Below are 112787 nucleotides of genomic sequence, written 5' to 3'. Positions count from 1 at the left end.
CAGTCTTGCCGACAAGGACTGACACGACGAATGGGGGCTGGCAATCTCGCTTGAAATGACGGGTGTGGCCAGGGCAGTAACCGGAACTTGAGAACTTTCGGAAGGCGGGGTTCGGCAACGGACCCGCCTTTCGTTCTCTGTTGGAAAAGCGACCGGAAGTGTTGCCACCAAGACCCGGCAGATCGCCGATCGGTCTCTCGGAAAGCGCGTGACACAGCTATCAAACGACGGCAGGCGCCTCTTGGCGCCTCCCGTTGGCATCACTTGCCGTGTCGCGTCGCACCGACGACGACATTCGCGAGGTCAGAAATCGGTCGTCATCGAGACCTTCACGGTCAGCGGCGCACCCTGTGAAATCGTACCGAAGCTCGCGACGCCGGACCAATAATCGAGGTCGAAGACGTTCTCGACCTCGGCTCGGAAGGTGACCGGCGTTTCGTTGATCTTCGTCAGATACCTGGCGCCGAGATCAAGCCTGGTCCAGGAGGGGATTTGCTGAGTGTTGGCCACATTCACAAACTGCTCGTCCGTATGGATGACGTTGCCGGTCAGCGTCAGGCCCTCCATGAACGGTGTATCCCATTCCGCACCCACGTTGACCTGCACGGCCGGAACGCCGATCGGTGTGTTGCCGCGGGTTGCGGCACTGTTGGTTTTCGTTAGTTCGCCCTGAATGAAGGTCACGCCGCCGAGCAGGCGCAGTTCGGATGTCAGTTCGCCGAAGACGTTGATTTCCAGGCCGCGGTTGCGCTGCTGGCCGCCCTCGACGAAGACGAGGCCGCTGCCATGTGCTTCGAGTTGGCCGAAAGGCCTTTCGATCTGGAAGGCACTGACGGTTACCGCCATCTGGCCAAGATCGACCTTCGTGCCGATCTCGTATTGCCTGGATCGGTAGGGGGCAAGCGTTTCGCCGGCATTGATCGCCGTCGTCGGAGCGCTATCGCCAACGCTCAGGCCCTCGACATAATTGGCGTAGAGCGCGACGTTATCCCACGGCTTGACGACGACGCCGACGAGCGGGGTCACTGCCGCCTCATCCGATGAGGTGGTGACGTTACCCGTGACCGGGCTGTAATTTTCGGTATCGATGTGCTGCCAGCGGCCGCCCAGCGTCAGTTGTACCCGCTCGTCCAGCATCGACATCGTGTCGGAAAGGGCAAAGCCGTAGAATTCGTTCTCCGAGACCCTTGGCACGTGGCTCGGGCGCGGCACATTTTGCTCGGGGCGATCGCGCGGATCAAAGAGGTTCGTCAACTGCGCGGTTCCCGAGTTCGACCCGCGGGCCAGGCGCTGCTGAAGGCCACTGACCTGGAACGTGACCGTGTGATCCACCTCACCGGTATCGAAGTTCGCGCGCAGGCCAGTCTCGGTCGTCAGTCGGTCGACATCGAAGATGAAATTCTGCGGCGTGATGCTGACATCACCAGCCGAACTGAGAATGGTCGGCGTGCCGAAAAGCCGCTCGATGCGCGAATTGCCGCCACCGATTGCACCAAACACCGTCACGCTGTCGGTCAGGTCATATTCGACACGTCCGAGCCACGACAGATCCTCGCCGGTCGACCATTCCCAGGGTGCTTGGACGTTGGACCGCCCGTCCGGCGCATCTGGAATTTCTATGCCGGCAACCGGAAAGAATGGCCGCTGAGGCGCGTCGAGATGTTCCCGTTGACCGATGACATCGAGCGTGGCCCGGAGCCCCTCGCCTTCATAGTCGAGTGCGAGCGCACCGACGGCCACTTCGCGTGATTGGTTGTCGATCGCCGTGTCGCCGCCATGGAAGCTACCGTTGAAGCGAGCGCCGAATTGACGCTCTTCTCCGAACCGACGGCTGAAGTCCACATGGCCTCCACCGTAGAGATCAGAAACATAGTCCGTCGTGACCCGCGTCAGGTCGACGTCTCCTGCACGCTTGGGCACGATGTTGATGGTGCCGCCGACGCTGCTGTTCGGCGAGATACCGTAGAGCAGTGCGGTGGGACCTTTCAGAACCTCGACCCGTTCGGCATAATCAGTAAAAACGCGGTAGGTCGGCGCCACACCAAAGACGCCGTCGAAGGCGATTTCGCCGAAGTTTCCCTCATTGAGAGGGAAGCCTCTGACGTAAAAGGAATCCAGCATCCCGCCGGAGGCATGGGTGCTACGAACCGACGGATCGGCCGCCAACACGTCGGCCAATGTCTGCGCTTCCTGGTTTTCGATCGTCTCCGCGGTGTAGCTCGTGATGTTGAACGGCGTATCCATGAAGTCGCTGTTGCCGAGCAAGCCGACGCGCCCGCCACGCGCCACCTGTCCGCCGGCATAGATCTCCGGCTCATTACCGATCGTCCCATTTGACGAGCCGGTCTTCACCTCGATCCGCTCCAGCACGGTCGCCTCCTGCGCCAGTGCAATACGGCTCACCGTCGCCAGCAAAACCGCCAGCAGTCCAACACGCAATTTCATAAATAGCCCCCTATAACACCTTGACCAAAAACACTTTGGTTGGCCCAGCAGGGCGCTGAATGTCATTGGCCTCGAAGGGTGCTAAATAACATGACTATCATTGTCAAGATATTCAAAGACGGCGATGCGGAAGTGTCCTTACGTCGCTGCTCTCGACGCCGCGAAACGTCCGGGTTTCGAGGGCGCCGGCGTGGCGCGGCAATCCACAATCCCGGTAGTTGCGGCCTCAGCGCCCATTCCAGTCGGTACATGGCCAACCGGCTTGCTGATGCTCGGTGCGCAGGCGACGCGCTTCCACCGCGCCGCCAAACGCAAGGACTGCACATGGCGGAAAGCACATCATACCGCTGCAGGGGATAAGATGATGATGTCAGGAAAATCCCAGACTGATGATGGCAAGCAGGACCTGGGGCTACTTTCATCCGACATCGAACGGGTTCGACCCACGCATCAATCCCTGACCCTGACGCATTGATGCCAACGAGAACAATATCTGCGACTCGATCCTGTCATCTCACAAGCTGCCTGAGAAGAACTGACGCGCGGCAACCTGCACTTCGACCACGCCCTGAAGGCGGGCATCGCCGTCATCGATGCGTGGGCACCGACGCGATCCGCTCCGCGTTGGTAACGGTCTATCCGGTTGACCAGTCCGACGACTTCGTATGCTTCGTGTGCACTGAAGTCGCGTAACAGGGTGGCAAGTCACAACGAATTCGTCCAAACCGGTATCGGCAAAGATCGCTAGGTTCGTCCATCATGCACGGTAGAATGGGTATCGTTGTTGAGAGAACGAGCGACCGTGCCAGGTTCAAGGCAGGATGCGACGAGGCGCTCTCTCTAAGCGGCGTCATAGCGACGTCGCCCATCGCTACCCACAAGCCTCACCCGCAGCTTTTGATCAGCTTTTTCCATGATTTGGAGTCCACCGATTTTGGTGGACACCTTGTGCCTCAGAACATTCAGCCGCTCAACGAGCGCTCATCATGTCCTCTGAAAATGCCATCATCAAAGGCCCTACGCCCTTCACGTCATCGACGACGACCGGCTCGCTAAGATAGTAGCTCGGGGTACCATCACGGTAGCGTCCTTCAAAGCCGCCGAGACCTGCAACCTCTACGATTGCTGTCAGATATGCACTTCCCTCGCCATCGTCTACGACGCGTTCCGAAAGTAGTGCGCCAAGGGCACGACGGCCGGCAGCGGCGATATCTTGCGGTCGGTCAGCCTCGATCAGTCCGAGGCGTGCGGACCGCAACAGCGCATAGGCAAACATCGCCGAGGCCGAGCTTTCTTCGTAGTTGTTTTCGAGGTTGGGCCAGTCGAGCACCTGCATCCAGAGGCCAGTCGGTGTTTGAACCGCTACCAGTTTTTCGAGCAGACGGCTCGTCCTCAAACGCAACGAAGCGGTCGCCTCGTCTTTGGGCAGGATGACTAGCGAATCGACGAGGGCCATGGCCAACCAACCGACAGCGCGGGCCCACACGGCGGGAGACTTACCCGTAGACGGATCGGCCCAACGCTGCCGGCGGCTGTCGTCATAGCCGTGCGCATAAAGACCGTCCCCGGTGCCAGTGAGCGCCAGCGCTGTCGAAAACTGCTGAAGCGCGTCGGCGATCAGCGCTGGCTTTCCCCGCATCAGGGCGTATTCGATCTGAAATGGCAGCCCCATATAGAGCCCGTCGAGCCAGACTTGATGCGGATAACGCTTCTTGTGCCAGTAGTTGCCCGCCGGGATGCGGGGATGGCTTTCAAGTTGGCCGGCAAGGTGTTCTACCGCCGCGAGATAGCGGTTGTCACTCGTATTCTTCGCCAAGGCAAAGAGCGATCGCCCCGCCAGAATGTGGTCAATATTGTATTCTGCGGGATCGTAGCCGAGGAGCGTGCCGTCCGCCGCGACCTGTCGATCAGTGAGCCGGTGCAGATGGTCGTTCCAACGGTTTTCGCCCGTCGCCTCGAACAGCAACTGCAGGCCTCGGTAGAGACAGCCATCCTCGTAGCACCAGTTTCCGCCCTTGTAGGGCCTGTAGCGATGCGCGAACTGGTCGAAATAGTCGGTCGGGTTCATGTAGGTCTCACTCGAAGGAAGTTGATACCGTGGCCGTGCTCAGGAGCGCCGGATCGTCGCAATCGACTTCCGCCCGTTCCGAGACGATCGTTTCGTGCCACATGGGGCGGATCTCGTCGGCCATGATGGGAGGGGCAGCCGCTGCTTTCCGTTTGAAGGAGACGATCTTGAGCCGGCGAATTTTGATGTTGCGGATCGGCGCCTCAGGCAGGCCGAGGAACACACCGGCCGCATGGACAAGTTCCCGGATTTCGAGGTCCTCGATCGTGACGCCATCGATAACAGGCGTGCCCGCATCAACCGGAGCCGGCCGACGGGATTGCACCCAGCTGTCGTGGCCGTCCGCATCGCAATGGTAGTGGGTGTTGGCAGAGAGTGCAGTCTCGACGCCATCCATGAGAACGCGGCGCATGGCGATACCGGTGATCGCGCCGCCGCGCCCGCGTCGCGTCTTGAGGCGCAAGCCGCGATCCGTGCCGACCATGGCGCAATTCTCGATCGAAACGTCGTGCACGCCGCCTGACATTTCCGAGCCAATGACGAGACCGCCGTGGCCGCGCTCCATCAGGCAGTGGCTTACGCGCACGCCACGGGTTTCGCTCAGGTGGTCGTCCTCGCCGTTCGGACCGCGTTTGCCGGCCTTGACGGCGATGCAATCGTCCCCGACGGAGAACCGCACGCCGGTGATCGTGACGTCGCGGCAGCTTTCGGGATTGAAGCCATCGGTGTTGGGGCTGTCGGGCGGCGCAGAGATGAACAGCCCTGCCGCCGTCAGCCGCCTGCAGCCCTGCGGGTGGATCGTCCAGGACGGCGCGTTACGGATAGTAAAACCAAGAAGCGTCACATCAGAACAGGAAACGAGATGCAGGCCGCGCGGCCGGCGCGCGCCGTCACGCGTTTCTTTCGGCCAGGTCCACCAATCCCCCCTCTCGCCGGAGCCGTCGAGCGTGCCTTTCCCTTCGATGACCAGTTCTTTCACGCCAACGGCATGGACAGGGGCTGCAAAACAGGCGTGCGGAAGGCCTTCCCAGCTTCCCAACATCCTGCCGGATGCATCACGGGCGGGCAGGATCGGCCATCCGAGCCGAACCGACGGCGCCCGTAGTATCGCCCCTTCGGAAAGGTGGAAGGTCATCTGGCTCTTGAGCGCGACGGGAAATGCCGTCCAAACCCCGGCTGGCAACCTGAGCGTCCCACCAACAGGAACCGCGGCAACCGCCTCTGCCAGGGCGGCCGCATTGCGGCGCGCACCATCGAGATCCTCATGCAGGACATCCCGAACAAGACCAAATTCGGTTGCGTCGACAAGCCCCGCGCAGGATGCGGTCTCAAACTCGATCGCTTCGAACCCCTCCACTTCGAAGCGATAGCGTCTGCCAGGTTGCAGACCGTGCAAGAGGGGCACCGCAACGCAGGTCTCGCCCTGCCGCATGTGATCATCCCCGTCGAGCGACGAAAGACGCCAGCTTGCCTTCGTCGGCAGGTGATAGAGCGCTCCGCCTGCCGGCAGGCAAAGCGCGGCCGTTCGCGCCGACAGCGCGATGATGGACGGTCGGATCATGGTCTCTTTCTCTTGGCTATTGATCCACGAGGGGACCCCGCCGCGAAAACCGCGGCGGGAAGTCTAAGGATCAATCGAACTCGGCGAGCACGTCGTTCACCGTATCGATGATCTGTGCGGCCGCCTCATCCGCCGTCAGCTGGCCGTAGGAGTATTCCTCGAGCGTATCGATGAAGGCTGCGCGCACTTCCGGATGCTCGTTGAACGGCGAGACGGCCGGGCCGCTCGCGGCAACAACGATCGCGTTTGCCGCCCGCACTTCAGGCTCGCCCTTGCCACCCAGGCGGGCAGCGGCTGCCTTCGACGCCGGCAGGCCGCGCGATGTGCCGAGTGCATCGATGCCCTCCGGCTCGTTCAGCAGGCAATTGACGATCTGAGCTGCCGCCTCCGGATCCTTGGAATTCTTGGAGATGGAGAAGACCATCGAGGGCTTGCGATAGACGCCTTCCGTCACGGCGTCCGGAAGCTTCAGCATAGCCACGGGCTTCAGAACCTGACCGTCCTTCAACGGGTCTGCATATTTCGAATAGGTCGAATCCCATTCGTAGGAGCCGGCAACCTTGCCGTCGGCCCAGGCCGGCTTTTCAAACAGATTGACATTGCCATCCGCCGCCTCCTCTTTCTGCGATCGGATTGCGCCGGTCTCGACCAGCTTGCCCAGGAACGATATGCCTTCGGACAGCTCCTCCGGCGTCCAGGCAACGCGATTGGTCGCGGGATCGACGAGATCCTTGCCAGTCTTCTGAACGACAGCGAGGGTCGTCAAAAGCTGCGCCGTCTCCTTGACGGCATTGAAGGTATAGTAGTCCTTGCCGAGCTTTTCCTTGATGGTTGCCGTGGCCGCAAAGAACTCATCCCAGCTCTTTGGAATGGCGACGCCCGCCTTTTCGAACGTCGTCGCGTTGAAGAAGAAGACACGGCCCGTCGTCGAAACGGAAAGTCCCTGCAGCACCCCGTTCATCGAGCCAGCCGACAGGTCCGTCTCGCTCCAGTTGGAAAGATCGATCGCCTTGAGCTTGCGCAGATCGGCGAAACCATCGCCATTCTTCGAGAACAACGGCAGCCAGGGCCAGTTCACCTGGATGATGTCGGCTTCGGTCTTGCCGGCCATCTGGGTCGTCAGTTTTTCAAGGTAGCCGTCAAAGCCGGTGAACTCGCCTTTGACCGAATGGCCGTATTTTTCGCCACAGACGGCGATCGCCTTCTGGGTGGCAACGTGGCGACTCTCGCCGCCCCACCAGGCCATTCGCAGTTCGGCGGCATGCGCCGTCGTACCAAGGGCCAGAGCGCCATAGGCGACAGTGGCCAGTGCGGCGATCATTCTTTTCGTTTTCATCGAACTTCTCCTCCTTGGAATGGGGCCGAACGCTGCCTCCTCACAGCGAGACGTTGCGGCCGTCGGTCTTGTCGAAAACATGCAGGTGGTCAGGATCCGGGCGCAGGCGGATCACATCCGATTGGCCAAGTGCCTCGAATTCGGCGGCGCCCACGACGCTCACAAGCTTGCGGCCTTCGAGGTTGGCATGCAGGTAGACTTCGTGCCCCATGAACTCCGCGTTGGTGAGCCTTGCGGAAAGGCCCGGCCCATCGGCGACGAGCGAAAGATGCTGCGGTCGCATACCGAGCACGGTCTCTTCGGGTCTCGCCGAAAGCCTGCTCTCGAGATGGGCGCCAAGCGCCAGCCGCTGGCTGCCGATCTGGAGTTCGCTACCCTGAAGCGTCGCGTCGACGAGGTTCATCTCGGGGCTCCCGATGAAGCCGGCGACGAACAGGTTCGCCGGTCGATTGTAGAGCTCCCTGGGTGTTGCCACCTGCATGATGCGGCCGGCCTGCATGACGCAGATCCGGTCCCCCATGGTCATGGCTTCGGTCTGGTCGTGCGTCACGTAGATGACCGTCGAAGACAGGCCCTCGGCCTTCAACTGGCGGTGCAGGTCGGTGATGCGTACCCGCATCGAGGCGCGCAGCTTGGCGTCGAGATTGGATAGGGGCTCATCGAAGAGGAAGACGCCCGGCTTCTTGATGAGGGCGCGCCCGAGCGCCACACGCTGAGCCTGCCCACCGGAGAGCTGTTTCGGCAACCGATCGAGCAGCGGCTCGATCTCGAGGATCCTGGCCACATGATTGATGGCTGCTTCGATCTCTGCCTTCGGCTTGCCGGCGATCTTCAGTCCAAAGGCGAGGTTACCGCGCACCTTCATGTGCGGATAGAGCGCATAATTCTGGAATACCATGGCGATCGAGCGCTTGCCGGGCGGCAGATCGTTGACGCGCTGGTCGCCGATCACAATCTCGCCGCCCGAGATCTCCTCGAGCCCCGCAACCATGCGCAGCGTCGTGGACTTGGCGCAGCCCGAAGGGCCGACGAAGACCATGAACTCGCCATCCTCGATGTCGAGGTTGATGCCGTGGACTGCCTTGAATGCGCCGCCATAGACCTTTTCGAGGTCTTTCAGTTGAACCTTTGCCATGGTCAGCCTTTGACTCCCCCGGAGGAGATCCCTTCAATGAAATACCGTTGTGCAGCGAAGAACACGACCAGAACCGGTGTGATGGTCAGCACCGACATTGCGAGAATGCGGTTCCATTCGAAGGCTTCTGTCGTGTCGATGGAAAGTTTGAGCGCGAGGCTCACGGGATACTTGTCGACCGATGACAGGTAGATCAGCGGCCCGAGAAAATCGTTCATCGTCCACATGAACTGGAACAGGCAGACGGAGATCAGCGCCGGTGCCAGCATCGGGACGACGATGTAGACGAGCGTCTGCAGACTATTGGCGCCATCGACGCGCGCCGCCTCTTCCATGTCTGCCGGCAAAGAGCGCAGGAACTGCACAAGCATGAAGACAAAGAAGGCATCGCCGGCAAAGGCCGAGGGCACCCAGAGAGGCAGGAAACTATCGAGCCAGCCGAGATCGCGGAACAGGATATATTGCGGAATCCGCGTAACCACGTTCGGCAAGAGCAGGATCGCGATCACCGAAGCGAAGAGGATCTTCTTGAACAGGAAATCGAACCGCGCGAAGGCGTAGGCCGCCATGGTGCAGGAAATCGCCGTCCCGATCACCTTCGGCAGAATGATCAGGAACGAATTCCAGAAAAACCGGCCGAACGTATAGGGCGTCGATGTCTGCCAGCCCTTGATATAGCCGTCGGCGGTCGGATTGTCCGGCAGGAAGCCGGCTCCGGCGAAGATCTCCGAGTTGGTCTTGAAACTCGCGCCGACCAGCCAGATCAGCGGATAGAGCATGACGAAACCGACTGAAAACAAGAGCACGTAGCGAACTGTTGTCGACAGCAGACGGAGCCTTGCCCTGCGTGCGGCCTGCCGGTCGTTGAAAGTCTGGAGATCGACCATCGCTCAGTTCCTCTTGTCGCCAGCGTAATAGACCCACTTCTTCGAGGACCAGAAGGCCACGAGGGTCAGCACGGTGATGATGATGAAGAGCACCCAGGCAATCGACGAGGCATAGCCCATGTTGAACTTCTTGAAGGCCTCGTCATAGATGTAGAGCGGCAGCAGGTAGGTTGCCTTCAGCGGACCGCCCTGGGTGATGATGTAGGGGCCGTTGAACTCCTGGAACGCCTGAACCATCTGCATAATAAGGTTGAAGAAGATGACCGGGGTTAGCAGCGGCAGCGTGATCCAGAAGAAGGTCCGCACCTTGCCCGCACCGTCGATGGCTGCCGCCTCATAGAGCGACTTGTCGATCGATTGCAGCGCCGCCAGAAAGATCACCATGGCCGAACCGAACTGCCAGCAGCGCAGAAGCGTGATGGTGAAGAGCGCGTTGGTCGGATCGCCGAACCAGTCGACCGGGGCGAGCCCCAGCGTGGCAAGCGCCATGTTCACCAGCCCCTCCGAGGCAAAGACATAGCGCCACAAAACGGCGATCGCGATCGAGCCACCGAGGATCGACGGCACATAGAAGGCGGTGCGGAACAGGCCGATGAACTTCAACCGGTAATTCAGGATCGCGGCGATGAAAAGTGCAAAGGAGAGCTTCAGCGGCACGGTCAGAAACACGTAGAGCAGCGTTACGTTCAACGACTTGATGAACGTGCGATCACGGGTAAACAGCCGCTCATAGTTGGCGAACCCCGTCCAGCGGGGCTCGCTCATCAGGTCATAGCTGGTGAAGCTCAGGTAGAACGAGCCGATGAACGGAATGGCCGTGAAAATCAGAAGGCCGATGATGTAGGGGGCGAGATAGCCAAGCCCGAGAAGACGCTGACCTTTCATGCCCATCCTCCCGGATGGCGCCGAAATGCTTCTTTTATAGATACAGTTTCGTACAAATTACGCTCCCGGATCGGCACGGACGAAAGCGGGATTTTCCCTTTTTCGCCACGAACCGATCCCTCCTCCCAGATGATGCGGTGCGCATAAGCGGTTTATGCGGTGACAATCGCCGATCTCTCCCGCAGAATGAATTCACAAAGGCGAGGAAAAAGATGGACGAAATTGAAGGTGGCATTCTCTCTGCGATTCCGCCGACGGCGCTGACCCTTAATCTGACGCGGGCGGCGATCCGCATGGAACACTCGCACACCTGGCGGATCGACAAGTCCAACGAGGTCGATGACCTGGTGATCTGTCTCGAAGGGCGCGGCCACTACCTGATCGACGGCGATCCGGTGATCATGGAGCCGGGCGATGCGATGCTGATTTTGCGCGGGCAACGTTTCGTCGGATGGAATGAGGGGCGGGAGACCTATCTCGGTGTCGCGCAGCACTTCACGCTCGATATCTATGGGCGCCATAACCTTATTGCGCAGATGGATCTGCAATCGAAATTGCGCCTCACGCGTTGGCCGCTTCTCGAACCGCTGGTCCGTCACTATCGCCAGAGTGCTCCCCCCTCCTCCGTTACCCTCGGCCAGCATCATCTCTTCATGGTGCTGCTCATTGCCTTTGTCGAGGATGCATTCATCGGCTGGCGCGACCACGCCACCTATCAACCCGAGGGCGCCGATGCGATCGACCTTGCTGTCATGAAAGCTGCCACAATGATTTCCGCCAATCCGCTCGATCCCGAAATTGCGTCGCGGGCGGTCGACGCGTCGCCTTACAATCGTGACTACTTCCTGCGAGAATTTCAAAAGCGTGTGACCCGCACGCCGCGAAAGTACCAGGAACTGAAGCGCATGGAGCGCGCCATGCATTTCCTGGAGGCTGGTCTTTCCGTGGCGGCTGCCGCCATGGAAGTCGGCTATTCCGACCCCTACTACTTCTCCCGCATGTTCAAGCGAACTCTGGGTCTCAGCCCGCGCGATCATTTGAACAAAGTTCGCCAGAGCCGGGACGGTGGCTTGATGCAACTCGATGAACCCGAACAGGCACGAGCGCTGTCCGCACAAATCGGCATCCAGAAGCCTCCATCCACCGATGCTTTTCAGACTGGCGACCGTCCAGGTACTCGCTGACATTGGCGGACCCGACCTCTAAGGCGCCGTCACATGACGAACGACGCCTCCTCCCATCAAGCCGTCACGCTTTGCGCTTGTGGCTGCCGATGAGCGCGTCGAGCATCTCGACTTCGGCGCCCGTCAGGTCCTTGAGCGGGCTGCGCACGGGACCGGCAGTGAAGCCCTGCAAACGCACCCCCGCCTTGATCGCCGAAACCGCATAGCCCTTGGCCCGGTTGCGGATCGCCATGAACGGATAGAAGAAGTCGTTCAGGATGCGCTCGCAGGTGGCGCGGTCGCCGCCGCGAAGGGCTGCATAAAACTCGTTGGCAAGGCCCGGTACGAAATTGAACACGGCCGAGGAATAGGTGGTGAACCCGGCGCCGAGATAGGCCTCGGCAAAAAGCTCCGCCGTCGGCATGCCGCCGAGATACATGAGCCTGTCGCCCATCTTGGCGGTAACCTGGCGCACGAGACCGATGTCGCCGGTGCCATCCTTGAAACCGATCAGGTTCGGGCACTCGTCGCAAAGCCGGGCGAGTGTGTCGGGCTGCAGCATCGAATTGTCGCGGTTATAAACCATGACGCCGATGCCGACCGACTGGCAGACCTTCTTCACATGGGCGTAAAGCCCTTCCTGCGGCGCGTCGATCAGGTAGTGCGGCAGAAGCAGGATGCCATCGGCGCCCACCTTCTCGACCGACCGGGCGATATCGATGGCGATCTCGGTACCGTAGCCACAGCCCGATACGATTGCCGTTTCGCCGGACACTTCCTTGGCGGCCGCGACGATGCCGGGAATTTCATCGGGCTTCAGCGAGAAGAATTCGCCGGTGCCACCGGCGGCAAACAGCACCGGCGCCTTGTAACCTGCCAGCCATTCGACATGGGCCTTGTAGCTCTCCGGCGCGAAACGGCCCTCGGCATCAAAATGCGTCACCGGAAAGGAAAGCAGGCCCGATCCTAGCGCGGCCTTGATCTGTTCTGGGGTCATTTCTCTTGGTCCTCTACGTGCTTTCAGAATAAAAATGGCGGGGTACGGCCCGGTTCTGCATCAACTCATCATATGGCTAGTATGATGAGTTAGCGGTCGGCGACGGCTTCATCGAGCCAGCCAGCCACCGTCAACATTGAGTATTGCGCCGTGAACGTAGTCGGCCACAGCCGACGACAGGAACACGGCGGCGCCGGCGATGTCCTTGGGCTTTCCCCAGCGGTTGGCGGGGATACGGTCGAGGATGGCTTTATTGCGATCAGGGTCGTCGCGCAGGGCCTCGGTGTTGTTGGTCTCGATGTAACCGGGTGCGATCGCGTTTACATTGATGCCCTTGGACGCCCACTCGTTGGCAAGCAGCTTGGTCAGACCCGAAACGCCATGCTTAGATGCCGTGTAGGAAGGCACACGGATGCCGCCCTGGAAGGAAAGCAACGATGCGACGTTGACGATTTTTCCGGGTCGGCCCTTTGCCAGCAATTCCTTGGCGAAGGCCTGGCAAGTGAAGAAGAGCGCTTTAAGGTTGACGTCCATGACGTCGTCCCAGTCGGCCTCGGAAAACTCGACCGCATCGGCGCGGCGAATGATGCCGGCATTGTTGACAAGAATGTCGTAGCCCTTTCCGGCAAAGACGTCGCGCGCAGCCATCGGATCGGCAAAGTCCAAGGCAAGCGGTGCGGCGATCCCGCCCGCGTTTGCGATGATTTCAAGTGTTTCCTCGGGCGCGCGTCGCGCCGCGCAAGTTACCTCGGCGCCAGCCGCAGCAAGGCCAACGGCAATCGCCTGCCCAAGCCCGGTGTTTGCGCCGGTGACGAGCGCCTTATGTCCCTGAAGGGAAAAGGGATTTGTCACTTCAGATCCCCCGGTTGGACGAACTCCATGTCGGTATAGTCAACATTGTCGCCGGCCATTGCCCATATGAACGTGTAGGATCCGATGCCTGCGCCCGAGTGAATGGACCAGGGGGGAGAAATCGCGCCTTCCTCGTTGGAAATGAAGAGATGGCGCGTTTCCTGCGGTTCACCCATCAGGTGCAGCACGCGGGATTTTTCGTCCATGCCGAAATAGAGATAGGCCTCCATACGGCGATCATGGACGTGCGCAGGCATGGTGTTCCACACCGAGCCATCTTCAAGCGTGGTGTAGCCGAGGACGAGCTGGCAGCTCTCCATGACCAGCGGGTGGATGAACTGGTTGATCGTGCGCTTGTTGGAGGTTTCGGTCGTGCCGAGTTTGACTTCCTTGCTGTCGGCAATGGTGACAAGCCGGGCGGGCAGGCTGCGGTGGGCCGGGCAGGAAGTTATGTAAAAGCGCCCCTCCCCGGAGAAGGTTACGGCCCCCGTACCCATTCCGAGATAGAGAACGTCGCCGCGCTTGAGCGTGTAGCTTTCCTTCTCGGTGGTGACGATGCCTGTTTCGCCGACATTGACGATACCCATCTCGCGCCGGTCAAGGAACGACGGCGTCTTGGTTTCTTTCACCTTGTCGAGCGTCAGTGGCTTGCCCGCGGGAACGGCGCCGCCCATCACGAAGCGATCGTAGTGGGTATAGATCAACCGGATCTCACCCGTCCGGAACATGTCCTGAGCCAGGAAATGCCTGCGGAGACCCGCCGTATCCAGTGTCTTTGCATAGTCCGGATTGACGGCTTGCCGCGTTTCAACGGTCAGCATGAAACTCCTCCTTCGGTGATTGCGACCAACATATAATATGTGTTATGCGTATTTGTATGATATGTCTGACAAGGTCAATAGGCAAGCGCCAACCTTGTCTCTGTTTGCGGTGTCTGAAGGGGGCTTGGAATGGAACGTCTGCTCATTACCGGCGCGGCGGGTCAGCTTGGGCGCGTGATGCGCACAAAGCTCGCCGGGCTTGCTGACACGGTCCGGCTTGCAGATCGTGCAGGTCTAGGCACCCCGGCTGACCATGAGGAGCTCGTCCAATGCGATCTTGCCGACGCTCAAGCGGTGAACGCCATGGTCGCCGGCTGCGACGGTATCGTCCATCTTGGCGGGGCGTCGACCGAAGGGCCGTTTGAGGGGATCGTGCGCGGAAACATCTCCGGTCTTTACAATCTCTTCGAGGCCGCCCGTGCGAATGGCCGCCCGCGCATCGTCTTTGCCAGTTCCAACCATACGATCGACTGTTATCCGCAAGCCGAACGGCTCGGCCCGGATGTTCCGTTCCGCCCGGATGGACTCTATGCGGTCTCAAAATGCTTCGGCGAGGCGCTTGCCCGCATGTATTTCGAGAAGTTCGGGCAGGAAACGGCGCTTGTTCGCATCGGCTCCTGTACGCCAGAGCCAACGAACCACCGGATGTTATCGACCTGGCTTTCTCATGAAGACTTCGCGTCGCTTATCGAGGCGGTCTTCCGCGTACCGGTTTTGGGCTGCCCCGTCATCTGGGGCGCATCGGCGAATGATGCCGGGTGGTGGGACAACACCCATCTTGGCTGGCTCGGCTGGAAACCCAGGGATAATGCCGAACATTTCCGGGCGGGCGTCGCGGAGGCCGTGCCGCAGCCTGGCTCCGACAAATCCATTGCCCGCTTTCAGGGCGGTGCCTATGTCGACAATCCGATCTTTAAGGAGTGATGAATGGCTTTCGAACCGCATGGCAAACATCTGGTCGCAGGCGAATGGATCGCAACTGCGCAGAAATTTACGAGCGAACCGACAAGTGGCCCTGCCTTTGAATTCTCCGTCGGAACGATGGAACTGGTTGATCAGGCGGCAAAAGCCGCAGAGGACGCCTTCTGGACCTATGGCCACTCCACTCGGGAGGAGCGCGCAGCCTTCCTCGAAACCGTCGCCGACGAGATAGAGGCGCGCGGGGCGGCGATCACCGAGATCGGGAGTTCGGAAACCGGGCTGCCAGCCGCCCGGCTCGAGGGCGAGCGTGCCCGAACCACCAGCCAACTTCGGCTGTTTGCCGCCCACATTTGCAAGGGCGAGTACCTCGACAGGCGACGCGACGAGGCCTTGCCGGACCGCAACCCCCTGCCCCGCCCCGACATTCGCCTGATCCAGCGCCCGATCGGTCCTGTTGCCGTCTTCGGCGCCTCCAACTTTCCGTTGGCGTTTTCGACTATGGGCGGTGATACCGCCTCGGCTCTTGCCGCAGGCTGCCCCGTCATCGTCAAGGGCCACTCGGCACATCCGGGGACCGGCGAGATCGTCGCTGAGGCAGCTCTGGCCGCGGTCATGGCGCACGGATTGCACCCGGGCGTCTTTTCGTTGATCCAGGGCGGGCGCCGCGATGTTGGAACCGGGCTCGTAACGCATCCGTTGATCAAGGCGGTCGGCTTCACCGGCTCTCTGGCAGGTGGACGGGCACTGTTTGATCTGTGCGCAGGACGACCGGAACCCATCCCCTTCTTCGGCGAACTCGGCTCGGTGAACCCGATGTTCCTCCTGCCCGACGCGATCACGGCGCGCGGCGAGGAGATCGCCAAGGGGTGGGCAGGTTCGCTTACCATGGGCGCCGGGCAGTTTTGCACCAATCCGGGCATCGCGGTGATCCTTGCCGAGCAGGCTCCCGCCTTCGCGCAAGCCGCTCGCGCCGCGCTTTTAGACGTTGCACCGCAGGTGATGCTCACCGACGGCATTGCCAGAGCCTACCGCGACGGGCGTGACCGCATCACGGCGGGAGTTGGCGTCCGCCATATCCTCGGCTCAGATTGCGAGAACCGCGATGCAACGCCCAATCTCTTTCTCGTTGCGGCTCGGGATTGGCTCGGCAATCACGCCCTTTCAGAGGAGGTTTTCGGGCCACTTGGCCTGATCGTCACGGTCGAGAATCCCGAAGAGATGATTGAGGTCGCGAATTGCTTCGCAGGACAGTTGACAGCAACCCTCCATCTTGACGCGGGCGACACCGATCTCGCTCGCAAGCTCATGGTGATCCTTGAACGCAAGGCGGGCCGCATCCTGGTCAACGGCTATCCGACAGGCGTCGAGGTCTGCGATGCGATGGTTCACGGTGGCCCGTACCCGGCCTCGACCAACTTCGGCGCAAGCTCGGTCGGAACCATGGCCATTCGCCGGTTTCTAAGACCCGTTTCCTATCAGAACATTCCTGAACGGCTGATGCCTTGGGATCTGAGGTCGGCATAGCGGCGGATTGCGCCATCACCCCTTGATGGCGTATCCACAAACGGACCGACAGTGATCTTGGAAACGGCCTATTGCATGATGACAGCGACGACTTCCGATCCCTCCGCCTCCCAGGGCAAGACGCTCGTGGCGCAGGTTACGGATGCTCTTCGTTCCCAGATATCCAAGGGGCGTTACAATCCTGGAGACCGCCTGCCGTCTGAATCAAAGCTCACCCAGGAATTCGGCGTGAGCCGCACAGTGGTGCGCGAGGCGATTGCGGCCCTGCGCTCCGACGGCCTGGTTGAGCCCCGGCAAGGAGCGGGCGTTTTCCTTTTGGAGCAGGCTGCGTCCGTGCGGCGGCCGTTTCAACAGGTCGACCTCACGCGGGTATCGTCGCTGATCGAGATGCTGGAGCTTAGAACCGCAGTCGAGGGCGACGCGGCGGCACTTGCGGCCCTTCGCCGCTCGCCCGGTCAGGAAGGCAAGCTCATCGAGGCCTTTGACGCCTTCAGGGCCTGCGCGGCTGCAGGGAAACCGACCGCGGAGGCCGATTTCGCCTTCCACATCGCGATCGCCGAGGCAACCAACAATCCGCGCTTTGGCGAGTTCCTTAGGGCGCTTGGACCGGCTCTCATCCCCCGTCGCGCCATCGTGGATAACGGCGAGGAGGCTGTTCTTGCCTCCGACGAACTCAGCCGTCTCGTAGACGAACACGAGGCAATTCTCCTGGCCATACAGAACGGCGACGAGGATGCAGCACGCGCGGCCATGCGCAACCACCTCAAGAATAGCCAGATACGCTATCGCGCCATGTTGCGCACTACGCGCTAAGGACGCGAACCCGCGGCCGCCCTTGCAATCGAACAGATAACGGCTAACATACCAGACAGGTTCGAAACAGGCGGAGTGGAAATGGAAGCCGAAAACAATCACGTTCGCGGCACGTCGCTGGCGGCAAAGATCAGCACTGCACTGCGCCGCGAACTGATGGAGGGCGTCTTCCGCCCAGGCGACAGACTCCCGAGCGAAAGCGCCCTGACCAAGGAGTATTCGGTCAGCCGAACCGTCGTACGTGAGGCCATTGCAATCCTACGGGCAGACGGTCTGGTCGAGGCACGCAAGGGCGCTGGCATCTTTGCGCTGGAGACCCAGCAGGACAAGAACCAGCCCTTCAAGGACCTGACGACCCAACGGATCTCCTCCGTGATCGAACTCCTTGAACTCAGGACAGTTTTCGAGGTGGAATCAGCAGGGCTTGCGGCATCTCGTCGTTCGGCGGCACAGATCGAAGCGATCCTCGAGGCCCATCATCACGTGGGTGAATGCCTGGCCACCGGGGCCCCCACGCGAGACGCAGATTTCGAGCTTCACCTTGCGATCGCGGAGGCCACGCAGAACAGGCGCTTCCCGGAGTTTCTCCAGCTGATCCGCTCAGGCATCATTCCCCGCGGCGAACTGCAAGGCTCGGCACCGGGCTCGCGCCCAAAGGACTATAACCTTCACCTCCAGGAGGAACACGGCCAGATCGTCGATGCCATCATCGAAGGAAATGCGGATGCCGCACGCGAACGGATGCGCGCCCACCTTCGTGGGAGCCTGGAGCGCTACAAGGTGCTTTTGCGTTCGCGCACCATGGCAACCGAAGAAAGTTGATCTGAGGGCAACATCGTAGTTGTCATACAAGTATAAGAACATGTATGGTGATGGTGTTATACAACATCGCCGAGGTTTACATGACTCTCCCCACCTTTCCCGCAGTATCGCCTGACGCTGGCGTCACCCGCCAGGTCCTTTCCGAATCCCCCGAACTCATGGTCGTGTCTTTTCGCTTCGAAACCGGCGCCAAAGGCAAGTTGCACCACCATCCGCATGTGCAATCCACCTACGTGGCGCGCGGCCGTTTCCGCTTCTTTCGCAATGGCGAAGCTTATGATTTGCAGGCTGGTGACAGTCTCGTCATCCCCGGAGATACCGAGCACGGGTGCCAGTGCCTTGAGGCGGGCGAGCTCATTGACTGCTTTTCGCCCCGTCGCGACGATTTCCTGTGATCGGTTCGGCTTGACAGCATGACAAGCCTGTGACAGGTTTGCCAAAGTTGTCATACAGGATTGGGGCCTGTGTCGCCTTACTCTCAGGCGAATGACACATGGAGGAACCAAGAGAACCATGTCACCACGCCGCATCCGCTTCTATGGCGCGGCCGGACAGATCGGGACCATTGCGGTCACGCTGCTCGGGCTGCTTCTCCTGACCTTCTTCATCGGCCGGCTGATGCCCGCCGATCCCGTCCGCGCCATTGTCGGAGAAGATGCGACCCGGGAGACCTATGAGCAGGTTTATCGCTCGCTGGGTCTCGACCGGCCGCTCTGGGAACAGTTCTTCTACTATCTGGGCGACGTCTTCACCGGCAATTTCGGCACCTCTATCCGCACCGGCCAGCCGGTGATCCAGGATATCCTGCATGTGATGCCGGCGACGATCGAGCTTGCCACTTTCGCGATCCTTATCGGCGCCGGTCTTGGCATCCCGCTCGGCGTCCTTGCCGCCGTCAACAAGGATCGCTGGCCGGATCATGTCGTGCGCGTCTTCAGCCTTTTTGGCCATTCCATGCCGATCTTCTGGACGGGCATGATTGCACTCATTGTGTTTTACGCCCATCTCGGACTCGTCGGTGGCAGCGGGCGAATGGATCAGTTCTATATCGGCCTCGTCGAGGAACGCACCGGCTTCCTCTTGATCGACAGCCTCATGGCGGGCGAGATGGATGTCTTCTGGTCGGCGGTCAACCACATCATCCTGCCCGCCGCCCTTCTCGGCTATTCCTCATCTGCCTATATCACGCGCATGACGCGCAGCTTCATGCTCGACCAGCTCGGCCAGGAATATGTGACGACGGCACGCGTGAAGGGTCTTTCGCGCAGCCAGACGATCTGGCAGCACGCTTTCATCAACATCCGTGTCCAGCTGGTCACCATCATCGCCCTTGCCTATGGCTCCCTGCTCGAGGGGGCAGTGCTGATCGAGACAGTTTTTGCCTGGCCGGGATTTGGCCAATACCTCACCAGCAATCTCATCACCGGCGACATGAACGCCGTCATGACCTGCGTTCTGATCGTCGGCATCATCTTCATCGGACTGAACCTCTTGTCCGACGTTCTCTACCGCATCTTCGACCCGAGGACACGCTGATGGACGCACGCGTTCAACCCACCTTCCGCCTGCCGGCACCGCTGCAGTCCCTGAAGAACATCGTGCTTTTCCTTTTGAAGAGCCCAACGTCGACCTTCGGTCTCGCGGTTCTGGCCTTGCTGATCCTGATCGCCGCGTTCGCGCCGCTGATTGCGACCCACGACCCTTACGCGCAGGATCTCGCCAACACCTTGCAGGCGCCAGGTAACGGACATCTGTTCGGAACCGACGAGCTCGGCCGCGACATCTTCAGCCGGCTCGTCTTCGGCGCGCGCATCACGCTCACGATCATCTTCCTCGTCTCGATCGTCGTCGGCCCGATCGGCCTCGTCATCGGCACGACCGCCGGCTACCTCGGCGGCAAGGTCGACACGGTGATGATGCGGATTACCGACATTTTCCTCTCCTTCCCGAGCCTCATTCTCTCGCTGGCCTTCGTCGCAGCGCTCGGCCCCAGCCTCAACAACGCGATCATCGCGATCGCGCTCACCTCCTGGCCGCCGATCGCGCGGCTGGCACGCGCCGAGGCGATGACCTTCCGCAAGGCGGATTACATCTCGGCTGCGCGGCTGCAGGGCGCGTCGGCGACACGCATCATCGTCAAGTCGATCATGCCGATGTGCCTGCCTTCGGTCCTCATCCGGCTGACGTTGAACATGGCGACCGTGATCCTGACCGCCGCCGGCCTCGGCTTCCTCGGGCTCGGCGCGCAACCTCCGCTTCCGGAATGGGGCGCGATGATCGCGACCGGCCGCAACTACATGCTGGACAGTTGGTGGCTCGTCACCTTCCCCGGCATCTCCATCCTCTCCGTCAGCCTCGCATTCAATCTGCTCGGAGACGGCCTGCGCGACGCGCTCGATCCGAAGCAGATGAACCGGAGATAGTCCCATGGAAAAGACCATTCTCGACGTCGAGAACCTGCGCATCCGCTACGGCGGTTCTGCGACGGACGCTGTGCGCGGCGTCTCCTTTACCCTTGGACGCGAGCGCCTCGGTATCGTCGGTGAGAGCGGTTCCGGCAAATCGACGGTCGGACGCGCGCTTCTGCGCCTGCTGCCCGGTGCCACCATCACCGCCGGCCGGCTTCGCTTTGCCGAGCTCGAACTGCTCTCGCTTTCCGAAAGGGAGATGCTAAAGGTCCGCGGTCGGCGGATGTCGATGATCCTCCAGGACCCGAAGTTTTCGCTGAACCCAATTCGTCGCGTTGGCGATCAGGTCGCAGAAACCTATCTGCGCCACTTCAAGTGCTCGAAGGCTGACGCTGGCGACAAGGCCATTGCCATGCTTGAAGCGGTAAAGATCCGCGACCCGAAACGCGTCTACGATCTATATCCGCACGAGATTTCCGGCGGCATGGGCCAGCGTGTCATGATCGCCATGATGCTGCTCGCCGACCCGGATCTCGTCATCGCCGACGAGCCGACCTCGGCGCTCGATGTCACCGTACGCCTGCAGGTGCTGAACATTCTCGATAGTCTGGTCCGGGATCGCGGCATCGGCCTCATCATGATCAGCCATGACTTGAATCTCGTGCGCAATTTCTGCGATCGCGTCCTGATCATGTATGCCGGTCGCATCGTCGAAACCTTGGCGGCTGCAGACCTCGACAATGCGCAGCATCCCTATACACGCGGCTTGCTCGCGGCGCAGCCGCGGATCGGCGGCGGGCGTGCCCCGCTTGCCGTGCTTGATCGCCGTCCTGAATGGCTGGAGGAAATTGCCTGATGTCCGTTTCAGTCGAATGCCGCGATCTCGCAATCACCTTCGGCGCCGGCCCGACGGCGGCCAAGGTCCTTCCCGGCGTCACCTTCTCGGTCAAGCCCGGCGAATGTTTTGGTCTCGTTGGCGAAAGCGGTTCGGGCAAATCCACGGTCCTGCGCTGCATCTCGATGCTGACCGACATCTGGACCGGCGACATCCTTATGGACGGAAAGCCGGTGCGCGACATTCCGCTCATCGAGCGTTGTCGCACGCTGCAGATGGTGTTTCAGGACCCCTACGGCTCCCTGCATCCGCGCCAGTCGGTGCGAACCGTCCTCAACGAGCCGCTTGTCATTCACAAGCTTGGTGACCGTGAAGAACGCATGCGCAGGGCGATCACCGATGTCGGCCTGCCGGTCTCGTTCCTCGACCGGTTCCCCCACCAGCTCTCCGGCGGTCAAAGGCAGCGCGTGGCAATCGCGCGCGCCCTGATCCTCGAACCATCGCTGGTGCTGCTCGACGAGCCGACGTCGGCGCTCGATGTTTCGGTGCAGGCGGAGATCCTCAACCTGCTTCAGCGCCTGCGCGAAGAACGTGGCTTCACCTACATCATGGTGACGCACGACCTCGCAGTCGTCGACCATATGTGCGACCGCTTTGCCGTCATGCTCCATGGCGAAATCACCGAAATCCTGCCGCGCGAAGCGATCCCCGGAAACCGCGCGACCCACCCCTATGCCCGCGAGTTGATTGGCGCCTCGCTGGAATACGAGGGCGCGCACTGATGCTCCCGAAGCCAACTCCATTGCAAGGCACACCTTCTCGGCCTTGCGATGCGTGAACAAAATTCTCCCCCGACTTGCCCGGCCCAGTGCCGGGCTTTTCTTTACCTGGACCTTTCTTGCAGCTAGGAACGGGGACTGGAGTTCACCGCCAGAACCTCGATACCCAGCGTCGGCAACCTCGCTCCAAAGGGAGATACGGCAGCGCCGAGCCCAGGAACCCCTGCGCCCTCGTGCAGTGTCGCGAGCGCAGTGTGCTCGATCGCGGAAATGGCGCAGCGGGCTTTAGCTCCGACAGCACCGCATTGATCGGGATGGGAAAGCAGGTGAGGAGCATGTCCGACCTCGCGCCGGTCGCCGCTTCAAACCGTGGCCGGACTTGACGGCAGACGATCATGCCGTTGCCGCCGGCGCCATCCGCTATCATCTCAAGAGGTAGCGGCTGCTTTCCTTCGACCGACAGGCAGTTTCATTTGCGCCCGTGCAAACGTAAAAAGGCGCGTCTTGCGACGCGCCTTTTTACTCTCGATACAGACGAAGGCCCGGGATTACCGTTCCTTCTTCACGCCTTCGAAGCGCGAGAGCCAGGGACTGACGATCATGCCCTTCACGTCGCTTCGGAAGGCCGCAGTGTCAATGACCTCCGAGAACGGCTGGATCGACATGACGAGCTCGTCCATGTAGGTCTGCACGCCTTCATAGAGTTTGATCTGCTTGGCGGTGTCGCGTTCGACCAGCGCCTCTTCGATCATCTTGTTCAGCTTCTCGTCGAAGAAGCTGGTGCGCCAGCTCTGGTAGTTGGTGAGCTTCGCGTCATCGGAATTGTTCGGGTTATAGGCGACAGAGCGCAGGTTGTTGTCCGGGTGCGGCTGCTGGCCGCCGCCGCCACGGCCGAGCAGCAGTTCGAACTTCCGCTCGCGCATCGCGCCGTAGATCTGGTCGCCCGAACCGCTGATGAGTTCGGCCTGAATACCGGCCTGGCCAAGCGTGTTCTGGATGGCGGTTGCCGCCTTCATGAAGGGGTCTTCGGAAAGCACGCGCAAGGTTGTCTTGAAACCATCAGGATAACCCGCTTCTGCAAGCAGAGCCTTGGCCTTCGCGACGTCCAGCTTGTAGCCTTCGTCCGGCAAGGCGCCCAAGACACCCGTCGACAGCGGACGCTGATGCAGCTTGCCGTAATAGGGCATCACCGCCTTGTCGAGACCTTCGTAGTCGATCAGGTAGCGCAGCGCCTCGCGCACCTTCTTGTTGGCGAATTTTTCGTCCTTCATCGAGACGCTGAGGTAGTAGAAGCCCGAGCCCGGGGTTGATTCGATCGTGATCGCCTTGTCGGCTTCCAGCGATTTGAGATCCGGCGCTTGAAGAGAGTAGGCAACGTCGATGTCGCCTTTTTCCAGAAGCAGGCGCTGCGATTGCGATTCCGGTAGGTGGCGCAGAAGCACGCGCTTCATGCCAGGCGCCTCACCCCAGTACTCGCCGTTGCGGGTAAGGATGATGAATTCGTTCGACTTCCACTGCGTCAGCGTGAACGGACCGGAGCCAGCCGAATTCAAGGTCAGCCATGCCGCACCGAGGTCGCCGTCCTTTTCGTTTTCGAGCGCCGCCTTGCTGTCGATGATCGAGCCTGGCCCGTTTTGCGCGAGGATCATCAGGATCAGGTTCGGATCGTCGGCCTTTGGCAGATGCAGCACGAAGGTGCGCTCGTCTTCGACGACGAACAGCTTGTCGGCTGCTTCGAGTGTGAACCCGCGGGTTTTAAGGAAGGACGATTGCGCCAGATTGCGTGCGAGCAGCCGCTTCAGGCTCCAGGCGATGTCTTCGGCCGTAACCGGATTACCGGAGGCAAACCTGGCGTCGCTGCGCAGATGGAAGCGGATCGACATACGGTCGTCGGCCACTTCCCAGCGTTCCGCCAGTCGCGGCTGAACGCTGCGGTCCTTAGGCGAGAGCACGACCAGCGTGTCATAGATGTTGTTCAGCACCTGGACCGTCTCGCGGCCGGTGATGGCGGCTGGGTCGAGCGTCAGGATGTTGCTCATGGTCGTTGCGACCACGAGTTGATCCTCCGGCGTTTCGGCCAGAACAAGGTTTGGCATTGTCGTGGCAAGAAGCGCACCGAATGCGACCGTTGCTAGAAAATGTTTCATGCTTCCTCCTTTGCGGCCGTCCACTCGGGAACCGACCTTCCTATTACAAGATCCGTCTGCCTGTTCCTCCACAGGCAAGGCCGGATCAGCCAAGAATTTCGCCGACGGGCACGGCGAGCGCCCGTCCGATTGCCGCCGTGTCTGCGGCTTCGAGATGCACACCATCGATTTCTGATGCCCGGGTGACCGACCCGGCATCAAAGAACGGATGCCCGAGTTCGTCCGCGAGATTGCGGTAGAGGGGAGATAGCCTCTCTGATTCCGCTACGCTGCGACCCGCCGCCGGATGTCCACCTGGACCGGCTGAACAGGGCGGCGGCGCGACGATTAGAAGCTTCGGCTTCGCCGCCTTTGGTTTGTATGGAAAAGTTTCGACGATCTGCGCCAGCCGGCGCATGCCCGAAACCGCCCCTTCTGCGCGCCCGCCATGTACGGGCTTGATGTCGTTGGTGCCGAGCATGACGATGACGAGGTCGAGCGGCATGTGGCTGGCAAGCGCCACTTCCAGCGCCTTGGCGCCATTGCGGCATGCGGGCCCCGCGTGGTCGTCGTAGCAGGTGGTGCGTCCGCCGAGACCTTCGGGAATGATCTTTGCCCGGCCGCCAAGCGCTTCACCGAGAACTTCAGGCCAACGCCCCTCCAGCGGATGGCGCAGGCCCGTCGCCGGGTCGGCGCCCCAGGTCAGGCTATCTCCGAAGGCAAGAACGGTCTTCATCACCAGTTCCCCGCCCGTTACCGCACGCGATTGTTTTCGATGAAATTGAAGTCGATATCCTCGCCGAGACCGGCTCGGTCCGGCACGTGTACATAACCCTCGTGATCCATGGGGTCGGACAGCGACTTCAGGTAGTCGTGCCCATCGTCATATTCGAGGAACGGGTGCAGCAGGCCACGCTCGTACCAGCGGCAGTTCTTGGTGGCGGCCACGACATGCAGGTTCATGGCGGTGTTGCCGTGCACTTCGCACTCCATGCCGAAAGCCTCGGCAAGGTGCATCGTCTTCAGCGCCGGCGTGATGCCCCCGACGTCGTTAACGCCTGTGCGCAGGATGTCGCAGGCGCCGGCCTTGATCCACTCGGCGCGATGCCAATGCTTGCCGGCTGCACTTTCCGGGCCGACGACGGGAATGTCGAGATTATCTGCGAGCCATTTGTAGGACGAAAGCGACTGCTCATCCATCGGTTCTTCGATCCAGCCGAAGCCAAGCTTTTCGAGCCCGCGCCCAAGTTCAAGCGCGTCTGTTCTGGAGTACCAATGGAAGGCGTCGATCATCAGGTCGATATCCGGCCCTACAGCTTCGCGCACAGCAGCACAGGCCTTGAGGTCCATCTTGACGTCCGGTGCCCAGCTCACCGGTGGCATCCAGGTGTGTAGCTTGATGCCCTTGTAGCCGCGCTTGACCAGCGTTTCGGCGAAACGCGCATAGTCCTCGGGTGTGGCAAGACCACCCTCAAGTTCGTCCCCGCACATGATCGAGCCGTAGGCGAGCACCTTGTCGCGGTATCCTCCGATCAACTTGTATACAGGTTGTTTCAGGGTTCGCCCTGCAAGGTCCCACAGCGCGCAATCGACCACGGCAAGTGTGCGATCGGTCAGCTGCGCTGCTGAGCCGCGTTGCCAGTGCGCGAGGTCCTGCCAAAGCCGTTCGCGATCGCGATGGTCCTCTCCGATCAGGACCTTTTTCACAAATTTGTCGATGACATGCGGGCGGACGATCTCCGGCGCCGTGAAGGAATGCCCCTCGTGACCGTCCTCGGTGCGGATAGTTAGCATAGCCTGCTCCACTTGATGCGGCGGGCCGGGATGCGCGTGACCAGCACTGTCCGAGTGGCGGCGTGTGGTCGTGCGGAAGACCCGCACGTCGACGTCGGTGATGATCATTGTTCCTCCGGTATGCGAATAGGCGATTTGGTTACGCCAACTTGTCTAATGTGAACTTACACAGATATCAGCCAACTTGTCAAACATGTATGACATGTCATGAAAAATGCCTGATAGGGATTGGAGCGGTGGCCCCGCGCGTCGCCGCCATGTCCAGTGCATGGCGCGCATGAAGCGCCAATCGAAGTGGACAGCGCCTCGTCGGACGCGGCCCTCGTGCGACGTCTCCCGCGCGCAGCTGCTACGGACGAGCATGCCCGATTTTACGAAGCTGCCATCGCCACCCAGCGTCCGTCGGAGGACGACGACCTGATGCAGGCGTCGATGAACTCGAGGCCCTGGACACCGTCCTCGATCCCCGGAACGGAAGATGCACCAGGACTGCGGGCGTCGCCCCTAATGGCCGCCGCAGCGTTCCTATATTCGACGCCATTCTCCATCGCCGTAGTGGATGCTCAGATCGCAGCGACCGGTCATTGCCGGAACGTCGCTGACGATCTGCGAGACGGTAATGGCGGGATGGATTTTCCAGAAGGCCGAAATCTTCGGCGTGAGCCACAGTGCACTGATCGCCGTGGTCGTCCGGATCGTCACGTCAACCGTTTCCTGGCGATCACGGATCTGCGTGACGGCCTCCGAGATCGTCTCGAAGCCACGCCGGCTCGCAAGAAACAAAAAAGCGCCTTTTTCCGTGAGCTCAACCCCGCGACTGCGGCGCAGAACAGGTTACATCCAAGATCGGTCTCGAGCGCTTTGATCTGGTGGCTCACGGCCGCAGGCGTCACGTTCATTTCCTGAGCGGCCTTCTTGAAACTAGCATTGCGGGCGGCCGCCTCAAAGCAAATGAGGGTGGTCAAGGAATGGCTCTACGCGATCCTGGCCTGCCAGCTTGCCAAGACGGGCAGCTACGTCACGATGCGCGTCGGCGAGCAGTACTTCAATTAATCGAACCCGTTTATGCGATAGAGAAGCCAGGCCGCGGCCAGATACACCCGCAGACCTTCCTCGGCGATTACCGCGGCATCGTGATGAGTGATGGGCTATTCCGCCTGGCGCACCCTGGAACGGGCAACCCTATTGGATGCATGGGCCACTCCAGACGGCGCTTTGTCGATGCCGCCAAGGTGAGAAAGAAAGGCGGCGGTCCGCCGGAGCAGGCGCTCCGGTTCTTCGAATAACTATGCCGGGTTGAAAAACAGGCGCGGGACAGAAAGCCCGAGGATGGTGAAACGCGAGATCACTGCATTCGCCGCTTTCGCCAGCAACACAGTGTCCCCATCCTCAATGCTTTCAAGGCATGACTCGACGATATCGCCCCGAAGGTGTTCCGTGTCCTACCCCCCTGAACCAATGGGAATATCTGACTCGCTACACCGAGGACGGCAGGATCCTGATCGACAACAATCTTCTGGAGCGCGATATCAGGATTTTCGCCACCAGAAAGAATTGGCTTCAGCGATACCGTCTACTTAGCCAGGACCAGCGCCGTCATCTACAGCCTGATGCTGACTTGCCGCGCCTGTGGCGTCGAGCCGTTGGCCACTGAACTGTCTCTGCGCGATGTTGACACCGATATCGAAGCAGCCAGTGATCATCCGACTTCTGCTTCCAGGTATTTGATTTCGCGTTTGGCCTGACGCACCGGCACAGGTCGACGCACCTGGGTATCTCTTTACAAGCGCAGAACCGCACAACCATAAGGCCCGAGAGCAAGTCCGCCGTCCACCTGATAGCCCGAAAGGAGGTCCGTTCCAGCGGGGACAGAGCTCAACTCTACCGGCTCCGCATCGCAGTTCAGCAGGAAAAGCAACTTTCTGTCTTCCGCCTCCCTCAGGACGACCTCCACGGCAGGCGGCAAGTCCGGGACCAGAGGCTGGACATCCGCGCCGAGGACATGATCCACCAATCCTTCGACAAGGGACTCGGCCAGATATGTCCCGACATAGCAGGCCCGGCCTTTGCCGACCTTCCGGCTCGTCACCGCTGCCCTGCCGCTCGCGAAGCGGTTCGACCAGTGCCCCAGAACCTCGACGTCGTCGTCGAGCGCGAGAAGCTCGTAAAGGTGCGCGGCCTCGTACTCCCGGTTGCCCAAGATGAAACGGTGGCGCCGCGACGCCGAACTGGCCGGTGGGCGCTTCGCCGGGTTGTGAAAGCCGAACTCAGTTCCATGGAGCCCGAACAAGCCCTCGGCCCCCGGTTCGGCCACCCGACCGAACTCCTCGACGCGCACGCCGCAGAGCTTCGAAAGCCCCGGGCCAGGCGCGAGGTCCGTCGGTATGTGGTTGTTTTCATCGCGGGTGCCGGTCATGGCGCCGACGATCAGGGTTCCGCCATTGCGGACGAAGGTCTCGACGTTCTCGTTCCACTCCGGCTTCCACATCACCCAATGCGGTACATAGAGGACCTTGATCCGCGAAAGGTCGTCCTCGGGATGGATGAAGCCGCAGGCGATCCCTTTCGAATAGCAGTAGCGATGGAGCAGCATACCGTCTTCGAGCGGGCTCGGCATGCCCATCGGATAGGTCCTGTAGGCCTCCTGATTGTCGAAGTCGGCTCCCGCGATCGCGACGTCCATGCGCACGGTGGTGCCGAGGAGGTCCTTCTTGATCCTGCCGATGTCCTCGGCGAACTGCTTTGCCTCCTGATAGCGGCGGCGAGGCACATCGTCGTGGTCGATGATACCCATCCAGTAGATCTCCGCGCCGAAGTGCGCCGGTCGCCAGCGGAAGAACAGGAGGCCGTCGGCGCCACGCGCGACGGAGCTCAGCGCCATCCGGCGCATCTCGCCCGGTTCCGGCGTCATGGTCGAGAAACCCGGCTGACTGCCGAACCCGGACGCCTGCTCCGGCACGATGAAGTTGCCGGAATAGGCGCGGCAGACGTCGAGATGCAGCGCCTGAGTGGCGGGATGGCCGCCCGCCCGGCGCATCTCGTCGTAGAGCATGGGGTAGATGTCGAAGCCGAGGAAGTCGAGATTCTCACCGAACTGGCCGCGGAGGTCGATGTCTTCGAGCTGTCCGAGATTATGGAAGATAAACCATTCCGAATTGGCTCTGCGCAGGATTTCAACCTGGTCATGCTGGAAGGCGGCCGTCGCATGGGCGAGGAAGCGATGGTAGTCCTGCATGTGCCCGGGCGCGACAAATCCCGGATTGTCCTTTCTCGGGATGGCGATCTGGTCGAAACTGTCATAGGCGAGCGCCCAGAAGTTTCCGCCCCAGGCAGAGTTCAGCTTGTCGATCGTCTCATACCGATCGTGGAGATAACGGCGGAATTCGCGCTCGCTCGCTTCGGAATAGGAGGTCGAAGCGGTCGTGTTCAACTCGTTGTCTGTCTGCCAGCCGATGACATTTGGATTGCCCGCATAGTGGCGCGCCAGGGCCTCGGTGATGCGCCGGCTATGCATGCGGTAGACGGGGCTGTTGGTGTCCGCATGCTGGCGGGAACCGTGCGTGGCAGTTCGGCCGCGTTCGTCGACGCGCAGCACTTCCGGATAGGTCGCGGTCAGCCAGCGCGGCGGCGTCGCGGTCGGCGTACAGAAGATGGTCTTCACGCCTTCCGCGGCAAGCACGGCGATGGCCCGATCGAACAGCGAAAAGTCGAACACCCCTTCCCTCGGCTCCATCAGATGCCAGGCGAATTCGCCGAGGCGGACCACGTTGAACCCGGCGGCCGCAATGCGCTCTGCATCCCGCAGCCAGTAGCTCTCGTCGACATGCTCCGGATAATGCGGCACGCCGAGCAGGAAATCGTCGAAGTTCAGGGTGCGCCAGACCGAGAGCGGCGCGGGAGGGGTACGCTTCATGATTTTGTCCTTGCTTAGATTTTCGCCACGGCCTTGGGAGGCGTGATGGTGCTGCCGTCAGCGGCGAAGAGGTAGGCGTCGGTGGGATCGAAGCCGAGCGACACCGCGCTGCCGTTGTGGAAGGGCTTGACGTCGGCGATCTGCACGGTGAAGACGTTGGTGCCGCTGTCAGATCCGGTGGTGACCAATGGCCCCGCATCGACATAGACGATCGTCTCGCGGCCAAGATATTCCGTCAGCCTGACGCTTCCCGCGAAGCGGATCTGCGCTGCCGCATCATCGAGCCGCAGCCTCTCCGGCCGGATGCCCAGGGTCACGGCGTCGCCGACGCTCACCTTTCCGGCGAGAGCCTCAAACCCCACATCGAGCCCGCCGGCGCAGACGACCCTCGCAGAGGATCCGCTGGCTTCGGTCACCCGGCCAGCGACGAAGTTCATGCGGGGGGCGCCGAGAAAGCCGGCGACGAACACGTTGTCCGGATTGTTATAGAGCTCGAGCGGCGCCCCGACCTGTTCGATCCTGCCGCGATTGAGGACGACGATCCGGCTCGCCATGGTCATCGCCTCGACCTGATCGTGCGTGACGTAGATCATGGTCGATCCGAGCTCAGCATGAAGCGTGGACAGCTCGACTCGCATCTGCGTTCGCAGTGCCGCGTCCAGGTTGGACAGCGGTTCATCGAAGAGGAAGACGTCGGGCGACCGGGTGATCGCCCGCCCGATGGCGACGCGCTGACGCTGGCCGCCCGAGAGCTGCTTCGGCTTCTTTTCGAGCTGCTCCTCGAGCCTGAGAATTCTCGCGGCCCTCGCGACAGCCGCGTCGATCTCCGCCTTTGGCCGCTTCGCCATCCTGAGGCCGAACCCCATGTTTTCGGCGACCGTCATGTGCGGATAGAGCGCATAGGACTGGAACACCATCGCGATGCCGCGGTCGCCGGGCTCGAGCCTGGTGACGTCCCGTCCGCTGATGCGGAGCGTTCCAGCGCTCGTGGTCTCAAGGCCGGCGATCGTCTTCAAGAGGGTCGACTTTCCACAGCCGGAGGGGCCGACCATGACCACGAACTCGCCCTCTTCGATCGTCAGGTTGACGTCCTTCAGGGCATGGAAGCCGCCATAGTGTTTCTCGATGTTGATCAGTTCAACGCTCGTCATGTGAAGGATTCCTTGAATTCTGCTCAGCCTTTGACCGCACCGACCGTCAGGCCGGCGATGAAGTGGCGCTGCATGAGAAAGAACATCACCACCGGCGGGATCGCGACCAGGATCGTTGCCGCGGCCACCAGGTTCCATGCGGACACCCATTCGCCGCGAAGGTTGTTCAGCCCCGCGGTCACCGGTTTGACCGCGTCGCTCTGGGTCAGCACGATCGCCCAGAAATAATCGTTCCAGACGAAGGTGAAGGTGAGAATCGCGAGCGCCGCAAGCGCCGGCCGGACCAACGGAAGCACCACATGCCAGAGCGTCTGCCACGGCGAGGCGCCTTCCGCCCGGGCCGCCTGGAACAGTTCGTCCGGCAATGCCGATATGAAGTTGCGCATGAAAAGCGTCGCGAAGCCCGTCTGAAAGGCCACGTGGAAGACGATCAGTGCGTAGTAGGTGTCGTAGAGCCCGATCGAGACCATGAGGTCGCGGACCGGGATCATCATGATCTGGGCCGGAAGGAAGTTGCCGCCGACGAACAGCGCGAATATCAGGTTCGCCCCGCGGAACCGATACCGCGACAGGACGTAGCCGGTGAGCGTCGACAGAACGAGCACGCCGACGACCGATGGCAGCGTCACGATCAGGCTATTGAGGAAGTATTGCGCCATGGCGGTCTGCGTGAACACCGCCGTGTAGTTTTCGATGAAGTTGAAACTCTTCGGCCAACCCCAATAATTGCCCGCCATCACCTCCTCGAACGACCTGAGCGACGTCGCCATGACCGCCATTAGCGGCACGAGCCAAAGGGCAAGGATCAGCACCACCATCAACGCATATGCAAACCGCCGGATCGGCGCGTCTTCGGCAAGCGGTCTCGGATACATCAGACGCCCTCCCGTTCGGGCTTGAGAAGGGTGCGCAGGTACCAGGCGATGAAGGCTGCCATGATCACGAAGAGCACGGTGGCGATCGCGGCTCCGTAACCGAAGCGGTAGGAGAAGATCGATTGCTCGTACATCTGGTAGGCGAGTACCGTCGAGGAGCCGAAGGGGCCACCGGAGGTCATCACCGCCACCATGTCGAAGGACCGCAATGCGCCAATGACCGTTACCGCGAGCGCAATGAAGCTGACCTCGCGCAGTTGCGGCAGGATCACATGGATGAGCATCGGCCATCCGCGCGCGCCATCGACCCGTCCCGCTCCAATGAGATCATCGCTCAGATTGTTGAGGCCCGCCAGGAAGAGCACGAGGCAGAAGGCGACCTGCGGCCAGAGCGCCGCCACGACGACCGCGAAAGTGACGAGATGCTCGTCCGAAAGCAGCGCCGGGGCTGTCGCTCCGAAGGAGCTGAAGATGAGCGACAGCAGACCGAACGTGGGATCATAGACCCAGGTGAAGACGACGCCGACGGTGACGGACGCCAGCACCAGGGGCACGAAGAAGAGCGACTTCATGACCCGCATGCCGCGGATGGGTTGATTGAGCAGCAGCGCCAGCGCCAGGCCCAGCGGCGGCGCAAGCATGAACATGGCGAGCCAGATCAGGTTGTTCTTGAGCGATACATAGAACTGCGGGTCGTCCAGCAGCCGCGCGTAGTTCGCGAGCCCCACCCATTGCTTTGCCCCGACACCATCCCAGTCGAAGAAGGAAACCCAGATGGTCTGCGCGGACGCCAGGATGATCACCACCCCGAACAGCAAGGCTCCGGGCATGATGAACAGGGCCGGCGCTATCCAATGCCGATGATTTCGCCAGAAGGTAGACATTCAGGATCACTCACGAAGGCTTTGAAACGTGGCCGCACTCGCCGGAAGCAGGCAGGGCCACAGGTGTGCGCCGCGGCCCTACCCTGTTGCGGCCGCCCTTGGGAGTGGAGAGCGGCCGCGCGAGGCTCAGGCTTTGAAGATGCGCTTGCGCGTCGCTTCGAGCCGTTCGAGGATCTGGTCGCGCCGCTCTGGCTTGGCCATGAACTCCTGGAAGCCCTTCAGGCCCTCTTGCGCCATGTCGGGGTCGGTGTCGCGGTCGTAATATTGCGCCGAGCCTTCGACGGTCTTGAGCGACTCGACGGCGGCGTTGACGAGCGGGTCCTTGCTCGGCGGGCAGTCATTGCGCGGCGGAACCGCACTTTCGGTCTCGAGGAAGGCCGACAGGTTGTCCGGCTTGTATAAGAAGGCCAGGAAGTCGCGCGCGTTTTCCTTGTTCTTGGCATTCTTCGGCACATGAATCGAGTTCAGCGCGAAATCCTCGTACCGCGCCATGCCCTGGACGATCTCAGGGAACGGGGTGAATGCGATCTGGTCCTGCTGGTCTTCCGGGAAGCCGTATTTGATGAAGCCCGCGAGATCCATCATCGCGGCCTTCTTCTGGGCAAGCGCGGCGGCCGCCTGTTCCCAGCCGAAGGACGTTCCGTTCGGGCTGAACAGCCCGGCATTGATCAGGTCCGCCCACTTGTCGAAGACCGGCAGCATTGCGGGGTCGGTGTAGGACATCTGACCGTCCATCAGCGCCATATGCTTGTCGAGGCCATTGATGCGCAGGTTCATGTGGTCGAACCAGCCGGCCGCGGGCCACATTTCCTTGGTGCCCATGCTCACGGGGATCATGCCCGCGGATTTGGCCTTTTCACCGAGCGAAAGCAGCTCTTCCATGGTCTTGGGCGGCGTCCAGCCTTTCTGCTCGAAGACGTCCTTCCGGTAGAAGAGCCCCCAGAGCAGGCCGCCGAGCGGCAAACCGTATTGTTTCCCGTCGACCGTGACGGCGCCCGCGGCCGGGCCAAGCACGCTTTTGTAGTTCTCGCGCTCGAACAGGTCGGAGATGTCGTCGAAAAGCTCGCGCTTGACGAAAGCCTTCATGCGGTTGCCCGAGAACCAGAAGCAGATGTCCGGCGCTCCGACGACGAGGTAGCTGCGGATCGCGGTCTTGTGCGCCTCGTGGTCCATGTTGTTGATGGCAACCTTGACGCCGCTTTCCTGCTCGTAGGCGCTGGCGATCCGCTGCAGCACCTCGCGCTGCGCGGCGTTGCCGATGTTGGAGATGATCGTCAGTTCCTTGCTCTGCGCGATGGCCGGAGCGCCGAGCGTCATTCCCGCAAGCGCCGTGCCCGCACCGATCAGGAACTGCCGGCGTGACGCCGGGCGCGTGACGCGCTTGATGATATCGTTGGATGCCATTCCATATCCTCCCCAGGACAAAGCCCCGCCGCGCCTGGGCGGGCAGCGCCCCGGCCTGTTGGAACAGAATTTTTTGCGGTGATGCGGAGTTCTGAAAAGTTGGCGCTCCGCACACTCCTCCTCATTGCCAATGGGGGAAAGCTAGCCTAAGTTTGGAATGGACACAAGAGTTAATTTACGAAATAAACTAACTAGGAGACGCGGCGTTGAAGGGGAATGCGAGCACCTCGCGGGCGCTGAACAGGCGGCTGATCTTGAATCTGCTGCGCAACCGCGGCTCCCTGCCGAGAGCGGAACTCGCCTCGATCACGGGTCTCAGCCCTGCAGCCGTCACGTTCGTCGTTACGGAACTGATGGACGAAGCGTTGGTGGTGGAACGCGAGGCGGTCGCGAGCTCAAACGGTCGCAGACCCATCCCGGTGGATATCAACTACGAGGCCCATCTGGCGTTGGGCTTCAAGCTCAACCGCAACAGCATCGACTGCGTGCTCACCGACCTCGCCACCTCTCCGCTTGCCACCTTGCAGGCAACCGTCACTGACACCAGTCCTGAAGGCATGATCGAGGCGATTCGCGACACCATCCCGCGCCTCCTGGCGCAGGCCATGCGTGACGAGAAGGACATCATGGGGATCGGCGTATCGATCCCTGGCGAGGTGGACCCGAGGAACGGCGTCTGCCTCCAGAGCCCGCGCTTCGGCTGGCGCGATCTTCCCTTCGCGGAAATGTTGGCGGAGCGAGTGCACGCCCCCGTCTGGATAGACGACGACGTCAACGCCTTCGCGATCGCGCAGAAGCTGTTCGGGGCCGGCCGCAACCACCGTAATTTCGCTGCCCTTGCCATTGGTGCGGGGATCGGCTGCTCTCTGGTTCTGAATGGCGATATCTACCACGGAAGCAACAGCGCGGCAGGCAAGCTCGGGCACATCACCTCCGTGCCCGGCGGGGAACTCTGTGAGTGCGGCCGGCGCGGATGTCTCATGGCGCATGCCGCCGAGCCATACATGATTGCCGAATGGGGACGCGGGAGAGGTGTCGAACCAACAAGAGACGACTTCGTCGCCTCCGCCGCCGCCGGCGACGAAGACGCCTTGGACATCCTGGAGAACGCGGGATCACGCATCGGCAGACACCTGGCGGATCTGGTTAACCTGTTCGATCCCGAGGTGATCGTCGTCGGAGGCGAAGCCGTCCAGTTCGGCGACGCTCTCCTCGACCCGCTCAAGCGATCAATGGACCAGTTCCTGTTCTTCTCCAAACCCGAGATACAGACGGACTGGGTGCCCAGTTCTTGGGCGAGAGGCGCCGCAGCCTTGGCGACGCAAGGCATATTCGACTTCGAGCGCCTGCCCAGCGGGTGAGTTCTCTCCCGTCTAACGGCCACTGCCCCACGGGCCGTGGTGGCTGTCGGCGCCGTCGATGCGGTCGAAGCCGTGGGCGCCGAAGAAGTCGCGCTGCGCCTGGATGACGTTGGCCGTGCCACGGCCGCGGCGGTAGCTGTCGAAATAGCCAAGCGCCGAGGCGAGCGCCGGCACCGGCAGACCGCCGAGCACCGCCGCCGAGACGACGCGCCGCAGCGCTGCGTCAGTCTCCTTGACCATGGCGGCAAAGGCCGGGGTGACGATCAGGTTGGCGGCATCGGGCGCCTTGGTGAAGGCGGTGGTGATCTCGTCGAGGAACTGCGAGCGGATGATGCAGCCGGCGCGCCAGATCCTGGCGATCGTCGGCATCGGCAGGTTCCAGTCGAACTCCTTCGACGCCGCCGACATCACCGCAAACCCTTGCGCATAGGCGCCGATCTTGGCGGCGAGCAGCGCGCTTTCGAGATCCTTGATGAAGGCCGCCCTGTCGTTGACCTGGAAGTCACCTACCTGAGGCAGACCGAGGATCTTCTCGGCCGCTTCGCGCTCGTCCTTCATCGAGGAGATGCTGCGCGCGGCAACCGCCGCCTCGATGCCGGTCGCCGGCACGCCCATGTTCTGCGCCTCGATCACCGACCACTTGCCGGTGCCCTTCTGGCCGGCCTTGTCGAGGATCATGTCGACGATCGGATTGCCGGTCAGCGGGTCGGCCGCCTTCAGCACCTTCTCGGTGATCTCGATCAGGTAGGAGTTGAGGCGGCCCCTGTTCCAGGCGCCGAAGACCTCACCGATCTCGGTCGCCGACATCTTCAGGCCGTCGCGCAGGATGCCGTAGATTTCGGCGATCATCTGCATGTCGGCATATTCGATGCCGTTGTGGATCGTCTTGACGAAGTGGCCGGCGCCGTTTTCACCGAGCCAGGCGACGCAGGGGACGTTGTCGTACTTGGCGGCGATCGACGTCAGCACGCTTTCGACCCGCTTCCAGGACTCTTCCGTGCCGCCGACCATGATCGACGGGCCGTGGCGCGCGCCCTCTTCACCGCCGGAGACGCCCATGCCGATGAAGGTGAGCCCCGAACCCTCCAGCGCCTCGAAGCGTCGCATCGTGTCGCGGAAATTGGCGTTGCCGGCATCGATCATGATGTCGCCCTTGGCGAGATACGGCTTGAGGATCTCCATCTGCTGGTCGACCGGCTCGCCGGCCTTGATCATGATGATGATCGGACGCGGCGGGCGGATGGCGGCGACAAACTCCTCAATGGTGTCGCAGGGCACGATCTGGCCCTGGAGTTCGCCGGCTTCCGCGTAGAATTTGTGCGTCGCCTCGACGGTGCGGTTGAACACCGCGATCTTGTTGCCCTTTTCAGCGATGTTGAGCGCCAGGTTCGAGCCCATGACGCCGAGACCGATTAGGCCGATTTCCGCCTGTGACATTGCTGCTCTCCAAACTGTTTTGGCAATTCAAAAGCTCAACTGCACCTTCATCGAACGATTGCGGTCGCCAGCCGTCTCGAAGGCCGTCACAGCCTCGTTCAGCGGGAAGACGCCGGTGAGAAGCGGCTTGAGGTCAATACGTCGCGCATTGATGAGATCAACGGCCAGCCCGAACTCCTCGTGGAAGCGGAACGTGCCGCGCATCTCGATCTCCTTGGCCACCACCAGGTTCTGCGGGATGGCAACATCGCCGCCAAGCCCGAGCTGGACGAGCACCGATCGGGGTTTCAAGACCTCAAGGCCGGAACGCACCGCCTGCGCATTGCCCGAAGCCTCGAACTGCACGTCGAACGTCCCTTTGTTGGCCGCATAGGCTGCGAGATGATCGGGAGCGTTGGCAACATTGATCACCCGGTCGGCGCCGATCGTGAGCGCCTTGTCGAGCACGCCGTCCATGACGTCGGTCGCCACGATCTCGCGCGCGCCGTGAACACGCGCGGCGATGATTGCCAGCGCCCCGATCGGCCCGCAGCCGGTGACGAGCACCCGCTTGCCGGTGAGCGAACCGGCGCGCGCCACGGCGTGAAGCGTCACGGCAAAGGGTTCGGCCATCGCCGCTTCGTTGATCGAGACGCCATCAGCGACCTTGTGGCACTGCCACGCCTCGGCGACCAGGCGCTGTCGGAACGCCCCCTGGATATGCGGCGTCGGCATGGCGCTGCCGTAGAAGCGCATGTTCAGGCAATGGTTCTGCTGGCCGCGCTGGCAATAGTCGCAGGACCCGCAGGGGCGGCTCGGCGACACCGCCACCCGGTCGCCGACGGAGAGACCGGAGACACCATCGCCGAGCGCCTTGATCGTGCCCGCGACCTCGTGGCCGAGGATCATCGGCTCGCGCAGCCGCACCGTGCCGAAGCCGCCATGGTTATAGTAGTGAAGATCCGATCCGCAGATGCCGCCGGCTTCGATCTCAATCTCGACCTGGCCCTTTCCCGGCGCCTCCGGTTCCCGATCCTCGATCCGCAAATCCTTGGCGGCATGAATGACAACGGCTTTCATCTTATCGCCTCAGATGACGGGGGTAATGAGCGCTTCGCCGGCAAAATGCGCAGCGAGGTTGTCCCGCACCAGCTTGCCCATCGCCTTGCGGGTTTCGATCGTGCCTGAAGCGTGATGCGGCTGTAGCAGGACATTGTCGAGCTTCAGGAAGCGCGGATTGAGCTTCGGCTCGCCCTCGAAGACATCGAGCGCCGCCGAACCTAGCGCACCGCTTTCGAGCGCATCGAGCAACGCGTCCTCATCGATGTTGGAGGCGCGCGAGATGTTGATCAGCATGCCCTCGGGACCGAGCGCTTCGATCACCGCTTTCGAGACAATGTGGCGGGTCTCGACGGAAGCCGCGAGCGTGACGAACAGCACATCCGAGCGTTCTGCCAGGGCGACGGGATCGGCGATGAAGGTCAAACCGTCGGCATAGGTTTTTTCCGAGACGTCGCTATAGGCGATGTCCATGTCGAAGCCCTTGAGGCGCTTGGCGACCTCGAAGCCGATGCGGCCGAGACCGAGCACGCCGGCCTTCTGCCCCCAGACCCGCCGCTTCAGTGGATAGAGGCCCTTGGCTGCCCAGCTGCCGTCCTTGACCCAGCGCTCGGCGCCGATCATGCCGCGCGACTGGCAGAGCATCATAGCGACGCCGAGATCGGCGACGTCGTTGGTCAAGACATCGGGGGTGTTGGTGACGCGAATGCCGCGCTCGCGGCAGGCGGCGAGATCGACGGCGTCATAACCGACACCATAGACGGAGACGATCTTGACCTGCGGCAGCCTGCCGATCAGATCCGCCGATGCGCCAAGTTCGCCTCGGGTGGCGATCGCTCGGATTTTCGGGCCGTGTGCTCTCAGGAAAGCGTCACGATCCTCGGCCTCGTAGATCTTGTGGACGGCGTAACCCTCCTCGAGCTCCGCCAGGTCCCACTCCGGATAGGGCCCCATCAGCAGGATGTCCGGTTTCGTCATCAGTTTCCTCCCGTGGTTTGTTCGCTGGCCGCGCGATCGGCGCGGATCGCCAGCGTGTTCATCGCCAGCGCAACGATGCGCTCCAGCGACTGGTCGATTTCGATGGTAACGACGTCCGCCTCCCCCGAAGGCAGTTCGAGGGTGGCAAGTTGGCTGTCGAGCAGCGACAGCGGCATGTAATGGCCCTTGCGCTCTCCCAGCCGCGCCGCCAGCAGCGCCCGCGTTCCCTGCAGGAAGACGAAGGTGATCGGCTGCCAGGCAACGTCCCTCAAGCGCTCGCGATAGGCGCGCTTCAAGGCCGAGCACGACACGACGGTGGCAATCGGGCTCGCCAGCCGGCTACCGATCTCGTCCAGCCAGGGCCAGCGGTCCGCATCGGTAAGCGGGATGCCGCTGCGCATCTTCTCGACATTGGCGGCCGAATGCAGGCTGTCGCCCTCGATGAAACGCGCACCGAGATAGCTGGCGAGCCGTTCGCCAACCGCCGACTTGCCGCAGCCGGATACGCCCATGACGACGACCGGGCCGAAGCCGCGGCAGACTTCAGAGGCTGGTGGTGATGCCGCCATCGACATAGAGCGTGTGTCCGTTGACAAAGGAGGAGGCCTTGCTTGCCAGGAAGACCGCGGCACCCACCAGCTCTTCGACCTCGCCCCAGCGGGCCGCCGGCGTACGCTTTTCCAGCCAGGAGGAGAACTCCGCGCTGTCGACCAGCGCCTGGTTCAGCGGTGTCTTGAAGTAACCGGGGGCGATCGCATTCACCTGTAAGCCATACTTTGCCCAGTCGGTGCACATGCCGCGCGTCAGGTTCTTCACCGCACCCTTGGTCGCCGTGTAAGGCGCGATCGACGGGCGCGCGAGTTCGCTCTGCACCGAGGCGATGTTGATGATCTTGCCGGCGCCGCGGCCGATCATGTGGCGCGCCACCGCCTGGCCGACATAAAAGACACTGGAGACATTGGTCTTCAGCAGCTGCTCCCAGCGTTCGGCTGGAAAATCCTCAAGCGGCGCGCGAAACTGCATGCCGGCATTGTTGACGAGGATGTCGATGGCGCCGACATCCCGTTCGATCTGATCGACGCCGCCCTTGACCGCTTCTGCGTCCGTGACGTCGAAATCCGCGACATCGACCAGGTGGCCGGCATCCCGCAAGGCGGCAGCCGCCGCCTCCAGCTTCGAACGGTCGCGGCCGTTCAAGACAAGTGCAGCACCATGCTCGGCCAGACCACGCGCCAGCGCGAAACCGATGCCCTGCGATGAGCCCGTCACCAGGGCCCGACGGCCCTTCAGGTCGAAAAGTGGGAATGACAAACCTGTTCTCCTTAACCGCCGGACGCCTCGCGCGAGATGCGCCCGGACCTTGCTCAGCCTTCGACTACGAGCCCTTTTGCCTTCAGCACCGGCTCGAGCTTGCTGACTTCGATGACCGATTTTCCTGCCTTGTATGCGGCAATGTACTCGGCTTCGGCATCTTCGCGCGCCTGCGACAGCCTCGCGACCTCGAAAGCCTCCTCCCGCCTCACCACGACCAGGCCATCAGCGTCGCCGACAATGATGTCGCCGGGATGGACAAGCTCTCCGCCGATGATGATCGGGTCGTTGGTGGCGGTCAGGGTTTCCTTGACCGTGCCCTTGATGCAGACGCTGAGCGAGAACACCGGAAATCCGAGCTCGCGCAATTGCAGCGTGTCGCGCACGCCGCTGTCCGTCACGAGGCCGCCAATGCCCTTCGCAAGGCAGGCATTGGCAAGTACGTCGCCGAACGATCCAGCCTCTTCGTATTCACCGGCCGAAACGACGATGATGTCGCCCGGCTGAGCGTAGTTTATTGCAAGCTGCAGCATGATGTTGTCGCGTGGCGCGCAACGGACCGTGAAGGCCGGCCCGCAAAGCTTCATGCGGTAGTCGACAGGTTTGATGCGGGAGGACAATGCCCCCCGGCGTCCCTGCGCCTCATGGATCGTTGCCGGCGAAAACTTGGCGACCGCTTCCACTTCGGCGGCACTCGGACGAATGGGCATTTTCTTGATATGCGTCATGATTTTTCCCACGGGTGGTCGCGGCGGGCGCGACGCCCGCCGTTTGCGTTGTTCAAAACATTCGGAAAACGAGGGTCGCTTACGCGAGACCCGGCCCCATCAGGGGATCGGGTCGAATTTCAGTTCGGACAGCGGTGCAACCTTGTCGGTGCGCGCCATCTTGTATTCGGTGTTCGGGCCAAGCCATTTGTCCCAGATCTGGTTGATCTCGCCGCTATCATCGAGCTTGTGCAGCACTTCGTTGATCTTGGCTGTCAATGCCGGCTGATCCTTTGCCATGCCGACGCCGATAGGCTGGAACAGCATGGGCTCAGCGATCATGCGCATTTCCTTGCCGCGGGTCTTCGATTCGTTGACCAGCTTCGTGGTCGTCATCGTGTTGGCGACCATGCCGCGCGCCTTGCCCTGCTGCACGGCGAGGTAGGCTGATGCGGTGTCCTGGAAGGTGAGCGGCTCGGACTTGTTGAGCTTGATCGACATTTCCGAGGTCGAGCCCTTGGTGGAGGCCAGTCGCTGGCCAACATAGTCGGCCTTTGCCTTGCCAGCATCATCCGCCGGCACGATCAACATTTCCTTGGCCAGATAATAGGGGTCGCTGAACTGGATCTGTTCGGCACGGCTCTGGGTGTAAGCGAGGTTGGCGACGGTGATGTCAACGCGCCCAAGCTTCACCTCCGGCACGCGGGCTTCGACCGAAACCGGCTTGATCTCGGCTTTCACGCCGAGTTCGCGGGCAATCGCGCCGCAAAGATCGACGTCGAACCCGACCATTTCGCGCGTCTTGGCGTCCGGAGCAGCGAAGGGCGGCACGTCTGCGAAGGTCGCGCACCGCAGCGTCTTGTTCGCGATGATGTCTTCGAGCTGGTCGGCCTTGGCCGGACCTGCGAGCGCCGCTGCCGCAACGGTCATTCCGAGGATAAGATGGCTGCACTTCATTGCTGTTCTCCTTCGTTTGTTGGTTCTGCTGTTCTAGTGGCGCAGGTCAGCGAGAAACCGCTGCGCACGCGGGTGCCTGGGGTTCTTGAAGAACTCCTCAGGTGTTGCGGTCTCGATGATCTGGCCCGCATCGATGAACCAGATGCGGTCAGCGACATCACGGGCGAAGCCCATTTCGTGCGTGACGCACATCATGGTCATGCCTTCGGCGGCCAGGGATTTCATGACGTTCAACACTTCACCGACCATTTCCGGGTCGAGCGCGCTGGTCGGTTCATCGAACAACATGACGGGCGGCTCCATGGCGAGCGCACGGGCAATTGCTACCCGCTGCTGCTGCCCGCCGGACAATTGTACCGGATAGGAATTTGCCTTTTCGCGAAGACCGACGCGGTCGAGGAGCTTCAGCGCTTTCTCGTGCGCTTCGGCCGGCGCCACGCCCTTCACGCGAATGGGAGACATTGCGACATTGTCCACTGCGGAGAGATGGGGGAAGAGGTTGAAGCTCTGGAAGACGAAGCCGATGCGGCTGCGCAGGCGGTTGAGTTCACGGCCGCTCATCTGTGCGTGAATGTCCTGCCCTTCGAAAAAGATCGAGCCGCTGTTGATCTCCTCCAGCCGGTTCACCGTGCGGATCAAGGTCGACTTTCCCGAACCTGACGGGCCGCAGATGACCACTACTTCGCCGCGCGCCACCGTCGCGTCGATGCCTTTCAAGACGTCATAATCGCCATAGCTCTTGCGGACATCGGCGAGCCGGATCGTCTGATCCTTCGTGAAGGTGGATGTTGAAGCGGTCATGGCTGCTCCGTGGCGTTCGGCGTCAGGGAAATCGGCAACTGCCCGCGGCGTTTTGAGGCAATAAGGCCAGCGCGCCGGCGTGTAATGCGCCGCTCGACGACATTGGTGAGCCAGGTGAGCGACCAGCAGATCACGTAGTAGGTCAGCGCCAGGATGAGGAAGACCTGGAAAGGTTGCGTGAGGAGCTGGTTGTTGACTTGGCTGGCGGCGAACGTGAGGTCCGGCACATTGATGACGTAGCCGAGGGTCGTGTCCTTGATGGTCGCCACGAAGGTCGACAGCATGCTCGGGATCATGTTGTAGAGCGCCTGCGGCAGGATCACGTAGCGCATCGCGCCGAAATAGCCGTGGCCGAGCGCGCGGGCTGCGTCCATCTGCCCCTGCCCCAGCGCGAGGATGCCGGCGCGGATGATCTCGCTCAGGAACGCTCCCTGATAGACGACCAGGGTCGTCAGCATGGTGAGGAAGCTCGGCACATCGGCGCCGGTCATGAGCGGCACAAGGAAGTAGCTCCACAACACCAGCATCAAGAGCGGTACGCCGCGGGTCACATAGACGAGCACGGTCACCGGCAAGCGCAGGACCCGGTATTTGGAAAGCCGCGCGAAGGCGAGAAGGATCGCGAACGGGAAGGCGATCGCGATGCTGAGCGCCGAAAGGATCAGCGTATTGGCAAGGCCACCGAGCGGGCCGTTCGGATACTGTCCGATCAGCAGCAGCAGCCAGTATTCGTCGATGATGGCGATCAGGTCGTGGATCATCATCTGGCTCCATTCGCTGGATCAGCACGCCAAGTGAGGTAGGCGCCCGCCGCCATGATCATCAACGAAAAGACGAGATAGAGGACCGTGCCGACCAGATAGATTTCGAAGGTTCTGAAGCTTAGATTCTCGATCTCCTTGACGGCGTGGCTGAGCTCCGGAGCGCCGATCACGATGGCAAGACTGCTGTTCTTGAAGAGCGAGACGCTGTGATTGACGAGGGCCGGCAACGCGTTGCGCACGCCCTGCGGGATCAGCACGAAGCGCATGGCGGAGAGATAGCCATGCCCCAAGGCACGAGCCGCCTCCATCTGGCCAGGATTGACCGAGCGCAGGCCGGAGCGCAGATCCTCGCTGAAATAGGCCGCTTGGCAAAGGCCGAGCCCGACGATCGCGAAGATCATTTCCGCCGAATGCGCCGAAAGCCAGTCAGCCAGCCCGGAGGGCAGGATCGTGTAGATGCCGAAATACCAGAGCATGAGCTGCACGAGCGTCGGTACATTCCGGTGATAGGAAACGTAAGCTGCGACCGCCGCATTGCCGATGCGGCCGGGAGAAAACCGGATCGCGAGCAGGATGATCGCAAGCGTCATCGCCATGGTCCACGAGCACACGGCGATGATGAAGGTCATCTCGATGCCATGCAGCAGCATGGCCACGTATTCCGGGTTCCCGAGGATCGCGGCGAGTTCAAAGCCCTTCACGACCGTGGTTCCTTCGTCTGTGGCTTGGCCGTTTGCAGACCGCCCATGACCTGAAGCGTCGGCGTGATTTCCATGTGCCCGATGTTGACCGCAACGGGTGCGGCGATCGCAAAGGCAATCGCATCGGCGATGTCGCTCGCCTGCGGCAGTTCAAAACCGTCGATGAAGCGCTCACGGATGGAAGGATCGTTGCCGTGAACATGATTGAAGATGTCGGTCGCAACCCGGCCCGGGCAGATCTCGGTTACGCGCACGCGTTTGCCGAAGGTATCGATGCGCAGCTGGTTGGAGAGCATGCTGACGCCGGCTTTGGTCGCGTGATAGGTCGAGTTACCACCGAAATTGTAGTTGCCGGCAATCGAGGAGATGTTGATGACATGGCCGCGGTCGCGCGCCGCCATGCCAGGCACGATCAGCCGGCAGAGATGGAGGACGGCGCGCAGGTTGACGTCGACGAGAAGATCGATGTCGCCATCCTCCGCCTCGAGAAATTTCTTGGGCCGGTCGACACCGGCATTGTTCACCAGAATGTCGAATTCGACTTCGCCGGCAAGCTTTGCCAGAGCGGCGCGGTCCGTTACGTCAATCGCGTGGGAAATGCAGCCCGTGCGCTCGGCAAGTGCCTTCAACGCATCGGCGCTACGGGCAACCGCATGCACTTCGAGGCCCTCGCGGCGCAGCCGCTCGACGACCGCAGCACCGATCCCGGAGGATGCACCGGTCACGAGTGCGGTTCTGTAATCGGAAAAGGACATTTTGGTTCCCCTGTTGTTGAAAGAGAGAGTAGCGAAGGTTTTCAGGTCTGAATAAGACCGTTTGAATCTGGATGGATAACGAAGGCTTATGACTTGCGGCGAACCCACCGGCCTGTAACATTTGCGCCGAACAGGCAGGCAGGGCATATGGATACCAGGCGTCTTAAATCCTTCATCGTCATCGTCGACACCGGGAGCATCACACGTGCGGCCGACGTTCTTCACATCGCGCAGCCGGCCCTCAGTCAGCAACTTGCCGCGCTGGAGGACCATTTCGGCCAGAAGCTTCTGATCCGCAGCCAGCAGGGGGTCTCGATGACGGAGGCCGGCAAGGCTGTCTATCGTCACGCCCAGATCGTCCTGCGGCAAATGGACCAGGCACAGGCAGACGTGAAGGCAGCCGGCGCCACCCTAGTCGGGCGCGTCTCGGTCGGCCTCGTACCATTTTCGAGTGCTGCTACGCTCTCCGTCGACCTGTTGACGGAGACGCGCAAGCGGCACCCAGGCATCCTGCTGCATCTGACCGAAAGCGTCGGCCAGACCTACAGCCAGATGATCATGAACGGCCGGCTGGAAATGGCGCTGATCCATGGTACCGGACCAATCAAGGGCGTCCGCTTCGAACCGGTCTTCGTCGAAGAGTTTCACCTCGTGGCACATCGCGATTTCGGCATCGAACCGGGTGACGCGCCGCTACCGTTGAGTGCGCTCAACGATGTTCCGCTGCTCCTCCCGCCACCATACAATTTCGTGCGCCGGGCGATCGACCTTGCTTTCACGCGCGCCCGCCTGTCGCTCAATGTCGTGGCCGAGGTCGAAATCGTTCGCACACTCGGGCGCGCCGTCTCAAGTGGCGTCGGCGCGACCATCATGCCACGCGCGATCGCGGAACGAATCGTTGCAGAATCCTCCGAACCTCTGGTTTCACGCATGGTGGCGCCGAAGATTGAGGAGACCCTATCGCTCTGCGTTTCCGATCAGAGCGAACTATCAGAGCCAGCACTGGCGGTGAGGTCGATCCTCATGGAACTCACCGCCCGTCTCAAAGACTGAGTACTCACCGAAGACCGGCGCAGAATTCGGCGATGCGACCGCAGGCCTCGTCGAGTTGCTCCATGCTGGTCGCGTAGGAAATGCGGAAGAACGGGCTCATGCCGTAGGCCGCGCCCTGCACGGTCGTCACGTGATGTTCGTCGAGCAGCGCCAACACGAAATCCGTATCGTTCTCGATCCTGCGGCCCTTCTTGCTGGTCCGGCCGATGAGTTCAGCAATATTCGGGAAAACGTAGAATGCGCCTTCCGGCTTATGGCAGCGGATGCCTTCGATTGCACTGAGCCGCTCAACCACGAAGTCGCGCCGCTTCCTGTAGATCGCCGCCCGTTCCTTGAGGATGTCCTGCGGCCCGTCCAGCACGGCGGCAACAGCGGCTTGGGTGATCGTCGACGTGCCGCCGCTGTTCTGGCCGTTGACGTTGCTGATCGCCTTGATCAGGCCCTCCGGGCCACCGCAGAAACCAAGACGCCAACCAGTCATCGCATAGGCCTTCGATGCGCCGTTGACCGTCAGCACGCGATCCTTAAGACGTGGTTCGACTTCGGCAATCGTGCAGAATTCGAAGTCGTCGTAGATCAGGTGCTCGTACATGTCGTCGGTCATGATCCAGACATTGGGGTGCCTGAGCATCACATCGGCAATCGCTTTCATCTCGGCCCGCGAGCAGGCAGCACCCGTCGGGTTGTTTGGGAAATTCAGAAACAGCCACTTGGTGCGCGGCGTGATCGCGGCTTCGAGGTCTTCGGCCCTGAGTTTGAATCCGTTCTGTTGCGGGCAATTGACGGGAACCGGTACCGCGCCGGCGAATTTGACGATATCCGCATAGCTGATCCACGAGGGCGAAGGGATGACAACCTCGTCACCGGGATTGCAGGTGGCAAGGACAGCGTTGAAGATGATCTGCTTCCCGCCGCCGGCCACGACGATCTCGGAGGGATCGTAGTCGAGGTTATTGTCCCGTTTGAACTTCCGGGCAACGGCCTGCCTGAGTGCCAGTGTTCCATCGAGCGGCGGGTACTTCGTGTCGCCGGCAAGCGCCGCGGCATGGGCCGCCTCGACGGCGTTGACGGGCGTCGGAAAATCCGGCTCGCCAGAGGAGAGGCTGATAACCTTGACGCCGTTTGCCGCAAGGTCGCGGGCACGCTGGGTCATTGTGGCGGAAGCGGAAACGGAAACATTCTTCAGGCGGTCGGCAATAGCGGGCATAATCGTTGCTTTCGATAGGGGCGGAGAAGGCTTTGCGGTGTGCGGGGGTCAAGTGAGGAGCTTGGAGACGGGCGTCACCTCGCCGCCAGCTGTCTCGATTTCGCTGCGGACGACACGGGCAAGCTCGAGCGAGCCCGGCGTATCGCTATGCACGAGGATGGAACGAGCCCGCATGGGGATCACGGTCCCGTCGATGGCGGTTACGGTCCCATCTATCAGAAACTGCCGCACCCTTGAGCGGACCAAGGCCTCGTCCTTGACGAGGGCACCAGGGTTTCCACGCGGCACGAGCTTGCCTTCGGCATCATAGGCGCGGTCCGCAAGGAAGAGGGTCAGCGTCTTCAGCCCAGCGTCGAGCGCCGCGCGTTCAATGATGCTGCCGGACGTACCGAAGACGATCAGTTCGGGATCGATGACACGGATCGCCGCCATCATCGCAGCCGCCAGGTCGGGATCACGATTGACCATGTTGCCCATTGCCGCGTGAAAACTGACATGGGAGACCCGCACATCTTCCACGCGGGCGATCGCAATCAGCGCGCCCAGTTGATAGAGCATCTGCTGGCGCAGTTCATCAGGGCCGAAGGGCAGTTCGCGGCGGCCAAAACCCTGACGGTCAGGCAAGCCCGGATGCGCACCGACGTCAACTCCCCTTGCCCGTGCGAGTCGCACCATCCGGGCCATCGTCTCTGGGTCGCCGGCATGAAAGCCGCAGGCGACGTTGGCGGAAGTCACGACATCCATCATCGCTTCGTCATCGCAGAGCGAATAGGGTCCGAAGCCCTCGCCCATGTCGGAATTGAGATCCACCTTCATCAATGTCCTCCTAAGCCATGGCGGCGAGCGCCTTGCTGACGAGGCGCGCGGTGTTTCTGATGTCTTCGACATAGGCGGCGAGCGCCTTCTCGATGGCCCGAGCCTCGGCGTGCGTCGCCGGCAAGAAACGCAGCGTCGAACCAATGCGAGCCTGTCCCATCCGCCAGAGATCCGCCTCGATGACGCCGGCGATCTTCGGATAACCTCCGGCCGTGTTGGCATCGCTCATCTGGACGATCGGTTCGCCTGCAGGTGGCACCTGGATGACACCGGGCACGACGCCATGCGAACGCATCTCCACCACTTCCACCGGATGGATCGGATCTCCGCTGAGGCGGTACCCCGTGCGGTCGCTGCGCGCCGAGATCTTCCACGGTTGGCGCCAGAACCGATCCGCGTCGGACCCGAAGAGATCATGTTCGCCGGCCGGCAGTGCGCGAATGAGAAGCGCCCCATCTTCGTCGACAGGAAACACATCCTTCAAAGCAACCGTTGGCGGGACAACGCCGAAGCCGCCCTTCGGCAGGACTGCAGGTTCGCCTGGACCGGTCGCGATGTCGTCGCCGACGGCAAGGGTTCGGCCGGAAAGCCCACCGAAGTTTCCGCGCAACGACGTGCTGCGCGATCCCATCACCTGAGCCACATCGACCCCGCCAGTCAGGCTCACATAGGCCCGTGCATCGCGAAGCGGCGGGAAGAGCTCCAGCACCTGACCGGCCTCAGCTTGCACAGCCCACCAGGGTGGCAGGGCGACGCCATCGAGCTTCGCCCCGCAATCAGCACCCGTGACAGCGAATGCGCCGCCTTTCACAAAACGTAGCCGGAAAGGGAAAGTCTGTACCTCGATGACGGCGGCACCCTGCGGATTGCCGAGGAGAATGTTGCCGACCTCCATAGCCAGGGAGTCCATCGCTCCTGAGGCCGTGACTCCGATGTTGCGATAACCCGGCCGCCCCAAATCCTGGACGGTGTTCAGCGGACCTGTTTCGACGATCTCGATCACAGCTCGATCCTTTCGGGGCGGAAGCGCACGATATCGCCGGGCGCCATCAGAGCGGGTGTTGCGGCCAAGGGATCGAACATCTGAAGTTCGGCAAAGCCGATCGAATTCCATCCATTCGGGCCGGTCAGCACAGCCACACCGGTCTGCATGCCGCCGATCGTTACGCAGCCCCGCGCCATCTTGAGCGAGGGCACGGTCTTTCGCGGCATGTGAATGCGTGGATCAAGCCCGTGCAGGTACCCGAAGCCCGGCGCACTGCCGAGGGCGAAGACGCGATAGATGCCTTCGTGGTGAATGCGCACGACTTCCCGATCGCTCAGGCCGCTGAGGTCACAAAGCGCCGGAAGATCGGTGGCATGTTCGCCGCCATAGATGACGGAGACATCAATTTGCCGACCGGCAAGATCGATGCCCTGCGCGCGCTGCCATTCGTCCTGCAGTTGTTGGACGACCACTTCCGGATCGTCTGGGGTCTCCTTCAAGATCATCAGCAGGTTCGTCATACCCGGAACGATCTCGGCGACGTCTTCGTGCGCCTCGAGCGCGCGGGAGAGCGCCCAGATACGCCTCTGGTTTGGCAGGTCGAAGGCGCCGGGTGCCTCGAGCAGAAAGGCACGCGCACCGATGAAGGAAATCTTCGCCAACCCCTCGGTATTCGGGACGATTGAAGTCGGCGTCGGAAATGGCGTCTGTTGCAGGACACTCATTGGGCGTGTTCCATCGTCAAAACGGGATCGCCGTAGCCAATCAGCTCTCCGGCACGGGCATGAACTCCTGCCACGAGAGCGGTTGCCGGCGCGATTACCGGGATGAGGATCGGCCCGACCTCTACAAAACCGGCGATATCGCCCGCCTCAAGCGTACGGTCCTCGCCGGCAAGCGGTCCAGGTCCGAAGCCGCCGGGATGCCGGTCGCGAAACACTCCGGCAAGCGGCGCCTTGACGGCCCGACCTTCAGGGGCCGACGAGGCGGCGTCCTGAGCCTCGTCACGATGCCTCACCGGGCTTGCGTCGGGGGCCATCACAATCTTCAAGGCGTGCCCGTCCTTTGTGCTGATCTCCAACTCGCTCGCGCCGGAAGCGCCAAGCCAGGTGGTGAGAGTGGAGATTAGCGCCGGATCGGAGAAGTCACCGATCCCGGATCTGCCTGACGATCGGTCACGCCTTGACACAGGCTTCCTCCCTCAAACGTTTTTCAAGATGATGAATATCGACACAGCCCTGCATGAAATCCGGATCGGCGAAGATCCTTTCGTGCAGCGGAAGGTTGGTGGCGATGCCCTCGATCCTGGTTTCCGCAAGGGCGACCTGCATGCGCCGGATCGCCTCGTCGCGGGTCGGCGCATGGACGATCAGCTTGGCGATCAGAGAATCATAGTATGGGGAAACCCGGAATCCGGCCGAGACATGGGTATCGACGCGAATGCCCGGTCCGCTCGGAAAACGAACCGCTGAAATGCGGCCCGGGGCAGCCATGAAAGTCGTCGGGTCCTCCGCGTTGATGCGGCATTCGAAGGCGTGTCCTCTCGCCTCGCCGCGAAAGCGGCCCGTGTCGAGCACGTCGCCCTGGGCGGCACGCAACTGTTCATGGACCAGGTCGACGCCGGCTGTCGCCTCCGTCACGGGATGTTCGACCTGCAGCCGGGTGTTCATTTCGATGAAGTAGAACTCCCCGTGCTCGTACAGGAACTCGAAGGTACCAACGCCGCGGTAGCCGATCTGCCGGCAGGCCTCGGCGCAGCGCGCGCCGATCCTCTCCGCGAGCTCCGGCGCGATACCGGGTGCCGGCGCCTCCTCGACGACTTTCTGGTGCCGTCGCTGAACGGAGCAATCGCGATGACCGACCCAGACCGCATTGCCGTGATTGTCGCAAAGTACCTGGAACTCGACATGGCGGGGGTGCTCCAGAAACTTTTCCATGTAGAGTTCAGGTTTGCCGAAGGCCCGGCGCGCCTCCTCACGCGTAATCGCGACCGCATCGGCTATGTCGGCGCCATCGCGCACGACGCGCATGCCCCGCCCCCCGCCACCACCGGCCGCTTTGACGATGACCGGGTAGCCAATGGCCTCGGCAAGAACGCGCACGGCCTCGACATTATCAGGGAGAGGTTCGCCCGGTCCCGGCACACACGGGACGCCGGCAGCGATCATTGCGCGCTTCGCCGCGATCTTGTCGCCCATGGTGCGGATCGCCGAGGCCGAGGGGCCGACGAAAACCAGCCCGGCCTTTTCGACGGCTTCGGCGAAATCAGCATTCTCCGAGAGAAAACCGTAACCCGGATGGATCGCCTCCGCGCCAGTCACACGCGCGGCAAGCAGGATCGCCGCCTGGTTGAGGTAGCTCCTGGCCGGTGATGGCGGCCCGATCGAGAGTGGACCACCTTCGCCCGGTGCTGACACTCCGACCCTGTCCGCCTCGGATGCAACAAGGATCGCGCGAAGGCCGAGTTCCTTGCAGGCCCGTTCGATCCGGACAGCGATTTCTCCGCGATTGGCGATGAGGACGGACTGGAATGAGTGGCCGATTTCCCGGCCGGCCTGGAAAGACGCGTCCATCAGCCGATCTCCACGAGCGGGTCACCGAAGGCGACCTCCTGGCCGTCCTCAAAGAAGATGCGCGTGACGATACCGCCGAACGGAGCCGAGATGGTCGTGAAGACCTTCATCGCCTCCACGATGCAGAGAGCCTGCCCGACTTCTACCGCATCGCCTTCGGCGACGATTGGAGCGGATCCAGGGCTGCTTGACCGATGGACGATGCCTGACGTCGAAGCGCGAACAAGCTGTGTTTGTGGCCGGTTTTCCGACCTAGCCGGCTCGTCCGTCGATAGTGCCTGTATTGCGGTCGCAATTTCCTGGTTGGCTGCAGCGTCACGAACCGGCTTGCGGATGACGACGGTCGTGTCCGCATCGCTGACCACCAACTCAGAGACGCGCGAACGCCCGACAAAATCGAGAAGCGTCTTGATCTTCTGCAGATCCATTGTTTTCCCCATGGAACAAAGATCACCGGGGTGCGGCCCTTAGAGCCGCGATCCGTCCGGTGCATTCGGGGGAATCTTACACAGCATCCCGATTGATGGGGGCAGACAAACTTTGAATAGAGACACCACGGCCAGGTCTAAAAACTGCGGCGATGAACGAATGGAGCGTCCCAGGCAGCGGCCGCGACATCCTACCCGAGCCCTTCGCACCAGGCTTGACCGATTAAAGAGGTGCCGCGCGGGCCTGATGCGACGGGTCCGTCATTCGACTGAGTAAATTGTCCCAGCATTCCAGTCGATACATTATGCGATCTTCGTGGCCCAAAGGGTGAACATCACAGCAACAAGGCTTGCAGGGCTCATGGAAGCACAGTTCTGTCCGACCTGTAAGGCGCGTCCACGCTTAGGACTGCAAACGACAGCATTGCGCCCCCATTGCGGCCATCGCGTAGTTCGAACTCTGATCCGAGAAGCGGCCGCTCTGCAGAGCCGGCAACATCAGCCTTGAAGTCAAGCCGTTGCGAAGGCAGCGAACGGTGAGGCAACTTTCTCCTCGTGGTCGCGCGGCCGTTCCAAATTCTCCGTCCGCGACGTATCATTCGGACGCGCACTGGGCGCGATGCTTAGAATCGCAACCGCCCAAGCGACGACACAGGGGTCGGCTGATGACGAGCACACGAATTTCGCATGGTGCCTGACATGGGCACGACTTCTCGCCCCAGAACCATCGGTGTGCGGCAATTCCTTGATCTTGAGCAGCAGCGCGATTGGATAGCGGGCAAGATCGACTTGCCGGACGCGGGCGACCGCTCAGAGTCCCTGGAACAGCGCTTCAAATATGTCGCTCGATTTGAGAAGCTACTTCGTCGACCGCAAGCGGGGGAAGTGCTGGAGATTCTCGGGCTATACGGTCCAAACTGCATTCCCCTGCTGCGCAAGACCGAGCGTTACTACTGGTCGGTTTCCTGTCTGCCGTCGACCTCGGACAAGCCGCTCGTACGCGTCAATGCGAGCTGGATGGAGCTTTTCACGCTCTATGCTCAAGGCGACGATATCCGCGCCAGATTCATCGTGCATCTTTCGGATTTCACTACAGATCGTTCAGCAACGCCGAGCCGGGTGGACGAACCCTTTCTCGAGCAAAGCGTCGCGATGCCAGAGGACGTCAGTTATTTCTTTCCGCGTGGTGCGGACATTTTCGGCATCAATGTGCGCGGCTCTGTCTCGATCCGCAAACTCCTCGGGAGCCGCCGCGTGGTGCGCGCCATTCGCACGTTCAACCTGACGCACATGAACCGCGGGCGGAACGCCTATCAGGCGAGCCATTGCTACAGCGTGGCGGATTACATGCAGGCAGATTGAGGGGTTCTTTAACGCACGTCATCCTGGTGAACTCACCGTAGCCGGCGCCGGCCGCATCTCGCGAGGTCGAAAAGACAACTGAGGCACACTCGCGCTTGACCAACTCGGCCGAACGCGAGCACTGACCTCGGCCGGTGTGCGCCCTTATTTCGGCGTTCACGTGCCCGCGAGTTTTTCCCAAAGCAGCCGCGCGGCTTACTTCGCTGAATGTCAGCTCAGTGGGAAGCGGGCTAGCAAGTTCCGGGGAGTTACGCCGGGAAGCTGCCCTTCACCTCGTCAATGAGCTCCGACTGCAACGCGCCGCCATCCCGGTCTTTCCAGCGCCTCGTGCTCCTGTCCAAAATCTACCACCTCGGCGTACCTATACCTGCCGGTCCGAAGGACGGGGCTTGGGGCCTTCCCGCCATTCCCGATGACGGCGGCATGCCCGGAGGGGATCTCCAGGCCGGTCGTAGCTAAGCGGTGACTGAGTTGCAACTCTGTTCAGGGGCATTTTGCTGTGCTAGGCTAAACCCTTCAATTAATTCACAATCGCATGGACAATGAATGGATAACATAAAAAATCCGATCTTGTACTCAGCCATGACTCAAGTCGCTTACAGTATAAACGTAAAGTACTATGGCGGCCTTCATTACATGTGGTGCACCCCTTATTTTGGGGCGGATTATAAGTCTCCACACTTTACCGTACCGCCCAGTTCTTCTCCGCTAGAAATATACAGCACGCTTGAAAATGAGGTTATTGGAGGCGATCTTCACGGCGACAAGATAAATCTCAACCGAATGGGGATTCGAAAGGGTGCTGACCATATGCTCGCCGAAAGGCGGATAACAGCAGAAGAGCATTCTGACATCCACGCTATCAGTAAGCTTTCACCACTGTCGGCATTTCGTCCACTTCTCTGCGTCATACCTCGTGTCGAAGCGGTCAAGTACTATAGAAAGGTTCCCGTGGCTGACATGGCGAACCCTCTATCCTACGAATACATAGTCGCCGACCTTCCCCAGTCAGCATTCGATCTGATAAGGATTTCTCGATGACATCACTAACTGACGTGCTCGCCGGAGTAACCGACGCCAACGCGCGAGCTGCGCTTTACTATGTTGGACGATATGTCAAACAGGCGCGAAACTTCCGCACTCGTAACAAGGACGTTTTTGATGACGAGCGCCGCAGCGCTCCAAGCACCGTCGTGAAGTCCTTGGCCCAAGGTTTAATCGCTGCGATTGAGGAACGCGAAGGTGTTCGTGCAGAGGAGTTCGCGCTCGACCGCATGCTGACAATACTTCGCGAAATTGCCGCCCTTGAAAGAGAATTGGGCCCCGATGTCTCTAATGAGGAGGCAAAGCGCGCAGCACGGTTCTTCATAGAATTCGATTTGCCATCACCGAAAACCTGACGGCCAGCGGATTGGGCGTAAAGGTCAATGTCTACGGCCTGCTTCGACCTTCGCTTCTCAAATAGGGGCTTCAAACTTTAATGAAAGAGATTCGGCGTGTTTTGGTCTGAGCGCTCGACGGGAAACGCGCGACAAGTTTCGTGAGTAGTTTCATACGGGTCTACAGCCGCCGGAATAGCTGACCACCTGCACCGAGGATTAAAATTGACGGGTGAACGGCGGTTTTCCCAGTTGGGCGCCTTTAACCGGACAAGCAGGAAACGGCCCCAATTGAGACGCTAGGATTCATACCGACCAAGAATCCGTTCTTCCCGCTTCCCGGGCGTTCAGATCAAAGGCAGCAACGCGAACTCTCCATCCGCCTGAGACGACTGGAAGCCGACAACATGCCGCTCAGTCCGGATGTCTCCGATCCTTCGCCATGAAGGGATATGAACCAACCACCCCGCCCCAATAGAGGTGTCTCGCCCTCAAATTTATCAGTCTTCTCAACCGCTTGACACCCTAGCTGAGTCCGTGGTCTACGGATTTTCAAAGTTCGCGACATTATCAAAAAACGCTTCAACTTTCGCCTTGTTAAAAGGCTTTCCTTCAAACCAGTGGTGCTTGAAGCTTTTCATCAGTTGCTTACACCCGATCTTGTCGTACTGCTTGATCCCACGTGGAAACTCCATATTGAGGGTGGATCGACGCACTTCGGTGCTTGAACCATGATGCGGCCCTTGGTCTGATTCAATCAGGTCGAAACGCGCATATTTGCCACCGTGGGATAGTGTTGGACGCAATGCGTGCCCGCCAACGCTGACGGTAATTTTATAGACCTTGCTCGACGCGCCAGCTTCCCTGCCTGTGTCGCAAGCGCCCCTTTAAATGCACCTTCGTCTAGTGCCCAAAAGAACCAGTCGGGATCCGCGACCAAAACCTGCGGAAGCGTTTTGCCTTTGTCTCTCCACTTACCAAAGTTGACCTCCCCCCACATTTTCAAACTCCTCCCCGCCAGAAACATAATCTCGTTCAGGACATATGTCGCGGAGGCTATCGATAGCCAAGATTGCGAGAATCTGTCCTCCTCCTGAAATGCCCATCCCAAACTGCGACTTCACGTTGCATCGCCATATTGTCAGATTTTCTTTCAGATATGTTGACTTTGTCAGATTTCGGGATGATGTTGTGAACATTGGAGGCGACGATGACTGATGGCCCTTTCCGAAATTCAGCACTGAGCACTAGATGGAAGCACTACGGGCAGGACCTCGTCAGCGATGCTGTCTCCGAGGACGAACGCGTCAAGCAGGCCTGCCACAGCGTTCTTGGCGACATTAAGCTATTCGATCGGCTTTACGGTGAGCTCGACGCTCGCGCCTCGCGTGAGCAAATGGATCTCGATTGCGTCGCCGCTACAGAAGCGATCTTTGACAACAATGAAAGATCGACGCTTGGCGACGCGTTGGAGCGGAACCTTCTCTGCAATCTGAGGGAAGGGATGCCTGAGCGGAAGTCACTCGATTTGGCTCTCGAGCAAGCTGTCGGTGACATCCTCGCGAATGCCAAGAACCGCATAGACGAAGAATGTATTCGAGCGCGCGATGTCGGCGATATGAGCCGTTCGGACTTTTCAAAAGGCTTACAGCGAAACCGAGAAACCTTCGCTGCCATAGATGTCGGTAGCGTTTGTGCGGCGCTCGAGAACGGCGACAAAAACGCTTTCCGCCGAACCGCGCGCAAGGATGTGAATGATGGACCAGATGACTGAAACGGGCTCGGACTTCTATGAGGAAAAGCACCTAATCACCATTGAGAAAGGTCAGCGGGCCGTGGATACCACGTCGCACAATCTGGTGTCTGCCGAGATTGGAAAACATATCAGGTTCGTCCCTGATATTCTCGACACGTTCGATGTGAAGGGCTTTGCCGCAAAGCACTACGACTTGATGGTGGTGCAGGCCGCCATCGAATTTGCCGATCGTCGTTGGAAGCGGCCAACGTCGTGGTTGCGTAAACTGCACATTACTGTCCCTGTCATCGACTACGATTCCTGGTCCAGGTCCGAAGTTCAAACGACGCTCCGCAGCGCAATGAACTTTCTTACCGGCGACAGTTGGAGATTCACCTTTGTGAAAGCCACCGATCGCTCGCCGATCGGATCGCGGCAGCTACCGCTCGTCTTTGATCAAACCAAGACCTTTGCAATCGCCTACAGCAACGGATTGGATTCACGTGCAGTCTCGGCGCTCAGCGGCGCCCCTGCGGAAGCGTTGTGTATTCGCGTTGCCGGGACCAAACAGCGCAGGATGGATGGTGACAGCTACTTCACGCAAATCCCCTTCAGGGTTAGGGGCTTTAAGGGCAAGGAGAGCAGCTTCCGATCACGCGGATTTCGGTTTGCGGCTATCGCGACGATCGCCTCGCACCTGTCGAACATCACCAGGATTGTCGTTCCCGAGAGTGGCCAAGGCGCGCTCGGACCGGTGCTCGTGCCGCTTTACAATATCTATACCGACTACCGAAATTTCCCGACGTTCTTCAGAAAGATGGAGCGATTCACGCGCGCCCTTCTGGGGACCAATATCAGGTTCGAGCAACCACGGCTTTGGTCCACGAAAGGAGAGACCATGACGGCGTTCCTCGGCTTGCCCGGAAAAAAGAAAGAGTACCTCGTCCAAACTCGCTCCTGCTGGCAAACGCGCAGAATCGTTAATGCTGAGCGCCGCCGGCAATGCGGGCTCTGCGCGGCCTGCCTTCTGCGCCGGATGAGCCTTTACGCAGCGGAAGTCGTTGAGCCCAATGATACCTATGTCATCGCGGATCTCGCCGCCGTAGAGATTGACGCAGCCCTCTCGAAAATCGCCGCAGATGCCGATCGCGATATCATGATCGAGTACGGGAGTGTTGGGGCGCGCCATCTTCAACATCTTGCTGAGATGGGTGAGCTGCCCGACACAGCATTGCGCCCTTTTGCCTCTCAGATTGCGGCGGCGACTGGAGAGGCTTATGAGCAGACCCTTCGAAACTTGAGATTGATGTTAATGACGCATGCCAAAGAATGGCGGGCATTTTTGTCCGCGCAAGGTGACGGAAGCTTCCTGAGAAGTTGGCTGGACGGAGGTCGCCATGACCGCTTTAAATGAGCTAAGTGCGCAGGAAATCGGCCGACGGCTCCGGATCGCTCGCGAGAATGCCGACGTTCGCCAAGACGACGCCGCACAATTCATTGGCGTCTCCCGTCCGACTCTCGTTTCGATCGAGAAGGGTGCTCGACGCGTACGGATCCAGGAGATCCAAACTCTGGCCCGCCACTATGGCGTATCGGTCAACGCGCTACTGCGTCGCGAAGCTGTTCATACGGATTTGGTGCCACGGTTTCGAAAGCTAAGGGAGACGGAAGACGAACATACGATCGAGGCCGTCCGGCTCCTCAATGACCTGATCAAGGCCGATGTCGAACTGGAGAATATTCTCGGGATCCAACGCCGGTTTAACTATCCGCCTGAGCGAGGGCTTAACGAGGGCGACGCAGCAATGCTGGGCGAAGCTCATGCAAAGGAGCTTCGAGAGTGGCTAGGGCTAGGGTCGGGTCCTATCACCGATATTTTCTCCGTCATTGAGCACGGATTAGGAATTCGCCTCTACCAGCGGCGGCTGTCCTCGCGTTCACGGGTCGCAGGTCTCTTCACCTATGACGATAACGTCGGGGCGTGCATTCTACTTAACGCTAACCATCCGCTCGCTCGACGAGTTCAGACCGCCGCGCACGAAACCGGCCACTTCTACGGGACGCGACGCATGCCGGAGGTCCTGGAGGAAGACGAGAAGTTTCTCTCGCGAGACGAGCGTTATGCAAATTCTTTCGGCCGCGCCTTCGTGGCGCCGGCAGATAGTTTTGGCGAACGCTTCCGCCAGCTCAAGGAGATCACTGGCAAAACCACGCGTAGACTCGTCATCCTGCTCGCCGACCAGTACGGCATCTCCCGCCAGGCCTGCGTTCTTCGCTTGGAAGAGCTGGGGCTTGTGAAAAAGGGAACTTGGTCGTGGTTCGAAAACAACGGCGGCATCACGGACGACCACGCACGAGAAGTGCTTGGCAGCGCAGCCGATCGGCGCGATGCCGGCAAGGCGGATGCAGATCGGCTGATCTCACACCGGATGAGCCTGATGGCCCACGCGGCATGGAAGCGCGAGCTGATGTCAGAGGGCCAGCTTTCGGAACTGCTGAAGATCAGCAGGCTTCAGCTGCGAGAGATCGTCGATCAGATTGAGCTTGAGGAAAAAGAGACGGATGACCTACTCAAGCATTCTAAGTGAGACGACCGCCGCATTGACCCTCGATACAAGCGTGTTGATCAATCTGCACGCATGCCGGCGTGGCGTCGAGATTCTCGCTGCGATACCCAATCGAATTTTCGTCTCGCACATCGTCGCCCGAGAACTCAATCACGAGACAAGCCGCCGAAACGGCGAGGAGGCATTTCTGCAAGCACTGGCGGCGGCTGGAAACATCACCGTAGTCGATCTTTCGGAGGAGGAGTTCGAAATGTTCTTTGAGCTCACTTCCGCGGCGTCCTCTCTTGATGACGGTGAAGCCGCGACGATCGCTATTTCCAAGGGGCGAGGCCTTATCCCGGTAATCGACGAGCGGCGAGGCCGCAGGCGAGCTAAGGAAATTATCGGGATCGAACCAGCATGGTCGCTCGACTTGCTGTCTCACCCGAATACGACGGCCAGCTTGGGGGCTGACTTTTCCGTGGAGGCCCTCTTTTTGGCGTTGCGTGACGGGCGTATGCGTATTCCCCCAGAGAGCGCGTCGGAAGTCGTCGGTGTAATTGGCGATGATCGTGCCAGACATTGCACTTGTCTACCGGGATACCGGCATCTATTCGGCGAAAAAAGCGAGCAGCACCGGGAAAGATTGGATCCGATGCTTTTCTAAGTCGCACGACAAACAGACAGCCCCATAGAACTAACAACCTACTGGTCACGGAGCTGCTGCGGCAGAAGTCTGGTCTTAAACGCGAGCCATTTCCGTTTCGACTGCCTCGCGAATAAACCTCTTCAAATCATCTGCATTGCGGACTTTCCGATCGTCATAATAGATCCGATGGATGTTGAAGGACGCGGCGCTTGCCACAACGGGAGAAATGGACGCGATGTCCAAGATCTGTCCGCCAACACTGACATTTATCTGCTGAGGATCGCCACCTACGACACCCATCGGCTTGTAAATAGGGCGATTGTAGGTGTCATAGTAGCAGCCGTCGCTCCAAATTGACGTTTCCTTCTGGAGTCGTGCCGCAACAGCCTTGCATATCGCCTCGATCCGCTCGACGCGACCTTTCGCGGTGAGCTCGACGTTGCCCGGCCTCAAGGCGAGGACTTCATCGGCGACCTTCCAGATATCGATCATCGGAAGGATTCGGCGATCAGAAAGTCGCGTCGCGATATCGCTGATTGAAGCGTCACTTGCCTCTCGAAATTGGTGGAGCGATCCCCAAAACAGTGTGTCGTCCAGCAGACGCGCTTGGTCGAGATTGCTTGGGTCGCGGAAAAATCGAACGAATGGGTGAGTCTCCGAAAGGCCGGTAGCAGGCACATTCCCTGCCGCAATCAGCTCAAAAACCCTGCTTAGAAGCAGGGCGAACATGAATTCGAGCCCCCGGGTCTTCTTGTGCAAGTATATGGTGGGATAGAGCTGGAAGAGCGTCACTGTGAACTGTTCAAGTGAGATGTACGCCTTGCTGTCGACATAAAGGAAACGCGCATCGGCGTTTTCACCCACCTTCAGATTTCGCAGCAGCCAATCCAGGTCGATGCCGCCGGACGACACGCCAGCGAAGTAGGCGTCGCGCTTGGCATAGTCGAGCCTGTCTGCATCCAGCTGACTGGAAACGACAGATGTGTAGATGCAGCTTTTGTCCGCTTTTTTGATGATGTCGCGGACCATGGCGGGAAATTCCGTGCCACCAAAATTGATCAGTGCCTTGGCGATCGTAGAGTCGACAATAATTTTCTGGGTGACCTTTTCGTGGTCTACGGCGTCTTCGAGGCTTTCTCGTTTCGCCTCATCGAGCTTATTGCGTGCAAGGAAGAACTCCATTGCTTTCTCGAAGGCGTGGCTGAACATCCCATGGCCCACGTCATGGAGCAGCGCAGCGGCGAGGCATGCTTCGGCTTTTGGCGACCAATGCCCTCTTGATCCTTCGGGCTCGACGATCGTCAGCATTCGCTTGGCGATCTTGTATACGCCGAGAGAATGGGCGAAGCGGGAATGGGCGGCGGAAGGGAAGACGTAGTCGGAAAAACCGAGTTGCTTCACGCGGCGCAGGCGCTGAAAAAATGGATCGGAAAGCAGTTTCTTGAGGTCGTTCTCACGCGGCCCGTTGAATTCAATGAATCCGTGAATCGGATCCTTGATGACCTTATTCAAAAGCTCCTGCATTTTCCCCACCAATGTGCTTCAAAAAATTTGTAGGTCGCGTGAGCGCGCTTCCCCGTCTAGTTCGCCAAATGCCTCCGGACACTCGTCAAGATCTGTTTCAACACCTCATCACCGTTGGTAGATGTAAGGATTACAGGTTGCAGAGCAGCTTCTTCGGCGATTACGCGGATCTTGTCGCCGGCTGCAACCCGAAACTCATAGTTCTTGTCGCGCCCTTCCCCAAGACTGATTGCCGGATCAAGCTTCGTCATGACAAGCACATCGTAATCTCCGGCGTGGGCGACCGCGATCGAGCGAAGTTCGTCGAGCTGCCGGACCGGCAACGATCGCCCTGAAATCTCGAGAGCCGCATACAAATAGCCCAGCGCGTCGAAAACCGGCCGGTCAACCAGAATGGCTTCATTAGAAAGGGCGGCTTCAGCCTCCTGTCTCATGCCTTCCGCCATTATCCAAGCCGTGCTTTCAAAATTATGCTCTGTCAGTATCGGAAAGCCGCGGTCCCGAGCAGCTTTGGCAAGATCGGCCACCCGACCAATCGCGACTCCTTCCGCGGAGAGGACAGAGTCTAATTGCTTGAGGAAGGTCGATTTCCCGGTTGAGTGCGTGCCGGCAATCCCAACTTTAACTTTCCTCATGCTCATAGAAAGCTCTCCTGCGCCTTGAAAAGAATATCTGCCTCGCGCGAGCGGAAATCGCGCCCTTCTCGATCCAGCGGAGCAAGCAGAGTCGTAAACAGAAGGGCGGTCAGTGCGACATCGAACTGCGCCGAGTGCTGCTTCAGCCCTGTTTGGCGCTCCGCCTCGGCAGTCAGGCCGAGAGTGGCACCGAGATTCTCCAAACTGTAGGAATCGAGACCGGGGCGCAGCGCTCGAGCGAGTTTGAGCGTATCGATCGCTGCTGACGGTTTCCATTCTGGAATTGGTCTGCCAATGGCGTCGAGTTCGACGCGCACGTTGTGCCCGATGATTACCCTTCCATCGGTCCACCTCACGATGTCCTCGGCGATATCGTCGATGCTGGGGGCATCATCGACATCATCGTCTGTGATGCCGTGTATCCGTGTTACTGCCGCGCTGATCGGTCGCTCAGGCTTGACGAGCCAATGGAACGCGCGGCCGCTCGGTTGCAAATTAACAAGCTCCATTAAAGCGATCTCGACAATTTCAGGAGGTGTCGCGCCGTTGCCTTCTACATCGACCACCCAAGCCTTTTCCCACATCATTCCCATCCGATCTCCGCTCGCCCGTGCCGATGCTTTCGATGAGGCTGTGCCCGATCATGGACTTGGAAGTTCAACGCGTGCTGCATGAAATAGCGCTGTGCCTCGGTGCTGCCATTGACTTCCACCCGGCGATCAGAAACCTCAATGCCATCTAGGTCTACCAAGGACACGACACGGGCGAGGCTCCGAACAGCTTCCAAATCAGGTTTACGGTGGTGCTTTTCGCAGATCTCACGCTGGGTCTTAGGACAGATGTCGCAGATTTCGTTTATCCCGAAATGGCCGTTGAAATCTGCGATGCTGTGCGCGAAGGCGACCCCGCACGACGTCTTGCGGAAAATCGGCCTCCCCTCGAAACACGCTAAAATCCGACCTTCGGCCTCACGGGGCAGAATCTTCCGTCGCGCTATGTCCGCATAAAGGTCCGGCACCCCGGCTTCTCGAAAATATGACCGAATCTCCTCTCGATAGAAAAGTCCGGTGAAGACCGTGGCGTCAGCGAATTCCGCAAGACGGCGCGCCGCCGCGAAGTGTTCGGTCGTGTCATTCAGGTCCGAGATGATTGGGCGCCAGTAGAGGATCTTCTTCACGCGCGAAGCCGAACTGGCCAGCACCTCCAAGCTCCTTGCGGCGATCCCAGACGAAACCGGCTCAATCCGCTCATCGTCAATTCCCGACCATGTCACCAAGATCGTCAACTTCAGGTTCGTGAGCGCCTCAAGTCGTTCGACGTCTGCCGGCTCAATTTTCCATCGGGTGATCACTAAGACGGGATTCCTGAAGCCGCGACTATCAAGAGCCTCGAGGGTTCTAAATAGATGCTTCTTCACGCCGGGAAGGAATGGGTCAGTCGCCCGGTTGAAGATCTGTATCGGGGTGGTGTGCGCGCGAAATGCCCAATGGCTTATCAGTTCACCTACCGCAACCTCGTCGTCGACAATGAGATGAGGTCGTTTCATCGCGAAATTATCGAACAGGTGACGTACGCAATAGCCACAATCAAGCGGACATCCGACGATGTGGTTTAGACTCAGGCCAGATTTTCGATAATCGATGTAATTCCGCAGGCTTGAGGGTAGATTGTCCGGCGCACGGCGCACGGGCTTTGCATCCAAGATTTCAATTTTAACCATTCATGCTTCCCCGGCACACAACCTGACACTGAACGACTGCTGTGGAAAGTTCAAGAGTGCTGTTTGGGATTTGCCAGTAGTGTACTTAAGTCCGCGTCAAGCTTCTCTTGCCCCACCTTTTTATTGGGGATCACGGATCTGACACCCTCCGCAGGTTGCGATTCTTGGTGATAGTGTCGAGAGATGCAACCGATTCATCTTTTTTACTCTTGGCAAAGCGACCGCGGCAGCAAGGTGTGTCGGAATTTCATTCGCCACGCGCTTGAGGCAGCCATCGCGAACCTGAAAGGTGCCCACGGTATCGAGATTTATCTCGACTCGGATACGTCCGGTGTGCCGGGTACTCCCCATGTCAGTGACACGATCCTGCGCAAAATTCGGGAATGCGATATCTTCCTCGGGGACGTCACATTCGTCGGTTCCACGTCGAACGGCAAGAAAATGCCGAATCCGAATGTAATGATCGAGTTCGGCTACGCCCGGGGCGTCCTCACAGACAGGCAAATTCTGCTCTTGATGAACGCAGCCTTCGGCCCAGCCCAGGAACTTCCCTTCGACCTGGCGCATTTGCGCCATCCGACGCAGTATTCTGTTCAAGAGGATGCAAGTGATGGCGTCCGTCGCGGACAGCGCACCAAGCTCGCGGAGATACTAACCCACCACCTCAAGGCAATCGTGGACGATGTCCTGGCAACAAGGGCGTCCCGCAAGCCGAGCGCAGATACTATTGCTCCCGCCCATGCCGTCGTCACCAACCTTATCCAGATGATTAACCGTGGAGAGACACCGGCCATCGTCCCAGGCCCACGCCTGGTCGTGAAACTCGTGACAGCGGAAGCCGCGACTACGGGCTCGGTTACTCCCGGATCGATAAGTTCAATACGACCGAAATTCATTCCCGCTCGTTACAGCGAGAGCACGGCTGAAACCAATTCGAGGGAGTGGTCTGAATTCGATCCGCCTCGCTTTGTTCAAGGGAAGCCAAATCCGGAATCGCGATGGTACCTTCGCGTTCTACGCTCGGGAGCAATAGACGCGGCAATCACGGTTGGGGAGCGGATCGATGATGACAAGGACATCTTGGTCGACATCGAGCCGCTGGAGGCCCGAGTTGTGGAGATGGCCAAACGGATGGGAGAGATAGCCTCTGCAGTCGGCGACGGCGGGCCCTTGGTTATCCACGCGGCTCTAGAAGGATTGGAGGATGTTCGGTTGGGTGCCCAGCACAAATCTAGCAAGCGGCTGGGCACTCCTTTCGTCCATCTCGGAACCGTCGATATGCCGTCAACATCTTCAATATCTATCGAAAATTTGCGACAGATGCTTGATGCCATATGGCTGGCGGCCGGTTTCCCTGATGGGTCACCGCTCTACGGTGATGGCATTACTGACGATCTGCGAGAAAAAATGCTTGTTGCACCAGAAGTCATTTCCGGACGAGCTTGACGTTAAGGCCGCTTGATCAGTTCACGTCAATATCGTCACGCAACCATTTCAACAATGCGGCGGTCCGCTCCCAATGCGAACGCCTGGGGGAATAAAAGGATGACGACGTGCTGACCACTGAGCGAACCTATAGACTGGAAGGCGGACCCAAAGCTCTGACTTGGGACCGCTATAGCGAGCTGGTGCAGCGCGATTGGCGTGAGCTGCTCGACGCGGCGGATGATCACGACGAGGCAGTTTTTCAGAAGTTTCTTGAAACCCATCCTTGCATGGTTCCCGGTGGCCAAAGTATGTCAGGGCCATCAGGCCACAGCGCGTTTCCCGCGGCACTGATCACGCAACCATCCCTGCCGGGCTTTAACGAGCACATCCCAGACTTTCTATGGATCGCCACCGACAGTCTGCACATCTATGCGGTTCTGATTGAAATCGAGGCCCCGAAGAAGAGGATGTTTACCAAAGGCGGCCAGCCTACCGCGCAGTTCACGCAAGCACAGACTCAAATCGCCCGCTGGAAAAGCTGGTTCGGCGAACCTGCAAACCAGACATTGTTCTGCAACCACTATCTGATGGATGCGTTGCCGCGCTGGCGTACATTCATCCCGCAATATGTCCTCATCTACGGTCGCCGGTCTGAAATCGAAGGAAACGCTCAACTTAATCGGCTTCGAGCGAGGCTCAGCCGGGATGGCGAGCACTACATGACGTTCGATCGGCTGCACCCGATAAAGGACCATGATCAATACATGACCGCGAAGTTTCGGTCCGGCCGCTACGAAGCCGTGGCCATGCCCGCAACACTGGAGATGGGGCCGCTCTGGGCGCCAAATCGGTCGAAGATTGAAGGCAAAGATCTCGTCGTGGATCGGACACCCTATATGGCGGATGACCGGAAGGAATTCGTCAAAGCGCGTTTGGGCTACTGGGACAAATGGGCGGCCGACGGTCGAACCGGGTTGATGGGTATCGGCGACGCTGAGTAACGTGAGTTCGCGAAAATAGGGCCGCTACGGAGAGCGGCCCCATCTTCATTTCGACGGAAGTTAAAATCTATCGGATTCCCGATGTCATGCATCGTGACCGGCCGCACCCGAAGCCATATCCCCCTCTGGCTTTCCGAAGGCTGTCGCCAGGCTCCGCCTTTGGCGCGACGGCGTTCAGAACGGGCAAGATGATAACGCTGCTACACAACCATCCTCAGGCGTTCAGCGTCCAACCCAACTCCAGGAGCGACAAAATTCACCCGAGCTACAGCTGCAAGATCGTTGCAATCAGCGCAGGCGCCTTGCTTGCGTTGATGCGGCCGCTTCCGACGCTATTGCGACGCATGCGCCAACCAAGACATCGAGTACCTTCTCCAGTTTCATGAAGTCGTAAGCGCCGCGTCGATCTTCTTTACCTCGGTACCCGAGGAAGTCGTTCATGAACTGTGTCTTCCCTTTTAGACTTCCCTGGTATGACCCGACTATGTCGTTAAAGCCGCCCCATTGGACAACCACGTCTGGAAGTCCGCGCCGGGACAGATCCAAGTAGCATTCGAGTGACGCTGCTCGTCGATTAATATCGCCCATCGCTGGACCGGTCGGCCCCGTGGTCGGAAATCTTGAGAATTCATCGAGATTGGGTAGGATGCAGACGCGATAGCTTGTGAGCAGCTTGAGCTCATTTGTTTTGCCGTAAGCTGCAAAACCTTCTGCATCATTATCGTAGATGGCCACCACATTTAACGGCACCCTCATGGCCGCTAAACCCTGCATGAACTTATGAAGCTGGCCTGTGCCGGAAAACGGATAGCCTTCTTCCATGTCTATGTAGCGGAAAAAGTCAGCAATCTGCGGACGAAGCAGGCTGATTGCATGCCGAAGCATCGCCGCATCAGACCCGCCTTCAGTCACAATCAAGAAGCAATCCTGATCGCGGCGCGAGCAGGTGAACTCCTCCTCACTTGCGTAACCGTTGGACACAAGGGGGCCATAGTCCCAAGTCACGAGAGCGTTCAGGTTTCGTGGATTTTCAGCGAGCAAGCGCATCACACTGTAGGGGTGGAATCCGCCTAGAACATACTCTGCACTGGTGCTCTGCGAAAAAACGGTATCCGGCTCATATGACCGGCCGGCATAGTCCCAGGCATCGTGCCAGGGCAGGCGCTCCATAAGTTCCTGGGCCAGTATCCTGATTGGCCGTTCGTCGTCCTCGTCTATCGCGGTCGACAAGGCGCTCGGGTCGAGTTCAGCCGCTATCTCGAGTATCTCATCGAAGGAGAAGAAGCTGAAGCTCGGCTCCGGCTCGTCGGCATCTTTGGCATATTCGACCCTGCGCCGCATGTTGATATCGACAGCACTCTCGTACTCTTGTCGAGCCACGCTCAGCGTATGGCCGAGCATCTCAAGCCGAGGCAATACCTCCGATAGCGTTGTTTGAAAGCCATTCGGGCATTCGTACGCATAATCCTGGTCACGTTGGATCACCTTTCGATCCTTTTCGTGAAACAGGCGACCGTGATCGATCCCAGGATCGTTCTTCGAACCAATCAGCTCCATTTTGCCGATATCGAGAGTGATGTAAGTTCCCATTGAAGATTACCCCTCGCCGCCCCGGCTCCGCTGCGATCATCAGTGAGATCGAAGTCAGAATTCGGCCATCTTGAACAGCCGGCCAGCTTGTCCGCTATCGTCCAGTCGGAGGATTATCTCGTCATCTGCGAAGGCAACGAGCTTACCCTTGGAATCGCGCGGTAGATCAGACGCGATGACTGTCATGATATACTGAAGCTTTCGGTGGCTGACCTGCTCGCGGACAAGCTCGAGGAAGGCCAGCTTCTTTCGATCGTCGAGAGCTTCAAACATTCCGTCGTGATACACGAAATGAAAGAACGGAATGTCCTCGTACACGCGCAGCAGCGCCAGGTCGAACAAGGCGCAGATCAGCTTCTTGTAGCTGGTGCCCTCGCCTTGGCTAGAGGCAACGCCCTTTTGCCCGGCAAGACCCAGGCTGATCTTATAATCAAGATTGTTGTTAGAGTTAATGTGAAAGAAGAAAATACCTTCGTGACTGAGCACCTTTTGACAGTATTCGTTAAAAATCCTAGCGAATCGTTCATAGATCACCGTCGGCTTTTCAAGCATAGCCTTGATCTCGTCTACTACCCGGCCACGATCACGCTCAGCCTCGCGGACCTGCCTTGCAGTTTCCGCCACAGCCTCAAGCTTTTTGCGTTGCTCGCCAAGATATACAAGCTGCGCCTTCTGTTGCGTGACGTCCTTCTGCAAAGCCTTGAATTTGTCGAAGGTGTCCGTCGAGCGAAGAACCTTAAGACGCTCAACTCGCCGAGCATCAAGCAACGTCTTTTGACCTTCGGCAGCCAATAGCGCGACCTCGAGCTCCTTGCGGCGCTTACGCAAGGCGGCATTTCGCTCTTGGGTGACCTTCTTCTTAAATTCCACGAGCTCGCCATACTGCTTTTTGAGCTGCGTCGGAAAATGAAGCTTTGCTTCATCAAAGATCGATTGAACTTCGCCTAGATCGAACTTGTCCTTATGGCTGAGAGAGGTGTCGATCTGGCCAATATCGTATCGTGAATCGTAGATCTGCTGATTGAGCGAGGCGATCTCGTCCTCAATGGTGTCGACGAGCTCGCGCATGATCCGACGTTCTTCATCGTCGAAGCGGAAGGCGTCGAGCTGCCCCTCCAAATCCTCGACATGCTGATGGAGGACCCCGAGTTCCGCCGTCAGTTTGGGAAGGTCCTCTTCTTTGAACTGGACCTCAGACTGCTGTTCAGACTGCTTTTCCTGAAGTTTCGCAATGCGTTCGTCCAGCTCGTATTTTCGGGTGATCGGGTTCTGATTGAAGCCAAAAAGATGAGCGACAAACGGTTTCCAATGAAGATCACGCCCAGCCTGGAACTTCTGCAGCTGCAGTTCATCACTCCAGTCGCCCTGAGAGCGCAGGAAGTAGGTGATTGCCTTTCTGTAGTCGTAAGGTTGAAGCGCGCGCAGATCGAGCCATGCGTCGAGAAGCTTGATCGCTTCATCGATCGGCAAATCTGGATGATCCCAGACGTCGTCGGCAGCACCGTCAAAATTTTGATCGGGATCTTTATGACGGGAAAGGGCGACGCGCGTGGGTGCAGCAACACTACGCCTAATCGTGGCATACCCACCACCGTTCAAGGCGATCTCGAGATAAAAGACAAAATCGGCGAAACGATCCCGATGTTTGTAGAGAAAGCTGTCCTGCGACCATCCCTTCAACATCAGGAAATCGATCAGCTGCAAGAGCGTGGTCTTGCCGAGATTATGCGAATCTTTCTTTCGATCCTTAGGATGCTTGACCTCGCCGAGCACGATGTTGAGCCGACCGGCATTGGCTTCATGATTGAACCCGATCGGTGAAAGAATGTCAGGCAGGTTTGAGTAAAGGCGACTGATTTGCATTGTCAGTCAGCCTTGTATTCGAGAGTGTCGTTCTTGATGTGGTACTCTGCCTTGCCCAGCAAAAACAGCAGGTCGAGAGCGGGGAGGAAGGAAAGTTCCCCGTCCGGGCCAACTCGCCGGATGACAACGCCGCGCAGCTTCTCAAACTCGCAAACGCCGCGCTTTTGCAGCTCCTTTAGGACAAGCGAGAACACGCGCAGCAGCGAAGTATCGAGGTTCAGGTGCTTCTTAGGCGTCAGCATGGACGACATCTTCGTTTTCCTCCAGCTGTTTGATCCCGATATCGCAATTGAAATACATGTAGTGCAGCAGGATCGAAATCAGGCGTCGCTTGCCCTTCAAAACGTCGCGCTTCTGCTGAATTTGCTCATACATGAATAGGAAGATGTCATCGAACGCTCCGAACTGGGCGCGCTTTGCGATTATCTTCTGCTTCAGCTCGTCGGCGGCGTCGTGATACAGCGCTGCGAAATCGTCATTCCTCGGATTTTGGAGGAATTGCGCCACTCGGTCGAAATGCGGCATGGATTGCGCGACGATGACTTGGTATAATACTCGTCCGAAACCCCGTTGAGCTTGTTTTTCAACGGCATTTTCAACTTCTCAAAGTCGAATGCACTCTCAAAGGCGCTTTGCCCGTCATCCTTGGTGTAGGAATGGAGCGCGCCGATTACCTCAGCCAGATCGTCTGGATTGAAGCGAAAGGGCGAAGGATCGAGCAGATTCGGCAGTGTTTCGCGGATATCAGGATAATCGTCGAGTGCTAGATGAAGACGCTCGACACCAACGATGTGGGCGGATGTCACACCGAGCGCCTTGAGATCCTTCATATATTTCTCATCCGCACCGCCGGTATATTTTCGGTTGGCGAAAACGAGGTAGTGATCGCAGATGCCCTCACCATTAAGGCGCTTGATCTTCTCATGTTCCTTCGCAAGCAGCCCTGCGAAATCGGGATCAGAGCATGATTTGTTTGGCGCAGCGATATGCTTGGCCTGCAAGACGAAATGCCCAGACAGCGGTGAAGCCGTGCTTGGAAAGCTGTTGGCGGTCCCGTGGAACTTTCCGTCACGGCCGCCGTCCCGTCCCCGGGCAAAGGGCGTTACACCCTCGCCGAGCCAACGCACGCAAATGCGTACGACGAGTCTTTCGAACTCGTCCTCATTTAGCTCGTGGAGTCTGTAATCGCGAGGCAGCATAGGACCAGATTTGCAAACAAAAGTTGAATATAACTCTAACGTTTTTGGACTATCCGAGCGCAATTGCGTTTGCAACGCCCACGGTTACCCGTTTAATGGAATCCTGACATATCAAGAGGGCTGGGCCACTAGATCACTCCCCATGCCCGAAACCTCCCCCTGCCCGTCATCTCGCGAAGCCCCAGCTCCAAAACGGTCCGCCGCGCCGCCTGCGGCGTCATGTCCAGCGTCTTGGCCACCATCCCGGCCGACACCAGCGGTTTTGCCATCACCAGCTCGACCAGCTCCGGTAATTTTGACGACGTCCGGCGCCCTTCCAGTTTTCGCTCCATCATAGTGCGCGCCAACACCAGCCGGTCGTGCTCCTTCATGCCGATCTCGGCAGCTGCCAAAAACCCCTGGGCGATGGCAAGCAGCCGGGTTTCGCGATCGCGATGCCGGCGCCGATCAACCGCAATGGCTTTCAGGCCGAAACTGATGGCGGCGAGGTGAGCGCCTGACGTGATCCCGGCCTGGCGCAGGATCGAAGCACAAAACAGCCGGCCGAGCCAAGGCGCGTGTTGCAGCACCGCGAGTTGGTTCCAAGAGTCGAGGGCGACAATCGCCTGCAGCACTGGCGGCAGATCACCGCTCATCGCCAGCACGCCGCGCCATTCCTCAAGACGCTTGTCCTCGTCCCAGTCGAGATCGTAAACCAGCGGATCCTTTTCGGCCCGAGCGCTTTTGCCGGGGCCGGTTCGCCTTGCCTCTTCAATGACGGCGTCCGATCGGGCGAGCACCGCGTCGATCTCGGCCAACTCGGCGTCGAACGGACTGGAATTTTGCTCGGATGCGTCCTCCCCCTCCCCTGCTTCCACGGAAGCAGGATCCGCCGTTGCCACGACACTTCCAACAGGGCTCTCGGCGCGAAGGGATGCTGGCGATGCCTGCCGGAGCGTGCGGAGACCGTCGGGGCTCAGCGCCCAGCTAGGCGGCTGCGCCGCGATGCGCCGGCGGCTGCGGAGCACGTCGCGGGCAATGGTGAGTTCGTGCGTCGGGGTGCGAATGTCGTGGCCGGCCTCGTGCAGCACCAGGTCCTCGAGATGGACAAGTTCGCCGTCGATCCACAGCGAGGCACAGGCATCGGCGAAATGGGAGCGTTCGATCCACCCTTCCCCAACCGGCGAACGGGCGATGCGCTCGTCGAGACGGGCGAGCGCGACGCCGGCGTCGGAGATTGGCCGCAGCAGGCTCTGGATCGGCAATTTGGCGAGATCATAAGGCATTGAAATCATGGTAAATGATTTCTTACACGAACTCTATCTGAAAGTTAGAGTTCTACACTTGGTATGGCTGCTGGGAGCTGTGTCACTATCGATAGTTTTCAGGTATCGATAGTGATGGATCTGGGTCGCAAATCGCCTATGTCGATCGTCCTGGATGAGCGGAAACGCCTCGTTTTCCGGGCTTTTCGGCCGATTTCGGCCATGTTGACCGGACTGCCCGCAGCGTGGATCCAAGCGTCGCCAGCCGCGCGACCTCCATCATCTCCTTACCGAAACGTCCCCCGAGCCGCTGTCGCGAGCTTTTCGCTCTTCGGCACTCTCGAGAAGCCTTGGTTTTCCGGCATTTCCGCCACAGAGGGCCGCTGGTGCGCATTTGCCTGTACTCCCGCTCCGTTGCTCATCCGACGCAGCGTTTCGAATCTGGCGGCCCGCTATTCAGCGTCTAAAACACGCTTGCAACTGAACAATTTCTCGCGCACTCCTTATCTGTACAAAGCACTCAAAACGAGGCCGTAAAAAAAGCGCGATGGCGAAGCGACCAACAGTTAACGTCCAACAGCCTCAGAAGCGGCTGATCGGCTACGCCCGCGTCTCGACGGACGAGCAGATCCATGACGCCCAGCTCGACGAGTTGCGGGCCGCCGGCTGCGATCGGATCTATCAGGAGCACGGCTCCGGGGCATCGCGCGCTCGCCCAGTCTTGACCAAAGTGCTCGGCCAGCTCACCGCGGGCGACGTCCTCATCGTAGTTCGCCTCGATCGGTTGGCCCGATCGGTGAGCCATCTGCTGCAGCTGATCGAGGATCTTGAGCAACGCGGCGTGCATTTTCGATCGATCCGGGATCCGATCGACACCTCGACCCCACAGGGCATGTTTTCCCTTCAGGTTCTCGGCGCGGTGGCGCAGCTCGAAAGAGCGCTGATTGCGGAGCGCACCAAAGCCGGCATCAACGCGGCGAAGGCGCGCGGCAAGCTTCCTGGAAACCCCGGCCTGCGAGAACGACGACCGGAGGCGATCAAGGCAGTCTCCAAGGCACGCGAGAAGCTGTATCTCGATGAGCTCATTGCCTCCGCGCAGACATGGCTGCCGATGGTGCGGCAACTCCGGCCTCAGCACAGTTGGGACAATGTCGTGCGCGTGCTCAATCGCCGCGGTCACGACTGGACCGTCGAGCGCCTTCGTCGCGCCGTTCATCGCCTGGTCCGCGAAAAGCTCGCGGAAAAGGAACTCCTGGTGCGATCCCCTCGCCGCGCCTCCGAGGACCATCTGATGAAGCTGGTGGCGGCGATCACCATCGCCGATCCCGACCTATCGCTTCGCGACATTGCCGCGCAACTGGACCAGATGGGAGAACGGCCTGTGCGCGGCGGCAAGAAATGGCAGCCCTCCTCCGTCCGGGACCTGCTGGACGAAGCCCACCGATTTGGCCTCATCCGCCGCTGAAGGGCATGGTTCATAAGGCGACCGATGGCACAGTGCCTTTTCTTACCGCTGTCCGATGGCATAGGCAGGATCTGCTGCGCCAGGCGACGGTAGTCGCTCGGCCCGCAGCTTCAGCTCAGTGCCGTCAGCCTGGAACGCGGCGGCGGGTTCTTCCGGTCCCTGCTCGCTCTCCCCTCCCCGAAAGTTCCTGAACGCCTCATGCAGGAACGGCGGAGCAGCTCCATCAGGCCCGGGATCTCAGCGATGGCAACCAAACCAAATGTGATCATTCGCTGATGCGCTGAGCCACGGTCAGCTGTCAGTAGACTAATCGCGTTCGTATCGTTCCAGGAATTTCGCGTAGGGCCTGAAGAATCTCGTCGGCATTTGCGGAAATTCCTTCGGCCTCGACCACCACATAGCCCGTGTCGCCATGTGTCTGAAGGAACTCAGCGACGATGTTCAGCCCGCGCGATGAGAAGATCTCGTTGAGCTGGATGAGCATGCCGGGGCGGTTTTCATGTACGTGAATGAAGCGCGTGCCGTTCGGACGCTCGGGCAGCTGCACCTGCGGAAAGTTGACGGCGCCCATCGTTGAGCCGATGTCGGAATACTCGACCAGCTTCCTCGAAACTTCCCCGCCGATGCGCTCTTGGGCTTCCTCAGTGGAGCCGCCAATATGCGGCGTCAAAATGACATTGCTCAAGCCTTGCAACGGCGTCTCAAAACGCTCGTTGTTCGATGCCGGCTCCTTGGGGAACACGTCCACGGCGGCGCCCGCTAGATGCCCGTCTTTCAGGACTCTCGCAAGCGCATCGAGATCGACCACCGTTCCGCGAGAATTGTTGATGAAGATGGCGCCCTTCTTCATGCGGCGCAGTTCGGTTTCGGTGATCATGTTATGCGTCGAGGGTGTTTCGGGAACGTGCATTGTCACATAGTCAGAGATTTCGAGAAGGTCGCCGAGCGAGGCCATCGACTCCGAATTGCCCCGGCGCAGCCGATCGGAAAGATCGAAGTAGCGCACGACCATGCCCATGCTTTCGGCAAGCGCGCTGAGCTGCGATCCGATATTGCCGTAGCCGACAATGCCGAGCGTTTTGCCGCGGACCTCCCGGCTGCCGACAGCGGACTTCTCCCACCCACCTTGATGCGCGGAAGCCGAGCGCGGAAAGATCTGCCTTGTCAGCATGATAATCTCGCCGATCACAAGCTCGGCCACCGATCGCGTGTTTGAATAAGGTGCATTGAACACCGGAATGCCGCGCCGCCGCGCTGCATCCAGATCGACTTGGTTCGTACCGACGGAAAAACAGCCAACGGCGATCAGTTTCTTGGCGGATTCGAAAATCTCGTCCGTCAGCTGCGTGCGGGAACGAATGCCGATGATATGAGCGTCGGCGATGTGGCGCTTAAGATCCTTGTCGTCAAGCGCCTTCGGCAAATGAATGAGGTTGGTGTAGCCGGACGACGAAAAGTAGTCCACCGCGGTCTGGCTAATGCCTTCCAGCAGAAGCACGGAAATTCGGTTGCGTGGGAGAGAAAGTTGGCGGCTCAAAGTGTTGCTCCGATTTCCGAAAGGCCGATGTGGCTTCGGCGCCTATGAAGGTTTAAGCGGCCGGACAGGCCAATATCAACACCCTGATACCGCGAACACGTATCGCGGTTTTCCATGCTTCCTACCCAAAGGTTAGCAACGAAGGATGACCTCCGCTTCGCCGTCCCTTCGACGAGCCGCGCGGCTGATCATCATGACTACGAGCCGAAGAATGAATCGGCTCGCTTCTCAAACGACTGCCAGTCTTCCAGTTCCGCCTCCGACCTATCGTGTCGGTCATCGGTCGATGCTGTCCTCCCCCAGGCTTCAGCGCTTCGTCAACGACGCCATCTCTCCCTTCAAGCGATGCGAACGTTGCAAGTCAGCGGCGTGCTCGACGTTCTGGCGAGGATCGTAGAACACCCCGATCGCCTCGCCGGCTGCCTGTCGTGACGCCTCCAAGTGTTCTTTCAAGCCCTCCAGCTCGCTCTTCGCTGCAAAATACTGTCGCATCACCGTGATAAGTTCGCGGTCACTGGCGCTGATTTCCACGATCCCTCCTCCCGGAATTTCCTTGGGCCCTGATCTGTCAGATCGGCATAGCTTAACAGTCGCTTCGCGATGGTACTATCTGGCTTTCCTACCCGCACCAGGGTTCGCCCGCATTAACGCCATCAGCATCGGCCCGAGCGAAAACTCCCCTCGCCGCGCCTTCGCCGTCAGATCCCGAAGATAGCCGCCGGCGGAATTGATGTGCCCTGCCCTTTCGAGAATGCAGGCGATCGTCGCCGCGGCGTTCTCAGGCCCCATTACATCGCAGGCATCCTGCTAGGCGCTCGGGCTCACGCCAAGCATCAATTGACCGCGCGTTCGCGCCGGTACATCACCAGCCGCGAGATGCCGACCGTCTTGGTCGACAGCATCGCGTCTCGAATCACCGAAAAGCCTCCTCGCCGACTGGATCGTCGGGCACAAGAAATTGCGGCCGATCGAACCAGAGCCATTGGATGCTGTCGGCTGGCACGAACCTGTCGATGTCGATGGTGCGCGTGCTCTCCAGACCGACGGCCTCCAGCAGTACATAGTCGTCTTCGCCGCGCTGATAGCCTTTATGTCCTGGTCGACGGGTTTTCCGCTGACTGCATCGACATATCTCGATTCGACGCGGTTGCCGGTCTAGCGGTTGTGCGTATGAAAGCGGACCTTTCGTTTTTGCTGACCGCCGGCGTCATCGCGACCGGGCAGGGTGCCCAGCGATAGTTTTAGGTAGCCTTTCCAGAAAGCGCGCGGCGCCATGGCATGCGTCCTCATCGCTTGCGAGTTTCAGACGATGGAACCGACAAGAGCACTCGATTGTTCCCCTGTTCCAGCGATCGGCAGCCACGGGGCGTTTCACATGGAGGAGGGGGTGGATGGTCGACATAGCCTGCGAGACCTTGTCAGCTGACAAGGTTTCTGAACATTGTTCCGCCAACATCGATCCAACGATGCCCCCCAGCATCCTGTGCTTCGACTCCGAGCTCGAAGACGAGGGTCTTCAAGCGGCGGTCCGCCAACGCCAGCAGTGTTCGAACTTCTGGCACGAGTTCCGTCTGAAAACCTTGTCAGCTGACAAGGTTTCTAGAAGGGGCGTCCTCTACTGCTTAACTGCATTGTATGCGTCGGCATTCCGCGCTCCGGATCCGTTAAAATAGCTCCCGAGAACCGCGGGCCACTTTCTCCTCGGGCGCCATGTTGTCTGCCCCGGACAGGACAGGGTAATGATCGGCACACTGGATCCGCGGGCCGTCTTTGAATCCCTCCGCATCGCCCATTGTAGATCGACCACCGATACGGTGTAGAAGGCACTGTCGCGCGACGATCGGCATTCCGAAGGCCAACTCGGGCCCGTTCCGGGGCGGCCGACGCACAATGCCATGCCGAGGCAAATCCATTCTCTCATTGTGGTGCTCTCCCAGGCGAGCCGCTCGCAGTCAAACCGAATGTTCAGTCGCAGCTCAGTAGGGTAGGGGCCTGGCTACGAGCTCCCTAAGAAGACCATTGACCCCGATGGACCGTTTAGAGACGGACGAATGCCGCCCCACGGGCATCGCTATGCCATTTGCGCCCACAGGCAAGTGACGGAAGCTTTGTGCGACCTAGTTTCCGTATCCGCGAATTCTATATAGTTAACAGTTCATTACTTGGCAAACATGCTTCTGTGCAAGATCGTCTTCCGATCTTCCGATGTCCACTGTGGCTTTTACTCCCCGACTTCAATTGAAGCGTTAAGCCGAAAACCCGGCCCGCAACCTTTTGAAATAACCATTGCGTGGGACAGGGGAGTGGCCTTTAAAGCCCAGCCCCCCTTGGCGAGCTTGCTGCGGAAACGGTCGCGCCGCTGATGTTCGCGCGTCAACTCAGCCGGAGCGTGCCCCAGCTGTTTTTGAAAGTAGCGTTCCTCGGTATCGGTCGAGGGCGGTAAGGCTGGCGCGCAGCGAATTACCGATCCGATTGCCATTTCCGTTCAGTCGGGCTTGAAGCCGATCACCATCGAGTCCGGGCCCAGCAACGGCTCGACGCGTGTGGACACGAAACCGGCGTCGCCCATCCAGGCCTGGCAGTCGGCGCCGGTGTAGTCGAACCCTCCGCGGGTCTCGATCAGCATGTTCAGGCTCATCAGCAGGCCGAAGGCGTTGCTGCGGCGCTCGTCGTCGATGACCGCGTCGTAGACGATCAGGGCCCCGCCTTTCGGCAGCGCGGCGAACGCCTTTTCCAAGAGCATCCTCTTCTCGGCAAGATCCCAGTCGTGCAGGATATGCCCCATCACGATCACATCCGCATTCGGCATCGGGCCGTCGAAGAAGTTGCCGCTTTGGAAGCGGATGCGGTCAGCGAGGCCCTGCCGGGCGATAAACTCGTCGAATATCGGCTGCACGGCGGGCAGGTCGAAGCCGATGGCCTGGAGATGCGGATGGGCTCGCGCGATCACCACCGGCACCATGCCCTGCGCCGCGCCCACATCGGCGAAGGTCGTGTATTTCGACCAGTCGAACCTGGCGGCGATCGCCTGCGCCGCACCGGCGCTGATCCCGCTCATGGCCTCGAGGAACCCGCGCAGCCGTGCCGGCTCCGCATAGATCGCGGCGAAGAAGTCCTCGCTGTGCTTGGCTTCGTTCTGCGGCTCTCCGGTGAGCAGGGCTTCGGTAAGCGAGGCCCAGAAACGATAGAGCCGGGCATTGGCCATTTCGAGGATGCCGCCGATATAGGACGGCTTCGCCTTGTCGAGGAAGAGGTCCGTATCAGGGGCATTGCGATAGCGGCCGTCCTCGCGTTCGAGCAGCTTCAGGGCCACCAGGGTGTCGAGGAAGTCGCGGGCCGAGCGGGGATGCAGTTTCAGCCTGGCCTGTAGGTCCGGCAGGTCGGCCGGGCCGGCCGCGAGCTCGGTGAAGACGCCGAGCTCGACCGCGCTGAGCACGGCCTTGGAGGCCCAGAACGCCATGCCAAGCTGCATGATGTTGTCCGGCGTCGTTGCGCCCATCGCTCGTCTCCTCGTGGATCGTGTCGTCGAACGGCATCTAGGATTGGTGCTGAAACCGAAGCGGTCCGGCAGCGCTGCAAAACCGGACGTCCCGTCTCGAGGCACCCAGCAAGGGAAGATAGAGCGTTCTGCGATGGGGTGCTATTAATCAAGAATGACTAGCGACGAGCCCAACGGAAAAGCGAGACGCGTGATTTCAGGTGACAGGCAGAATTGCCCCCAGCGTCGTGCTGATGATTTCCTCGATCCCGCCCGGAAGCTGCTTGCGGGTTTCGGTGGGCGGGGCAATAACGTCGTGATTGTCCGTTCGACTCGATACCGGCCTACCAGATTGTAAATCTGGCGGAATGGACAGCCGCAGCGTCTCCCGCCGCTTGGCTGCCCCGCACATTCCGGGCCGTCTATCGCTTAGCACCTAATCTGGCGTTGTTCGCACAGCGTCGGAGACGACCTCTTTCTCAGATTTGCGGATTGCAGACCCTCAAAGCCTCTTCTACCCCGCTTGTCGCACCATACCGCCTCCCCGCAACAGGGCCATCAACATCGGGCCAAGTGAAAATTCGCCGCGCCGGGCTTTGGAGGTGAGGTCGCGCAAGTACCCACCCGCAGAAGTGATATGTCCTGCCCGCTCAAGAATACAAGCGATGGCAACTGCGGCGTTTTCCGGGCCCATAACCTCGCAAGCATCCTCATAAGCGCTCGGGCTCACCCCCAACATCGAGCGCACCACCACAGCAGCTGCCATCAAGTCACGCCAGCTCGAGATCTCACCGCCCTGACCGTACATCACAATTTCGGGGCAAGCCTGCAGCACCATCCCTAAAGGAAATGCCTTCAACGGCACGCGTCCCCGTCCCTTATCTCGTTCGGCCTTCGCCCCCAGCTCTTTTCGAGAGCTAGGTTCAGATTCATGGTGAGATTCGGTATTTGAATTCTGTATGTGACGCCCAATACGAGCATCATTGCTGCTCATATTTTCGGAAATATCGTGTGCATCCAACGAATTGACGATCTCCTCGCAAAGGAGGTCCATTTCATCGAGGATTGTGGTCAGGTCGCTCAGCGAGGGTGTTCGCGGAATCCGGGCAACGAGAGCCACATACATGTTTTCAATCTTGCCCCAGTCGCCAGCCGCTCCCTCTTCCATCGCCGCCGATATCAGCTTACGGGCGTCCCTCCGGCGGATGGTGAGCGCCTCCTTGGTCCGGCGAAACAATGCGCGCTCTGCGGCCACCTGCTGGGCCATCTGCGCAAGCTCCTCCGATCGCGCGAGCAGAGGGGAGAGATCGAACCCGAACGCATCCTCGATCTCACCAGCCCGGTCTTTCCGGACGTAGCGCTTTCCATTTGCACTGTCTTTGCGAACAATCAGACCGGCGTCAACGAGCGCTGCCAAGTGCCGCCGCAACGTAGCGCCGGCGATGCCGTGCGCTCTGATCGATAACTGAGCGTTCGACGGAAAGACGATGAGAGATGCTCCCTGGCGTAGATCGGTCTCGGGATAGAAACTCAGGAGCGCGTCAAGGACCGCGAGAGCTCGATCCTGTAGCCCCATAAGCGTCCTGGCTTCACAGGCGTCTCGAAACACTTTCCATTTGTCCGCCGATTTGTTCGACCTGATCTCGGCGGATGCCACTTGTCGCTTCACCAGCGCAAGTGTCATCGGCCGCCGCCCAAAAGGCGTCGTCACATTTCCACTCTGCATTTTCCTTCACCTCTCAAAAGGCAAAAGAAATCCGCTCACCAAAATTCGGTGCCAATGACTCTTGACTGGGATTCGTGGAAATGCGATTCTCAGATTGTCCAGATATGAGAGAGGCTTCCACGACGGCAACGTTTGGGGGCCTTTTTCTTTTGCGAGTAGTCCTTTCGTCTTCCTAAATCGACGGTGCCTATTGGCAGCTATCAGGGGTTTTGATTTTCACGTTCCCGAGAGAAGCGTTCAATGAGGGCAGGGAGCTCGTCCCCAACGAATTTAACAAACTCGACACCGAGAGGCCCGTCCGCCGAAATCCGAAACTCCTTGGCCGATATCTTCCAAGCACCCAGTCTACGGCCCTCTGCGTCTGAAATCGCCGTGCTCTCATGAACGACTTTGCTCGATGGCTTTATCACGTCGAAAGCGCGCTGGAAGCGCCGATCGGAAACAACTGAGCCGTCGGGTGCTTTCGAGAGGATCTCACGGGCTGCGGGGAGGGAGTCTGGATTGTCAGCTATCGTTTTTGCAAACTCGAGCCAGCGGGGACGTCCCACTTTGGGCGCACGGCCGATTGCTTCGATCACGTCGGTCGGAACTGATCGATAGACCGTGCGCATCTTGGCGAGCTCTGGGTCATCAATCGACAGCGCCGCTTTTATGTCACGGGGCTTAACTCCCGCGTCATCCATCCGTGATGCGAACAGCGCACGCTCGATCCAAGTGAGATCCTGCCGGCTCGCATTCTCGATGCCTTGCGCGACGACGAGGTCTAGGTCTGAAATCTCCACTTCGATGGCGCGAACGGGTTTGCCGAGTTGCTTCGCAGCAAGCCACCGTCGATGACCGTAGACGATCTGATACCGGCCATCGGAGGAGGGGTGCTTTCGGACCTGAACCGGGACCTTCTGTCCTTCAGTCTCAATCGAGCGCTTAAACTCCTCGAAGCCTGCCGGGTCATCGTCCGGAAGCCTGTCCGGGTAAGGGGAGGGGTCGACCAGCGAAGGATCAAGCTCTCGAACCGCTCCCCCGCCTGACTCGACCAGCGCCTTCAACCGGTCTCGCTCCGAGCGAATATCATCGATTGCCCGGTGCGCTGCACCGATAACACCGGCGCCCACACGGGGCGATGATGGAGTAGGGGCGGCAGACTGCGGCCCGTCTGCAAGCTTGTTCTCTAGTTCTGCGGACAGCAGACCGAAGCTCGCCACAATCGATTTGCGAGAAGACTTGCTCATGTCCGCCCCCAGCTGTCGTTGATAAGCCGGATTATTGCTTCATTGACCGCGTCAACGGCTTCACGCGCGCGTTTGTGGGTATCCCGCCCGATCTGACCCAGTTCGAGTTCGTATATCGAACGTTTCGCCAGACCCGCCGCTTCGACGGCGGTACTTTCGATGGCAGTGGGCAATAGCACATCGTCCCCGAACATGTGCCGGAGCATTGCGACGACCTGCGACTGTGGCGCATCGTTGGGGTCATGTCGCGTCACCAGATATCGGATGAAGTCCTGATCCAGTTGAGCACCGCTCTCATTCAGAACGCTAATCAGATCGCCCATCATGAGAAGAAACTGGCTCATCGACGCCACATCCAGCATGGCTGGATGCACCGTTATGATCATACTAGTCGCCGCATATATCGCGCTCAGGGTCAGAAAGCCTAGCGAAGGCGGAGTATCGAGGATTACGACGTCGTAATCAGCTTCGACTTCTGCAAGAGCCAGCTTCAATCTCTCGAAAAAGATCGCACCCGAGCCCGACTTGTTTGCCAGGACGCGGGGAGTTTCATGCTCATACTCCATCACTTCGAGATTGCCTGGGATTAGGTCTATCCCGTCGAAATAGGTCTTGCGAATGATGTCGCGGATCGGTCGCCGCGCGCCTTCGTCGTATCGCAAGGCAGCATAAATGGTTTCGTTCGAACCAACGTCTACTTCCGGCTGCGCGCCGAACATGGCTGACAAGGATGCCTGAGGATCCAAGTCGAGCGCAAGGACACGATAGCCCTGAAGAGCCAGATAATGAGCGAGATGGACGCAGGTCGTGGTCTTTGCGCTGCCACCCTTGAAATTGGCGATCGCAAGAACCTGGAGATGCTCGCCCGCACGTCGGCGAGGAAAAATTCGTAGCGCTTCTGATGGTTTCAGGTTCGCGAACAGCTCGCGTAACTCATTTATCTGGGCCAGTGTGTAGGCGCGATGGTTGTTTTCGAGCCTGCTCGGGACCGGTCCACGACCTTCCCTGGACATGTGCTTCAGCGTGGAATCGGGTATGGACGTCAGCTTCGACACTTCGTTGATCAAGAACGAACGAAGGCTTTTCTCCGACTTCGGAGGATACATGCGCGTTCTGAGCTGCTGCAATTGCGCTGACAGAAGCCCTGCGTGGCGCGTGATTTTGCTGCCCGCGTCTTCCTTGGTGCCAACAACTGATTCAACTCGGTTCGCTATCGCCATCTGTTCCTCTTGGCGGCCTACTGCCGATTTACCGGCCTTTGCCCGACAAAGATAGAACACGATTCTCCTGACCGGTCCAGAAGATTAGGGTTAACAAAGGCTTAACGGCGCTCAGATGAACACTAAGAGCTTTTTGGCATTTTCCTCTTTGCGTACCGATGCTTAGGCTACTCCGCCAATCCATCTGATCCCTAATTGTTCTCCTGTGAATCCTACAATCGGGCCGGGTCGCGCTTCCTGTTTTCCACTCCTTTCGGACCCGGCCACCCCACCAAACCTTGTCGAATCCTACAACTGCCATCCCATTTCGATTCGTGCTGATTTCTCACCGGCCATCAACGACGGAGAAATTCATGCAGATTCTCGCCATTTCGAAGCCCCGAAACAGCGAAGAGACCCGGCTTCTCCACAGTCATCACCAACTGCGTGCACGCGTCTTTCATGATCGACTGGGCTGGGAAGTGAATGTTGCCGACGACTACGAATCGGATCGGTTCGACGAACTTCAACCAACGTACATCCTAGCCGTCTCCGACGCCGGGCAACTGGCAGGCTGTGCTCGACTCCTGCCAGCGCTTGGCCCGACCATGCTGTCGGACGTTTTCCCTTCACTTCTTCCCTGCGGGCGATTGGGCGCCCATCCCACGATGATCGAGAGCTCGCGCTTCTGCGTGGACACCTCCCTTGGCGAGGGAAGGGGAGACGGCGTGATACACGAGGCAACGCTCACCATGTTCGCGGGGATCATCGAATGGTCTGTCGCGAACGGCTTCACCGAAATCGTAACTGTAACGGATCTTCGATTTGAGCGGATCCTCGCCCGTGTCGGATGGTCGCTTCAGCGTTTTGGTGAGCCCAAGAAGATCGGCGCGACCATGGCCGTCGCGGGCACGCTGCCTGCGAACTCGGACACATTGCTGAAGCTCCGCCCCGCCAACTACCAGTCTCAAATCACCAGCCCTTCTGGCCAACCTGCGTAAGGAGAAGTCTGTGACACAGCTTCGCTCTCATCCGCGCCTCGTCCGCAAGCTTCAAGAGGCGCTTGGCGACCAGCTCTGCGTTGCTTTGGACGATAGCAACGTCGTCGAAATCATGCTGAATCCCGATGGTAAGTTGTTCATAGAGCGGCTGGGCCACGGCGTCGCGCCCGCTGGCGAGATGTCGTCGGCTGCGGCGGAAATGGTGATTGGGACGGTTGCTCACGCACTGCAATCCGAGGTGGACACCGATCAACCCATCATTTCCGGGGAGCTTCCGATCGGCGGTCACCGCTTTGAAGGCTTGTTGCCGCCCGTGGTCGCAAAGCCTGCGTTCACCATTCGCCGTCGTGCGTCGCGCCTCATTCCACTCGATGACTATATACGCACCGGCGTGATGACGGAGTACCAAGCCTCGACGATCCGCAGCGCAATTGCCGCGCGTCTGAACATTGTAATTTCCGGGGGCACGGGTTCCGGCAAGACCACACTCGCGAATGCCGTGATCGACGAGATCGTGAAGAGCGCCCCAGAGGATCGCCTCGTCATTCTTGAGGATACCGCCGAAATTCAATGCGCGGCCGAGAATGCGGTTCTTCTCCATACGAGCGATACGGTCGATATGGCGCGGCTGCTGAAAAGCACGATGCGCCTCCGCCCAGATCGAATCGTCGTCGGCGAAGTGCGCGACGGTGCTGCACTCACATTGCTCAAGGCATGGAACACTGGTCATCCCGGTGGCGTGGCAACCATTCATTCGAACACCGCTATGTCGGCCCTGCGCCGTCTTGAGCAACTCACCGCCGAGGCCAGCCAGCAGCCGATGCACGAGGTGATCGGAGAAGCGGTCGATCTCATTGTGTCCATCGAGCGGACGCCACGGGGTCGACGCGTTCGCGACGTCATCCAGGTCGAGCGCTTCGTCCACGGCCAATACGAAATTGAATCCGACCAGCTCACCGAAGAACAGGAGACGCGCCATGTCGCGTAAGCATGCACTCATCGCCGTCGCGCTCATCGTAGCGCCCACCTTTTTTGCCTCTGTGGCGCCGGCGCTGGCCAGTTCCGGCGGTGGTGGTCTCCCGTGGGAGGGACCGCTACAGCAGATCCAGGAGTCGATTACTGGTCCGGTAGCCGGCGCCATCGCGCTGGCCGCGGTCGCAATTGCCGGCGGCATGCTGATCTTCGGCGGAGAGCTCAACGATTTCGCGCGGCGGCTGATGTATATCGTCCTCGTCGCCGGCATCCTGCTCGGTGCCACCAGCATCGTCGGCCTTTTCGGCGCGACGGGCGCCTCGATCGGCCTCCCAGACAAGCCGGTCACGTCGGACGGGCATAAAGCAGAAGGGGAGGGGGCTCATGGCTGAGTCCCTATCCGGCCTGCATCGCAATCGTATCCATCGTGCGCTTTCGCGTCCAAACCTCCTGATGGGCGCTGACCGGGAACTAGTTCTGCTCACGGGTCTCGCCTCCGTAATCCTGATTTTCGTGGTGCTGACCCTCTATTCCGCGCTTTTCGGGATCGCCGTCTGGATCGTCATCGTCGGACTGCTCAGGATGATGGCGAAAACCGATCCGCTGATGCGGCAGGTCTATATCAGGCACATTTCCTACAAGCCCCACTACAAGGCGACCACCTCTCCTTGGCGGCAGTATTGAGGAAGCTGGCATGGTCGCTCTTAAACGCTTCCGGGCCACCGGCCCATCCTTCGCGGATCTCGTCCCCTATGCCGGCCTGGTCGACAACGGCGTCCTCTTATTGAAAGACGGGAGCCTGATGGCCGGCTGGTATTTTGCCGGGCCGGATTCCGAAAGCGCCACCGACCTCGAACGCAACGAATTGTCACGGCAGATCAACGCGATCCTGTCGCGGCTCGGAAGCGGCTGGATGATCCAGGTCGAGGCGGTCCGCATCCCGACGTTCGATTATCCCTCTGAAGACCGCTGCCACTTTCCCGATCCCGTTACGCGCGCGATCGACGCGGAACGGCGGGCGCATTTTGCGCGTGAGCGAGGGCATTTCGAGAGCAAGCACGCGCTGATCCTTACCCATCGGCCCTTGGAGTCGAAGAAAACCGCGCTCAGCAAATACATCTATTCGGACGAGGAGAGCCGGAAGAAGACCTACGCCGACACGGTGCTGTTCATCTTCAGGAACGCTATCCGCGAGATCGAACAATATTTGGCGAACACCCTTTCGATCCGGCGGATGGAGACGCGCGAGGTTGTGGAGAGGGGAGGGGAGCGGGTCACTCGTTATGACGAACTGCTGCAGTTCGTCCGCTTCTGCATTACCGGCGAGAACCATCCGATCCGGCTGCCCGACGCTCCCATGTATCTCGATTGGATCGCGACCGCGGAACTCGAGCACGGGCTGACGCCGAAGGTCGAAAACCGATTCCTCGGTGTCGTGGCGATTGACGGGCTGCCGGCGGAGAGCTGGCCGGGGATTCTCAACAGCCTCGACCTGATGCCGCTTACCTACCGCTGGTCCTCGCGCTTCATCTTCCTCGACGCGGAAGCGGCGCGTCAAAAGCTGGAGCGAACGCGCAAGAAGTGGCAGCAGAAGGTCCGGCCGTTCTTCGACCAGCTCTTTCAGACGCAAAGCCGGTCGGTCGATCAGGACGCCATGACGATGGTCGCCGAAACCGAGGATGCGATCGCTCAGGCATCATCGCAGCTTGTCACCTACGGCTATTACACGCCCGTGATCGTTCTCTTCGACGGCGATCGGGAAGCATTGCAGGAAAAGGCCGAGGCGATCCGCCGGCTGATCCAGGCCGAGGGTTTCGGCGCGAGGATCGAAACACTCAACGCCACCGACGCCTATCTCGGCAGCTTACCGGGCAACTGGTATTGCAATATCCGCGAACCGCTGATCAACACCAGCAATCTCGCGGACCTGGTCCCGCTCAATTCGGTCTGGTCGGGAAACCCGATCGCCCCATGCCCTTTCTATCCTGCCAATTCTCCGCCGCTGATCCAGGTGGCGAGTGGCTCGACGGCGTTCCGCCTCAACCTCCATGTTGATGACGTCGGCCACACGCTGATCTTCGGTCCGACGGGCTCGGGCAAATCGACACTGCTCGCCCTGATCGCGGCACAGTTCCGGCGGTATGGCCAGGCCCAGATCTTCGCCTTCGACAAGGGAAGCTCGTTGCTGCCGCTGACGCTTGCGGCGCGCGGCGATCATTATGAGATCGGCGGCGATGCGCGGGAAGCTGGAGCCGCGCTCGCGTTTTGCCCGTTGTCCGATCTCGAAAACGACGCCGATCGGGCTTGGGCGACGGAATGGATCGAGATGCTGGTCGCGCTGCAGGGCGTCACCATTACGCCCGATCATCGCAACGCCATCTCCCGTCAGGTCGGCCTGATGGCGAGCGCGCCCGGCCGATCGCTTTCCGATTTCGTGAGCGGCGTGCAGATGCGCGAGATCAAGGACGCGCTGCATCACTACACGGTCGACGGACCAATGGGTCAGCTTCTCGACGCCGAGCAGGATGGCCTCACCCTTGGCGCTTTCCAGACCTTCGAAATCGAGCATCTCATGAACATGGGCGAGCGGAACCTCGTCCCAGTGCTGACCTATCTGTTTCGGCGCGTCGAAAAGCGGCTCGATGGATCCCCTAGTCTGATCTTGCTCGACGAGGCGTGGCTGATGCTCGGCCATCCGGTTTTCCGCAGCAAGATCCGGGAGTGGCTAAAGGTGCTGCGCAAGGCGAATTGCGCTGTCGTGCTTGCGACCCAGTCGATCTCGGATGCCGAGCGGTCCGGAATCATCGACGTCTTGAAAGAGTCCTGCCCGACCAAGATTTGCCTCCCGAACGGCGCGGCTCGAGAGCTGGGGACACGGGAATTCTACGAGCGGATCGGTTTCAACGAACGCCAGATCGAGATCGTCTCAACCGCGACCCCGAAGCGCGAATATTACGTTGCCACGCCGGAAGGCCGGCGTCTTTTCGACATGTCGCTTGGTCCCGTTGCACTGAGCTTCGTCGGCGCGTCGGGCAAGGAAGACTTGAAGCGCATCCGCGCGCTGAAATCCGAGCATGGCCGTGACTGGCCGATCCATTGGCTTCAAACGAGAGGAGTTCACGATGCCGCAACGCTGCTCAAAGCTTAGTTGGGGCGCTGGCCTCACGGCTACCGCAATGACCATCGCTGCACTCGCACCTGCACACGCCGGCACGGCGACTGGGGCGGCAACCGAGTGGACCCAGGTGCTCAACAACGGCGAACTGGTGTCCCTTGTCGGCCAGTCTGGAGAGCAAATCCAGAACCAGCTTACCCAGATCGGCCAGCTTGCCCAGCAGATCGAAACGCAGCTGAGCATCTACCAGAACCTGCTCCAGAACACCGCGGCCCTCCCATCTCACATGTGGGGACAGGTCGAGAGCGATCTCAACCAGCTCCGCAGCATCGTCGACCAGGGGCACAGCATCGCTTTTTCGCTGGGCAATGCCGACGATGTGCTCCAGCAGCGCTTCCAGAGCTACTCCGATCTCAGGACCAACCTTCCGAGCAATCAGACATTTTCGACCACCTATCAGTCCTGGTCCGACACGAACCGCGACACCATCGCCAGCACGCTGAAGGCCGCCAGTCTGACTGCGGAACAATTCGACAGCGAAGAATCCACCATGTCGTCGCTCCGAAGCATGTCGGAGACCGCGGACGGCCAGATGAAGGCCCTGCAGGTCGGACACCAGATCGCCACTCAGCAGGTTGCGCAGATGCAGAAGCTTCGCGGTCTCGTCTCGCAGCAGATGACGATGATGGGAACCTGGCTGCAGACCGAGCAGACCGATAAGGATCTCGCTCAGGCACGGCGGGAAAAGTTCTTCGGTGCGACGGCGCCATCCACCTCCGGCGGCGAAAAGATGAAGGTGGAATGGTGAGAACGAAACTGATCCTGGCCGCAAGCGCGGCGTTTCTTGCGATCGGCTGTGTCGGCGTCTGGCTTATCATCTCGGAGAAGCTGGCCGCACAGGAACGCCGTGCGAAGTTCTTCGGCTCGTCGAAAGAATACCCCACGTCGGGCGGCCAGAAGATGAAAGTCGAATGGTGAGCCAATGAACGCGAAACTCCTCAGTGCTCTTCGCGTCGCCATGCTATTTGCTGTTTTCACTGCATGGGACGCGCACTCCGCATTAGCCCAAGAGGGTTCGGTACTGACGTCCCTTCAAAGCCAGATCACGACTGCTGCGAAAGGGTGGGAAACCACGGTCATGGACGCAGCGAAATCATTGTTCTGGATTCTCGCGACCATCGAGGTCGGCATCGCAGCAGTCTGGCTTGCACTACAGGCTGCGTCACTCGACAGCTGGTTTGCCGAACTCGTCCGACGGATCATGTTCGTCGGCTTCTTCGCTTTCGTGTTGGCGCAAGGGCCGACTTTCGCCAAGGCCGTCGTCGACAGTCTCTTCCAGATTGGCGCCGGAGGCGGCACCGCCTCGCCAGCGGATGTTTTTAACGCCGGGCTCGCCGTTGCAACCAAGATGTCTGAAAAGATCCAGTTCGGCCTTTTTGAGGACAACGCGCTCGCGATCTCGGCGGCCTTCGCCATGGTGGTCGTGGTCATTTCATTTTCGCTGGTCGCGGCCATCTTCGTGTCGGTCATGGTTGAGATGTATCTCGGGCTGCTCGCGGGCATGATCATGCTCGGCCTTGGAGGATCTTCGTACACCAAGGACTTCGCCATCCGATATCTGGTTTATGCCTTCTCGGTCGGCATGAAGCTCATGGCGTTGGTCATGATCTCCCGCATCGGATCGGAAGTCCTGATCGGATTGGCGAACGAGCCGCAAGTCGGTGACCAGTTCCAGACCGCTCTCGCGATCGCGGGCATCGCTGTGGTCGTATTCATCATCGCGATCTATGTGCCGAACATTATTCAGGGCGTTGTCCAAGGCGCATCGGTAACCGGGGGCATGGAAACGATCCGTCACGGCGGACAGGCAGCATCTTTCGGCGCGGGCGCAGGGTTCCTCGCAGCAGGCGGAGTATCAGCCGGCTTTGCGGCCGGTCAGTCCGCCCGAGCGGCGGGTTCGTCACTCGCCGGTGCGGCGCTTCGGGGCTTCGGCGCGGGGATCGGATCGGCCAGTAGCGCTGTTGGATCAGCTGCCAAGGAAAAGGCGATCGGCTCTCCCGGCGCCTATGCCGGATCGATCCTCGGGCTCGCCAATGCCAAGCTCGATGAGAGCCGCGGCGGTCACAGCGGGCACCAGCCACCTCCCGAACGCAAAGACTAACAGCAATTAGAAAGTGATGGACGATGGCAGCGAACCGCGCCCCCGAGAACCCCTATCTTGCCGCGCGGCAGGAATGGTCGGAACGATACGGATCCTATGTGCAGGCCGCCGCCGCGTGGCGGATCGTGGGCATTCTTGGCCTGACCATGGCTGTGATCGGCTTTGGTTATGCGATGTATCTGAGCACCCAGGTCAAGCTCGTGCCGTACATCGTCGAGGTCGACAAGCTCGGAACCGCAGTAACCGCCGGCTTCCCCGAACAGATCGAGTATGCCGATGTGCGGGTGGTACGCTCGACGCTCGGCAATTTCGTGACGAGCTTCCGATCGATCACGCCGGATGCGGTCGTGCAGAAACAGTATATCGACCGAACCTACGCCCTTCTTCGCACCTCCGATCCCTCGACAGAAAAGATCAACACCTGGTTTCGGACCAATTCACCCTTTGAGAAAGCGAAAACCGCAACCGTCGCCATCGAGGTCAACAACATCGTGGCGCTGTCGAACCAGACCTACCAGATCGACTGGACCGAATACGAGCGAGATCGCAAGGGCAAGGAAACCGGCACTCGCCGGTTCCGCGGCATCGCGACGGTCGCACTAACCGCGCCGCAGGACGAGGCGACGATCCGCCTCAATCCGATCGGTCTCTATGTCCGGGATTTCGACTGGACGGCACAGCTTTAAGGGCAGGGGATTTTTCAATGCACAAAACAGGATTGATCGCAGCCGCCGGCTGCATGGCCGGACTCGTCTTTGCGATCGGCGCTCACGCGCAAAGCATGACGACCAACGAGGCAAAAGGCACCAAACTCTCAAGTAAGTGGCGGGGCACGCCGGGCCTCGTCACCACGGGACCGGACGGAAAGGTGATCTTCCTGTTTGGCGAAACGCAGCCGTCCGTCGTCTGCTCGCCGCTGCAGGTCTGCGATATCGAGCTGCAAGGCGGTGAGATCGTTCGCGACGTCCTCGTCGGCGACACCGTGCGATGGAAGGTCGAACCGGCGACATCAGGCGCGTCCGGCGGGCAGGCGATCCATCTGATTGTCAAGCCATCGGAACCCGGCCTCGTCACCTCAATGGTGGTGACGACATCGCGGCGGACCTATCATATCCAGCTCAAGTCTCATCCCAGCCAGTATATGGCGCGCGTCGGTTTCGAGTATCCAGAGGACGCGTCGACCAAGCTGGCCGACATCAATGCCCGCCTTGAAACTGGCGGCATCCCGGGTGCTGCGCCCGATAAGTTGAACTTCTCCTATTCAATCAGTGGCAGTGCGCCGTGGAAGCCGAAGCGGGTCTATTCCGACGGCACGAAAACCTACATCCAGTTTTCCAGGGCGATCGCCAGCCAAGATGCACCCGTGCTCTTCGTGGTCTCCGGCGGTCAAAACCGCATCGTCAACTACAGAATGAAGAACGACATGATGATCGTCGACTATGCGGTCGACAAGGCGATCCTCGTTTCCGGTGTCGGCTGGCGGCAGCAGAAGATCACCATCCGGAGGGGAGGTTGAACGATGCGGAAGCTTCTCCCCTTCATTCTCGCCACGGCAGTTCTTTCCGGGTGCCAGACAGCTGACGACGGATTGAACACAAGCTCTACCCCGGTACCGGTCACCGGACCTGCTGCGAGCGCCATTGCCGGCGATATGGCAAGTCGCCTCGCCGAACAGATCGGTCCCGCCAGCACGACAACCATCAAGATGGAGAAGGACAAGTCAGAATTCGCGACCGCGCTCGAGGCGGCGTTGAAGGGCTGGGGCTACGCGGTCATCACCGACGGGAAAGTCGGCAAAGACGTCAAGCCGGTCGAGCTCGCCTATTGGACCGATGGCGTCGACGGTCAGGTGCTCGCGCGACTTTCGACGCCGTCGATTGCTCTTGGCCGGGCCTACACGGCGACGCCCGCTGGCGCCACGCCGGCAAGCCCGCTTTCGATCATGCAACTGAACTGATGGGAGGAGATACATGGTCCAGTCGCTGCAGCTCGGCGCGTCGAGCCAGGCCGACGATCAAAAGGGCATGCGTCGCCTCAATCGCCTGCCAATCATCGTCGCCATCATCGTCATCGTTCTTTTCATCGGCGTCGTCGTGATCGGCCTGTCATGGCGCGGGCTCTACTTCAACCGCAGCAATGATATCGATAGCGCGTCAAATACGCCCGCCACCAGTTTCGGCGACCAACTCAAACGAGGTGTGACCGACGGAATTATCGGCGAACCAGTCGAACGCGAGACGTTCCAGCCGACGCCCGTGACCGAGCAGAAGGTCGAGAAGCAGGAGCCGGTCGTCGAGCGCCGCGCGGCAGAGCGGGAGGTACGACGGCCCAGGCTCGAGTCGGAAGAAGAGTGGAAGGCCCGACTGAAGCGCGAGCAGGACGAGCAGTATATCCGAGAGGCCCAGCGCCAGCGAATGGCGCGCCTCCAGGCCCACGCGACGGCGCTCGATTCACCGCTGAAAGTTGACGTCTCGGATGTCGAGAAGACGCCCACTGCTGTGGATTCCGGCCGACAGAATGCGACGGTGACGACAAACAACGCCACGGACCTCTACGCGGCCGCCATGAAATCCGGGCTCATGGGACAGAATGTCGATCAGAACGGCCAGACCTCGAAGGAGGACTTCTTCAACCAGGATATCAAGGAATTAGGCTATCTGCCGAACAAGGTCGTGCCGCAGATATCACCCTATGAACTGAAGCGCGGCTCGGTCATCCCGGCGACACTGATCACCGGCCTCAACTCCGACCTGCCTGGACGCATTACCGCACAGGTCAGCCAGAACGTCTACGACAGCGCGACGGGATACCGGCTGCTCATTCCGCAAGGCGCCAAGCTGTTCGGTCGATACGACTCGAAGGTGTCGTTCGGCCAGGAGCGGGTCCTGGTCGTCTGGACCGACCTCATTTTTCCAAACGGATCGACGCTGCAGATCGGTGGCATGGCGGGTACTGATGCCGAAGGCTATGGCGGCTTCGCTGACAAGGTCGACCGCCATCTCTGGCGGACCTTCGGATCGGCTGCGTTGATCGCGCTGATTGGAACCGGAATCGACATGTCGATGCCCGAGGGCTCGACGCTGGCGACACAGGATACTGCCTCGGACGCCGCACGCCGAAACTTCGCTGAATCGTTCGGCCGGGTGGCTGAGCACACCATATCGAAGAATCTGAGCGTCCAGCCAACAATCCGCATTCGACCCGGCTATAAGTTCAATGTCCTCGCCGACCAGGACATCATCCTTCCATCCGCCTATCGTGGGAATTAGCGGTGCGGGGACCAGAAACCTGTACCCCCGTATCTGCCGCTGGTTGACGCGCGGTGTGGCGCTACAATCACTGCAGCGCAAAACCTTTCCTCAGTTTGTCGTATTTCTAGGCTGACGGAGCTTGAAAGCGGCATCTCCGCTGGTACTAACGTACACGGTCCGAGGGAATGCTTCGCATGCGGTATGAACCCGAGGTTGCCGGTCAAAAGTGATTGTGTGCGTAAAATCGCAGCCATGACCCGATTGCCCAGACGAGCTGAAGGCCCGCGTGGCCTATCGTTTCGCCAAAGGACGAACTCGCCGGGTCAAGAAGATAGGAGAGATGTCCGTGGACGGAAATCTTCGCTCGCTCATAGATATGCTGGAAGCCGCTCAGGATGGGCATATGATCAAGAGTGCTCTTAGAAGCTTCGCGCATTCCTGCGGGTATGACCGGTTCGCCTACCTGCAAAAAGACGGCACCCAAGTTAGGACATTCAATTCCTATCCCGGACCATGGGAAAGCATCTACCTCGGTAGCGACTATTTCAACATCGATCCCGTGCTGGCGGAAGCAAAGCGTCGGCGGGACGTTTTTTTCTGGACCGCCGACGCTTGGCCTGCCCGGGGATCATCTACCCTTCGGCGGTTTCGTGACGAGGCGATCGGCCATGGGATTCGCTGCGGCGTCACGATTCCCGCGGAGGGAAGCTACGGATCCGCGATGATGCTGACCTTCGCATCGCCGGAAGGGAAAGTGGACATTTCGGGCGTGCTGGATCCCAAAACGGCAGTTCAACTGCTGATGACGGTGCATTACCAGTTGAAGATCATTGCGGCGAAAACGGTGCTTAATCCCAAGCAGATGCTGTCGCCGCGCGAGATGCTTTGCCTGGTGTGGGCGTCGAGGGGAAAGACTGCGTCCGTTACCGCCAACCTCACCGGAATCAATGCCAGAACCGTGCAGCACTATCTCGATAAAGCACGTGCAAAGCTTGACGCGGAATCAGTGCCGCAACTCGTTGCCATTGCCAAGGATCGCGGCCTGGTCTGAGTTCTAGTTGTCATCGTCGAAAGGCACGTCGGGCACGAAGCCGAGTGCATCGAGGATGTGCAACAGCTCCTCTTGCTGGGCCCCGGACGTCTTCTGGCGTGCAACGTACTCATCCTGGAGCGTCTGGAGGACATTGCTGGAGATCGATGGATCTTCGCTTGCGCGCAACCACTCCTCGTAAACGGCTTGATCGGCCTCGAGCAGCTGCCGATGTTCGTTAATCGCGGAAACAGCCAACGCCTCAAGCTCCGATTTTTGCATCGACCTGTAGCGACATCCCCTGAGAGCTTTTTCGTCTGCCTCGGATGAGCCGGCGTTGTTCATCCTTACCTCCTCTATCTTCATATTGCCGCCGCCAAGAACCGAGGCTTAGTTTGCATCGTACACGCTTTCAATTGGATACGAAATTTCGGTGGGTTGAGAGGGGGAGTTGAAATCTTGCGGTCATTCAGCGCCCGCACGAAGAGAAGCCTTTGCCGTTGCGGCATCACCTTGATTCTACAAGCAGAACAGATTTGTAGAGAATACTCCGTGGTGAAATACTCTGCAAGTCGTTGCTCTCTCGATCATGGAGATTCGAGAGGTGTTTGCACGAAATCTGAAAGCCGCGCGTCGGGCTAAAGGCCTGTCGCAAGAAGAACTTGCGCACCGCGCAGGTATCGATCGTACCTACATCAGTTCTCTGGAACGCAGCGTATACAATGCGAGCATCGACGTGGTGGAGCGCTTGGCGACAGTTTTAGAAACAGAAGCGTCTGATTTGCTGAAACGACGGCCGGAGAAGAAGTGAAGCCGCCGTGCGGGGCTTATGAGACCAGGGCCACGACTGCTTTCATGTCAATTAATCGGGCTGGATCAGCGATCCATCCATCGATAGGACGCGTGCTTGGTTTCAATTGGGCATCGCGTAGATTTCAAATCGTCGCATGTTGACTTTCAATCAGCCAACGCCATAGTTTCAGATAGTCATAAGGAGCAAAACTATGGCGATATATCCAAGGCTCGCCGAGCAACGGATTCACGACGCCATGTCGGATACGCGCGTCGTATTGATCGTCGGCCCCCGACAATCCGGCAAAACGACGCTGGCCAAGAAGATGGCCAGTCCAGAAATGGAATATTACACACTCGATAACGCGACGACCCTGGAAGCAGCTCAACGGGATCCCGTTGGGTTCGTCAGAGGTATGAACCGGGCAATCATCGATGAGATTCAGCGCGCTCCCGAGCTGCTGCTGGCAATCAAGGAAAGCGTGGATACCGATCAACGCCCGGGACGTTTCCTCCTGACGGGCTCAGCCAATCTTATGACTCTGCCACGTGTAGCGGACTCGCTCGCAGGACGCATGGAGGTCGTTCGATTGCTACCGCTCGCTCAAAGCGAAATCAGGGCGGCGGGCGGCAGCTTCTTGCTCGACGCCTTTCGAAACGATGCCAAAGCTGGAGATTCCCTCGTCGGCGACGACTTGATGGCTACAGTTCTGGCAGGTGGATACCCCGAAGCACTGGGCCGTAAAACCTCATCCCGCAGACAGGACTGGTATGCGGATTATATCCAGGCGATCGTTCAACGCGATGTTCGCGATGTGGCGCAAATCGAGCAGATCGCACAAATGCCGCGGTTGCTGCGCATTCTTGCGGAGCATTCAGGTCAACTCGTGAACTATTCCGGAATTGGCAGCGCCATCGGGATGAATCATATCACAACGCAAAAATATGTTGGCATATTCGAGAGCTTGTTCCTCGCTCGGACCGTGCAGCCATGGTTTTCTAACACGCTGAAACGCCTGACCAAGACGCCCAAAATACATTTTCTCGATTCCGGTCTTCTTGCATCCCTTCGGGATCTTTCTCTCGACCGACTACGGGCGGAAAGAGGGCAATTTGGGCCATTGCTGGAGACTTTCGTCTTTGCCGAGATCCTCAAGCTCGCGAGCGGCGGGGAAGAACGCTTCGAGTTCTCGCATTTTCGCGACAAGGAGCAAAACGAAGTCGATCTCGTTATCGAAGACAAAAGAGGGCGGATTGTTGGCATAGAGGTAAAGGCGGCAGCAACCGTCTCGAGTGCGGACTTTTCTGGATTGCGAATATTGGCAGAGGCATCCGGAGAGAAATTTGTTTCAGGCCTGGTCATGTATGACCATGAAAAGGTAATCCCATTCGGTGAACGCCTATACGCCGTTCCTATTTCCGCATTGTGGCGTTAGAGCTTCAAAATCAACTTTCCGCAAACGTGGATGGTTGTGCGATCCCTAAAATGTTCCTGGTTATGGAGACATCGCGTCACTGCACCTACTTACCCCCAATCCTCGAAAGATCGATCCGCATCTCGGCCGAGCCAACACTACTGTTTTCTTGAGGGTTTTCGGGGCTCGTGTCGTCGCTCGAATTATCGCCGCTAGTGTCGCTTTGCCGGGGGTGTTCTCTGCTGGGCGTTGCCGCTTCATCTCCCGGATCCTGCGCCTGAAACACGCTCACGCCCTCGAATTCTCCAGTCTTCCAAGCATAGACCGCATCCTCGAATATCTGAGGGAAGACATCTTCGCTCTTGGGGTTACCGTACCATTTGGCAACGATCCTCAAGACCTTGGCGAACATCGAGGTTCCCTTGCGGAGGTTTTCGCAGCCATCGACAAGGTCGGGCCGAACGTCTGCGGCGTCCTTCACACCCAGGCCAGCCGGAAGCTGAGTCAGACCGACGCGAACCACCGCCTTTCCCGCATGTTCTCGTACAATCGTCATTGCTTCGTCGGCCGACTTCGCCTTCGGCACCAGGATCAACCGGCCGCCCGACTTGACGGTCACGGCGAGCGGGTCCGTCGAACCGGCAGCCGCGACGAACTGCTCGACGATCGCGGGCTTGAGAGAAGGATCGGCGCATTCTTTGATCAGGGCAGCGTCCAGCACGACGCCTCCTTGGGATTCAGGTGTTAAAGGAAAGGACAAGCGGTTTCGCGAACAGCTTTGCCCAGGCGATCGCGCTGGCTCGCTGGACCGCGACTATGGATGTCCCTTTGGTCCACCATCCGTTTCCGACAGCAACGATCAGGTCCGGGTCATAGAGCATCGATTGCAGAGTGGGCCAGACGACGAGCTGCTCGTAACAGATAAGCGGAGCGACCCGAGTATGGCCTACGGACACGACAGGGTTCGCGAAGAAATGCGCCCGGGCGCCGTCGCTCTCACCGAGCCAGGATCGCCAAGGCTGCCACATCGAGCCCGGGACCGGCATTCTCTCGCGATAGAGGACCCTGCCGCCGTTCGCCGAAAGAGTGACGAGCACATTGTCGTATCCGGTCGCATCGATCGTGGCCGCACCGGAGACCACGGCGATGTCAGTGGCCTGCAAAGCCTTAACCCAGAGCCGTTCGACGGTCGGTGTCCAGAAACCCAAGGCGCTTTCGGGCAGAACGATATACGGGGCGCCGCCAGATTCGAGGCCCTTCACCGTGGCAATCAGATCACGGTGACGCTGAATGCTGGGGTCACGGCCGAGCGTTGACCCCAGTTCGAGATCGACGCCCTGCCAACCCTCAGGTACCTTCGGCTCGGTCCAGTTTGCGGCGGACCAAAACCAAAAGCCTGTGAAGGCGATCGCGACAGCCGGCCACATGCGGGTTACGAGGCCCATGAGGCCGGCTGTGATCGCTACCAGTCCCCACCATCCCCATCCGGGAAAGAGAATTCCCGCGGCCGTGACAGGATGTGCCCAGCCGGTGATGCCCATTGGCGGTACAGCCATAAGCGCAGCCGCCACGAGATAGCGAAACGGTCGGCGGCCTGGGCGCTTCGTCCAGAGAACCGCATGCACCACAACAAAAGTCACCGACGCGCACAGCCACAGCAACAGACCGGGCCAGAGGTTCGACGAATAGAACGAGGCGACACCCTGCGGCAGACCACGGGATGCCGCCAGGAAATATCCGGCCGAAACAATCGCCGCCACGGATCTCGCTCGCGCATGCCCCCATAGGATCGGGAAAACCAGCGCCGCCGGAAGGAGCAGAACATTGCCGCTCCACCCAACCATTCCGGCAAGAACAGAGCCGACGGTCAGCAGTGCCGGCTGTAGGTGATCACGGCGCATAGGTCAGGACCTCTTGCGCCAGGCCGAGAATGCCGGCAGCCGGGATCGGACCGAAATAGCGGGAATCGTAAGAGCCCGCGAACCGCGAGTGCAGGAACACGTAATCGACCGGCACGATCCCGCCCGAGAACGGCGTCATCGGCCGACTCTGTCCGTCGCGCTGGGCAAGACCGGAGTAGGTAACCGGACGCCCATCGACGTTGACGCTGGCGCCCACTTCGACCCGTTGTCCTGCAACGGCGATGACCGTCTTAATGAGCGGCGCGATGCCACCGGGGCAGAGGCCGGCGCGCAGATAACCACGCATTCTTGCCTGGCGCATGGCCGAGGTCTGAGGCGGACAAATGAAGACGAGATCGCCGACGGCGGCTGGTCTGTCGAGCTTGACGATACGCCAGAGACCGAGAGGTTCGCTCGGGGTGAGATTGATCCGATAACCACCAAACGAGGCGGCCGAGATCGCGCAGGGAAGGGCCGTGGCGATCGTCGCCAAGCCAAGCAGGAATGGCTTACCTGGTCGCCGCACCGGCGGCTTTTCAACAAGAGGAACGTTCATTTCAGCGATAGTCCCTGGCTCTTCGTCTGGCGCAGCGTCTCCGCCTGCCTCAGGGCTTCGGTCGTTCGCTCGTGGGCATTGAGTTGCTGCACCGTGCGCATCGTGTTCCAGGCTGTTTGGACCTCCGCTTTCTGGCCGGGGCTCATTCCAGCTGTAATTGTCCTGAAGGCTTCTCCATTCGTGTCCTTGGCCGCCAGCGGCAGGAAGGTGCGCTCGCCGAAGCGCTCGGTGACTGCCTTGGCAAACCCTTCCAGTTCTGCCTTGACCATCTTGTCGGCAAGAGCGAACTCCAACGCAGCGGGGAGGTCATTGCGGTCGATGGCATCACGCACGCGCTCCAGTGTCTGTCTGGCGCCCGGAGACAGAGCCGGAATGTCGATCGCGACCTTGCGGCGGACTGCCAGTTCCTCGGCCTGATAGCGTTGTTCGGCCCGGCTGCGCTGGCGCATGTAGTCGCTGAGGCTCTGCGCCAGAGTCGGAACGTTGCGTTCCGCCCGCTCGCGGTCCCGCTTGTCGGCGCGGCTCGCGAGCAAGCCGGTTTTTCCTTTGAGCGCACCGTAGGTGTCGGGCCGACTGGCAATCTTGGCGACCGTCGATTTGGCGACGGTCTCGTCCTTCAGGATAGCGTCGACATTGACGGCCTTGAAAGCAGCTTCCGGCTGCGCATAGACAAAGTGAAAACGGGTCGACACATCTTCCCATTGCTTCTTCAAGCCGGGGTCCGCTTCGAGCTTGTCGGCGACTGCCTGCTCGATCGATTTCGGGAACGTCGCGATACCGGCAACCATGGGCCTGGTCTCCTTGAGATTTTGCGCGTTGATGGGTTTGGCGCCGATGGCGAGGCCAAGCTTGTCGCCGATGGCCACGAGCCGGTAGGCCAGACGGTTGAGTTTCTGTTTCTGCCGAACCGTCCATTGGAGCCGGTCACGGGCAATCGTGCGGGCGACATTGACGAGGTGCATGCCGCGGGCTTCGGCGAAGCGCAGCGCCTGGCGGTAGAAGGTCGCCTTCTCGTAATCGAGCGTGGTTTCCTTCGAATCCTTCCGCGACAGAATCTCGATCAGGCCGCCGGATTTCGTGAAGGATCGAGCGCCGTAATAGACGCCGAGATCCTCGCGATGGCGGGTCATCGCGACATAGGTCAGATGCCGATCGAGGGAGAGCGAAGCCAGCACCTTGACCCGATCGACCGTGGCGCCCTGGCTCTTGTGGATGGTGGTGGCATAGCCGTGGTCAAGGTTGTTGTAGAAGCGGCTCTCGACGGTGACCTGACGGCGATCGCCGGCTTCGCCGATCTCGGCGACAATGCGGTTCTGAGCGGCTTCGACGACCTTGCCGAGCATACCGTTCTTGACGCCGAGCGCGCCCTCGTTTTTCAGGAAAACGATCTGGTCGCCGGGCGCGAAGCGGCGATTTCCATCCTCCGTTTTGAATGAGAAACCAGCGTCGACAATGCCACGTTCGACGAGCTTGGCGCGCGCCATCTCGTTGAGCATGCGGACATCGCGCCGAAGGTGCGCGAGGATCAATGTCGTTGTCGTCGGATCGTAATCCCGGTCCCAGTCCGCGACCAGATTCTGAACCGCTTCAGCCTTGAGCTCGGAGCCCATCATCCTGCCGTTGGCACGATAGGCATCGATCGCCCTGCCGACATTGCCACGCGCGAGGTCGAGTGAGGCATCACGCATCCATTGCTCGCGCTGGCGATAGATGGTCTCGAGTTCGGCATAGCCGATCCGATCGGCAATGGCGCGGAAGGCCGCACCCGCCTCGATCGGCTGCAGTTGTTCCGGATCGCCGACCAGGACGAGCTTGGCGCCCGCCTTCGTCGCCGTTTCGACGAACAGCGCCATCTGCCGTGATGACACCATGCCCGCTTCGTCCAGCACGAAGATCGTCTTGTCGTCGAGCCGGTTTCGGCCTTCGTTCCAGCGCAGCTCCCAAGACGACAAGGTGCGTGACGCGATCCCCGCTTCCTTTTCCAAGCCTTCGGCGGCCTTACCGGCAAGCGCGCCACCGACGACACGATAGCCAGCGGCTTCCCACGCTTCGCGCGCAGCCTTCATCATCGTCGTCTTGCCGGCGCCGGCGCGGCCAATGACCGCCGCAATCCGCTCGGCGCCCGCCACGTGCTCGATCGCCGTCTTCTGTTCGTCCGAGAGACGGGAATGGCGACTGAACGCCGCCTCGAGCACTTCGCTTCGAACGCCGTGCGAGGAGCGCCTCGAGAGCCAGATCGCGCGGGAGCCCATCTCGGCCTCGAGCCGGATCAGCTCGCGCGTCGTGTGCTTTGCCGGCACCCTGATGCCGGTCGCAAACGCAATCCGCTCCCGTTCGAGACGGAGCGTTTCGGGGCTTTGGAGGATGCGGGCCATGAGGCTTTGGAAGACCCCGGGATCGTCGATGTAGCGATGGAGGATCTTGGCTACGTCACGCTCGTCGAAGACGCTATTCTCCCGGGTGATCAGGTCGAGGACGATCTCCGGACGGCGCTGGATGCGCCGAGCATTCTCGGCGCGCTTCTCCTCCTGCAGCTCCAGCCGCTCGAGCGAAACGGACTGGTCTTCTGTCGTCACTTTCCGCTCGATGGCCTTGGTGCCGACCCCGAGATGAATGGTCGGCGTAAGCTCAATGCCCTGCTTTTCGAACGATCGGCCATCGATGCGAATGTCGAGACCGGCGAGTGCGAGATGCCGGTTCTGGCAAGCAAACCAGCCGTCGCGAAACGCATTGAAGTCGTCGAGGCTTCCGGCCCACAGTTCGTAGACGATCTTGCCGGCATCGTTGCGGAGTGGATTGCCGTCAGGCCCAAGCACTGCGATCTTCTTTGCGCCGAACCCGTCCTCTGTGAGCGGCCGCAGCGTCGTCATCAGATGCACATGCGGATTGCCCGGCGCATCGTGATAGACCCAGTCCGCGACCATCCCTTTCGCGATCACGTGCCGTTCGACAAAGTCGCGGACCAGCGCGATGTTCTGCTCGGCCGTCAGCTCAATCGGCAACGCGATCGTGACATCCTTGGCGAGCTGGGCGTCGGATCGCTTCTCGAAATCCTCAACCTTGTTCCAGAACGCTTCCGAGGCGCTGGCGACCGAGCGATCGGCGATCATCGACCGCAACCACTCGGGTGAATCGGCTGGAATGACGAACTCTTCGTGAAGAAGACCCTGCTTGCGGGTGTAGTCGATTGTCCGCGCTTCCCGCTCGTATTCCATCTTGGCGCAATGGCGATAAGCCGCCGACAGCACGGCGCTGCGGCCGGAGCCGCGGGCGACGACACTTACGGAGAAATGAGGAACGGCCACGGCGGTCTGAGCTCCGATTGCGAACAGATTCAACAGGTTCGTCGGGAGCGGCAGCCCAGCCGGGGTCAAAAGCAGAGCGTCGCATCAGCGACGTATAATTGCGCCCTTGGAAGCCGCTCCTTCGGAACGGCCGGGATCATTCACCAAAGTATCGCCCTTGGCGATTGTAGGATTCACAGTAGTGCGCGCCGCACTCTGTTCGGAAAAACTGGCTTCGAAAGACAAGCTTTCTCAGCCAAGGAGTCGGACGGAATGAAAAAACCAACCTCGAAAATCCGCAACGAAATCGCCAAGCTGCAGGAACAGCTCAAGGCCGCGGAAACCCGTGACGCCGAGCGCATCGGCCGGATTGCCCTCAAGGCTGGCCTTGGAGACATCAAGATCGAGGAAGCCGAGCTGCAAGCCGCCTTCGAGGGTTTGGCAAAACGCTTTCGCCGGGATCAGGGAAATACGACCGGAGGAAAGAAGGGCGCCGGCGACGGCATCGGATCGACGTCGGCCTCGGTCCCATCTGGCGCGGCTCAGGGCAGCAGTGACGAGGCTTGAGCGAATGGCGAGGACGACGACATCCGACGCCCGCAAGAAAGATGCGCGCGAGAAGATCGAACTCGGCGGCCTGATCGTGAAAGCGGGTTTGCGATATGAGAAGCGCGCGCTCCTGCTCGGAGCCCTGGTTGAACTCAGTCGCCGTTTGAAGTCGGACGACGGCGAGCGGGCGCGATTGATCGCGATAGGCGCGGAGACCTTTGGCGATGACGGCGAATAGGATCACAATCGCTGTCGCCCCGCTCGTGCTGATGGTTTTGGCCGTCATCGGCATGACCGGGATCGAGCAATGGCTGTCAACCTTCGGCAAGACGGAAGCCGCGAGGTTGATATTGGGTCGGACAGGCATCGCCGCGCCCTATATCACCGCCGCGTCGATCGGCGTGATCTTCCTGTTCGCAAGCGCAGGCTCGACCAGCATCAAATTCGCAGGTTGGGGCGCCGCAGCGGGAAGTATCGCGACGATCCTGATCGCGGTGATGCGCGAGGCCACACGTCTCGCTGCATTCGCCGCGCAAGTGCCGGACGGCAAGTCCATCACCTCATACCTTGATCATGCAACGATGGTCGGTGCGACGGCGGCGTTGATGGCGGGATGTTTTGCGCTACGCGTCGCACTGGTCGGCAATGCCGCCTTCGCACGCGCCGAGCCGAAACGCATACGGGGAAAAAGGGCGCTTCACGGTGAAGCCGACTGGATGAAGATGCAGGAAGCGGCAAAACTCTTTGCCGATACCGGCGGCATCGTCATTGGCGAGCGCTACCGAGTCGACAAGGACAGCACGGCGGCGCTGTTGTTTCGCGCCGGCGACCCCGAAACCTGGGGCGCCGGCGGCAAGTCGTCGCTGCTTTGCTTCGACGGTTCGTTCGGATCCTCGCACGGGATCGTGTTCGCGGGCTCGGGCGGTTTCAAGACGACGTCGGTGACAATCCCGACGGCCCTCAAATGGGGCGGCGGCCTTGTCGTCCTCGATCCGTCCAACGAGGTCGCTCCCATGGTGCTTGAGCAGCGCAAAGGTGCGGCGCGCTTCATCCGCATCCTCGATCCTAAGGAACCGGAAACCGGGTTCAACGCGCTCGATTGGATCGGTCGCTTCGGTGGAACTAAAGAGGAGGATATCGCCTCGGTCGCATCGTGGATCATGAGCGACAGCGGCGGCGCGCGTGGTGTCCGCGACGACTTCTTTCGCGCATCGGCGCTTCAGCTCTTGACCGCCCTGATCGCCGACGTCTGCCTGTCCGGTCACACCGAGCAGGAGCACCAGACCTTGCGGCAGGTTCGTTCCAATCTGGCCGAACCCGAGCCGAAACTGCGTGAGCGGCTGCAGGAGATTTACGACAATTCGAACTCGGACTTCGTGAAGGAAAACGTGGCCGCCTTCGTCAACATGACGCCGGAAACCTTCTCCGGTGTCTATGCCAATGCGGTCAAGGAAACGCACTGGCTGTCCTACACCAACTATGCCGCACTCGTGTCGGGCTCGACCTTCTCGACCGACGCGCTTGCGGATGGCAAGACCGACGTGTTCATCAACATCGACCTGAAAACATTGGAGACGCATTCCGGTCTCGCCCGTGTCATCATCGGGTCGTTCCTCAATGCGATCTACAATCGCGACGGCGAGGTAAAGGGGAGGGCGCTCTTCCTTCTCGATGAGGTTGCCCGCCTGGGCTACATGCGCATCCTAGAGACCGCTCGCGACGCCGGCCGCAAGTATGGCATCACGCTCACGATGATCTACCAGTCCATCGGCCAGATGCGCGAAACCTATGGCGGCCGCGATGCCGCGAGCAAATGGTTCGAGAGCGCAAGCTGGATTTCGTTTGCCGCGATCAACGATCCGGAGACGGCGGACTACATCTCGAAGCGTTGTGGCATGACCACGGTCGAGACCGACCAGGTCAGCCGCAGTTTCCAAGCGAAGGGATCGTCACGGACGCGCTCGAAGCAACTCGCGGCCAGACCGCTTATCCAGCCACACGAAGTTCTGCGTATGCGCGCCGATGAGCAGATCGTGTTTACGGCCGGGAATGCGCCGCTCCGATGCGGCCGAGCGATCTGGTTCCGGCGTGAAGATATGGCGGCTTGCGTCGGCACGAACAGGTTTCACCCTGGCGGATAGACGTCTGAAGCCCGCGTGCTCCAGCCGGCGCGCAGTGCCAACGAGCAAGGCTGATCCAGGAAAATGAAGAGTATCGGAGAAATCAGCGTGAGCGCCGACCAACGGGCGGGATTTCGGGAATTCTCGCCGTGCGGGGCGGGAAACAGGGCAGCCGCAGGAGCCTCAACTGAGGTACCCGAAGGGGAGGCGGGACCGACTGCGCCCCACACCTCGCACACTGCTTTATCGGCCGTACCGCGAGGTTGGCGGTAAACCCGGACGAAACCATGGCCGTCGTACCGTTCGGCGAAATGAATGGAGACTAAATTGGCGCAAAACAACGTGACGCCATTCCGGAGACCCCGGAAGGCAGGCGGCGACGGCCGGAAGGAAATCCGTGCTGAGCGCAAGCGATCTCGTTTCGCTTATCCTCTTCGTCACGGAAGACCGATCGCGATCGTGGGGCTCGCGATTATTGTCGTCGCTGGCATCCTCTCAGCTTGCGGCCCAAGCAACCTCACGAGCCTCCTGGCTTTCGCCAACATCTCGACGGCGGATTCACTGTCAGCCTCGTTTTCGATCTGTGGCGATGGTCGTCACATCAATTGTGTCGTCGATGGCGATACGTTCTGGTTCGATGGCGAGAAAATCCGCATTGCCGATATCGACACACCTGAGTTGAGCCCGCCGCGATGCGAGGCAGAACGGCTAAAAGGGGAGGCGGCGAAGGCACGCCTCCTGGCCCTGCTCAACGCGGGGACGTTCTCGCTTTCGACCGGCGTCCGAGACGAGGACAAGTATGGGCGCAAGCTCCGCACGGTGACCCGCGCGGGGCGTTCGCTCGGCAGCACACTTGTTCATGAAGGCCTTGCAAGGTCCTGGGACGGTGAGAGACACGGATGGTGTGGCTGAGGTTCGCGAGAGGATCGTCACCCGACTGGGCGGAGACCGCGTGCGGGCTCCCGTGAGCGAAGCGAATAGAGCCGTGCGCCGAAGGCGTCTCGCCCAAGCCCATCACGACCTGCCGCATATCATCACCGATATGAATCGATCCCAGCCCATCGATTCATAAGTGTCGTTGGACGCAACCATCGAGATCAGCGATTCTGCCCTCATGATCTCTCAGCCCTACCACCTCTATGTCGAACGCTCCGATGCCTCGAGGAACATGGCCCGCATGCCATGTCGATCGAACCAAATCTGTTCGGGGATGTGTGCCTGCTGCGGAAATGGGGCCGCATTGGATCCAGGGGACAGATGATGGTCCATCATTTCGGGCGGGAGGAGGAAGCCGTCCGGCTGTTTCTCGATCTACTGTTACAGAAGCGAAAGCGCGGTTACCGTCCCCGCGCGTCCATGCCGAGTTGAAAAAGGCCCACCGAAGCGGGCCTCGAAAAACCTCATCGGCGCCGGTTCCAGTCGGTCTCGAAGGACACCTCTATCTCGACGAGAAAAGGGATATTGATTGCGAGCTTCAGGCCGAGCTTTCCCCTGCGGAAGAAGTGGCTGATCACCTTGCCGAGGGCGCGGAGCCGGCGGCCGGTGGCGGCGAGGAACTGAGCGAGCTGTTGCATGATGGACCTCCTTTCGAATTGCGGTCATCGCGGGGATAGGCGGCTGACCGGAAAGGAGGGACGCACCGAAACGGCCGAAGCAGAGCGGAGGACCTGCGGGCGACTGAATTTTGTCCCGCGAGGAGCCGCAGCGCGGCGGGGAAAATTCTGGCGGCGGCAGGTTGTATCATGACGAACGGGCTGCAACATCCGCGATGCAGATGACAGCCGGGTCGAAAGGAGAGGCGCAACTGATCGCTATAGCAGCGCTTAGCGCCGGAAGGCGTTGACCGGAGGATATTGAGCGTCGATCGTCCGCGGCCAGCGGAGGAGCGTCGAGGGGCGAAATCCCTGACAGCCGAGCGGCCGGTCGATCCGCCCGGCTTCCGGGCGTGGAGAGAAGCCTCGGTCAGAACGGAGGCTCGGCGTTGAGGCGGCCGTCCTGCTCGGCCAAGATGACCTCGCGTTCGGCCTGGGCGAATACGAGTTCGGCCTCGATCTGCCGGCGCTCATCTACGTCGATGGCGCTCCGCAGCTCGGCACGCAGTTCTTCGATGTGCTGTTCGATGGTCATCGTCGTCATCTCCTGATGTTTGATAAAGATGGCGACCGCGGACGTGAGGAGAGGGCGGGGTCAAGGAGCGCGGAACGCGCCCGCACCGCGGCGGTGGGGGAACCGAAATGCGCGAGCATTTTGGGGGAACCGCTCGTCCTTGAGGCTGCCCTTTCGTCACGGCAAAATGGCTCGATCTGAGCAGACCCCTACCTCTCGTTTGGCAGCCAAAAGCCGGAAACCGGCTCGATGCCTTTTTCCGGCTTCTAAGGTGAGGGTGGGCCCCGCCTTGGCGGGGCCGGTGCTCCTCAGTCCCGGTTCGGCCGGGACCAGATCAGCTGGAAGCCGTCTTCGCCTTCGACTTCCGTCAGCGTCGCGTAGATCGGAGCCGGGAAGCTCGGGTCATCGAGCTTGACCGAGAGGTAGTCGCGGTCCTGCTCGGAGCGCTTCTGCTAGGCAGCGCCCAGTTCGACGGCACCCGCGTAGATGCGGAAGTGCGGGCCCTTGTCGGAGGGATTTTCGATGCGGGCGATGCGCGCCTTGACGTTGAGGGCGAGGGTGCGGATCGAGCCGGTGAAGCCGTTTTCGGTAGAGGTGAAGGCGCCGATGGTAGCCATTATCATGTTCCTTTCGTTGTTTCGGGCCGCGCCCTTCGCGGCCTCGATGGCTGTCGCAAAGACCGGGGACGATCGGACCGCACCTGAAGGGCCGGAATGAAATGGAGGGCGGCCGGGAGGAACTTTGTTGTTCCGCGAGGAATGGCGGCGGAGCCGGCAGGGGAAGAAAGTTCCGGAGGGCCGTTGCGGGAAGACGATCGAGGCGAAGCCGCTCCCCGGTCAGACATGCCTCATCGAGCCCGCAGAAGGGAGCGCCGGCAACAATGAAGGGAAGGAACATGGCGCTGGCGGCCCTCGTCTGCAAACTTCATTGCGCCGGCACGGTCAGCCTAGTGCCCACTCTCCCAGACCGCTCGCTAACCGCGCCAGACCGCAACCGTGCCGGCGTAAAGCAGTCGCACATCTGCCTTCACTGCCTGTTATCGGTGCTTTTGCACCGGACAGAGCTGAGCAATCTTCGGGCCGGACCTCGGCACCATCGTGTCGGCTATCCACCGTCAACCGGATTCGAGTGCCACGGCCACATCGGAATATTTGGCAAAGCGGCACCAGACTCCTTCACGTGGTTCTTCCCCCGGCCCGAGAGTAAGGTTCAGCCCAACTGGGCACTCCGGAGGGAAACCTTGCGGGTACTATCTGGACCGGCTGATCTCGGTAAGCGATTTGCGACGCGCGATAAACTCCCGAAGAAGGGGAAGGAAGAAGGCCTTGCTGAATCGGCCTAGCGGTGGTTCGGGCTCAAGGTAAAAGGAGCGGCCGACGACGTCGCTGTTGAATTCATCGAGGATGATCCAGAGCCGCAGATCTGCATCGAGCCCGGCCCGCCGTTTCTCAATAGCGGGGATTTCCGCGGCGAAGCGAGCCTTCTCCGGCGGCTTCGTGGTGATCGGGAAAAACACCACCAAATCTCCGTCGGGTCGTGGGAGCCTTACGCCAACCGTGACCGGCCGATCCTTGCGCCCCTCAGTCTCACCCTTGCCGGCTTCTCTCGCCCATAGATAGGGATAGCGGATTACTGTCGCGGTCTGGATGGCGTCATAGCCGCTCATCGGCTAACCTCTTCGCTCTCGGCGTAGGCATCGACTGCCGCCTCGAATTCGTCGAGCATTTCGCGCGACATGGTTTCGAGCGTGCCCGCCGAACGCGTATCGGATTGCCGCATCAACCGCTCATAGTCATCGATGTTGAGAAGCACGAGGCGCGGCTTATTGCGCTGTGTGATCGTCACGGGATGCCGCAGGGCCTCCGCGATAATATCGCCGGATTTTCGGGAAAGATCGCTCGTTGAGTATGAACCACTGGAACGGGACATGTTTATCTCCACTGTATCTGGGGCGGGTCGACGATAGCGCCTGTATCGGCAATATACAGCAGATACAGCATTGCTGTAAATGCTGTATATTGCAGCCGATTGGCCCCGCCTTGGCGGGGCAGGTGGCTCCTCAGTCCCGGTTGGGGCGGGACCAGATCAGCTGGAAGCCGTCTTCGCCTTCGACTTCCGTCAGCGTCGCGTAGATCGGAGCCGGGAAGCTCGGATCGTCGAGCTTGACCGAGAGGTAGTCGCGGTCCGTCTGTTCAGAGCGCTTCTGCCAGGCGGCGCCGAGCTCAACGGCACCCGCGTAGATGCGAAAGTGTGGGCCCTTGTCGGAGGGATTTTCGATACGGGCGATGCGAGCCTTGACGTTGAGGGCGAGGGTGCGGATCGAACCGGTGAAGCCGTTTTCGGTGGAGGTGAAGGTGCCGATGGTAGCCATTGTCATGTTCCTTTCGTTGTTTCGGGCCGCGCCCTTCGCGGCCTCGATGGCTGTCGCAAAGACCGGGGACGATCGAACCGCACCTCACAAGGCCGGAATGAAATGGAGGGCGGCCGGGAGGAACTTTGTTGTCACGCGAGGAATGGCGGCGGAGCCGGCAGGGGAAGAAAGTTCCGGAGGGCCGTTGCGGGAAGACGATCGAGGCGAAGCCGCTCTCCGGTCAGACATGCCTCATCGAGCCCGCAGAAGGGAGCGTCGGCAACAGAAGAAAGGGCATGGCGATGGCGACGCGCACGCCATTCGATCGCATCTGTTTAAACGGCTAATAGGGGAGCCGCTTACCGCTACCAGATCGTTTGCCGCGAACACCTCGATATCAACTCCGAGACGCGCCAGTTGCTTTGATCGATACGCGGGATATCGTTGCAGCGCGATTAGCCGTTCACTGTCGAAATCAAACCGTCCCGCAAGCCGAAATCGGGTCAACAGAAAATGTCGATCTGGGGCAAGGTGGACTTGAGAACGGACGAAGAGCTGCAGGTAGGGGCCGAGCCGGTGGCGGAGCCGGCCACCGCCGTCGGCGGCGGCCAGTCTTGATTTGAGGGCTTGGAACGGCCGAGCCTTTCAAGCCGCCTGCCGGTCCTGGCTCTCCGCCGGTTGGAGATCGTGAAGATAGGAAACGGCGCGCTGTGCATGCGCCGCGGCCTGGAAGATCGCTCGCTTGTCGCTCGATAGAACGGTCAGCCAGGACTGAAGGTAAGAGGCGTGATCCGGCCGCGGCTCGAGCTCGGGCGCAATGCCGAGATCGGCGCAAAGGAAGCAGCTGCCAAGCTCTGCAATGAGCTCCTCGCGGGCGCGCTCGGATCGGTCCTTGGCATATCGGCTCAAATCGCGTCCGACGCGGCTGGCGGGCGCCGTCCAGTGCGTGGCCTCATGGCTCAGCGTCGCATAGTAGCTCGCGGCATCCCGGAAGCTCTCAAACGGCGGCATCTGGATGAGGTCGGCGGCGGGCGCGAAGAATGCCTGGCTTCCGCCATGGCGGATCAGCGCGCCGGTGTTCCGGAAGAAGCGGTCCACGTGCGCAATGCGCTCGACAGGATCGAAGACGGGATCCGCGCGATGGTAATAATGGTTGGGAAGTCCGTCGATCTGCTCGACGTTGAAGACCGTGTATGCCTTGAGGAACGGGATTTCCCGCTCAATCTCGCCGCCATTGCCGTCCGTTTCGGATTTGGTGAAGCGGCTTGCGAAGACCACCGTCGCGCCGGTCTCCCCCTTGCGCACGGCCGATCCCAGTTCGAGTGCCTGCTTGAATGTCATCCACATCGGGGAGGAATAGCCGCGGGCCATGCCTTCCGACCAAAGCAGCAGCACATTCATGCCGGAATAGGGCTGGCCGTTGTGGCGCAGCGGCCGAGTGATACGACCGTTCGTATTTGCCGTGTTCCATGGTTTCATCCAGGGCCGAACGCCATTCGTCAAATCTTCGATGATCTTGTCAGTGATCCGCGTATAAATGTCGGCGCGTTGGCCTTCGTCCTTCCTACTCATTCCAAACCTCCATTTCCAGGAGGATCGCGCCGATCGCGACCCCGTCACGGCGGTCCAAAGGGCGGAGCGGATGGGTGTGAGGGCACCGGCAGGCCGGAACGGACGTGAAGGACGGCGAAGCCGTTGCCCGAACGCCTCGCTCTGCCAGGACCTAATCCGGACGGGGTTGCGACGGCCGCTCTGGGCGTCACTCCTTCAGCAGGTTCAAGGAATGGTTTCGAGGTCGGTCGACCTGAACTCGTCCGCCGTGGCGAGGATCGGTACGCCATGGAATTTGGCGCAGGCATAATGGAGGCAATCGCCGAGGTTCAGGCCATGGCGGCCGCTGCGATAGCGGTGCGCGGCGACAAGGGCGAGCCGCGTCGTCTCGGACGCCGGCGGAAGATCGCGAACCTCGATTTCCCGCGCTTCGAGGAATTCCATCACGATCGTTTCGACCGCCGGCACCGGAAGATTGAACTTGTCCGGCCGTGCAAGGCCGAGGACGGTTTCGAGAATGGCGACCGGAGATGTAAAGGGATGTCTGGCAGAAGCAACGGCGTCGGAGACGCGCGCCGCTTCTGGCTCATCGGAGAGAAGCGCGATGATCGCGCAGGCATCGACGAACATCAAGCATCATCCCACATCTCGTCGAAGGCTTCCCGGGGAAGCGGCTTGCGGGCGTCGTCGCTCATCGCGACCCCATGCTTTTCCCGCAAGCGCGCAGCAGTTTGCAATGGCGTCTCCGCGCGATTGCGACGCTCGATCGCCTCTCGCATGGCGATGACGATGGCGTCGGTAATCCCGACACCGGCCATTTCGGCGAACTTGCGCGTCAGCGCGTCCGCTTCCGGATTGTTGACGTTGATCGGCATGAGCCGTCTCCATGTAGATAATTCTCGAAAATAATGTAGATCATTGTACGGCCTTTTCCAAGGCCGTCGGCACCCCGTGCCTCTCGCCATGGGAAAAGGCGGGGCCGTAGCCCCGCCGGAAAGCGCTTAGTCGAAGGCCGACATCTGTGCTTCGGCCGCCTTGCGATCGAGGGAGTGACCCGGGTTTTCGACGGGCCGGTCGAAGGGCTTCCAGGTCTCACCGACGATTTGCTTGTAGGCTGCAACGGCGCCCTCCGCGGCCATCCGAAGCGCATGAGCCTGGACGCCCATGTCGGCAGCGAACTCGCGTTTGCGCTGGGCGGCACTATCATAGCCGACAGGACCGTCGATGTCCTCGTCGCGGCTGTCGTTGGCCGCCTTGGCGGTGGCGTCACGCGCCTCGGTGACGGCGCGGCTGTAGAACTGGCCTGCACCGTGGGCGGAACCTACGAAGGCGCCGACGATCCGCTGCAGGTGGATCTGCATGGCCTTTTCGCCGAGGCCGTCGCTCAGAGCATCGGCCGTCTCGGAGATTAGGCGCTCATGGAGATCGCGGATTCCGTCGCTGTCGACGATCGCGGTTCCGAAGCTCTCGGCGATCTTCAGCGCCTGGGCGCTGTCCGGGCATGTGAGCCGGACCATTTCGAGGGTTGCGCCTTTGCGCAGGGCCACGACGCGGGCGGATTGACGAGGGGAGGTAGCGGGCTTTGCCATGGTTTCTTCCTTTCCAACCTCGAAGCGGCTCCGGCCCCGTGCCGGTTTGCCCTTCGGTGCGGTCGCCCCGAACCGGCGGAAGACGGACGCTTCAAGGTCCGGAAACGACAGGCAGAGCGGAGCCGGTTTGCGGGCTAGCTGGGCATCCTGCCCCGCGACGCCCGCGAGCCTGCTCCGTGAAGGACGGCGGTTTCCGGCCGCCCCGCGGCGCGGAACGCGGCCTTGAAGCGAACGGCCGCTGGTTCAGACCGCAGCAAAACCGAC

The 112787-nt window shown here is 60.1% G+C and carries 113 protein-coding genes and 6 pseudogenes (1 of these 119 running past the window's edge); 47 read left to right on the top strand and 72 right to left on the bottom strand.

Going from position 1 to position 112787, the window contains the following annotated elements; genetic code table 11:
* Positions 1–22, top strand: partial view of an ABC transporter substrate-binding protein gene (locus QM996_RS31705; RefSeq protein WP_334142077.1) — the 3' portion only. The gene continues 1076 nt to the left of window position 1, outside the view; the window shows 22 of its 1098 coding nt (coding positions 1077–1098); the start codon falls outside the window, past its left edge; it ends in the stop codon at positions 20–22.
* A 281-nt stretch (positions 23–303) separates the two neighbouring features.
* Here the strand turns inward: QM996_RS31705 and QM996_RS31700 are convergent, their stop codons facing one another.
* Complete coding sequence (locus QM996_RS31700) at positions 304–2445, bottom strand: TonB-dependent receptor (RefSeq protein WP_334142075.1); 2142 nt, start codon at positions 2443–2445, stop codon at positions 304–306.
* Positions 2446–2707: 262 nt separating this feature from the next.
* On the opposite strand from QM996_RS31700, the gene QM996_RS31695 reads away from it, so the two are divergent.
* Positions 2708–2920, top strand: a complete 213-nt coding sequence (locus tag QM996_RS31695; protein WP_500270559.1) for a hypothetical protein — start codon at positions 2708–2710, stop codon at positions 2918–2920.
* A 495-nt stretch (positions 2921–3415) separates the two neighbouring features.
* Here the strand turns inward: QM996_RS31695 and QM996_RS31690 are convergent, their stop codons facing one another.
* The 6 genes from QM996_RS31690 to QM996_RS31665 all read right to left on the bottom strand — a co-directional run bounded on the left by QM996_RS31690 (position 3416) and on the right by QM996_RS31665 (position 10317).
* A complete protein-coding gene (locus tag QM996_RS31690; protein ID WP_334142074.1) occupies positions 3416–4513 on the bottom strand; it encodes a glycoside hydrolase family 88/105 protein in 1098 nt (365 codons plus the stop codon).
* A 7-nt stretch (positions 4514–4520) separates the two neighbouring features.
* Positions 4521–6074 (bottom strand): polygalacturonase PglA, encoded by a 1554-nt coding sequence (gene pglA, locus QM996_RS31685; RefSeq protein WP_334142072.1) that lies wholly within the window; start codon positions 6072–6074, stop codon positions 4521–4523.
* A gap of 70 nt (positions 6075–6144) precedes the next feature.
* Positions 6145–7410, bottom strand: coding sequence for an ABC transporter substrate-binding protein (locus tag QM996_RS31680; RefSeq protein WP_334142071.1), 1266 nt, complete (start codon positions 7408–7410; stop codon positions 6145–6147).
* Between the two features lie 40 nt (positions 7411–7450).
* Positions 7451–8545, bottom strand: coding sequence for an ABC transporter ATP-binding protein (locus tag QM996_RS31675; RefSeq protein WP_334142069.1), 1095 nt, complete (start codon positions 8543–8545; stop codon positions 7451–7453).
* Between the two features lie 2 nt (positions 8546–8547).
* Positions 8548–9432, bottom strand: coding sequence for a carbohydrate ABC transporter permease (locus QM996_RS31670; RefSeq protein WP_334142067.1), 885 nt, complete (start codon positions 9430–9432; stop codon positions 8548–8550).
* A gap of 3 nt (positions 9433–9435) precedes the next feature.
* Complete coding sequence (locus QM996_RS31665; RefSeq protein ID WP_334142064.1) at positions 9436–10317, bottom strand: carbohydrate ABC transporter permease; 882 nt, start codon at positions 10315–10317, stop codon at positions 9436–9438.
* 212 nt (positions 10318–10529) lie between these two features.
* Between QM996_RS31665 and QM996_RS31660 the strand changes: the two genes are divergently transcribed.
* Positions 10530–11501: a helix-turn-helix domain-containing protein gene (locus QM996_RS31660; protein WP_334142062.1), complete on the top strand. Its 972-nt coding sequence runs from the start codon at positions 10530–10532 to the stop codon at positions 11499–11501.
* Between the two features lie 64 nt (positions 11502–11565).
* On the opposite strand, the gene kdgD is transcribed toward QM996_RS31660, so the two are convergent.
* The 3 genes from kdgD to kduI form a co-directional block, all read right to left on the bottom strand.
* Entirely contained in the window at positions 11566–12477 is a 912-nt protein-coding gene (gene kdgD / locus QM996_RS31655; protein WP_334142060.1) for a 5-dehydro-4-deoxyglucarate dehydratase, read from the bottom strand.
* 108 nt (positions 12478–12585) lie between these two features.
* On the bottom strand, positions 12586–13329 hold the full coding sequence (gene kduD, locus QM996_RS31650; RefSeq protein WP_334142058.1) for a 2-dehydro-3-deoxy-D-gluconate 5-dehydrogenase KduD: 744 nt from the start codon (positions 13327–13329) through the stop codon (positions 12586–12588).
* Positions 13326–14150, bottom strand: coding sequence for a 5-dehydro-4-deoxy-D-glucuronate isomerase (kduI, locus tag QM996_RS31645; RefSeq protein WP_334142056.1), 825 nt, complete (start codon positions 14148–14150; stop codon positions 13326–13328). The genes kduD and kduI overlap by 4 nt, the downstream gene beginning before the upstream one ends.
* A gap of 129 nt (positions 14151–14279) precedes the next feature.
* Here kduI and QM996_RS31640 point away from each other — a divergent pair, with 129 nt between their 5' ends.
* The 9 genes from QM996_RS31640 (at position 14280) to QM996_RS31600 (ending at position 22255) form a co-directional block, all read left to right on the top strand.
* Entirely contained in the window at positions 14280–15074 is a 795-nt protein-coding gene (locus tag QM996_RS31640) for an NAD-dependent epimerase/dehydratase family protein (RefSeq protein WP_334142054.1), read from the top strand.
* A gap of 3 nt (positions 15075–15077) precedes the next feature.
* Positions 15078–16595, top strand: coding sequence for an aldehyde dehydrogenase (NADP(+)) (locus tag QM996_RS31635; RefSeq protein WP_334142052.1), 1518 nt, complete (start codon positions 15078–15080; stop codon positions 16593–16595).
* Positions 16596–16670: 75 nt separating this feature from the next.
* A complete protein-coding gene (locus tag QM996_RS31630) occupies positions 16671–17408 on the top strand; it encodes a FadR/GntR family transcriptional regulator (protein WP_334142268.1) in 738 nt (245 codons plus the stop codon).
* 81 nt (positions 17409–17489) lie between these two features.
* The gene (locus QM996_RS31625; RefSeq protein WP_275025965.1) at positions 17490–18230 is read left to right on the top strand and encodes a FadR/GntR family transcriptional regulator; all 741 of its coding nucleotides are present in this window, start codon (positions 17490–17492) and stop codon (positions 18228–18230) included.
* Positions 18231–18280: 50 nt separating this feature from the next.
* Positions 18281–18625 carry a cupin domain-containing protein gene (locus tag QM996_RS31620; RefSeq protein ID WP_500270571.1) on the top strand — a complete coding sequence of 115 codons (345 nt, stop codon included), beginning with the start codon at positions 18281–18283 and terminating at the stop codon, positions 18623–18625.
* Positions 18626–18743: 118 nt separating this feature from the next.
* On the top strand, positions 18744–19766 hold the full coding sequence (locus QM996_RS31615; RefSeq protein WP_334142047.1) for an ABC transporter permease: 1023 nt from the start codon (positions 18744–18746) through the stop codon (positions 19764–19766).
* Positions 19766–20653, top strand: a complete 888-nt coding sequence (locus tag QM996_RS31610; RefSeq protein WP_334142045.1) for an ABC transporter permease — start codon at positions 19766–19768, stop codon at positions 20651–20653. The genes QM996_RS31615 and QM996_RS31610 overlap by 1 nt, the downstream gene beginning before the upstream one ends.
* 4 nt (positions 20654–20657) lie before the next feature.
* Positions 20658–21494: an ABC transporter ATP-binding protein gene (locus tag QM996_RS31605; RefSeq protein ID WP_334142044.1), complete on the top strand. Its 837-nt coding sequence runs from the start codon at positions 20658–20660 to the stop codon at positions 21492–21494.
* Entirely contained in the window at positions 21494–22255 is a 762-nt protein-coding gene (locus QM996_RS31600; RefSeq protein WP_334142043.1) for an ABC transporter ATP-binding protein, read from the top strand. The genes QM996_RS31605 and QM996_RS31600 overlap by 1 nt, the downstream gene beginning before the upstream one ends.
* A gap of 545 nt (positions 22256–22800) precedes the next feature.
* On the opposite strand, the gene QM996_RS31595 is transcribed toward QM996_RS31600, so the two are convergent.
* The 4 genes and pseudogenes from QM996_RS31595 to QM996_RS31580 form a co-directional block, all read right to left on the bottom strand.
* The gene (locus QM996_RS31595; protein WP_334142041.1) at positions 22801–24399 is read right to left on the bottom strand and encodes an ABC transporter substrate-binding protein; all 1599 of its coding nucleotides are present in this window, start codon (positions 24397–24399) and stop codon (positions 22801–22803) included.
* An 85-nt stretch (positions 24400–24484) separates the two neighbouring features.
* Positions 24485–25114 carry an SGNH/GDSL hydrolase family protein gene (locus tag QM996_RS31590; protein ID WP_334142039.1) on the bottom strand — a complete coding sequence of 210 codons (630 nt, stop codon included), beginning with the start codon at positions 25112–25114 and terminating at the stop codon, positions 24485–24487.
* 17 nt (positions 25115–25131) lie between these two features.
* A complete protein-coding gene (locus QM996_RS31585; protein WP_334142037.1) occupies positions 25132–26280 on the bottom strand; it encodes a mandelate racemase family protein in 1149 nt (382 codons plus the stop codon).
* Between the two features lie 413 nt (positions 26281–26693).
* Positions 26694–27137 (bottom strand): annotated as a pseudogene (locus QM996_RS31580) (LysR family transcriptional regulator); the annotation flags it as partial.
* Here QM996_RS31580 and QM996_RS31575 point away from each other — a divergent pair.
* The 3 genes from QM996_RS31575 to QM996_RS31565 all read left to right on the top strand — a co-directional run bounded on the left by QM996_RS31575 (position 27088) and on the right by QM996_RS31565 (position 27826).
* Positions 27088–27225, top strand: coding sequence for a Rieske (2Fe-2S) protein (locus QM996_RS31575; RefSeq protein WP_334142295.1), 138 nt, complete (start codon positions 27088–27090; stop codon positions 27223–27225). The pseudogene QM996_RS31580 and the gene QM996_RS31575 overlap by 50 nt on opposite strands.
* A gap of 83 nt (positions 27226–27308) precedes the next feature.
* Positions 27309–27458, top strand: coding sequence for a hypothetical protein (locus tag QM996_RS31570; RefSeq protein ID WP_500270570.1), 150 nt, complete (start codon positions 27309–27311; stop codon positions 27456–27458).
* Positions 27459–27577: 119 nt separating this feature from the next.
* Positions 27578–27826: an IS66 family transposase gene (locus tag QM996_RS31565; RefSeq protein WP_500270558.1), complete on the top strand. Its 249-nt coding sequence runs from the start codon at positions 27578–27580 to the stop codon at positions 27824–27826.
* Positions 27827–27952: 126 nt separating this feature from the next.
* Here the strand turns inward: QM996_RS31565 and QM996_RS31560 are convergent, their stop codons facing one another.
* The 5 genes from QM996_RS31560 to QM996_RS31540 form a co-directional block, all read right to left on the bottom strand.
* Complete coding sequence (locus QM996_RS31560) at positions 27953–30085, bottom strand: beta-galactosidase (protein WP_334142035.1); 2133 nt, start codon at positions 30083–30085, stop codon at positions 27953–27955.
* A gap of 14 nt (positions 30086–30099) precedes the next feature.
* Positions 30100–31236, bottom strand: coding sequence for an ABC transporter ATP-binding protein (locus QM996_RS31555; protein WP_334142033.1), 1137 nt, complete (start codon positions 31234–31236; stop codon positions 30100–30102).
* 23 nt (positions 31237–31259) lie between these two features.
* The gene (locus QM996_RS31550) at positions 31260–32111 is read right to left on the bottom strand and encodes a carbohydrate ABC transporter permease (protein ID WP_334142031.1); all 852 of its coding nucleotides are present in this window, start codon (positions 32109–32111) and stop codon (positions 31260–31262) included.
* Positions 32111–32995 (bottom strand): carbohydrate ABC transporter permease, encoded by an 885-nt coding sequence (locus QM996_RS31545; RefSeq protein ID WP_334142029.1) that lies wholly within the window; start codon positions 32993–32995, stop codon positions 32111–32113. Before QM996_RS31545 ends, QM996_RS31550 begins: the two co-directional genes overlap by 1 nt.
* A gap of 126 nt (positions 32996–33121) precedes the next feature.
* Positions 33122–34399 (bottom strand): ABC transporter substrate-binding protein, encoded by a 1278-nt coding sequence (locus QM996_RS31540; RefSeq protein ID WP_334142028.1) that lies wholly within the window; start codon positions 34397–34399, stop codon positions 33122–33124.
* A 206-nt stretch (positions 34400–34605) separates the two neighbouring features.
* On the opposite strand from QM996_RS31540, the gene QM996_RS31535 reads away from it, so the two are divergent.
* On the top strand, positions 34606–35760 hold the full coding sequence (locus QM996_RS31535; RefSeq protein ID WP_334142026.1) for an ROK family protein: 1155 nt from the start codon (positions 34606–34608) through the stop codon (positions 35758–35760).
* Between the two features lie 12 nt (positions 35761–35772).
* Here the strand turns inward: QM996_RS31535 and gnd are convergent, their stop codons facing one another.
* The 11 genes from gnd to QM996_RS31480 form a co-directional block, all read right to left on the bottom strand.
* Positions 35773–37197, bottom strand: coding sequence for an NADP-dependent phosphogluconate dehydrogenase (gene gnd, locus QM996_RS31530; protein ID WP_334142024.1), 1425 nt, complete (start codon positions 37195–37197; stop codon positions 35773–35775).
* 27 nt (positions 37198–37224) lie between these two features.
* Positions 37225–38256, bottom strand: a complete 1032-nt coding sequence (locus QM996_RS31525) for an L-idonate 5-dehydrogenase (RefSeq protein WP_334142022.1) — start codon at positions 38254–38256, stop codon at positions 37225–37227.
* 9 nt (positions 38257–38265) lie between these two features.
* Positions 38266–39213 carry a 2-hydroxyacid dehydrogenase gene (locus QM996_RS31520; RefSeq protein ID WP_334142020.1) on the bottom strand — a complete coding sequence of 316 codons (948 nt, stop codon included), beginning with the start codon at positions 39211–39213 and terminating at the stop codon, positions 38266–38268.
* Positions 39213–39788 carry a gluconokinase gene (locus tag QM996_RS31515; RefSeq protein ID WP_334142018.1) on the bottom strand — a complete coding sequence of 192 codons (576 nt, stop codon included), beginning with the start codon at positions 39786–39788 and terminating at the stop codon, positions 39213–39215. The genes QM996_RS31520 and QM996_RS31515 overlap by 1 nt, the downstream gene beginning before the upstream one ends.
* Entirely contained in the window at positions 39757–40524 is a 768-nt protein-coding gene (locus QM996_RS31510; protein WP_334142016.1) for an SDR family oxidoreductase, read from the bottom strand. Before QM996_RS31510 ends, QM996_RS31515 begins: the two co-directional genes overlap by 32 nt.
* A gap of 53 nt (positions 40525–40577) precedes the next feature.
* Positions 40578–41252 carry a 4-carboxy-4-hydroxy-2-oxoadipate aldolase/oxaloacetate decarboxylase gene (locus QM996_RS31505; protein ID WP_334142014.1) on the bottom strand — a complete coding sequence of 225 codons (675 nt, stop codon included), beginning with the start codon at positions 41250–41252 and terminating at the stop codon, positions 40578–40580.
* 99 nt (positions 41253–41351) lie between these two features.
* Complete coding sequence (locus tag QM996_RS31500; RefSeq protein ID WP_334142012.1) at positions 41352–42188, bottom strand: ABC transporter substrate-binding protein; 837 nt, start codon at positions 42186–42188, stop codon at positions 41352–41354.
* 33 nt (positions 42189–42221) lie between these two features.
* Positions 42222–42989 carry an amino acid ABC transporter ATP-binding protein gene (locus QM996_RS31495; protein WP_334142010.1) on the bottom strand — a complete coding sequence of 256 codons (768 nt, stop codon included), beginning with the start codon at positions 42987–42989 and terminating at the stop codon, positions 42222–42224.
* Positions 42986–43750, bottom strand: a complete 765-nt coding sequence (locus tag QM996_RS31490) for an amino acid ABC transporter permease (RefSeq protein WP_334142264.1) — start codon at positions 43748–43750, stop codon at positions 42986–42988. Before QM996_RS31490 ends, QM996_RS31495 begins: the two co-directional genes overlap by 4 nt.
* Positions 43750–44454, bottom strand: a complete 705-nt coding sequence (locus QM996_RS31485; RefSeq protein WP_334142008.1) for an amino acid ABC transporter permease — start codon at positions 44452–44454, stop codon at positions 43750–43752. Before QM996_RS31485 ends, QM996_RS31490 begins: the two co-directional genes overlap by 1 nt.
* Positions 44451–45209, bottom strand: a complete 759-nt coding sequence (locus tag QM996_RS31480; protein ID WP_225179225.1) for an SDR family oxidoreductase — start codon at positions 45207–45209, stop codon at positions 44451–44453. The genes QM996_RS31485 and QM996_RS31480 overlap by 4 nt, the downstream gene beginning before the upstream one ends.
* Positions 45210–45356: 147 nt before the next feature.
* On the opposite strand from QM996_RS31480, the gene nac reads away from it, so the two are divergent.
* Positions 45357–46262 carry a nitrogen assimilation transcriptional regulator NAC gene (gene nac, locus QM996_RS31475; RefSeq protein WP_334142005.1) on the top strand — a complete coding sequence of 302 codons (906 nt, stop codon included), beginning with the start codon at positions 45357–45359 and terminating at the stop codon, positions 46260–46262.
* 4 nt (positions 46263–46266) lie between these two features.
* Here the strand turns inward: nac and QM996_RS31470 are convergent, their stop codons facing one another.
* The 7 genes from QM996_RS31470 to QM996_RS31440 all read right to left on the bottom strand — a co-directional run bounded on the left by QM996_RS31470 (position 46267) and on the right by QM996_RS31440 (position 52271).
* The gene (locus tag QM996_RS31470) at positions 46267–47469 is read right to left on the bottom strand and encodes a pyridoxal phosphate-dependent aminotransferase (protein ID WP_334142003.1); all 1203 of its coding nucleotides are present in this window, start codon (positions 47467–47469) and stop codon (positions 46267–46269) included.
* 48 nt (positions 47470–47517) lie between these two features.
* The gene (locus QM996_RS31465; protein WP_334142001.1) at positions 47518–48285 is read right to left on the bottom strand and encodes a LamB/YcsF family protein; all 768 of its coding nucleotides are present in this window, start codon (positions 48283–48285) and stop codon (positions 47518–47520) included.
* Between the two features lie 10 nt (positions 48286–48295).
* Complete coding sequence (locus QM996_RS31460) at positions 48296–49288, bottom strand: 5-oxoprolinase subunit C family protein (protein ID WP_334141999.1); 993 nt, start codon at positions 49286–49288, stop codon at positions 48296–48298.
* The gene (gene pxpB / locus QM996_RS31455; protein WP_334141997.1) at positions 49285–49995 is read right to left on the bottom strand and encodes a 5-oxoprolinase subunit PxpB; all 711 of its coding nucleotides are present in this window, start codon (positions 49993–49995) and stop codon (positions 49285–49287) included. Before pxpB ends, QM996_RS31460 begins: the two co-directional genes overlap by 4 nt.
* Positions 49992–50309 (bottom strand): hypothetical protein, encoded by a 318-nt coding sequence (locus QM996_RS31450; protein ID WP_334141995.1) that lies wholly within the window; start codon positions 50307–50309, stop codon positions 49992–49994. Before QM996_RS31450 ends, pxpB begins: the two co-directional genes overlap by 4 nt.
* A gap of 136 nt (positions 50310–50445) precedes the next feature.
* Positions 50446–51843, bottom strand: a complete 1398-nt coding sequence (locus QM996_RS31445) for an acetyl-CoA carboxylase biotin carboxylase subunit (protein WP_334141994.1) — start codon at positions 51841–51843, stop codon at positions 50446–50448.
* On the bottom strand, positions 51843–52271 hold the full coding sequence (locus QM996_RS31440; protein WP_334141992.1) for an acetyl-CoA carboxylase biotin carboxyl carrier protein: 429 nt from the start codon (positions 52269–52271) through the stop codon (positions 51843–51845). Before QM996_RS31440 ends, QM996_RS31445 begins: the two co-directional genes overlap by 1 nt.
* Before the next feature lie 687 nt (positions 52272–52958).
* Between QM996_RS31440 and QM996_RS31435 the strand changes: the two genes are divergently transcribed.
* Both QM996_RS31435 and QM996_RS31430 read left to right on the top strand, forming a co-directional pair.
* Positions 52959–53633: a hypothetical protein gene (locus tag QM996_RS31435; RefSeq protein ID WP_334141990.1), complete on the top strand. Its 675-nt coding sequence runs from the start codon at positions 52959–52961 to the stop codon at positions 53631–53633.
* A 1037-nt stretch (positions 53634–54670) separates the two neighbouring features.
* Positions 54671–55033: a hypothetical protein gene (locus QM996_RS31430; RefSeq protein WP_334141986.1), complete on the top strand. Its 363-nt coding sequence runs from the start codon at positions 54671–54673 to the stop codon at positions 55031–55033.
* Positions 55034–55554: 521 nt separating this feature from the next.
* Here the strand turns inward: QM996_RS31430 and QM996_RS31425 are convergent.
* Complete coding sequence (locus QM996_RS31425) at positions 55555–55818, bottom strand: hypothetical protein (protein WP_334141984.1); 264 nt, start codon at positions 55816–55818, stop codon at positions 55555–55557.
* 404 nt (positions 55819–56222) lie between these two features.
* Here QM996_RS31425 and QM996_RS31420 point away from each other — a divergent pair, with 404 nt between their 5' ends.
* From QM996_RS31420 to QM996_RS31405, 4 genes are read left to right on the top strand one after another with little or no spacing between them, the layout of a single operon-like run.
* On the top strand, positions 56223–56786 hold the full coding sequence (locus tag QM996_RS31420) for a hypothetical protein (RefSeq protein WP_334141982.1): 564 nt from the start codon (positions 56223–56225) through the stop codon (positions 56784–56786).
* The gene (locus tag QM996_RS31415; RefSeq protein ID WP_500270557.1) at positions 56767–58161 is read left to right on the top strand and encodes a 7-cyano-7-deazaguanine synthase; all 1395 of its coding nucleotides are present in this window, start codon (positions 56767–56769) and stop codon (positions 58159–58161) included. The genes QM996_RS31420 and QM996_RS31415 overlap by 20 nt, the downstream gene beginning before the upstream one ends.
* Positions 58145–59335, top strand: coding sequence for a helix-turn-helix domain-containing protein (locus QM996_RS31410; protein WP_334141978.1), 1191 nt, complete (start codon positions 58145–58147; stop codon positions 59333–59335). The genes QM996_RS31415 and QM996_RS31410 overlap by 17 nt, the downstream gene beginning before the upstream one ends.
* A complete protein-coding gene (locus QM996_RS31405) occupies positions 59310–59960 on the top strand; it encodes a PIN domain-containing protein (protein ID WP_334141977.1) in 651 nt (216 codons plus the stop codon). Before QM996_RS31410 ends, QM996_RS31405 begins: the two co-directional genes overlap by 26 nt.
* Positions 59961–60035: 75 nt before the next feature.
* Here QM996_RS31405 and QM996_RS31400 read toward each other — a convergent pair whose 3' ends face one another.
* From QM996_RS31400 to QM996_RS31385, 4 genes are read right to left on the bottom strand one after another with little or no spacing between them, the layout of a single operon-like run.
* Complete coding sequence (locus QM996_RS31400) at positions 60036–61466, bottom strand: HD domain-containing protein (protein WP_334141975.1); 1431 nt, start codon at positions 61464–61466, stop codon at positions 60036–60038.
* 56 nt (positions 61467–61522) lie between these two features.
* Positions 61523–62107: a DEAD/DEAH box helicase family protein gene (locus tag QM996_RS31395; protein WP_500270556.1), complete on the bottom strand. Its 585-nt coding sequence runs from the start codon at positions 62105–62107 to the stop codon at positions 61523–61525.
* Positions 62104–62688 (bottom strand): 3'-5' exonuclease, encoded by a 585-nt coding sequence (locus QM996_RS31390; RefSeq protein ID WP_334141973.1) that lies wholly within the window; start codon positions 62686–62688, stop codon positions 62104–62106. The genes QM996_RS31395 and QM996_RS31390 overlap by 4 nt, the downstream gene beginning before the upstream one ends.
* On the bottom strand, positions 62685–63821 hold the full coding sequence (locus QM996_RS31385) for a radical SAM protein (RefSeq protein WP_334141972.1): 1137 nt from the start codon (positions 63819–63821) through the stop codon (positions 62685–62687). Before QM996_RS31385 ends, QM996_RS31390 begins: the two co-directional genes overlap by 4 nt.
* Positions 63822–64004: 183 nt before the next feature.
* Here QM996_RS31385 and QM996_RS31380 point away from each other — a divergent pair, with 183 nt between their 5' ends.
* A complete protein-coding gene (locus QM996_RS31380; protein ID WP_334141971.1) occupies positions 64005–65267 on the top strand; it encodes a hypothetical protein in 1263 nt (420 codons plus the stop codon).
* A 107-nt stretch (positions 65268–65374) separates the two neighbouring features.
* A complete protein-coding gene (locus tag QM996_RS31375; RefSeq protein ID WP_334141969.1) occupies positions 65375–66250 on the top strand; it encodes a Shedu anti-phage system protein SduA domain-containing protein in 876 nt (291 codons plus the stop codon).
* 288 nt (positions 66251–66538) lie between these two features.
* Here the strand turns inward: QM996_RS31375 and QM996_RS31370 are convergent, their stop codons facing one another.
* The 6 genes from QM996_RS31370 to QM996_RS31345 form a co-directional block, all read right to left on the bottom strand.
* The gene (locus tag QM996_RS31370; protein ID WP_334141967.1) at positions 66539–67840 is read right to left on the bottom strand and encodes a HEPN/Toprim-associated domain-containing protein; all 1302 of its coding nucleotides are present in this window, start codon (positions 67838–67840) and stop codon (positions 66539–66541) included.
* A 54-nt stretch (positions 67841–67894) separates the two neighbouring features.
* A complete protein-coding gene (locus QM996_RS31365; protein WP_334141965.1) occupies positions 67895–69703 on the bottom strand; it encodes a DUF2326 domain-containing protein in 1809 nt (602 codons plus the stop codon).
* A 2-nt stretch (positions 69704–69705) separates the two neighbouring features.
* Positions 69706–69954 (bottom strand): ABC-three component system middle component 8, encoded by a 249-nt coding sequence (locus tag QM996_RS31360; protein ID WP_012478041.1) that lies wholly within the window; start codon positions 69952–69954, stop codon positions 69706–69708.
* Entirely contained in the window at positions 69932–70228 is a 297-nt protein-coding gene (locus QM996_RS31355) for an ABC-three component system protein (RefSeq protein WP_334141956.1), read from the bottom strand. Before QM996_RS31355 ends, QM996_RS31360 begins: the two co-directional genes overlap by 23 nt.
* The gene (locus QM996_RS31350; RefSeq protein ID WP_334141954.1) at positions 70138–70902 is read right to left on the bottom strand and encodes an ABC-three component system protein; all 765 of its coding nucleotides are present in this window, start codon (positions 70900–70902) and stop codon (positions 70138–70140) included. Before QM996_RS31350 ends, QM996_RS31355 begins: the two co-directional genes overlap by 91 nt.
* A 128-nt stretch (positions 70903–71030) precedes the next feature.
* Positions 71031–72176, bottom strand: coding sequence for an RHE_PE00001 family protein (locus QM996_RS31345; protein WP_334141952.1), 1146 nt, complete (start codon positions 72174–72176; stop codon positions 71031–71033).
* A 517-nt stretch (positions 72177–72693) separates the two neighbouring features.
* On the opposite strand from QM996_RS31345, the gene QM996_RS31340 reads away from it, so the two are divergent.
* The gene (locus tag QM996_RS31340) at positions 72694–73611 is read left to right on the top strand and encodes a recombinase family protein (protein WP_334141951.1); all 918 of its coding nucleotides are present in this window, start codon (positions 72694–72696) and stop codon (positions 73609–73611) included.
* A gap of 298 nt (positions 73612–73909) precedes the next feature.
* Here QM996_RS31340 and serA read toward each other — a convergent pair whose 3' ends face one another.
* The 4 genes and pseudogenes from serA to QM996_RS31320 all read right to left on the bottom strand — a co-directional run.
* The gene (serA, locus tag QM996_RS31335; RefSeq protein WP_334141950.1) at positions 73910–75148 is read right to left on the bottom strand and encodes a phosphoglycerate dehydrogenase; all 1239 of its coding nucleotides are present in this window, start codon (positions 75146–75148) and stop codon (positions 73910–73912) included.
* 306 nt (positions 75149–75454) lie between these two features.
* Positions 75455–75679, bottom strand: a complete 225-nt coding sequence (locus QM996_RS31330) for a hypothetical protein (RefSeq protein WP_334141948.1) — start codon at positions 75677–75679, stop codon at positions 75455–75457.
* 75 nt (positions 75680–75754) lie between these two features.
* Positions 75755–75982: pseudogene (gene repC / locus QM996_RS31325) on the bottom strand (replication initiation protein RepC); the annotation flags it as partial.
* Positions 75983–75987: 5 nt separating this feature from the next.
* Positions 75988–76423 (bottom strand): annotated as a pseudogene (locus QM996_RS31320) (Ku protein); the annotation flags it as partial.
* Between the two features lie 116 nt (positions 76424–76539).
* Here QM996_RS31320 and QM996_RS31315 point away from each other — a divergent pair.
* Positions 76540–76821, top strand: coding sequence for a hypothetical protein (locus QM996_RS31315; RefSeq protein WP_334141947.1), 282 nt, complete (start codon positions 76540–76542; stop codon positions 76819–76821).
* Between the two features lie 653 nt (positions 76822–77474).
* On the opposite strand, the pseudogene QM996_RS31310 reads toward QM996_RS31315, so the two are convergent.
* From QM996_RS31310 to repA, 5 genes and pseudogenes are all read right to left on the bottom strand, one after another.
* Positions 77475–77613: pseudogene (locus QM996_RS31310) on the bottom strand (integrase); the annotation flags it as partial.
* A 20-nt stretch (positions 77614–77633) separates the two neighbouring features.
* Positions 77634–78647 carry a methyltransferase gene (locus QM996_RS31305; RefSeq protein WP_334141946.1) on the bottom strand — a complete coding sequence of 338 codons (1014 nt, stop codon included), beginning with the start codon at positions 78645–78647 and terminating at the stop codon, positions 77634–77636.
* 493 nt (positions 78648–79140) lie between these two features.
* Positions 79141–80352: a plasmid replication protein RepC gene (gene repC, locus QM996_RS31300; RefSeq protein ID WP_334141944.1), complete on the bottom strand. Its 1212-nt coding sequence runs from the start codon at positions 80350–80352 to the stop codon at positions 79141–79143.
* Positions 80353–80552: 200 nt separating this feature from the next.
* The gene (gene repB / locus QM996_RS31295) at positions 80553–81581 is read right to left on the bottom strand and encodes a plasmid partitioning protein RepB (protein ID WP_334141942.1); all 1029 of its coding nucleotides are present in this window, start codon (positions 81579–81581) and stop codon (positions 80553–80555) included.
* Entirely contained in the window at positions 81578–82801 is a 1224-nt protein-coding gene (gene repA / locus QM996_RS31290) for a plasmid partitioning protein RepA (RefSeq protein ID WP_334142262.1), read from the bottom strand. Before repA ends, repB begins: the two co-directional genes overlap by 4 nt.
* Before the next feature lie 353 nt (positions 82802–83154).
* Here repA and traI point away from each other — a divergent pair, with 353 nt between their 5' ends.
* From traI to QM996_RS31225, 13 genes are all read left to right on the top strand, one after another.
* Positions 83155–83781: an acyl-homoserine-lactone synthase gene (gene traI, locus QM996_RS31285; RefSeq protein WP_334141940.1), complete on the top strand. Its 627-nt coding sequence runs from the start codon at positions 83155–83157 to the stop codon at positions 83779–83781.
* A gap of 10 nt (positions 83782–83791) precedes the next feature.
* Complete coding sequence (gene trbB, locus QM996_RS31280) at positions 83792–84769, top strand: P-type conjugative transfer ATPase TrbB (protein ID WP_334141938.1); 978 nt, start codon at positions 83792–83794, stop codon at positions 84767–84769.
* On the top strand, positions 84759–85145 hold the full coding sequence (locus tag QM996_RS31275) for a TrbC/VirB2 family protein (RefSeq protein WP_334141936.1): 387 nt from the start codon (positions 84759–84761) through the stop codon (positions 85143–85145). Before trbB ends, QM996_RS31275 begins: the two co-directional genes overlap by 11 nt.
* Positions 85138–85437, top strand: a complete 300-nt coding sequence (locus tag QM996_RS31270; protein ID WP_334141934.1) for a conjugal transfer protein TrbD — start codon at positions 85138–85140, stop codon at positions 85435–85437. The genes QM996_RS31275 and QM996_RS31270 overlap by 8 nt, the downstream gene beginning before the upstream one ends.
* A 10-nt stretch (positions 85438–85447) precedes the next feature.
* Positions 85448–87901 (top strand): conjugal transfer protein TrbE, encoded by a 2454-nt coding sequence (locus QM996_RS31265; protein WP_334141933.1) that lies wholly within the window; start codon positions 85448–85450, stop codon positions 87899–87901.
* Entirely contained in the window at positions 87876–88676 is an 801-nt protein-coding gene (trbJ, locus tag QM996_RS31260; protein ID WP_334141931.1) for a P-type conjugative transfer protein TrbJ, read from the top strand. Before QM996_RS31265 ends, trbJ begins: the two co-directional genes overlap by 26 nt.
* Positions 88670–88846 carry an entry exclusion protein TrbK gene (gene trbK / locus QM996_RS31255; RefSeq protein WP_334141929.1) on the top strand — a complete coding sequence of 59 codons (177 nt, stop codon included), beginning with the start codon at positions 88670–88672 and terminating at the stop codon, positions 88844–88846. Before trbJ ends, trbK begins: the two co-directional genes overlap by 7 nt.
* 40 nt (positions 88847–88886) lie before the next feature.
* On the top strand, positions 88887–90029 hold the full coding sequence (trbL, locus tag QM996_RS31250; protein ID WP_334142260.1) for a P-type conjugative transfer protein TrbL: 1143 nt from the start codon (positions 88887–88889) through the stop codon (positions 90027–90029).
* Between the two features lie 23 nt (positions 90030–90052).
* Positions 90053–90715: a conjugal transfer protein TrbF gene (locus tag QM996_RS31245; protein ID WP_334141928.1), complete on the top strand. Its 663-nt coding sequence runs from the start codon at positions 90053–90055 to the stop codon at positions 90713–90715.
* A 17-nt stretch (positions 90716–90732) separates the two neighbouring features.
* A complete protein-coding gene (gene trbG, locus QM996_RS31240) occupies positions 90733–91545 on the top strand; it encodes a P-type conjugative transfer protein TrbG (protein ID WP_334141926.1) in 813 nt (270 codons plus the stop codon).
* A gap of 3 nt (positions 91546–91548) precedes the next feature.
* On the top strand, positions 91549–91986 hold the full coding sequence (trbH, locus tag QM996_RS31235; RefSeq protein WP_334141924.1) for a conjugal transfer protein TrbH: 438 nt from the start codon (positions 91549–91551) through the stop codon (positions 91984–91986).
* 13 nt (positions 91987–91999) lie between these two features.
* The gene (gene trbI, locus QM996_RS31230; protein ID WP_334141923.1) at positions 92000–93298 is read left to right on the top strand and encodes an IncP-type conjugal transfer protein TrbI; all 1299 of its coding nucleotides are present in this window, start codon (positions 92000–92002) and stop codon (positions 93296–93298) included.
* Positions 93299–93626: 328 nt separating this feature from the next.
* Positions 93627–94331 carry an autoinducer binding domain-containing protein gene (locus QM996_RS31225; RefSeq protein WP_500270569.1) on the top strand — a complete coding sequence of 235 codons (705 nt, stop codon included), beginning with the start codon at positions 93627–93629 and terminating at the stop codon, positions 94329–94331.
* Between the two features lie 3 nt (positions 94332–94334).
* On the opposite strand, the gene QM996_RS31220 is transcribed toward QM996_RS31225, so the two are convergent.
* Complete coding sequence (locus QM996_RS31220; RefSeq protein WP_334142258.1) at positions 94335–94655, bottom strand: transcriptional repressor TraM; 321 nt, start codon at positions 94653–94655, stop codon at positions 94335–94337.
* Positions 94656–94899: 244 nt separating this feature from the next.
* Here QM996_RS31220 and QM996_RS31215 point away from each other — a divergent pair, with 244 nt between their 5' ends.
* On the top strand, positions 94900–95121 hold the full coding sequence (locus QM996_RS31215; protein WP_334141919.1) for a helix-turn-helix domain-containing protein: 222 nt from the start codon (positions 94900–94902) through the stop codon (positions 95119–95121).
* A 193-nt stretch (positions 95122–95314) separates the two neighbouring features.
* Positions 95315–96538 (top strand): ATP-binding protein, encoded by a 1224-nt coding sequence (locus tag QM996_RS31210; protein WP_334141917.1) that lies wholly within the window; start codon positions 95315–95317, stop codon positions 96536–96538.
* Positions 96539–96623: 85 nt separating this feature from the next.
* On the opposite strand, the gene QM996_RS31205 is transcribed toward QM996_RS31210, so the two are convergent.
* Genes QM996_RS31205 through traA form a run of 4 tightly spaced genes read right to left on the bottom strand, consistent with a single transcriptional unit; the run spans position 96624 to position 102279 of the window.
* A complete protein-coding gene (locus QM996_RS31205) occupies positions 96624–97238 on the bottom strand; it encodes a TraH family protein (RefSeq protein WP_334141915.1) in 615 nt (204 codons plus the stop codon).
* 16 nt (positions 97239–97254) lie between these two features.
* A complete protein-coding gene (locus tag QM996_RS31200; protein WP_334141913.1) occupies positions 97255–98418 on the bottom strand; it encodes a conjugal transfer protein TraB in 1164 nt (387 codons plus the stop codon).
* Complete coding sequence (traF, locus tag QM996_RS31195) at positions 98408–98974, bottom strand: conjugative transfer signal peptidase TraF (protein WP_334141911.1); 567 nt, start codon at positions 98972–98974, stop codon at positions 98408–98410. The genes QM996_RS31200 and traF overlap by 11 nt, the downstream gene beginning before the upstream one ends.
* On the bottom strand, positions 98971–102279 hold the full coding sequence (gene traA, locus QM996_RS31190; RefSeq protein ID WP_334142256.1) for a Ti-type conjugative transfer relaxase TraA: 3309 nt from the start codon (positions 102277–102279) through the stop codon (positions 98971–98973). The genes traF and traA overlap by 4 nt, the downstream gene beginning before the upstream one ends.
* Before the next feature lie 252 nt (positions 102280–102531).
* Here traA and traC point away from each other — a divergent pair, with 252 nt between their 5' ends.
* The 5 genes and pseudogenes from traC (at position 102532) to QM996_RS31165 (ending at position 106295) form a co-directional block, all read left to right on the top strand.
* Positions 102532–102825 carry a conjugal transfer protein TraC gene (traC, locus tag QM996_RS31185; protein WP_334141909.1) on the top strand — a complete coding sequence of 98 codons (294 nt, stop codon included), beginning with the start codon at positions 102532–102534 and terminating at the stop codon, positions 102823–102825.
* A gap of 4 nt (positions 102826–102829) precedes the next feature.
* Entirely contained in the window at positions 102830–103045 is a 216-nt protein-coding gene (traD, locus tag QM996_RS31180; protein WP_334141907.1) for a type IV conjugative transfer system coupling protein TraD, read from the top strand.
* Complete coding sequence (gene traG / locus QM996_RS31175) at positions 103032–104948, top strand: Ti-type conjugative transfer system protein TraG (RefSeq protein ID WP_334141906.1); 1917 nt, start codon at positions 103032–103034, stop codon at positions 104946–104948. The genes traD and traG overlap by 14 nt, the downstream gene beginning before the upstream one ends.
* A gap of 306 nt (positions 104949–105254) precedes the next feature.
* Positions 105255–105839 carry a thermonuclease family protein gene (locus tag QM996_RS31170; protein WP_334141904.1) on the top strand — a complete coding sequence of 195 codons (585 nt, stop codon included), beginning with the start codon at positions 105255–105257 and terminating at the stop codon, positions 105837–105839.
* A gap of 202 nt (positions 105840–106041) precedes the next feature.
* Positions 106042–106295, top strand: a pseudogene (locus tag QM996_RS31165) (WGR domain-containing protein).
* 32 nt (positions 106296–106327) lie between these two features.
* Here the strand turns inward: QM996_RS31165 and QM996_RS31160 are convergent.
* From QM996_RS31160 to QM996_RS31115, 10 genes and pseudogenes are all read right to left on the bottom strand, one after another.
* Positions 106328–106501, bottom strand: coding sequence for a hypothetical protein (locus tag QM996_RS31160; RefSeq protein ID WP_334141902.1), 174 nt, complete (start codon positions 106499–106501; stop codon positions 106328–106330).
* Between the two features lie 388 nt (positions 106502–106889).
* Positions 106890–107054: a hypothetical protein gene (locus QM996_RS31155; RefSeq protein WP_334141900.1), complete on the bottom strand. Its 165-nt coding sequence runs from the start codon at positions 107052–107054 to the stop codon at positions 106890–106892.
* A gap of 287 nt (positions 107055–107341) precedes the next feature.
* Positions 107342–107650 (bottom strand): annotated as a pseudogene (locus QM996_RS31150) (DUF736 domain-containing protein).
* Positions 107651–108282: 632 nt separating this feature from the next.
* A complete protein-coding gene (locus QM996_RS31145) occupies positions 108283–108699 on the bottom strand; it encodes a hypothetical protein (protein ID WP_334141899.1) in 417 nt (138 codons plus the stop codon).
* Positions 108696–108962 (bottom strand): type II toxin-antitoxin system prevent-host-death family antitoxin, encoded by a 267-nt coding sequence (locus QM996_RS31140; RefSeq protein WP_334141898.1) that lies wholly within the window; start codon positions 108960–108962, stop codon positions 108696–108698. Before QM996_RS31140 ends, QM996_RS31145 begins: the two co-directional genes overlap by 4 nt.
* Positions 108963–109092: 130 nt before the next feature.
* Positions 109093–109404, bottom strand: a complete 312-nt coding sequence (locus tag QM996_RS31135; RefSeq protein ID WP_221123667.1) for a DUF736 domain-containing protein — start codon at positions 109402–109404, stop codon at positions 109093–109095.
* A gap of 624 nt (positions 109405–110028) precedes the next feature.
* A complete protein-coding gene (locus tag QM996_RS31130; protein WP_334141894.1) occupies positions 110029–110955 on the bottom strand; it encodes an ArdC family protein in 927 nt (308 codons plus the stop codon).
* 204 nt (positions 110956–111159) lie between these two features.
* Positions 111160–111564 (bottom strand): type II toxin-antitoxin system VapC family toxin, encoded by a 405-nt coding sequence (locus QM996_RS31125; protein ID WP_334141892.1) that lies wholly within the window; start codon positions 111562–111564, stop codon positions 111160–111162.
* Complete coding sequence (locus QM996_RS31120) at positions 111564–111809, bottom strand: type II toxin-antitoxin system VapB family antitoxin (protein ID WP_334141890.1); 246 nt, start codon at positions 111807–111809, stop codon at positions 111564–111566. Before QM996_RS31120 ends, QM996_RS31125 begins: the two co-directional genes overlap by 1 nt.
* A 126-nt stretch (positions 111810–111935) precedes the next feature.
* The gene (locus QM996_RS31115) at positions 111936–112523 is read right to left on the bottom strand and encodes a hypothetical protein (protein WP_334141888.1); all 588 of its coding nucleotides are present in this window, start codon (positions 112521–112523) and stop codon (positions 111936–111938) included.
* Positions 112524–112787 lie beyond the last annotated feature (264 nt).

The sequence above is a fragment of the Sinorhizobium chiapasense genome (assembly GCF_045277575.1).
Taxonomy (GTDB): domain Bacteria; phylum Pseudomonadota; class Alphaproteobacteria; order Rhizobiales; family Rhizobiaceae; genus Ensifer; species Ensifer chiapasense_A.
The sequence above is the reverse complement of the archived record's forward strand: the minus strand, read 5'-3'. Positions and strand labels throughout refer to the sequence as shown.

Excerpts from the sequence above, each read along its gene's own strand:
- QM996_RS31700 (WP_334142075.1), bottom strand. The coding sequence starts at position 2,445 with ATGAAATTGCGTGTTGGACTGCTGGCGGTTTTGCTGGCGACGGTGAGC.
- QM996_RS31690 (WP_334142074.1), bottom strand. The coding sequence starts at position 4,513 with ATGAACCCGACCGACTATTTCGACCAGTTCGCGCATCGCTACAGGCCC.
- pglA (WP_334142072.1), bottom strand. The coding sequence starts at position 6,074 with ATGATCCGACCGTCCATCATCGCGCTGTCGGCGCGAACGGCCGCGCTT.
- QM996_RS31680 (WP_334142071.1), bottom strand. The coding sequence starts at position 7,410 with ATGAAAACGAAAAGAATGATCGCCGCACTGGCCACTGTCGCCTATGGC.
- QM996_RS31675 (WP_334142069.1), bottom strand. The coding sequence starts at position 8,545 with ATGGCAAAGGTTCAACTGAAAGACCTCGAAAAGGTCTATGGCGGCGCA.
- QM996_RS31670 (WP_334142067.1), bottom strand. The coding sequence starts at position 9,432 with ATGGTCGATCTCCAGACTTTCAACGACCGGCAGGCCGCACGCAGGGCA.
- QM996_RS31665 (WP_334142064.1), bottom strand. The coding sequence starts at position 10,317 with ATGAAAGGTCAGCGTCTTCTCGGGCTTGGCTATCTCGCCCCCTACATC.
- QM996_RS31660 (WP_334142062.1), top strand. The coding sequence starts at position 10,530 with ATGGACGAAATTGAAGGTGGCATTCTCTCTGCGATTCCGCCGACGGCG.
- kdgD (WP_334142060.1), bottom strand. The coding sequence starts at position 12,477 with ATGACCCCAGAACAGATCAAGGCCGCGCTAGGATCGGGCCTGCTTTCC.
- kduI (WP_334142056.1), bottom strand. The coding sequence starts at position 14,150 with ATGCTGACCGTTGAAACGCGGCAAGCCGTCAATCCGGACTATGCAAAG.
- QM996_RS31640 (WP_334142054.1), top strand. The coding sequence starts at position 14,280 with ATGGAACGTCTGCTCATTACCGGCGCGGCGGGTCAGCTTGGGCGCGTG.
- QM996_RS31635 (WP_334142052.1), top strand. The coding sequence starts at position 15,078 with ATGGCTTTCGAACCGCATGGCAAACATCTGGTCGCAGGCGAATGGATC.
- QM996_RS31630 (WP_334142268.1), top strand. The coding sequence starts at position 16,671 with ATGATGACAGCGACGACTTCCGATCCCTCCGCCTCCCAGGGCAAGACG.
- QM996_RS31625 (WP_275025965.1), top strand. The coding sequence starts at position 17,490 with ATGGAAGCCGAAAACAATCACGTTCGCGGCACGTCGCTGGCGGCAAAG.
- QM996_RS31620 (WP_500270571.1), top strand. The coding sequence starts at position 18,281 with ATGGTGTTATACAACATCGCCGAGGTTTACATGACTCTCCCCACCTTT.
- QM996_RS31615 (WP_334142047.1), top strand. The coding sequence starts at position 18,744 with ATGTCACCACGCCGCATCCGCTTCTATGGCGCGGCCGGACAGATCGGG.
- QM996_RS31610 (WP_334142045.1), top strand. The coding sequence starts at position 19,766 with ATGGACGCACGCGTTCAACCCACCTTCCGCCTGCCGGCACCGCTGCAG.
- QM996_RS31605 (WP_334142044.1), top strand. The coding sequence starts at position 20,658 with ATGGAAAAGACCATTCTCGACGTCGAGAACCTGCGCATCCGCTACGGC.
- QM996_RS31600 (WP_334142043.1), top strand. The coding sequence starts at position 21,494 with ATGTCCGTTTCAGTCGAATGCCGCGATCTCGCAATCACCTTCGGCGCC.
- QM996_RS31595 (WP_334142041.1), bottom strand. The coding sequence starts at position 24,399 with ATGAAACATTTTCTAGCAACGGTCGCATTCGGTGCGCTTCTTGCCACG.
- QM996_RS31590 (WP_334142039.1), bottom strand. The coding sequence starts at position 25,114 with ATGAAGACCGTTCTTGCCTTCGGAGATAGCCTGACCTGGGGCGCCGAC.
- QM996_RS31585 (WP_334142037.1), bottom strand. The coding sequence starts at position 26,280 with ATGATCATCACCGACGTCGACGTGCGGGTCTTCCGCACGACCACACGC.
- QM996_RS31570 (WP_500270570.1), top strand. The coding sequence starts at position 27,309 with ATGAGTGATGGGCTATTCCGCCTGGCGCACCCTGGAACGGGCAACCCT.
- QM996_RS31565 (WP_500270558.1), top strand. The coding sequence starts at position 27,578 with ATGACTCGACGATATCGCCCCGAAGGTGTTCCGTGTCCTACCCCCCTG.
- QM996_RS31560 (WP_334142035.1), bottom strand. The coding sequence starts at position 30,085 with ATGAAGCGTACCCCTCCCGCGCCGCTCTCGGTCTGGCGCACCCTGAAC.
- QM996_RS31555 (WP_334142033.1), bottom strand. The coding sequence starts at position 31,236 with ATGACGAGCGTTGAACTGATCAACATCGAGAAACACTATGGCGGCTTC.
- QM996_RS31550 (WP_334142031.1), bottom strand. The coding sequence starts at position 32,111 with ATGTATCCGAGACCGCTTGCCGAAGACGCGCCGATCCGGCGGTTTGCA.
- QM996_RS31545 (WP_334142029.1), bottom strand. The coding sequence starts at position 32,995 with ATGTCTACCTTCTGGCGAAATCATCGGCATTGGATAGCGCCGGCCCTG.
- QM996_RS31540 (WP_334142028.1), bottom strand. The coding sequence starts at position 34,399 with ATGGCATCCAACGATATCATCAAGCGCGTCACGCGCCCGGCGTCACGC.
- gnd (WP_334142024.1), bottom strand. The coding sequence starts at position 37,197 with ATGTCACAGGCGGAAATCGGCCTAATCGGTCTCGGCGTCATGGGCTCG.
- QM996_RS31525 (WP_334142022.1), bottom strand. The coding sequence starts at position 38,256 with ATGAAAGCCGTTGTCATTCATGCCGCCAAGGATTTGCGGATCGAGGAT.
- QM996_RS31520 (WP_334142020.1), bottom strand. The coding sequence starts at position 39,213 with ATGACGAAACCGGACATCCTGCTGATGGGGCCCTATCCGGAGTGGGAC.
- QM996_RS31515 (WP_334142018.1), bottom strand. The coding sequence starts at position 39,788 with ATGTCGATGGCGGCATCACCACCAGCCTCTGAAGTCTGCCGCGGCTTC.
- QM996_RS31505 (WP_334142014.1), bottom strand. The coding sequence starts at position 41,252 with ATGACGCATATCAAGAAAATGCCCATTCGTCCGAGTGCCGCCGAAGTG.
- QM996_RS31500 (WP_334142012.1), bottom strand. The coding sequence starts at position 42,188 with ATGAAGTGCAGCCATCTTATCCTCGGAATGACCGTTGCGGCAGCGGCG.
- QM996_RS31495 (WP_334142010.1), bottom strand. The coding sequence starts at position 42,989 with ATGACCGCTTCAACATCCACCTTCACGAAGGATCAGACGATCCGGCTC.
- QM996_RS31490 (WP_334142264.1), bottom strand. The coding sequence starts at position 43,750 with ATGATCCACGACCTGATCGCCATCATCGACGAATACTGGCTGCTGCTG.
- QM996_RS31480 (WP_225179225.1), bottom strand. The coding sequence starts at position 45,209 with ATGTCCTTTTCCGATTACAGAACCGCACTCGTGACCGGTGCATCCTCC.
- nac (WP_334142005.1), top strand. The coding sequence starts at position 45,357 with ATGGATACCAGGCGTCTTAAATCCTTCATCGTCATCGTCGACACCGGG.
- QM996_RS31470 (WP_334142003.1), bottom strand. The coding sequence starts at position 47,469 with ATGCCCGCTATTGCCGACCGCCTGAAGAATGTTTCCGTTTCCGCTTCC.
- QM996_RS31465 (WP_334142001.1), bottom strand. The coding sequence starts at position 48,285 with ATGAAGGTGGATCTCAATTCCGACATGGGCGAGGGCTTCGGACCCTAT.
- pxpB (WP_334141997.1), bottom strand. The coding sequence starts at position 49,995 with ATGAGTGTCCTGCAACAGACGCCATTTCCGACGCCGACTTCAATCGTC.
- QM996_RS31450 (WP_334141995.1), bottom strand. The coding sequence starts at position 50,309 with ATGGCCCCCGACGCAAGCCCGGTGAGGCATCGTGACGAGGCTCAGGAC.
- QM996_RS31445 (WP_334141994.1), bottom strand. The coding sequence starts at position 51,843 with ATGGACGCGTCTTTCCAGGCCGGCCGGGAAATCGGCCACTCATTCCAG.
- QM996_RS31440 (WP_334141992.1), bottom strand. The coding sequence starts at position 52,271 with ATGGATCTGCAGAAGATCAAGACGCTTCTCGATTTTGTCGGGCGTTCG.
- QM996_RS31435 (WP_334141990.1), top strand. The coding sequence starts at position 52,959 with ATGGTGCCTGACATGGGCACGACTTCTCGCCCCAGAACCATCGGTGTG.
- QM996_RS31430 (WP_334141986.1), top strand. The coding sequence starts at position 54,671 with ATGACATCACTAACTGACGTGCTCGCCGGAGTAACCGACGCCAACGCG.
- QM996_RS31420 (WP_334141982.1), top strand. The coding sequence starts at position 56,223 with ATGACTGATGGCCCTTTCCGAAATTCAGCACTGAGCACTAGATGGAAG.
- QM996_RS31415 (WP_500270557.1), top strand. The coding sequence starts at position 56,767 with ATGATGGACCAGATGACTGAAACGGGCTCGGACTTCTATGAGGAAAAG.
- QM996_RS31410 (WP_334141978.1), top strand. The coding sequence starts at position 58,145 with ATGACCGCTTTAAATGAGCTAAGTGCGCAGGAAATCGGCCGACGGCTC.
- QM996_RS31405 (WP_334141977.1), top strand. The coding sequence starts at position 59,310 with ATGACCTACTCAAGCATTCTAAGTGAGACGACCGCCGCATTGACCCTC.
- QM996_RS31400 (WP_334141975.1), bottom strand. The coding sequence starts at position 61,466 with ATGCAGGAGCTTTTGAATAAGGTCATCAAGGATCCGATTCACGGATTC.
- QM996_RS31395 (WP_500270556.1), bottom strand. The coding sequence starts at position 62,107 with ATGAGCATGAGGAAAGTTAAAGTTGGGATTGCCGGCACGCACTCAACC.
- QM996_RS31390 (WP_334141973.1), bottom strand. The coding sequence starts at position 62,688 with ATGATGTGGGAAAAGGCTTGGGTGGTCGATGTAGAAGGCAACGGCGCG.
- QM996_RS31385 (WP_334141972.1), bottom strand. The coding sequence starts at position 63,821 with ATGGTTAAAATTGAAATCTTGGATGCAAAGCCCGTGCGCCGTGCGCCG.
- QM996_RS31380 (WP_334141971.1), top strand. The coding sequence starts at position 64,005 with ATGCAACCGATTCATCTTTTTTACTCTTGGCAAAGCGACCGCGGCAGC.
- QM996_RS31370 (WP_334141967.1), bottom strand. The coding sequence starts at position 67,840 with ATGGGAACTTACATCACTCTCGATATCGGCAAAATGGAGCTGATTGGT.
- QM996_RS31365 (WP_334141965.1), bottom strand. The coding sequence starts at position 69,703 with ATGCAAATCAGTCGCCTTTACTCAAACCTGCCTGACATTCTTTCACCG.
- QM996_RS31360 (WP_012478041.1), bottom strand. The coding sequence starts at position 69,954 with ATGTCGTCCATGCTGACGCCTAAGAAGCACCTGAACCTCGATACTTCG.
- QM996_RS31355 (WP_334141956.1), bottom strand. The coding sequence starts at position 70,228 with ATGCCGCATTTCGACCGAGTGGCGCAATTCCTCCAAAATCCGAGGAAT.
- QM996_RS31350 (WP_334141954.1), bottom strand. The coding sequence starts at position 70,902 with ATGCTGCCTCGCGATTACAGACTCCACGAGCTAAATGAGGACGAGTTC.
- QM996_RS31345 (WP_334141952.1), bottom strand. The coding sequence starts at position 72,176 with ATGATTTCAATGCCTTATGATCTCGCCAAATTGCCGATCCAGAGCCTG.
- QM996_RS31340 (WP_334141951.1), top strand. The coding sequence starts at position 72,694 with ATGGCGAAGCGACCAACAGTTAACGTCCAACAGCCTCAGAAGCGGCTG.
- QM996_RS31315 (WP_334141947.1), top strand. The coding sequence starts at position 76,540 with ATGGTCGACATAGCCTGCGAGACCTTGTCAGCTGACAAGGTTTCTGAA.
- QM996_RS31305 (WP_334141946.1), bottom strand. The coding sequence starts at position 78,647 with ATGGGCGCAACGACGCCGGACAACATCATGCAGCTTGGCATGGCGTTC.
- repC (WP_334141944.1), bottom strand. The coding sequence starts at position 80,352 with ATGCAGAGTGGAAATGTGACGACGCCTTTTGGGCGGCGGCCGATGACA.
- repB (WP_334141942.1), bottom strand. The coding sequence starts at position 81,581 with ATGAGCAAGTCTTCTCGCAAATCGATTGTGGCGAGCTTCGGTCTGCTG.
- repA (WP_334142262.1), bottom strand. The coding sequence starts at position 82,801 with ATGGCGATAGCGAACCGAGTTGAATCAGTTGTTGGCACCAAGGAAGAC.
- traI (WP_334141940.1), top strand. The coding sequence starts at position 83,155 with ATGCAGATTCTCGCCATTTCGAAGCCCCGAAACAGCGAAGAGACCCGG.
- QM996_RS31275 (WP_334141936.1), top strand. The coding sequence starts at position 84,759 with ATGTCGCGTAAGCATGCACTCATCGCCGTCGCGCTCATCGTAGCGCCC.
- QM996_RS31270 (WP_334141934.1), top strand. The coding sequence starts at position 85,138 with ATGGCTGAGTCCCTATCCGGCCTGCATCGCAATCGTATCCATCGTGCG.
- QM996_RS31265 (WP_334141933.1), top strand. The coding sequence starts at position 85,448 with ATGGTCGCTCTTAAACGCTTCCGGGCCACCGGCCCATCCTTCGCGGAT.
- trbJ (WP_334141931.1), top strand. The coding sequence starts at position 87,876 with ATGCCGCAACGCTGCTCAAAGCTTAGTTGGGGCGCTGGCCTCACGGCT.
- trbK (WP_334141929.1), top strand. The coding sequence starts at position 88,670 with ATGGTGAGAACGAAACTGATCCTGGCCGCAAGCGCGGCGTTTCTTGCG.
- trbL (WP_334142260.1), top strand. The coding sequence starts at position 88,887 with ATGCTATTTGCTGTTTTCACTGCATGGGACGCGCACTCCGCATTAGCC.
- QM996_RS31245 (WP_334141928.1), top strand. The coding sequence starts at position 90,053 with ATGGCAGCGAACCGCGCCCCCGAGAACCCCTATCTTGCCGCGCGGCAG.
- trbG (WP_334141926.1), top strand. The coding sequence starts at position 90,733 with ATGCACAAAACAGGATTGATCGCAGCCGCCGGCTGCATGGCCGGACTC.
- trbH (WP_334141924.1), top strand. The coding sequence starts at position 91,549 with ATGCGGAAGCTTCTCCCCTTCATTCTCGCCACGGCAGTTCTTTCCGGG.
- trbI (WP_334141923.1), top strand. The coding sequence starts at position 92,000 with ATGGTCCAGTCGCTGCAGCTCGGCGCGTCGAGCCAGGCCGACGATCAA.
- QM996_RS31220 (WP_334142258.1), bottom strand. The coding sequence starts at position 94,655 with ATGAACAACGCCGGCTCATCCGAGGCAGACGAAAAAGCTCTCAGGGGA.
- QM996_RS31215 (WP_334141919.1), top strand. The coding sequence starts at position 94,900 with ATGGAGATTCGAGAGGTGTTTGCACGAAATCTGAAAGCCGCGCGTCGG.
- QM996_RS31210 (WP_334141917.1), top strand. The coding sequence starts at position 95,315 with ATGGCGATATATCCAAGGCTCGCCGAGCAACGGATTCACGACGCCATG.
- QM996_RS31200 (WP_334141913.1), bottom strand. The coding sequence starts at position 98,418 with ATGCGCCGTGATCACCTACAGCCGGCACTGCTGACCGTCGGCTCTGTT.
- traF (WP_334141911.1), bottom strand. The coding sequence starts at position 98,974 with ATGAACGTTCCTCTTGTTGAAAAGCCGCCGGTGCGGCGACCAGGTAAG.
- traC (WP_334141909.1), top strand. The coding sequence starts at position 102,532 with ATGAAAAAACCAACCTCGAAAATCCGCAACGAAATCGCCAAGCTGCAG.
- traD (WP_334141907.1), top strand. The coding sequence starts at position 102,830 with ATGGCGAGGACGACGACATCCGACGCCCGCAAGAAAGATGCGCGCGAG.
- traG (WP_334141906.1), top strand. The coding sequence starts at position 103,032 with ATGACGGCGAATAGGATCACAATCGCTGTCGCCCCGCTCGTGCTGATG.
- QM996_RS31160 (WP_334141902.1), bottom strand. The coding sequence starts at position 106,501 with ATGCAACAGCTCGCTCAGTTCCTCGCCGCCACCGGCCGCCGGCTCCGC.
- QM996_RS31155 (WP_334141900.1), bottom strand. The coding sequence starts at position 107,054 with ATGACCATCGAACAGCACATCGAAGAACTGCGTGCCGAGCTGCGGAGC.
- QM996_RS31145 (WP_334141899.1), bottom strand. The coding sequence starts at position 108,699 with ATGAGCGGCTATGACGCCATCCAGACCGCGACAGTAATCCGCTATCCC.
- QM996_RS31140 (WP_334141898.1), bottom strand. The coding sequence starts at position 108,962 with ATGTCCCGTTCCAGTGGTTCATACTCAACGAGCGATCTTTCCCGAAAA.
- QM996_RS31135 (WP_221123667.1), bottom strand. The coding sequence starts at position 109,404 with ATGGCTACCATCGGCACCTTCACCTCCACCGAAAACGGCTTCACCGGT.
- QM996_RS31130 (WP_334141894.1), bottom strand. The coding sequence starts at position 110,955 with ATGAGTAGGAAGGACGAAGGCCAACGCGCCGACATTTATACGCGGATC.
- QM996_RS31125 (WP_334141892.1), bottom strand. The coding sequence starts at position 111,564 with ATGTTCGTCGATGCCTGCGCGATCATCGCGCTTCTCTCCGATGAGCCA.
- QM996_RS31120 (WP_334141890.1), bottom strand. The coding sequence starts at position 111,809 with ATGCCGATCAACGTCAACAATCCGGAAGCGGACGCGCTGACGCGCAAG.
- QM996_RS31115 (WP_334141888.1), bottom strand. The coding sequence starts at position 112,523 with ATGGCAAAGCCCGCTACCTCCCCTCGTCAATCCGCCCGCGTCGTGGCC.